Annotated in this window: 107 protein-coding genes and 2 pseudogenes (1 of these 109 only partly in view); 49 read left to right on the top strand and 60 right to left on the bottom strand. The window is 71.9% G+C overall.

Going from position 1 to position 112734, the window contains the following annotated elements:
• Positions 1-307 precede the first annotated feature (307 nt).
• The gene (locus OO68_RS24645; RefSeq protein WP_033311582.1) at positions 308-1201 is read right to left on the bottom strand and encodes an NYN domain-containing protein; all 894 of its coding nucleotides are present in this window, start codon (positions 1199-1201) and stop codon (positions 308-310) included.
• A gap of 227 nt (positions 1202-1428) precedes the next feature.
• Here OO68_RS24645 and OO68_RS46920 point away from each other — a divergent pair, with 227 nt between their 5' ends.
• Positions 1429-1581, top strand: a complete 153-nt coding sequence (locus OO68_RS46920; protein ID WP_097223186.1) for a DUF8834 family protein — start codon at positions 1429-1431, stop codon at positions 1579-1581.
• Positions 1582-1713: 132 nt separating this feature from the next.
• Complete coding sequence (locus OO68_RS24650) at positions 1714-3783, top strand: trypsin-like serine peptidase (protein WP_033311051.1); 2070 nt, start codon at positions 1714-1716, stop codon at positions 3781-3783.
• 9 nt (positions 3784-3792) lie between these two features.
• Here OO68_RS24650 and OO68_RS24655 read toward each other — a convergent pair whose 3' ends face one another.
• The 3 genes from OO68_RS24655 to OO68_RS24665 all read right to left on the bottom strand — a co-directional run bounded on the left by OO68_RS24655 (position 3793) and on the right by OO68_RS24665 (position 6134).
• On the bottom strand, positions 3793-4398 hold the full coding sequence (locus OO68_RS24655; RefSeq protein ID WP_033311053.1) for a MarC family protein: 606 nt from the start codon (positions 4396-4398) through the stop codon (positions 3793-3795).
• A gap of 129 nt (positions 4399-4527) precedes the next feature.
• Positions 4528-5388, bottom strand: coding sequence for a PHP domain-containing protein (locus tag OO68_RS24660; protein ID WP_033311055.1), 861 nt, complete (start codon positions 5386-5388; stop codon positions 4528-4530).
• A 104-nt stretch (positions 5389-5492) separates the two neighbouring features.
• On the bottom strand, positions 5493-6134 hold the full coding sequence (locus OO68_RS24665) for a DUF6758 family protein (protein ID WP_033311058.1): 642 nt from the start codon (positions 6132-6134) through the stop codon (positions 5493-5495).
• A gap of 161 nt (positions 6135-6295) precedes the next feature.
• On the opposite strand from OO68_RS24665, the gene OO68_RS24670 reads away from it, so the two are divergent.
• Positions 6296-7519, top strand: coding sequence for an MFS transporter (locus OO68_RS24670; protein ID WP_033311060.1), 1224 nt, complete (start codon positions 6296-6298; stop codon positions 7517-7519).
• 30 nt (positions 7520-7549) lie between these two features.
• Here the strand turns inward: OO68_RS24670 and OO68_RS24675 are convergent, their stop codons facing one another.
• Entirely contained in the window at positions 7550-8134 is a 585-nt protein-coding gene (locus tag OO68_RS24675) for a suppressor of fused domain protein (protein ID WP_033311061.1), read from the bottom strand.
• A gap of 457 nt (positions 8135-8591) precedes the next feature.
• On the opposite strand from OO68_RS24675, the gene OO68_RS24680 reads away from it, so the two are divergent.
• Positions 8592-9710: a magnesium and cobalt transport protein CorA gene (locus OO68_RS24680; RefSeq protein WP_033311062.1), complete on the top strand. Its 1119-nt coding sequence runs from the start codon at positions 8592-8594 to the stop codon at positions 9708-9710.
• 23 nt (positions 9711-9733) lie between these two features.
• Positions 9734-10246 (top strand): hypothetical protein, encoded by a 513-nt coding sequence (locus OO68_RS24685; protein ID WP_033311063.1) that lies wholly within the window; start codon positions 9734-9736, stop codon positions 10244-10246.
• Between the two features lie 4 nt (positions 10247-10250).
• Here the strand turns inward: OO68_RS24685 and OO68_RS24690 are convergent, their stop codons facing one another.
• A complete protein-coding gene (locus OO68_RS24690; protein ID WP_033311064.1) occupies positions 10251-11006 on the bottom strand; it encodes a hypothetical protein in 756 nt (251 codons plus the stop codon).
• A gap of 225 nt (positions 11007-11231) precedes the next feature.
• Between OO68_RS24690 and OO68_RS24695 the strand changes: the two genes are divergently transcribed.
• The 3 genes from OO68_RS24695 to OO68_RS24705 are packed head-to-tail and all read left to right on the top strand — an operon-like array spanning position 11232 to position 14280.
• Complete coding sequence (locus tag OO68_RS24695) at positions 11232-12515, top strand: magnesium transporter MgtE N-terminal domain-containing protein (protein ID WP_033311065.1); 1284 nt, start codon at positions 11232-11234, stop codon at positions 12513-12515.
• On the top strand, positions 12505-13104 hold the full coding sequence (locus tag OO68_RS24700; protein WP_033311066.1) for a DUF1003 domain-containing protein: 600 nt from the start codon (positions 12505-12507) through the stop codon (positions 13102-13104). The genes OO68_RS24695 and OO68_RS24700 overlap by 11 nt, the downstream gene beginning before the upstream one ends.
• A gap of 42 nt (positions 13105-13146) precedes the next feature.
• A complete protein-coding gene (locus OO68_RS24705; protein ID WP_033311067.1) occupies positions 13147-14280 on the top strand; it encodes an Mrp/NBP35 family ATP-binding protein in 1134 nt (377 codons plus the stop codon).
• A 113-nt stretch (positions 14281-14393) separates the two neighbouring features.
• Here the strand turns inward: OO68_RS24705 and OO68_RS24710 are convergent, their stop codons facing one another.
• The 5 genes from OO68_RS24710 to sigE form a co-directional block, all read right to left on the bottom strand.
• On the bottom strand, positions 14394-15065 hold the full coding sequence (locus OO68_RS24710) for a hypothetical protein (protein WP_033311068.1): 672 nt from the start codon (positions 15063-15065) through the stop codon (positions 14394-14396).
• Positions 15066-15292: 227 nt separating this feature from the next.
• Entirely contained in the window at positions 15293-15742 is a 450-nt protein-coding gene (locus OO68_RS24715; RefSeq protein ID WP_033311069.1) for a sec-independent translocase, read from the bottom strand.
• Positions 15743-15959: 217 nt separating this feature from the next.
• Complete coding sequence (locus OO68_RS24720; RefSeq protein ID WP_033311070.1) at positions 15960-18014, bottom strand: trypsin-like peptidase domain-containing protein; 2055 nt, start codon at positions 18012-18014, stop codon at positions 15960-15962.
• Positions 18015-18145: 131 nt separating this feature from the next.
• Entirely contained in the window at positions 18146-19186 is a 1041-nt protein-coding gene (locus tag OO68_RS24725) for an anti-sigma factor family protein (RefSeq protein ID WP_033311071.1), read from the bottom strand.
• Positions 19183-19884, bottom strand: a complete 702-nt coding sequence (sigE, locus tag OO68_RS24730; RefSeq protein ID WP_033311073.1) for an RNA polymerase sigma factor SigE — start codon at positions 19882-19884, stop codon at positions 19183-19185. Before sigE ends, OO68_RS24725 begins: the two co-directional genes overlap by 4 nt.
• Before the next feature lie 246 nt (positions 19885-20130).
• Between sigE and OO68_RS24735 the strand changes: the two genes are divergently transcribed.
• Complete coding sequence (locus OO68_RS24735; RefSeq protein ID WP_280922532.1) at positions 20131-20829, top strand: O-methyltransferase; 699 nt, start codon at positions 20131-20133, stop codon at positions 20827-20829.
• Positions 20830-20947: 118 nt separating this feature from the next.
• Here OO68_RS24735 and OO68_RS44335 read toward each other — a convergent pair whose 3' ends face one another.
• Together OO68_RS44335 and OO68_RS46330 are read right to left on the bottom strand one after the other, a co-directional pair.
• Entirely contained in the window at positions 20948-21115 is a 168-nt protein-coding gene (locus tag OO68_RS44335; RefSeq protein WP_003966491.1) for a DUF3117 domain-containing protein, read from the bottom strand.
• A 154-nt stretch (positions 21116-21269) separates the two neighbouring features.
• Entirely contained in the window at positions 21270-21434 is a 165-nt protein-coding gene (locus OO68_RS46330; protein WP_157852749.1) for a hypothetical protein, read from the bottom strand.
• A 59-nt stretch (positions 21435-21493) separates the two neighbouring features.
• On the opposite strand from OO68_RS46330, the gene chcB reads away from it, so the two are divergent.
• The gene (gene chcB / locus OO68_RS24740; RefSeq protein WP_450270655.1) at positions 21494-22303 is read left to right on the top strand and encodes a 2-cyclohexenylcarbonyl CoA isomerase; all 810 of its coding nucleotides are present in this window, start codon (positions 21494-21496) and stop codon (positions 22301-22303) included.
• Between the two features lie 17 nt (positions 22304-22320).
• Here chcB and OO68_RS24745 read toward each other — a convergent pair whose 3' ends face one another.
• Positions 22321-22908 carry a DNA-3-methyladenine glycosylase I gene (locus OO68_RS24745; protein ID WP_033311078.1) on the bottom strand — a complete coding sequence of 196 codons (588 nt, stop codon included), beginning with the start codon at positions 22906-22908 and terminating at the stop codon, positions 22321-22323.
• Positions 22905-23294, bottom strand: a complete 390-nt coding sequence (locus OO68_RS24750; protein WP_063739334.1) for a DivIVA domain-containing protein — start codon at positions 23292-23294, stop codon at positions 22905-22907. Before OO68_RS24750 ends, OO68_RS24745 begins: the two co-directional genes overlap by 4 nt.
• 144 nt (positions 23295-23438) lie before the next feature.
• Here OO68_RS24750 and folP point away from each other — a divergent pair, with 144 nt between their 5' ends.
• Positions 23439-24299 (top strand): dihydropteroate synthase, encoded by an 861-nt coding sequence (gene folP / locus OO68_RS24755; RefSeq protein WP_033311082.1) that lies wholly within the window; start codon positions 23439-23441, stop codon positions 24297-24299.
• Between the two features lie 130 nt (positions 24300-24429).
• Here the strand turns inward: folP and OO68_RS24760 are convergent, their stop codons facing one another.
• Positions 24430-25188, bottom strand: coding sequence for an LOG family protein (locus OO68_RS24760; RefSeq protein ID WP_033311084.1), 759 nt, complete (start codon positions 25186-25188; stop codon positions 24430-24432).
• Positions 25189-25307: 119 nt separating this feature from the next.
• Positions 25308-26387 carry a succinyl-diaminopimelate desuccinylase gene (dapE, locus tag OO68_RS24765; protein ID WP_033311086.1) on the bottom strand — a complete coding sequence of 360 codons (1080 nt, stop codon included), beginning with the start codon at positions 26385-26387 and terminating at the stop codon, positions 25308-25310.
• 85 nt (positions 26388-26472) lie between these two features.
• Between dapE and OO68_RS24770 the strand changes: the two genes are divergently transcribed.
• Both OO68_RS24770 and OO68_RS24775 read left to right on the top strand, forming a co-directional pair.
• A complete protein-coding gene (locus OO68_RS24770; RefSeq protein ID WP_439332896.1) occupies positions 26473-27453 on the top strand; it encodes a heavy metal transporter in 981 nt (326 codons plus the stop codon).
• 338 nt (positions 27454-27791) lie between these two features.
• Positions 27792-28238: a hypothetical protein gene (locus OO68_RS24775; RefSeq protein ID WP_033311090.1), complete on the top strand. Its 447-nt coding sequence runs from the start codon at positions 27792-27794 to the stop codon at positions 28236-28238.
• Between the two features lie 73 nt (positions 28239-28311).
• Here the strand turns inward: OO68_RS24775 and OO68_RS24780 are convergent, their stop codons facing one another.
• Both OO68_RS24780 and fdxA read right to left on the bottom strand, forming a co-directional pair.
• A complete protein-coding gene (locus tag OO68_RS24780) occupies positions 28312-29403 on the bottom strand; it encodes a bifunctional succinyldiaminopimelate transaminase/glutamate-prephenate aminotransferase (protein WP_033311092.1) in 1092 nt (363 codons plus the stop codon).
• Between the two features lie 121 nt (positions 29404-29524).
• On the bottom strand, positions 29525-29845 hold the full coding sequence (gene fdxA / locus OO68_RS24785) for a ferredoxin (RefSeq protein WP_003973842.1): 321 nt from the start codon (positions 29843-29845) through the stop codon (positions 29525-29527).
• Between the two features lie 140 nt (positions 29846-29985).
• Between fdxA and OO68_RS24790 the strand changes: the two genes are divergently transcribed.
• Together OO68_RS24790 and OO68_RS24795 are read left to right on the top strand one after the other, a co-directional pair.
• The gene (locus OO68_RS24790; protein WP_033311095.1) at positions 29986-31002 is read left to right on the top strand and encodes a GNAT family N-acetyltransferase; all 1017 of its coding nucleotides are present in this window, start codon (positions 29986-29988) and stop codon (positions 31000-31002) included.
• 30 nt (positions 31003-31032) lie between these two features.
• A complete protein-coding gene (locus tag OO68_RS24795; protein WP_033311097.1) occupies positions 31033-31884 on the top strand; it encodes a transglutaminase family protein in 852 nt (283 codons plus the stop codon).
• Between the two features lie 107 nt (positions 31885-31991).
• Here the strand turns inward: OO68_RS24795 and OO68_RS24800 are convergent, their stop codons facing one another.
• From OO68_RS24800 to OO68_RS24835, 8 genes and pseudogenes are all read right to left on the bottom strand, one after another.
• Entirely contained in the window at positions 31992-32606 is a 615-nt protein-coding gene (locus OO68_RS24800; RefSeq protein ID WP_033311099.1) for a response regulator transcription factor, read from the bottom strand.
• Positions 32603-33769, bottom strand: coding sequence for a sensor histidine kinase (locus tag OO68_RS24805; protein ID WP_033311101.1), 1167 nt, complete (start codon positions 33767-33769; stop codon positions 32603-32605). The genes OO68_RS24800 and OO68_RS24805 overlap by 4 nt, the downstream gene beginning before the upstream one ends.
• Entirely contained in the window at positions 33766-34506 is a 741-nt protein-coding gene (locus OO68_RS24810) for an ABC transporter permease (protein WP_033311103.1), read from the bottom strand. Before OO68_RS24810 ends, OO68_RS24805 begins: the two co-directional genes overlap by 4 nt.
• On the bottom strand, positions 34503-35414 hold the full coding sequence (locus OO68_RS24815) for an ABC transporter ATP-binding protein (RefSeq protein WP_033311105.1): 912 nt from the start codon (positions 35412-35414) through the stop codon (positions 34503-34505). The genes OO68_RS24810 and OO68_RS24815 overlap by 4 nt, the downstream gene beginning before the upstream one ends.
• Before the next feature lie 143 nt (positions 35415-35557).
• Complete coding sequence (locus OO68_RS24820; RefSeq protein ID WP_033311107.1) at positions 35558-38215, bottom strand: hypothetical protein; 2658 nt, start codon at positions 38213-38215, stop codon at positions 35558-35560.
• 155 nt (positions 38216-38370) lie between these two features.
• Entirely contained in the window at positions 38371-38781 is a 411-nt protein-coding gene (locus OO68_RS24825; RefSeq protein ID WP_033311108.1) for a DUF6113 family protein, read from the bottom strand.
• Entirely contained in the window at positions 38778-39638 is an 861-nt protein-coding gene (gene mshB / locus OO68_RS24830; protein ID WP_033311109.1) for an N-acetyl-1-D-myo-inositol-2-amino-2-deoxy-alpha-D-glucopyranoside deacetylase, read from the bottom strand. Before mshB ends, OO68_RS24825 begins: the two co-directional genes overlap by 4 nt.
• A 34-nt stretch (positions 39639-39672) precedes the next feature.
• Positions 39673-39873: pseudogene (locus OO68_RS24835) on the bottom strand (Uma2 family endonuclease); the annotation flags it as partial.
• Positions 39874-40048: 175 nt separating this feature from the next.
• Here OO68_RS24835 and OO68_RS42415 point away from each other — a divergent pair.
• A pseudogene (locus OO68_RS42415) lies at positions 40049-40932 on the top strand (helix-turn-helix domain-containing protein).
• Entirely contained in the window at positions 40929-41138 is a 210-nt protein-coding gene (locus tag OO68_RS24845; RefSeq protein ID WP_033311110.1) for a DUF397 domain-containing protein, read from the top strand. The pseudogene OO68_RS42415 and the gene OO68_RS24845 overlap by 4 nt, the downstream one beginning before the upstream one ends.
• Before the next feature lie 18 nt (positions 41139-41156).
• Here the strand turns inward: OO68_RS24845 and OO68_RS24850 are convergent, their stop codons facing one another.
• Complete coding sequence (locus OO68_RS24850) at positions 41157-41351, bottom strand: hypothetical protein (RefSeq protein ID WP_030842840.1); 195 nt, start codon at positions 41349-41351, stop codon at positions 41157-41159.
• 177 nt (positions 41352-41528) lie between these two features.
• Between OO68_RS24850 and OO68_RS24855 the strand changes: the two genes are divergently transcribed.
• Entirely contained in the window at positions 41529-43655 is a 2127-nt protein-coding gene (locus tag OO68_RS24855; protein WP_033311112.1) for a S9 family peptidase, read from the top strand.
• Between the two features lie 224 nt (positions 43656-43879).
• Here OO68_RS24855 and OO68_RS24860 read toward each other — a convergent pair whose 3' ends face one another.
• From OO68_RS24860 to OO68_RS24895, 8 genes are all read right to left on the bottom strand, one after another.
• A complete protein-coding gene (locus tag OO68_RS24860; RefSeq protein WP_033311113.1) occupies positions 43880-45028 on the bottom strand; it encodes an ABC transporter ATP-binding protein in 1149 nt (382 codons plus the stop codon).
• Positions 45021-46079: an ABC transporter ATP-binding protein gene (locus OO68_RS24865; protein ID WP_033311114.1), complete on the bottom strand. Its 1059-nt coding sequence runs from the start codon at positions 46077-46079 to the stop codon at positions 45021-45023. The genes OO68_RS24860 and OO68_RS24865 overlap by 8 nt, the downstream gene beginning before the upstream one ends.
• Positions 46080-46090: 11 nt before the next feature.
• Positions 46091-47053, bottom strand: a complete 963-nt coding sequence (locus tag OO68_RS24870; RefSeq protein ID WP_033311115.1) for an ABC transporter permease — start codon at positions 47051-47053, stop codon at positions 46091-46093.
• Positions 47046-47975 carry an ABC transporter permease gene (locus OO68_RS24875; RefSeq protein WP_033311117.1) on the bottom strand — a complete coding sequence of 310 codons (930 nt, stop codon included), beginning with the start codon at positions 47973-47975 and terminating at the stop codon, positions 47046-47048. The genes OO68_RS24870 and OO68_RS24875 overlap by 8 nt, the downstream gene beginning before the upstream one ends.
• Before the next feature lie 133 nt (positions 47976-48108).
• A complete protein-coding gene (locus OO68_RS24880; RefSeq protein WP_033311119.1) occupies positions 48109-49722 on the bottom strand; it encodes a peptide ABC transporter substrate-binding protein in 1614 nt (537 codons plus the stop codon).
• A 612-nt stretch (positions 49723-50334) separates the two neighbouring features.
• Complete coding sequence (typA, locus tag OO68_RS24885; RefSeq protein ID WP_033311120.1) at positions 50335-52242, bottom strand: translational GTPase TypA; 1908 nt, start codon at positions 52240-52242, stop codon at positions 50335-50337.
• Between the two features lie 140 nt (positions 52243-52382).
• Positions 52383-52991 carry a hypothetical protein gene (locus OO68_RS24890; protein WP_051814809.1) on the bottom strand — a complete coding sequence of 203 codons (609 nt, stop codon included), beginning with the start codon at positions 52989-52991 and terminating at the stop codon, positions 52383-52385.
• Positions 52992-53113: 122 nt separating this feature from the next.
• The gene (locus OO68_RS24895) at positions 53114-55255 is read right to left on the bottom strand and encodes an ABC transporter family substrate-binding protein (RefSeq protein ID WP_033311121.1); all 2142 of its coding nucleotides are present in this window, start codon (positions 55253-55255) and stop codon (positions 53114-53116) included.
• A 288-nt stretch (positions 55256-55543) separates the two neighbouring features.
• On the opposite strand from OO68_RS24895, the gene OO68_RS24900 reads away from it, so the two are divergent.
• Genes OO68_RS24900 through OO68_RS24915 form a run of 4 tightly spaced genes read left to right on the top strand, consistent with a single transcriptional unit; the run spans position 55544 to position 59484 of the window.
• Entirely contained in the window at positions 55544-55834 is a 291-nt protein-coding gene (locus tag OO68_RS24900) for an Rv0250c family protein (RefSeq protein ID WP_031103292.1), read from the top strand.
• 57 nt (positions 55835-55891) lie between these two features.
• Positions 55892-56728: a succinate dehydrogenase subunit SdhC gene (gene sdhC / locus OO68_RS24905; protein ID WP_033311122.1), complete on the top strand. Its 837-nt coding sequence runs from the start codon at positions 55892-55894 to the stop codon at positions 56726-56728.
• An 18-nt stretch (positions 56729-56746) separates the two neighbouring features.
• Entirely contained in the window at positions 56747-58711 is a 1965-nt protein-coding gene (locus tag OO68_RS24910) for a fumarate reductase/succinate dehydrogenase flavoprotein subunit (RefSeq protein ID WP_033311123.1), read from the top strand.
• Entirely contained in the window at positions 58708-59484 is a 777-nt protein-coding gene (locus OO68_RS24915) for a succinate dehydrogenase/fumarate reductase iron-sulfur subunit (protein ID WP_033311125.1), read from the top strand. The genes OO68_RS24910 and OO68_RS24915 overlap by 4 nt, the downstream gene beginning before the upstream one ends.
• Here the strand turns inward: OO68_RS24915 and OO68_RS24920 are convergent.
• The 8 genes from OO68_RS24920 to OO68_RS47775 form a co-directional block, all read right to left on the bottom strand.
• Entirely contained in the window at positions 59459-60454 is a 996-nt protein-coding gene (locus tag OO68_RS24920; protein WP_033311127.1) for a phosphotransferase, read from the bottom strand. The two genes, OO68_RS24915 and OO68_RS24920, sit on opposite strands and share 26 nt — an antisense overlap.
• Positions 60451-61542 (bottom strand): glycoside hydrolase family 18 protein, encoded by a 1092-nt coding sequence (locus OO68_RS24925; RefSeq protein WP_033311129.1) that lies wholly within the window; start codon positions 61540-61542, stop codon positions 60451-60453. Before OO68_RS24925 ends, OO68_RS24920 begins: the two co-directional genes overlap by 4 nt.
• A 66-nt stretch (positions 61543-61608) precedes the next feature.
• On the bottom strand, positions 61609-64245 hold the full coding sequence (locus OO68_RS24930) for a SpoIIE family protein phosphatase (protein WP_033311131.1): 2637 nt from the start codon (positions 64243-64245) through the stop codon (positions 61609-61611).
• Positions 64246-64497: 252 nt separating this feature from the next.
• The gene (locus OO68_RS24935; RefSeq protein WP_106974408.1) at positions 64498-64941 is read right to left on the bottom strand and encodes an ATP-binding protein; all 444 of its coding nucleotides are present in this window, start codon (positions 64939-64941) and stop codon (positions 64498-64500) included.
• Positions 64942-65065: 124 nt separating this feature from the next.
• A complete protein-coding gene (locus tag OO68_RS24940; RefSeq protein ID WP_051814792.1) occupies positions 65066-65521 on the bottom strand; it encodes a (deoxy)nucleoside triphosphate pyrophosphohydrolase in 456 nt (151 codons plus the stop codon).
• Between the two features lie 61 nt (positions 65522-65582).
• On the bottom strand, positions 65583-65777 hold the full coding sequence (locus OO68_RS24945; RefSeq protein ID WP_033311135.1) for an SPOR domain-containing protein: 195 nt from the start codon (positions 65775-65777) through the stop codon (positions 65583-65585).
• A gap of 341 nt (positions 65778-66118) precedes the next feature.
• Positions 66119-66871, bottom strand: coding sequence for a GntR family transcriptional regulator (locus tag OO68_RS24950; protein ID WP_033311137.1), 753 nt, complete (start codon positions 66869-66871; stop codon positions 66119-66121).
• Positions 66872-66984: 113 nt separating this feature from the next.
• Entirely contained in the window at positions 66985-67296 is a 312-nt protein-coding gene (locus tag OO68_RS47775) for a hypothetical protein (protein ID WP_051814793.1), read from the bottom strand.
• 254 nt (positions 67297-67550) lie between these two features.
• Here OO68_RS47775 and OO68_RS42425 point away from each other — a divergent pair, with 254 nt between their 5' ends.
• Positions 67551-67931, top strand: a complete 381-nt coding sequence (locus OO68_RS42425; RefSeq protein WP_209442616.1) for a hypothetical protein — start codon at positions 67551-67553, stop codon at positions 67929-67931.
• On the opposite strand, the gene OO68_RS24965 is transcribed toward OO68_RS42425, so the two are convergent.
• Both OO68_RS24965 and OO68_RS24970 read right to left on the bottom strand, forming a co-directional pair.
• The gene (locus tag OO68_RS24965; protein WP_051814794.1) at positions 67922-69085 is read right to left on the bottom strand and encodes a sensor histidine kinase; all 1164 of its coding nucleotides are present in this window, start codon (positions 69083-69085) and stop codon (positions 67922-67924) included. The two genes, OO68_RS42425 and OO68_RS24965, sit on opposite strands and share 10 nt — an antisense overlap.
• Entirely contained in the window at positions 69082-69741 is a 660-nt protein-coding gene (locus OO68_RS24970; protein WP_033311143.1) for a response regulator, read from the bottom strand. The genes OO68_RS24965 and OO68_RS24970 overlap by 4 nt, the downstream gene beginning before the upstream one ends.
• A gap of 239 nt (positions 69742-69980) precedes the next feature.
• Here OO68_RS24970 and OO68_RS43180 point away from each other — a divergent pair, with 239 nt between their 5' ends.
• The 3 genes from OO68_RS43180 (at position 69981) to OO68_RS24985 (ending at position 73657) form a co-directional block, all read left to right on the top strand.
• Positions 69981-70937 (top strand): DUF4258 domain-containing protein, encoded by a 957-nt coding sequence (locus tag OO68_RS43180; RefSeq protein ID WP_051814795.1) that lies wholly within the window; start codon positions 69981-69983, stop codon positions 70935-70937.
• A 22-nt stretch (positions 70938-70959) separates the two neighbouring features.
• A complete protein-coding gene (locus tag OO68_RS24980; RefSeq protein WP_033311145.1) occupies positions 70960-71184 on the top strand; it encodes a DUF2283 domain-containing protein in 225 nt (74 codons plus the stop codon).
• 892 nt (positions 71185-72076) lie between these two features.
• Positions 72077-73657 (top strand): S8 family peptidase, encoded by a 1581-nt coding sequence (locus OO68_RS24985; RefSeq protein WP_033311147.1) that lies wholly within the window; start codon positions 72077-72079, stop codon positions 73655-73657.
• Between the two features lie 96 nt (positions 73658-73753).
• Here the strand turns inward: OO68_RS24985 and OO68_RS24990 are convergent, their stop codons facing one another.
• Positions 73754-74263, bottom strand: a complete 510-nt coding sequence (locus OO68_RS24990) for a MarR family winged helix-turn-helix transcriptional regulator (protein ID WP_051814796.1) — start codon at positions 74261-74263, stop codon at positions 73754-73756.
• Between the two features lie 97 nt (positions 74264-74360).
• Here OO68_RS24990 and OO68_RS24995 point away from each other — a divergent pair, with 97 nt between their 5' ends.
• The 7 genes from OO68_RS24995 to OO68_RS25025 all read left to right on the top strand — a co-directional run bounded on the left by OO68_RS24995 (position 74361) and on the right by OO68_RS25025 (position 84308).
• The gene (locus tag OO68_RS24995; RefSeq protein WP_033311589.1) at positions 74361-76472 is read left to right on the top strand and encodes an MMPL family transporter; all 2112 of its coding nucleotides are present in this window, start codon (positions 74361-74363) and stop codon (positions 76470-76472) included.
• A gap of 112 nt (positions 76473-76584) precedes the next feature.
• Complete coding sequence (locus tag OO68_RS25000) at positions 76585-78165, top strand: SDR family oxidoreductase (protein ID WP_033311151.1); 1581 nt, start codon at positions 76585-76587, stop codon at positions 78163-78165.
• 4 nt (positions 78166-78169) lie between these two features.
• Positions 78170-79543: a cryptochrome/photolyase family protein gene (locus tag OO68_RS25005; RefSeq protein WP_033311153.1), complete on the top strand. Its 1374-nt coding sequence runs from the start codon at positions 78170-78172 to the stop codon at positions 79541-79543.
• Positions 79544-79627: 84 nt separating this feature from the next.
• Entirely contained in the window at positions 79628-80770 is a 1143-nt protein-coding gene (locus tag OO68_RS25010; protein WP_033311154.1) for a polyprenyl synthetase family protein, read from the top strand.
• Complete coding sequence (locus tag OO68_RS25015) at positions 80767-82329, top strand: phytoene desaturase (RefSeq protein WP_033311156.1); 1563 nt, start codon at positions 80767-80769, stop codon at positions 82327-82329. Before OO68_RS25010 ends, OO68_RS25015 begins: the two co-directional genes overlap by 4 nt.
• Entirely contained in the window at positions 82316-83299 is a 984-nt protein-coding gene (locus tag OO68_RS25020) for a phytoene/squalene synthase family protein (protein WP_033311157.1), read from the top strand. Before OO68_RS25015 ends, OO68_RS25020 begins: the two co-directional genes overlap by 14 nt.
• A complete protein-coding gene (locus tag OO68_RS25025; protein WP_033311159.1) occupies positions 83292-84308 on the top strand; it encodes a Rieske (2Fe-2S) protein in 1017 nt (338 codons plus the stop codon). Before OO68_RS25020 ends, OO68_RS25025 begins: the two co-directional genes overlap by 8 nt.
• Before the next feature lie 55 nt (positions 84309-84363).
• Here OO68_RS25025 and OO68_RS25030 read toward each other — a convergent pair whose 3' ends face one another.
• The 4 genes from OO68_RS25030 to OO68_RS25045 form a co-directional block, all read right to left on the bottom strand.
• The gene (locus tag OO68_RS25030) at positions 84364-85938 is read right to left on the bottom strand and encodes an FAD-dependent oxidoreductase (RefSeq protein ID WP_033311160.1); all 1575 of its coding nucleotides are present in this window, start codon (positions 85936-85938) and stop codon (positions 84364-84366) included.
• A complete protein-coding gene (locus OO68_RS25035) occupies positions 85935-86651 on the bottom strand; it encodes a class I SAM-dependent methyltransferase (RefSeq protein WP_033311162.1) in 717 nt (238 codons plus the stop codon). The genes OO68_RS25030 and OO68_RS25035 overlap by 4 nt, the downstream gene beginning before the upstream one ends.
• Complete coding sequence (locus OO68_RS25040) at positions 86648-87862, bottom strand: lycopene cyclase family protein (protein WP_033311591.1); 1215 nt, start codon at positions 87860-87862, stop codon at positions 86648-86650. Before OO68_RS25040 ends, OO68_RS25035 begins: the two co-directional genes overlap by 4 nt.
• Positions 87863-87986: 124 nt before the next feature.
• On the bottom strand, positions 87987-89072 hold the full coding sequence (locus tag OO68_RS25045) for a MerR family transcriptional regulator (protein ID WP_033311164.1): 1086 nt from the start codon (positions 89070-89072) through the stop codon (positions 87987-87989).
• A 162-nt stretch (positions 89073-89234) separates the two neighbouring features.
• On the opposite strand from OO68_RS25045, the gene OO68_RS25050 reads away from it, so the two are divergent.
• The 6 genes from OO68_RS25050 (at position 89235) to OO68_RS25075 (ending at position 92375) form a co-directional block, all read left to right on the top strand.
• Positions 89235-89840 carry a sigma-70 family RNA polymerase sigma factor gene (locus OO68_RS25050; RefSeq protein ID WP_033311166.1) on the top strand — a complete coding sequence of 202 codons (606 nt, stop codon included), beginning with the start codon at positions 89235-89237 and terminating at the stop codon, positions 89838-89840.
• A gap of 94 nt (positions 89841-89934) precedes the next feature.
• Entirely contained in the window at positions 89935-90765 is an 831-nt protein-coding gene (locus tag OO68_RS25055) for a DUF4397 domain-containing protein (protein ID WP_033311171.1), read from the top strand.
• 187 nt (positions 90766-90952) lie between these two features.
• Entirely contained in the window at positions 90953-91414 is a 462-nt protein-coding gene (locus OO68_RS44350) for a class F sortase (RefSeq protein ID WP_245237138.1), read from the top strand.
• Entirely contained in the window at positions 91402-91809 is a 408-nt protein-coding gene (locus OO68_RS25065) for a hypothetical protein (protein WP_051814797.1), read from the top strand. Before OO68_RS44350 ends, OO68_RS25065 begins: the two co-directional genes overlap by 13 nt.
• 40 nt (positions 91810-91849) lie before the next feature.
• Positions 91850-92119, top strand: a complete 270-nt coding sequence (locus OO68_RS25070; RefSeq protein WP_033311172.1) for a type II toxin-antitoxin system Phd/YefM family antitoxin — start codon at positions 91850-91852, stop codon at positions 92117-92119.
• A complete protein-coding gene (locus OO68_RS25075; protein ID WP_033311173.1) occupies positions 92112-92375 on the top strand; it encodes a type II toxin-antitoxin system RelE family toxin in 264 nt (87 codons plus the stop codon). Before OO68_RS25070 ends, OO68_RS25075 begins: the two co-directional genes overlap by 8 nt.
• An 84-nt stretch (positions 92376-92459) precedes the next feature.
• Here the strand turns inward: OO68_RS25075 and ychF are convergent, their stop codons facing one another.
• The gene (gene ychF, locus OO68_RS25080) at positions 92460-93548 is read right to left on the bottom strand and encodes a redox-regulated ATPase YchF (RefSeq protein WP_030842729.1); all 1089 of its coding nucleotides are present in this window, start codon (positions 93546-93548) and stop codon (positions 92460-92462) included.
• A 168-nt stretch (positions 93549-93716) separates the two neighbouring features.
• Between ychF and OO68_RS25085 the strand changes: the two genes are divergently transcribed.
• Positions 93717-94328 carry a DUF6542 domain-containing protein gene (locus OO68_RS25085; protein ID WP_033311175.1) on the top strand — a complete coding sequence of 204 codons (612 nt, stop codon included), beginning with the start codon at positions 93717-93719 and terminating at the stop codon, positions 94326-94328.
• 18 nt (positions 94329-94346) lie between these two features.
• Here the strand turns inward: OO68_RS25085 and ppgK are convergent, their stop codons facing one another.
• On the bottom strand, positions 94347-95093 hold the full coding sequence (gene ppgK, locus OO68_RS25090; protein ID WP_033311176.1) for a polyphosphate--glucose phosphotransferase: 747 nt from the start codon (positions 95091-95093) through the stop codon (positions 94347-94349).
• Between the two features lie 69 nt (positions 95094-95162).
• Positions 95163-96188 carry a 4-hydroxy-3-methylbut-2-enyl diphosphate reductase gene (locus tag OO68_RS25095; RefSeq protein ID WP_063739335.1) on the bottom strand — a complete coding sequence of 342 codons (1026 nt, stop codon included), beginning with the start codon at positions 96186-96188 and terminating at the stop codon, positions 95163-95165.
• Positions 96189-96307: 119 nt separating this feature from the next.
• On the opposite strand from OO68_RS25095, the gene xseA reads away from it, so the two are divergent.
• From xseA to OO68_RS25110, 3 genes are all read left to right on the top strand, one after another.
• Positions 96308-97516, top strand: coding sequence for an exodeoxyribonuclease VII large subunit (gene xseA, locus OO68_RS25100; protein ID WP_033311600.1), 1209 nt, complete (start codon positions 96308-96310; stop codon positions 97514-97516).
• Positions 97517-97525: 9 nt separating this feature from the next.
• Positions 97526-97771, top strand: a complete 246-nt coding sequence (locus OO68_RS25105) for an exodeoxyribonuclease VII small subunit (RefSeq protein ID WP_033311177.1) — start codon at positions 97526-97528, stop codon at positions 97769-97771.
• Positions 97772-97892: 121 nt separating this feature from the next.
• Positions 97893-98483 (top strand): malonic semialdehyde reductase, encoded by a 591-nt coding sequence (locus OO68_RS25110; RefSeq protein ID WP_033311178.1) that lies wholly within the window; start codon positions 97893-97895, stop codon positions 98481-98483.
• A 62-nt stretch (positions 98484-98545) separates the two neighbouring features.
• On the opposite strand, the gene OO68_RS25115 is transcribed toward OO68_RS25110, so the two are convergent.
• Entirely contained in the window at positions 98546-99070 is a 525-nt protein-coding gene (locus tag OO68_RS25115) for a DUF4245 domain-containing protein (protein ID WP_033311179.1), read from the bottom strand.
• A 127-nt stretch (positions 99071-99197) separates the two neighbouring features.
• On the opposite strand from OO68_RS25115, the gene glpX reads away from it, so the two are divergent.
• Positions 99198-100232 carry a class II fructose-bisphosphatase gene (glpX, locus tag OO68_RS25120; protein WP_033311180.1) on the top strand — a complete coding sequence of 345 codons (1035 nt, stop codon included), beginning with the start codon at positions 99198-99200 and terminating at the stop codon, positions 100230-100232.
• Between the two features lie 127 nt (positions 100233-100359).
• On the opposite strand, the gene OO68_RS25125 is transcribed toward glpX, so the two are convergent.
• Both OO68_RS25125 and OO68_RS25130 read right to left on the bottom strand, forming a co-directional pair.
• Positions 100360-100737, bottom strand: coding sequence for a WhiB family transcriptional regulator (locus OO68_RS25125; RefSeq protein ID WP_078625439.1), 378 nt, complete (start codon positions 100735-100737; stop codon positions 100360-100362).
• 114 nt (positions 100738-100851) lie between these two features.
• Positions 100852-101556: a DUF1707 SHOCT-like domain-containing protein gene (locus OO68_RS25130; protein ID WP_033311183.1), complete on the bottom strand. Its 705-nt coding sequence runs from the start codon at positions 101554-101556 to the stop codon at positions 100852-100854.
• A 179-nt stretch (positions 101557-101735) separates the two neighbouring features.
• Here OO68_RS25130 and OO68_RS25135 point away from each other — a divergent pair, with 179 nt between their 5' ends.
• The 4 genes from OO68_RS25135 (at position 101736) to OO68_RS25150 (ending at position 108130) form a co-directional block, all read left to right on the top strand.
• On the top strand, positions 101736-103406 hold the full coding sequence (locus tag OO68_RS25135) for a fumarate hydratase (RefSeq protein WP_033311601.1): 1671 nt from the start codon (positions 101736-101738) through the stop codon (positions 103404-103406).
• Between the two features lie 77 nt (positions 103407-103483).
• A complete protein-coding gene (locus OO68_RS25140; protein ID WP_033311184.1) occupies positions 103484-104887 on the top strand; it encodes a class II fumarate hydratase in 1404 nt (467 codons plus the stop codon).
• Positions 104888-104970: 83 nt separating this feature from the next.
• A complete protein-coding gene (gene fomD / locus OO68_RS25145; protein ID WP_078625440.1) occupies positions 104971-105663 on the top strand; it encodes a cytidylyl-2-hydroxypropylphosphonate hydrolase in 693 nt (230 codons plus the stop codon).
• Positions 105664-105985: 322 nt separating this feature from the next.
• Entirely contained in the window at positions 105986-108130 is a 2145-nt protein-coding gene (locus OO68_RS25150; RefSeq protein ID WP_033311186.1) for a SpoIIE family protein phosphatase, read from the top strand.
• An 88-nt stretch (positions 108131-108218) separates the two neighbouring features.
• On the opposite strand, the gene OO68_RS25155 is transcribed toward OO68_RS25150, so the two are convergent.
• From OO68_RS25155 to OO68_RS25165, 3 genes are read right to left on the bottom strand one after another with little or no spacing between them, the layout of a single operon-like run.
• Positions 108219-108962, bottom strand: a complete 744-nt coding sequence (locus tag OO68_RS25155) for a hypothetical protein (RefSeq protein WP_033311187.1) — start codon at positions 108960-108962, stop codon at positions 108219-108221.
• Entirely contained in the window at positions 108959-109438 is a 480-nt protein-coding gene (locus tag OO68_RS25160) for a hypothetical protein (RefSeq protein WP_033311189.1), read from the bottom strand. Before OO68_RS25160 ends, OO68_RS25155 begins: the two co-directional genes overlap by 4 nt.
• Before the next feature lie 12 nt (positions 109439-109450).
• Positions 109451-111673: a glycoside hydrolase domain-containing protein gene (locus OO68_RS25165; RefSeq protein ID WP_033311190.1), complete on the bottom strand. Its 2223-nt coding sequence runs from the start codon at positions 111671-111673 to the stop codon at positions 109451-109453.
• 810 nt (positions 111674-112483) lie between these two features.
• Between OO68_RS25165 and OO68_RS25170 the strand changes: the two genes are divergently transcribed.
• Positions 112484-112734: the beginning of a hypothetical protein gene (locus tag OO68_RS25170; protein WP_033311191.1), read on the top strand. The gene runs 304 nt beyond the window's last position; 251 of the gene's 555 nt are visible here — the first part of the coding sequence; its start codon is at positions 112484-112486; its stop codon lies off the right edge, out of view.

Raw genomic sequence — 112734 nt, forward strand, 5'->3', positions numbered from 1 at the left:
TTCGCAATCCACACCGAACCCAGAGGCCCTCGCCTCGTTCAAGGACCACTCAAGGCGTGTCGCCTGTCACCAACGTCCCGGGACAGCACACCTAGGCCGTGTCCGCAATGTCCCGCCTGCCCCGCGACGCCTGGCACGCTCCCCCAAGCTCTCGGCTTCGCTCGAGCAGGGGGCACCCCCACTCGCCGCACCGGACGAAGCCCCAAGTACATCCAGTACGAGGGACTCCGCCCGGCACGCCGAGAGCACGCACCAGACGCCGCGGAACCCGCCCTCCGGGCGGACGACGGGACTTTGCGGACACGACCTAGTACTGCGTCCGCAGGTGATCCCAGAAACCGTCCCGCAGCGCCCGCCGCAGGTCCGCCTGGCCGCGCAGTGAGTACTGGAGGAGACCCTCCGCCTCCACGAGGAGGTCCTGGTCCACCGAGCCGGGCAGGTACGGGTGGCCGGGCAGCAGCTCGACCAGGGTGTCCCGGCCGCGTGCCGCCAGCCATTTCGCCGCGATCTGCGCGCCGACGAACCGCACGTCCTCGCGGGTGGGCCGGCCGGCGGCCGACTCGTAGGCGGGGGCCGTGCGGCGGGAGACGTACGGCTTGAAGAAGTCGAGGTCGAGGGTGCGCTGGCTGTCGACCTCCCACAGGAGGGGCTCCGCCTGGTTGCGACCCTCCGGGGCCTCGATGCCCCAGAGGTGGACCCGGGCGCCGTACCCCTGGGCCGCCTCCACCGCCGACACCAGGTCCTCGTCGCCGCCGAGCAGGGCCGCGTCGCTGATGGCGCGGTGCCGGGCGAGGGACTCCAGGTCGGAGCGGATGAGCGAATCGACGCCCTTCTGCTGGTTGTTGGCGTTGAGGTTGCCCAGGCGCACCTTGACGTCGGGCAGTTCCGCGATGGTCTGCTGCTCGGCCGTGTGGATGCGGCGGCGGGCGCCGTCGTACCAGTAGACCCGCAGCAGCCGGCTGTCCGCGAAGATCGTGCGGGCCTTGTCGATGAGGGCGTCGATCAGGCCCTCGGCGTCCAGGTCGAAGGCGCGGCGATCCTCCGTGCCGGCGACGAGGCGTCCCGCGGCCGCGTACAGGTACCCGGCATCGACGAAGATCGCGTGGGTCGAGGGCGTCTTCGCCACCTCGGCGAGCATGCGCTGGAGCAGCTCGTTGGTGTGGTCGATGCGGGCGCTGAGGGCCGCGAGGTCGTCGTTCATCACCTCCATTGTCCCGGCGGTCACGCTGCGAACACAACCGGTCCCGGTCGGTCCCGTAACGACACTCTTACGTCTCAGTAATTAGCAGTTCGAAAAATTTCCTTAGCGTAGGGAATGTTTGACACCGGCATCCCTGTTGACCCATACGGAACACCGGCAACGACGCCCGGTGGGCCGCACACCGAGTAGTTCTCCTCAGGAGGATGACCAGACGAAGGGAGAAGCCCTTGCGCTTCGAAATCATGCGACTCGACGACGTCGACGGCACTGCTGTGGACTCGACCGTTGTGGACGCCGCCTCCGTCAACCGCATCGTTCAGCAGGCGGCCGCCATAGGGCAGCGCCTCTGGATCCGCCCGGCCGAGACCACGGCCTCATAACGCGTACAGCTCTCCTGAACTTCGCAGCCCCCGCCCGGCATCGGCCGTGCGGGGGCTCCGCTGTTGCGGACCTCCGTGGCCGGGGGCGTACTGGCTGAGGGGCCCGTACGAACCAGGACAGGACGGTGGAGCATGTCGGTGACGGACCGGCCGTACCAGGAGCTGCACGAGCAGGCCGCCGACGAGGCCGCACGGCGCTACGAGGACTCCGCCGCGGAGCGCGAGCGGGTGGAGGGGCGGCTGGCCGCCGGTGTGCGGTTCCCCGACTCCCCGGACGCCCTCGCCGTCCGCGCCGACCGGATCCTCGACCGGGGCGGTCTGTCGCCCTCGGCGGTGGTGGCGGACATCCACCGCGAGGCCATGGACCTGCCCGACGCCAACGAGCGGATCATCGACCTGTCCAACGAGCTCCAGGCCTGGAGCTTCCTGCCGCGCGGGGTCAGGGCCGGCGCCACGGTCGCCCGGATCACACTGCGCCGCGACGGCCGCGAGCTGCCGCACGGGACCGGCTTCCTGGTCTCGCCGCGGCTGATGATGACCAACCACCACGTGCTGCCCGACGAGAACTTCGCGCGCCGCTGCTTCGCCGAGTTCAACGCCCAGGTCACGGCTGACAACCTGCCCGACACGGTCGTCCGGATGGAGCTCGACCCGGGGACCTTCTTCGCGGCGGACCGGCGGCTCGACTTCGCCCTCGTGGCGGTCGCGCCCACCCCGGACGGCCCGCCTCCGGGCGAGATCTTCGGCTGGAACCGGCTGAGCGTGCAGATCGGCAAGCTGGTGCTCGGCGAGAAGGTCAACATCATCGGCCACCCCTCGGGACGGCTGAAGGAGATCGCGCTGCGCGACAACGCGGTGCTGGTCCGCCTCGACGACTTCGTCCACTACACGACCGACACCGAACCGGGGAACTCCGGCTCCCCCGTCTTCAACGACCAGTGGGAGGTCGTGGCGCTGCACCACAGCGGCGTGCCGAAGAAGGACGACCAGGGCCGCGTCCTGCGCAAGGACGGCCGGCCCTGGCAGCAGGGCGACGGCGACGACGCCATCGACTGGGTCGCCAACGAGGGCGTCCGGATCAGCTCGATCCTCAAGCACCTGGCCGGGCTGGACCTCGACCCGGGGCGGCGTGCCCTGCTGGCCGAGATGGGTCCGGACACCGGGCTGGACCAGGCCATGACCACCGCACCGGCCCTGCCCACACCGACGGCGGCGGTACCGGGCGTCGCGGCCCCGTCGGCCCGGGTGACGGTTTCCCCGGCCGAGAGCGGGACGACCGCACGCAGACCCCAGGTCGGGCTCCGGGCCCGCGCCACCGCCTTCGGCGGCCGTCAGCACCTGGTCTTCCTGCACGGCCGTGACCAGCAGGACAACTTCCCCGACGTCCTCCGCCGCAGCTGGACGGCCGGCCTGAACCACGGCCTCACCCTCGCGTCCCTGCCCACACTCGACCCCGAGGACGTCTGGTTCCCGTTCTACGGCACAAGACTGCACGCCCTGAGCAGCAGGGAGAGCACGGCGGCACCCATCGGCCTCGACCAGCTGAGCGCCGCCGCTGCCGCCGAGGTGTTCGCCGCACAGTCGCCCACCGGCTCCTACGAACAGCTGCTCCACGAGGCGGCCGTCCGGGCCGGCATGCCCCAGAACGGGCCGGCGACCACGGAGGGGTTCGGTTCGGGCCTGGTCGGGGTGCTGCACCGGCCGCTGAGCTGGCTCGCGGCCAAGTCGGACCTGGACGAATGGACCATCGCCACGTTCCTGCGGGACGTCGATCTGTACCTCGGCGACAGCGCCGTGCGGCAGGCGGTGCTGGACAGCGTCATGGAGACGATGCCGAGCAGCGGCGAGCTGGTGCTGGTCACGCACAGTCTGGGCACGGTCGTGGGCATGGACCTTCTGACCCGGCTCCCGGAGAGCCTCGACCCCGTCCTGCTGGTCACCGCGGGCAGTCCGCTCGGGCTGGACGGCGTCAACGAACGGCTCCTCGCGCGAGGCCCGCACCAGCCGCCCCGGGTACGCGACTGGGTGAACGTCTGGTGCCCCACCGACGCGGTGGCCATCGGCTGCCCGCTGGAGGACGAACGGTGGGGGAAGCTCACCCAGCTGGCCGTCTCCAACGGCCGCGACCGCGCACACAAGATGGAGGAGTACCTCGGCCACCCCAAGGCGGCCCAGGAGATCCGGGGCGCCCTCCGGGCCTGACGCGCATCGTCAGCTCCCCTGGATCACCTGCGTGACGCCGTTGATGATCTGCTGCACGGCGATCGCGGAGAGCATCATGCCGGCGAGGCGGGTCACCAGGACCACACCGCCGTCCTTGATGATCCGGATGATCACCAGCGAGTAGCGCATCACCAGCCACAGCACGACATGGATGGCGAGGATCGCCGCCCAGACCGACACCTGGGTGGCGACGCTGTGGGCCTTCTGCACGGCGAGGATGACCGACACGATCGCGCCGGGCCCGGCCAGCAGTGGCATGCCGAGAGGAACGAGGGCGACGTTGACGTCCTTGGTCTGCTTCGGCTCGTCGGTCTTGCCGGTGAGCAGGTCCAGCGCGATCAGCAGGAGCAGCAGCCCGCCCGCGATCATCAGCGCGGGCACGGACACGTGGAGGTAGTTCAGGATCTGGTGCCCGAGAAGTCCGAACACGGTGATCACACCGCCGGCGACACAGACGGCCTGGAAGGCCATCCGCTTCTGCACCTTGCCGGGCCGGCCGGCGGTGAGCGCGAGGAAGATCGGTGTGATCCCCGGGGGATCCATGATGACGAAGAGGGTCAGGAACAGGGAGCCGAAGACGGCGACGTCGAACATGAGTGAGCCTTGCGCAGGGGGCCGCCGCCGCGGGCAGGCGGTGCGCAGGGCGGAACGCCTGGGCGCAGCGGACAGCGCCGGGTGAGAGGAAGAAGGAGAAAGGGAGAGACGGAGCCAGGGGGAGAGACCTCAGACGGCTCCGCCGGCACCCGGCACGGGGAACGCCCCGAAGGCCCGCCGCGTGATCTCCCCGTACACCTCGGGATCCGTCGTGTACTCCCCGAGAACGCAGGTCTTCCGGCTGCCGTGGTAGTCCGACGACCCGGTCACGAGCAGACCGAGCTCCTTGGCCAGCCCCCGCAGCCGCGCACGGGTGTCCGCGTCGTGGTCCATGTGGTCCACCTCGACGCCGTCAAGACCGGCAGCGGCCATCTCGGCGATGGCGGCCTCCGGCACGGTGAGCCCCCGCTTGCTCGCGCCGGGATGCGCGAACACCGCGACCCCGCCCGCGCCCTTGATCAGCCGGATCGCCTCGAAGGGGTCGGTCTCGTGCTTCTCCACGAACACCCGGCCGCCGTCGGCCAGCCAGTCCGGTGTGAAGGCGTCGTTCACGGTCGGCACGACACCGAGCTCGACGAGCGCGCTCGCCACGTGCGGGCGCCCGACGGACCCGTCACCGGCGATCCGCGCCACCTGCTCCCACGTCACGGGGACGCCCAGCTCCTGGAGCTTGGCGATCATGCCCTGGGCGCGCGGCACCCGGTCGTCCCGGACCAGCTCCCGCTCGGCGAGCAGCGCGGGCTCCTCGGCGTCGAAGAGGTAGGCCAGCATGTGCAGGCTGATCCCGTCGATCCGGCAGGAGAGCTCGGCCCCGGTGACCAGCGTGACGCCCTCGGGCAGCGCGGCGATCGCCTCGGCATGCCCGCGGGTGGTGTCGTGATCGGTGAGCGCGACGACGTCCAGCCCGGCGACAGCGGCCTTCCGCACCAGCTCGGCGGGCGAGTCCGTGCCGTCGGAAGCGGTGGAGTGGGTGTGCAGATCGATGCGCACGACACGGACTCCAGACACGGGCGGGACGACGGGACTGCTCAAGGATAACCAGCTTTTCAACGCCCCATGTCACACCCGAATCCGGCAAGCGCCCCCTACACCCCTCAGGGCCCCAGCAAGCGCGGCGACAGGGCGCCGCACGGCACCAGCTCGACCTCGGCTCCGGCATCCCGCAGATCCGTCAGCACCAGTTCGTCGTACATCAGCAGCCCGGACTGCTCCGGCCACACCACCGCCCAGAGCCACATCCCGAGCGCCTCGCCCGCGAAGACCGCCCGGTCGTCCGGCGCCCCGGCCACGTGCCACAGCGGCGTGGGGCGCCCGGCGGCCAGCACCTTCGCCTGGGGCGGCTTCTCGACGTTCATGTGCGGCCCGGGGTCGGGCCCGTCCATGCCGGCGTACCGCGCGCCGAGTCCGACGCCGAGCTCCTCGGCCACCAGGATCAGCTCGCCCATCCCGCCGAGCGGGCCGGGCCCCGTGCAGGCGACGGCGGTCGCGCGGCCGCCCGTGCGGTCGTCCCCCGCGCAGGCCACCCCCGTGAACAGCCACCCCACCGGCAACGGCCACGGCATCCACAGCGGCACCTGGGTGCGGTGCACCACGACGTTGAGGGCGTCGACGCTCGGCGGTATCACGGGCTGCACCGGGTGAACGGTGCCGTGCACATCGCACTGCCACGAGTCGGAGAAGAGGCCGGGAGCCCTGACCCGGCCACCGCACTTCGGGCAACTGGGTTCGCCCCTCATAGGGCCCCACGGTCCTACCCCCGCCCCGCCGCGTCAAGGACGATCACCCATCCGGACGGAACCCTTCCCCGCCCACACTAGATGCATCTTGCATTAATTAGCCTTGCTAACTTAGTATATGTAAATACCAACTATCTGAGTCTCGGGAAAGGGAGCAAGCAATGGACCCCTTCGACGCCGGAGCGGGCGGCCTGTTGAAGCAGCCCAAGTCCGTCTGGGCGACCGCCGGGGCGTCGGTCGTCGCCTTCATGGGCATCGGGCTGGTCGACCCGATCCTGCCGTCCATCGCCCAGGGCCTCGACGCCACGGCGAGCCAGGTCTCTCTGCTCTTCACCTCGTACTTCCTCATCACCGCCGTCGCGATGCTGGTGACCGGTTTCGTCTCCAGCCGGATCGGCGGCCGCAGGACCCTGCTGCTCGGCCTCGCGTTCGTCGTGGTGTTCGCCGGGCTCGCGGGCACCTCCGGATCCGTCGGCGAACTGGTCGGGTTCCGCGCCGGATGGGGTCTCGGCAACGCGCTGTTCGTCTCGACGGCCCTCGCCGTCATCGTCGGCGCGGCGGCCGGCGGCAGCGCCGCGGCGATCCTGCTGTACGAGTCGGCCCTCGGCCTCGGCATGGCCTGCGGCCCGCTGCTGGGAGCCCTGCTCGGCGACGCCAGCTGGCGCTACCCGTTCTTCGGCACGGCGTTCCTGATGGCCGTCGGCTTCCTGTGCATCACGGTGTTCCTGAAGGAGCAGCCGAAGCCGGCCCGCAAGACCTCGCTGCTGGACCCCATCAAGGCCCTCGGTCACGGCGGCCTCGCCTCAGCGGCGGTCTCGGCGTTCTTCTACAACTACACGTTCTTCACCGTGCTGGCCTTCACGCCGTTCGTGCTGAACATGAGCCCGTACCGGTCGGGTGCGGTGTTCTTCGCCTGGGGCGTGCTGCTCGCCGTCTTCTCGGTGATCGTCGCGCCCTTGCTCCAGAAGCGGTTCGGTTCGCTGAAGGTGCTCGGCGGTTCGCTGGTGCTGCTCGCGGCCGACGTGCTGGTGCTCGGCTACGGCTCGCACACGGCCGCCGTCGTCTGCACGATCCTGTCCGGCGCCTTCATCGGCGTGAACAACACCGTCTACACCGAGCTGGCCCTCGGCGTCTCGGACGCGCCCCGGCCGGTGGCGAGCGCGGGCTACAACTTCGTCCGCTGGTTCGCGGCGGCGGCCGCTCCGTTCTTCGCGCCGAAGATCGAGGAGTGGACCGACGTCCACGTCCCGTTCGTGGTGGCGGCGCTCACCGCTGTCGCGGGCGCGGCCGTGGTCGTCGTACGGCGCAAGGCCCTCACAGGCGAGACCGAGGAACCGGAGCCGAAGCACGCGACCGGGGACAGCGTCACCGTGTTCGCCAACTGACGCATCGCAGAACGGCGTTGGTGAGCTTCCTCACTCCAGCGGGACGGACTTCCGGGACGGATCCCGGAGGTCCGTCCCCGAGTTGAGCCACTTCTCCTGGAGCGCCTGCGCGCCGTGCACACGCTTCCAGGCGGCCTCGTTCGGGGTCATCGGCAGCAGCGGCAGGAACCGCACGGGGTCGAGCGGCTCGTCGAGCTCCAGGTCCTCCACGAGACCGCCCGGCTCGGCGACCAGGACCGAGGTGAACGGGGCGCCGGGCCACAGCGGCTCACCGACGTCCAGGGACGCTCCGGGAGCCACGACCAGGCCCTCCACCTGCGGAGACGCGGCGAGCACGGCGAGCGGCCGGAGCACCTTGTCGGTCTCGGCGAGCCCGGCACGGACGGAGAGGACCAGCTCGGCGCGGGGGCCCTTGACCGGGTCGGCGACCACCGCCGTGGGGTCCGTCATGGGGTGCGCGGACATGCCGAGCGAGGCGTAGCGGACGATGCCGGCCTCCTGGAAGCGGAGCACCTCGATGCGGTCCGTGCCCAGGAAGGTGACCGCCGCGCGCGCGTCCGGTTCGCCCAGCGCGCTGCGCAACCGGGCCTCGACCAGAGGAAGAACATCTGCCATGCGGCGAGCATAGAACTCGCCAGTAGCGGGCAAAGCAGCACCTTGACAGTTGTGTCGGCTGCTACTCTTGCCCGGTGGTTCGGGGCAGCACGCAGAAGCGTCGCGATCAAGCCCCGACGCCGAAGGAACTCCCTTACGAGGGACCGGCCGGAGGAGGTGGGGCTGCAATGGATCGAAGTCGACCGTGCAGTAGCACCACGCTCTTCGCGCCACCGATGTAGCTGCTTCTGTCTCCGGCTGCCACCTCTCGCACTCGCTTCACCGCGGAAGAGCGCTTCGTTTCGCTTTGCCTGATCTGCCTCAGTAGCTGAATCAGTGACGAAACCGACCACCGCGACGGTGCGGTGCTCCCCGCTTTGTGGACGTGCCAAACATCAGTAGTCCCTACGTCCCCATTCCGGGTAGTTCCAGCCGTCGTCGGCCGGCGTTTCGCCGCCCGCCCGCGAAGGAGCCCGCCATGTCGATGATCCGCGACCTGCGCGCAGCAGTCGTCCGTCCGTCCCGTGTGTCGCTGCGCAAGGACGGCGGCACGTACGACGCCACCCGCAGCCCCGCGGCCGCCTCGGCCGTCGTCGACTGCGCCGTCTACCGCGACGGCCGCCGCATCGAGACCGAGACCGCCCTGACCCCGCACGAGGCAGTGCGCCTGGTGCGCCGCGACGGGGGTTTCGTGTGGATCGGCCTGCACGAGCCGACGGAGGCCGAATTCTCCGGCATCGCCAGTGAGTTCGGGCTGCACCCGCTCGCCGTGGAGGACGCCGTCCAGGCCCACCAGCGGCCCAAGCTGGAACGCTACGACGACTCCCTCTTCACGGTCTTCAAGACCATCCACTACGTCGAGCACGACCAGCTCGACGCCAACAGCGAGGTCGTCGAGTCCGGCGAGGTCATGTGCTTCACCGGACGGGACTTCTTCATCACCGTCCGGCACGGCGGGCAGGGCTCCCTGCGGGCTCTGCGGCACCGCCTCCAGGACGACCCCGAGCTGCTCGCCAAGGGCCCTTCGGCCGTGCTGCACGCCATCGCCGACCACGTCGTCGACGGGTACATCGCCGTGGCCGACGCGGTGCAGGACGACATCGACGAGGTCGAGACCGAGGTGTTCTCCCCGGGCCGCAAGGGCGCGCCGCGCGGTTCGGACGCCGGCCGGATCTACCAACTCAAGCGCGAGGTGCTGGAGTTCAAGCGGGCCGTGTCGCCGCTGCTGCGGCCGATGCAGCTGCTGAGCGAGCGGCCGATGCGGCTGATCGACCCCGACATCCAGAAGTACTTCCGGGACGTCGCCGACCACCTGGCCCGGGTCCAGGAACAGGTCCTCGGCTTCGACGAGCTGCTCAACTCCATCCTCCAGGCCAACCTCGCGCAGGCGTCCGTCGCCCAGAACGAGGACATGCGGAAGATCACCTCCTGGGCCGCGATCATCGCCGTGCCGACGATGGTGTGCGGGGTGTACGGCATGAACTTCGACCACATGCCGGAGCTGCACTGGCGGTACGGCTACCCGGCGATCATGGGCGTCACGGTGGTCATCTGTCTGGGCATCCACCGCACGCTGAAGCGGAACGGATGGCTGTGAGCAGCCTGGTTAGGCTGGGCCCCATGACAAGCGAGCTGCTCGACCAGGCCCTCGTCGAGGAGGCCACGAAGAAGTCCGGCCTCGTCTGGGTCCAGGGTCCCGACGGCCCGGCGCGTGCGCTGTGGCACGTGTGGCACGAGGGCGCCGCGTGCCTGGTCGGCGACGGGCCCGGCGAGCAGCCGCTGCCCGGGCTGACCGACGGGGCCGAGGCCCGGGTGACGGTCCGCAGCAAGGACAAGGGCGGCCGGCTCGTCACCTGGACGGCGCGGGTCACCCAGCTCGCACCCGGCTCCGAGGCGTGGGACGCGGCGGTCGCCGAGCTGAAGGGCAAACGGCTGAACGCCCCCGACGGCGAGGCCATGCCCGAGCGCTGGGCCCGCGAGTGCCGGGTGCTGCGCCTGGAACCGACCGGGGCGACGGCGCCGCTGCCCGACGGCTCCCTGTCCGAGCCGCCCCTGCCGTCCCCCGCGCTCACCCGCCGGCCCGTCCCGGCGGGCCTGCCCCGCCTGCTGCTGAAGAAGCGCAAACGGACGTGACGTCCTACGAGGACGGCAGCTGCGGACCGTAGTCCACGGTCTCGTTCCGCTCCGGCTTCCTGAGGGAGAAGTCCTCACCCCAGCCGGAGAACGTGAGGGTGCCCGCCCCGCCGGCCCGCTCCAGGCGCAGCGGGTACGGCTTGCCCTCCAGGGACACCTCCAGGGTGCCGCCGGAGCCCTTGTCGCCGGTGACGCGGATGGTGCGGACGCCCGCCTCCTCGTCGTGGCCGTCCGTCGCGAGCGTCCCGTGCAGGGTCAGCAGACCGTCGAGGAGGAGAGCCTTGTCCGTGAAACCGCTGAACTTCTTGTACGAGGGGTCGCCCTGCGGCACCTTCACGAACTTGCCGTCCAGCTTGGAGGCCGCCGCCGCGTCCGCCTTGCCGCTCCCGCCCTGGCCGCTGCCATGAGTCCAGAACTCGGCGTCCGCCTTGACGTAGAGCTGCTCGCCGATGCGCAGCAGCTTGAAGGTCGCGCCCTTGGAGGTGACCGAGCCGTCGCCGCCGTCGTCCTTGAGCCGCATGTCGAGCGCGTACGTCCGTCCGCCGCTGACGACGTTGCCGTGCACCCGGACCGCGCCGGCGGACTCGGCGGCCGACCGGGTCTTGCCCTGGATCTTGGCGGCGGGGAGTCTGCCGACCCCGTTGGTGCCCTCGTTCGGATCCTCCGCGCAGCCGGTGAGCACCGTACCCGTCACGAGCAGGGCGCACGTCGCGCTCGCGAGTGCGGCACGGCGGCCGCGGCTCTGGCGAATCGGAGTCACAGGTGGGGCTGCCTCTCTGACGGGAGACCTGAACGGCGTACCGCAGGGTACCGGGGTCGTGGGGGCGGATCGGAGCCAGTCCGTCCGGACCGCCCGCCGACGCGTCACCGATCGGGACGGGCTAGCCTGAAGCCCACCCGAGCGGGCAATTCGGAAGACACAGGCACAAAGACAGCCACACAGACAGCCATCACGAACCACCCCGCACGAAAAGGAGCCGCGGCCATGGCAGCGGGCGCCCCCCGGATCTTCGTATCGCACCTCCAAGGTGTCGCCGTCTTCGACCCAGCCGGCGACCAGGTGGGACGGGTGCGCGATCTGGTCGTCATGCTGCGGGTGGGGCAGCGGCCCCCGAGGCTGCTCGGCCTCGTCGTCGAACTCGCCACCCGCCGCCGTATCTTCCTGCCGATGACCCGGGTCACCGCCATCCAGTCCGGCCAGATCATCACCACGGGTGTGCTCAACGTCCGGCGATTCGAGCAGCGGCCCACCGAGCGGCTGGTCTTCGGGGAGCTGCTGGACCGGCGCGTGACGCTCACCGAGACCGGTGAGGAGGTCACCGTCCTCGACCTGTCGGTGCATCAGCTGCCGGCCCGCCGGGAGTGGGAGATCGACCGGGTCTTCGTCCGCAAGGGCAGGAAGGGCGGTGCGTTCCGGCGCGCCAAGGGCGAGGCGCTGACCGTCGAATGGACCGCGGTCACCGGGTTCTCCCTGGAGGAGCAGGGACAGGGCGCCGAGAACCTGCTCGCCACGTTCGAGCAGCTGCGCCCGGCCGACCTGGCCAACGTCCTGCACCACCTCTCCCCCAAGCGCCGCGCCGAGGTCGCCGCCGCCCTCGACGACGACCGGCTCGCCGACGTCCTGGAGGAGCTGCCGGAGGACGACCAGATCGAGATCCTCGGCAAGCTGAAGGAGGAGCGCGCCGCCGACGTCCTGGAGGCCATGGACCCGGACGACGCGGCCGACCTGCTGGGCGAGCTGCCGACGGACGAGCAGGAGCGGCTGCTGAGCCTGATGCAGCCCGGCGACGCGGCCGACATGCGGCGCCTGATGTCGTACGAGGACCGCACGGCGGGCGGTCTGATGACCACCGAGCCGATCGTGCTGCGCCCGGACGCCACCGTCGCCGACGCCCTCGCCCGCGTCCGCAACCGCGACCTCTCCCCCGCCCTGGCCGCCCAGATCTACGTCTGCCGGCCCCCGGACGAGACGCCGACCGGCAAGTACCTGGGCACGGTCCACTTCCAGCGCCTGCTGCGCGAACCACCGCCGTCCCTGGTGAGCTCGATCGTGGACACCGACCTCCAGCCGCTCGACCCCGAGGCGGAGCTTCCCGCCATCGCCGGGTTCTTCGCCACGTACGACATGGTCGCGGCGCCCGTGGTCGACGAGGCCGGGTCGCTGCTGGGCGCGGTGACCGTGGACGACGTCCTGGACCACATGCTCCCGGAGGACTGGCGGGAGACGGAGTTCCACCTGGACGAGGAGGTGGCGACCGATGGTTCCTGAGCGCGAGAGCCTGCGCGAGCGCACGCCCGCGGGCGCCACGGCCGCCTCCCGGCCGCGCACCACCCGGCTCGACCAGCCGCTGCCGCGCCGGCGCCGGTTCCTGCCCGAGTACGACCCGGAGGCCTTCGGGCGGCTGTCGGAGCGCATCGCGCGCTTCCTGGGCACCGGGCGGTTCATCGTCTGGATGACGGTCGTCATCATCCTGTGGGTCGTGTGGAACGTCTTCGCGCCGAGCGGCCTGCGCTTCGACGAGTACCCGTTCATCTTCCTGACCCTGATGCTGTCCCTCCAGGCCTCCTACGCCGCCCCGCTGATCCTGCTCGCGCAGAACCGGCAGGACGACCGGGACCGGGTCAACCTGGAGCAGGACCGCAAGCAGAACGAGCGGTCGATCGCCGACACCGAGTACCTGACGCGCGAGATCGCCGCCCTGCGCATCGGCCTGGGCGAGGTCGCCACCCGCGACTGGATCCGCTCGGAGCTGCAGGACATGGTCAAGGAGATGGAGGAACGGCAGAACGGCCACCGTCACGACCCCGTCGTATTCCCGGCGGAACGGTCACGCGGACGTGACGCAGACGACCGCTGAGACGCTTTCCTACGCCCCGGTACGGCGCCGTACCATCGTCCTATGGCTACGGAAGACGCGGTGCGCGAGGCACTGGCGACGGTGAACGACCCCGAGATCCACAAGCCCATCACCGAACTCGGGATGGTCAAGTCGGTGGAGATCGGCGCGGACGGGGCGGTCGCGGTCACCGTGTACCTCACGGTCTCGGGCTGCCCGATGCGGGACACGATCACGCAGCGCGTGACCGACGCGGTCTCCGCGGTCGAGGGCGTCACCCGCGTCGACGTCACGCTCGACGTGATGAGCGACGAACAGCGCAAGGAGCTGGCCAGCGCCCTGCGCGGCGGCCAGACCGAGCGCGAGGTCCCCTTCGCCAAGCCGGGCAGCCTCACCCGCGTCTACGCGGTCGCCTCCGGCAAGGGCGGCGTCGGCAAGTCCTCGGTGACGGTCAACCTGGCCGCGGCGATGGCGGCCGACGGCCTGAAGGTCGGTGTCGTCGACGCCGACATCTACGGCCACTCCGTGCCGCGCATGCTGGGCGCCGACGGCCGCCCCACCCAGGTCGAGAACATGATCATGCCGCCGTCGGCGAACGGCGTGAAGGTCATCTCCATCGGCATGTTCACCCCGGGCAACGCCCCGGTCGTCTGGCGCGGCCCGATGCTCCACCGCGCCCTCCAGCAGTTCCTGGCGGACGTGTACTGGGGCGACCTGGACGTCCTCCTCCTGGACCTCCCGCCCGGCACCGGCGACATCGCGATCTCCGTCGCCCAGCTGGTCCCGAACGCCGAGATCCTGGTCGTGACGACCCCGCAGCAGGCGGCGGCCGAGGTCGCCGAGCGCGCGGGCTCCATCGCCGTGCAGACCCACCAGAAGATCGTCGGCGTGGTCGAGAACATGTCCGGCCTGCCCTGCCCGCACTGCGACGAGATGGTCGACGTCTTCGGCACGGGCGGCGGCCAGACGGTCGCCGACGGCCTGACCCGCACGACCGGCACGAACGTCCCGGTCCTCGGCAGCATCCCCATCGACGTCCGTCTCCGCGAGGGCGGCGACGACGGCAAGCCGGTCGTCCTGTCGGACCCGGACTCCCCGGCGGGCTCGGCCCTCCGGGCGATCGCGGGCAAGCTGGGAGGACGACAGCGGGGCCTGTCGGGCCTGTCGCTCGGCATCACTCCGAGGAACAAGTTCTGAACCGGCTCAGGGGCGCGGGGAACTGCGCGAGCAACCAGACCGCACCCGCAGCCGCCCCTCTCGGCTGAGGCACCACGGCGAAGGGGCGCCGCAACCGACCGGCGCCCCTCACATCACGCGTAAGCGGCGATGTCCTTCACCACGGCGAAGCCGAGCCCGTACGCACTCATGCCCCTGCCGTACGCCCCGACATGCACCCCGGCCGAGGTCGACCCGGCGAGCACCCAGCCGAACTCGGACTCCCGGTAGTGGAACGCCGTCGGCACACCGTCCACGGGAAGCGACAGCGTCGACCAGTCGGACCCGTCCAGGTCGTCGGCCAGCACCCACGCCGTCTCCGTCTGCTGCTCCAGCCAGTCGTCCCGCAGGGCGTGGTCCATCTGTCCGGGCCAGGTGAAGGACAGCAGCCCCACACCGGCGAGCCACGCCGCTGAGGACACCGAGGTGGCCTCCAGCAGCCCCGTTCCGTCCGCCGTGCGCCGTGAGGGGTTGGCCGCCACGGTCACCACCACCGCGAACTTCTCCTTGGCTTCCTGATCGCCACCGGCGACATGCTCGTTGCGCACCGTGGGCTCGTCGCCGTGCCCGATCGACCCGTGCTCCACGACCCCGTCGGCCGTCATACCCACCTGCATCAGCCGGCGCGGTCCCGTGAAGGCCTCGTCGAGGCCGTACCACGGGAAGGGCGCACGCAGGTAGTCGTCGACCGTACGCCGGGCGGAGGGGGCCTGCTGTCCACCCTCCGCGGCCGGCGTCTGCGCGACTGCCCGACTCGTCGTCTCCATGTGCCCGGACGCCTCCTCGCTCTAGTCGGACCGGAACGGCCCGCCCCCCTTCGGGCGTACTCGTCACGGTCCGCACAACAACTCGGCAGCATAGCCACACCGCTGCGAGCAGCAGGGAAACCGCCCGGCGCGTGGGCCGCACGGGCGCCCGGTTCAGGCCGTAGACAGCCCGACCGGAGTATGAAACGCGTCACGCGCCGGGGGGCGTGCGCCCTTGGACCTGGCGCTCAGGTGGCGTCCGCGTCGAAGGGGGGCCGGTCGCCGGGGTCGGACGTCTCCGGCTTCTTCGTCATGTCGATGCGGCCACCGGACGAACCGGCGGCGCCGGCGGACGACGTGGAGGAGGTGTCGGACTCACGGCTGTGGACGGCGTCGGTGACCTCGGCCATCTCCTTCTTCAGGTCGAAGCCGTTGCGGATCTCCTTGAGCCCCAGGTCCTCGTTGTCCAGCTGCTTGCGGATGAACGTCTTGGGGTTGAGGTCCTCGAACTCGAAGTCCTTGAACTCCGGGCCGAGTTCCTCCCGGATGTCGTTCTTGGCGCTCTCCGAGAACTCACGGATCTTCCGGATCGTGCGCGTCACGTCCTGGATGACCTTGGGGAGCTTGTCCGGACCGAAGACGAGCACGGCGAGGACGATGAGCGTCACCAGCTCGAGTGGTCCTATGTCATTGAACACCTGAAGCTCCTAGCGATGTCCTCGGTCCTCGGCCCTCGTGATCGGTGCGGGTCTTGCCGTGGTCCGGGCCGGATCCACGGTACCCGGCGATCCTGTCCGACCGGTACTGTCCCGGGACCTCCGAGTGCGGGAGGTGGGAGCGCTTTCCCGATTGTTTGCCTGGTTGGTCGCCGATGGGGCCTGTTGCGGCGTCTCCGCCGATCCCTGATCTCATGCCTCAGTCACCGGACGATCCGAGGATGAGCGAGACCTTCCGCTCCTTGCCGCCGCGTTCGACGGTCAGCTCCAGGCGGTCGCCGGGGCGGTGTGCCCGGGTCTTGACGATCAGTTCCTCGCCGGAGTGCACGCGCCCGCCGTCGACCTCCGTGATGACGTCACCCGACTTGATCCCGGCCTTGGCGCCCGGGCCGCCCGGGGTGACCGGTGCTCCGCCCTCGCTGCCCTCGGTGGCGACGCGGGCGCCGTCGCCCGTGTAGTCCATGTCGAGGGTGATGCCGATGACCGGGTGGGTCGCCTTCCCGGTGTTGATCAGCTCTTCGGCGACGCGTTTGCCCTGGTTGATGGGTATGGCGAAGCCGAGGCCTATCGAACCGGAACGGCCGCTGTCCTGTGTGGACCCGCTGCCCGCCGAGCGGATGGCCGAGTTGATGCCGATGACCCGGGCCCGGGCGTCGAGCAGGGGGCCGCCGGAGTTGCCCGGGTTGATGGGCGCGTCGGTCTGCAGCGCGTCGACGTACGACACGTCGCTGCCGTCACCCTTCTCGCCGCCGGCCGTGATGGGCCGCTGCTTGGCGCTGATGATGCCGGAGGTGACCGTGCCCGCCAGGTCGAAGGGGGCGCCGATGGCCACGACCGGGTCGCCGACCTGCACGTTGTCCGAGTTGCCGAGGGCCAGCGGGGTGAGCCCGCTGACGCCCTTCACCCTGACGACGGCGAGGTCGTAGCCGCTGTCCCGGCCGACCACCTCGGCCTGGGCGGTCTGCCCGCCGTTGAAGGTCACGGTGATCTCGCCGCTCGATCCGGCGGGCTGCACGACGTGGTTGTTGGTGAGGATGTGCCCACGGGTGTCGAGCACGAAGCCGGTGCCCGTGCCCTGCTCGCCCGCGCCGCTGACGTGCAGCGTGACCACACTGGGCAGGGCCCGCCCGGCGATCCCGGCCACGCTGTCCGCGTCCCGCGCGGCGGCCTCCTTCCCGGCCTGCGGCAGCTCGACGGTCCCGACGCCCCCGTTCCGCTCCAGATACGTCCCTACGACGCCGCCGATGCCCCCGGAAACCAGCGCGAGCAGCACGGCACCGAGGACCAGGGACTTCTTGCCCCGCTTGCGCCGCTGCTCCGTGCTCGGCACGGCGGCGCCGTTCTGCTGGAGAGGGCCGTGTCCCCCGGCACCCGCGGGAGCGGCCCAGGGGTCGTAGCGCTGCCAGGGGCCCGGGGCGGGAGCGGGTGCCGGCGCATCGGCGTGCACCGGCACGGCCGGTACAGGGGCGCCGGGGTGCGGCATCTCGGACGAGGCCGGAGGAGCGGGCATGTGCGCGGCGGGCGCCGGGATGCGGGAGGGCGTCGGCATCTCAGCCGGTGCGTGAGCCGTGGACGCGTGATCGCCGGAAGGCGCCGGCATCTCGGTCGACGCCGGCGCGGGAACGCCGGAGGGCGGGGCAGGCGGGGTGGTGCCGTGCCCGGACGGTGCTGCGAGGGGGCCCGGCGCGGTGGGCTGCTGCCCCGGTGCCGCCACGCCCTGCGCGGGTGTCGCCGCCGGGTGCTGCACGGGCGGCGCGGGCGCCCAGGGGCCGGGTTCGCCGTAGGGCGGGGTGCTGTAGGGGTCGGGGTCGTGCAGCGGCCTGGGAGCGCCCTCGGCCGGTCCGGCGGACGAGACGGACGCGGCGGGGGCTGCGGACGCGGCGGGGACGTCCTGACCGCCCGGCTCCCGGGCAGCGGGGACCGCGACAGTGGCCTGGGCGGCGGCCTCGCCGGGAGCGGCCTCCCCCGCCCCGGGTGCCGCTGCGGCAGGCTTCTCCAAGCCTCCGGCCGGTCCCCCGGACGGAACCGCCTCGGGGCGCCTCAACTCGTAGTCGCCGTCCTCGGCGGGCCGGGCCGCCGGCTGCGCCAGCTCGAAGTCCCCGTCGGTGCCGGCCGGCTCCGCCGCGTCCGTCACCGGCCCGCGCGCGCCCGGATCCTCCGCGACGGCCCCGTCCGTACCCTCCGGCTCTTCCGCAACGTCCTGCGGCCGTGGACGGCTCCACCACTTCGCTTTCGTGGGCTTCCCCTCGTTCATGCTCTCCCCACAGCCGCGGCACGGCTCGTCGCAGTGGCCGCGGTTCGTCGAATCGGCGCCCGGCCACACCTCGGCCGTGGGCGACAACCCCCGGATTCAATCAGGTTCGCGGGCCGGTGCGCAGAGTCCGGTCAGCGAGCCGTGCGTGAGGAGGCGGGGGAAGAGGGGGACGAGGCCGCGTCCGGGAGGGGCTCGGTGAACAGGGGGGCCGTGATCTCGGGGACCGTGGACCACGAGGTCAGGGCGGCCGGCGTGGCCGCTTCGAGCGGACGTATCAGCGGGGACATGACGGCCGCACCGGCCACCACCGGGGCGGTCAGCGCGTGCAGCGCGTGGTGCCGGGCGGCGGACGGAACCCCGGGCAGCAGCGGCGCGGACACCTCGGTCGGGGCGACCGGGCCGTGCCCGAGCATGCTCTGGCCGTGCACCTGCCCGAGCAGCGGCGCCGTGCGGCGGCGCTGGGATTCGGGAGGGGCCGCGGGGCCGGTGCCCTGGGTGCGCATCGGGGTCACGTTGCTTCCCGAGCCCTGGCCGCCACGGGCCTCCGTGTCGGCCGGGGTGACGGTGGAGACGCCGCCCAGCGCGATCGCGGCCAGGGAGACGGCACCGGCGGCGACGAACGCGAACCGCAGCCGCGACGAGGACCGGTCGGTGTCGTGCCGGCCGACGTCGTGGATGCGGAAGCCCTTCCCCGGGGGCAGGCCCCGGGGGTCCGAGGGCAGAGCGCCGCTGTCGGAGGGCAGGCTCGGGCTGCCCGGGGAGGCGGGCAGCCCGGGCAGGTGCGGCCGGGCCGGGGCGTACCCGAAGTCGAACCGCTCGCCGCGCTTCACTCCGAACGCCCCGGACGAGCCGAACCGCCCGGACAGTCCGCCGGGCAGGTCTCCTCCGCCCGGCGGTGTGAGATCACCGTCCGGGCCGCCGCCCGCGGGTAGTCCCTGCAGGCGGGCCAGGAAGCTCTCGGAGGGGGGCGGCGGGGCCGCCTCCGCGAAGACGTTCTTCAGCCGGCGCTGGGCGTCCACCTCCGCCTTGCACTTCGGGCAGGTGGCCACGTGCGCCAGTACGCGCTCACGCGCGTCATGACCGAGCTCTCCGTCCACCAGGGCGGAGAGTCGGTCTCCCAGATGCTGCTCTGCGAGGTGACCCTCGGAAGCTTTCGGCCGAGATCCGCTCACGCGCTCGCGCCCCCTCCTCCCAGGGCGGGAACACGGGGCACGAAGGAGCGGCGCTCGGCACGCGCCTCCGGAGAGCGGTGCGCGAGGGCCTTGCGCAGCTGGGAGCGGCCACGGTGGATCCGCGAGCGGACCGTCCCGAGCTTGACGCCGAGCGTCGCGGCGATCTCCTCGTACGACAGTCCTTCGATGTCGCACAGGACGACCGCGGCGCGGAACTCCGGGGCGAGGGTGTCGAGGGCCTGCTGGACGTCCGCGTCGAAGTGCGCGTCGTTGAAGACCTGCTGCGGTGTGGGCTCCTTGCTGGGCAGCCGCTCGGCCGCGTCCTCGCCGAGCGCGTCGAAACGGATGCGCTGCTTGCGGCGGACCATGTCCAGGAACAGGTTCGTGGTGATGCGGTGCAGCCAGCCCTCGAAGGTGCCCGGCGTGTACGTCGACAGGGAGCGGAAGACGCGGACGAAGACCTCCTGCGTGAGGTCCTCCGCGTCGTGCTGGTTGCCGGTCAGACGGTAGGCGAGCCGGTAGACCCGGCCGCTGTGCGTGCTGACGATCTCCTCCCACGTGGGCGGAGTCCACGCCTGCCCGTCCGCGTCGGTGGTGAAGGTCGCGGTCTGGGCGAAGTCAGCGGCGTGACTGTGGTCAGCAGCGGTGTCGTTCACGGATGTCGGCCTGCCCGCCGATCCGAGGAAGCGCCGGAGCACTCCTCCGCGATCCACAGGCGCAGCCGCACCTCCCCTGTCAGCTCTGGTGGTGTCCAGTGGAGCCCCTACCATAGCCACCTCGCCCGTTAGGACCGGATAAGCGGTTTTACGAGAATTTGATCTGGGCTGATACGCCTCGTACTGCTGCGTCGGCACGTGCACGACGTCCTGCTTCACGTCCTGATCCACCGCCCGCCCCCCGTCCCGGCCCGCGCCACTTGCTCATCCCTTTAAACGACCGGTCCCATCTGCGGGTTCCCGTGCCCAACGGATACAGTCACGCCCAGGCATTCACGGGGACAGGAGAGGGTCATTACCGGCAACCGGCAGACGAGCTGGGCGTTCGCCGACGCCTATGTCGCCGAGGGCGAAGCGCTGCACTGGGCCCGGGACCGGGCCCGTGAGGCAGGGCTGCGCTCGGTGACGCCCGGCACGGGCGCCGCACTGCGGTTGCTGGCCGCGTCCGTCGACGCCAAGGCCGTCGCGGAGATCGGGACCGGCTGCGGCGTCTCCGGGATCCACCTCCTGCACGGTATGCGGCCCGACGGTGTTCTGACGACCGTGGACCCGGAGCCGGAGCACCAGCAGTTCGCCCGCCAGGCCTTCCGCGCCTGCGGCTTCGCCAGCAACCGGGCCCGCTTCATCCCGGGCCGCGCCCTGGACGTGCTGCCCCGCCTCGCGGACGCCGGTTACGACCTGGTCTTCTGCGACGGTGACCGCCTGGAGGTCATGGACTACCTCGCTGAATCGTTGCGTCTGCTGCGCACCGGCGGGCTGGTCGTGTTCGAGGGCGCCTTCGCGAACGGCCGGACGGTGGACTCCGGTCCGCAGCCCACGGAGGTGCTGCGGCTGCGTGAGCTGCTGCGCGCGGTGCGCGAGAGCCAGGAGCTGGTGCCGTCACTGCTGCCGGTGGGCGACGGGCTGCTGTGCGCGGTGAAACGCTGACCGGACGGCACGTTAGCGGAGCCGGAGCCGGGGCAGGCGAGTGTCATCGGTGAGAAAACAGCCGCCCCGGCATCACGGGTGATGCCGGGGCAACTGAAAGGGTATGGTCGCTTGCGCGTCAGCCGACGACCTTCTTGAGGGCGTCGCCCAGCGCGTCGGCCTCGTCCGGGGTCAGCTCGACGACGAGCCGACCGCCGCCTTCGAGCGGAACGCGCATGACGATGCCCCGCCCCTCCTTGGTCACCTCGAGCGGGCCATCACCCGTCCGCGGCTTCATGGCCGCCATGCTCGTTCCCCTTCCTGAAACCCAGCTCATCGTCAAAGCCGACGGCCCCTGAGAAGGGCACACGTGCGGTTCCTTGTGGCAGGACACGCGACACCGGCATCGAACACATTGCTTCCAGGCCATTATCCCGCATCTCAGGACCCGATGACCAACATCAGTAGGCATCGCTTGGGCAACGCACGCGAGCAAAACCACTCAATTCGGCGATGAAACTGCGATACTCCGCCGCCGCACACACATCCGCCGAACCGATCCGGACGAGAATTCTTTGACGCAGGTCACACGTCCGGTCCGGTTCCCCGTCCGCGATCTCCGTCATGCTGTCCTGCAGACCCGGGACGTACCGGCCGGTACGTCCCGATCCGCGACTCGGAGGGGATACGCATGACCGACACCGTGCTCTACGAGGTGAGCGACGGACTCGCGACGATCACGCTGAACCGCCCGGAGGCGATGAACGCGCTGAACGTGGCGGCCAAGGTCGCCCTGCGGGAGGCGGTCGAGTCGGCGGCGGGCGACGGCGCCGTACGGGCGGTGCTGCTGACGGCCGCCGGTGACCGGGCGTTCTGCGTCGGACAGGACCTCAAGGAGCACATCGGGCTGCTGGTCCAGGACCGGGAGACCGGCTCGGGGCAGACCATGAGCACGGTCCGGGAGCACTACAACCCGATCGTGCGGGCGCTGGCCGGGGCGGCCAAGCCGGTCGTCGCCGCGGTGAACGGGGTGGCGGCCGGGGCGGGCTTCGGCTTCGCGCTCGCCGCTGACTACCGGATCGTGGCGGACACGGCGGCGTTCAACACCTCGTTCGCCGGGGTGGCGCTGACCGCCGACTCGGGGATCTCCTGGACGCTGCCGCGGGTGATCGGCCCGGGCCGGGCCGCCGACCTGCTGCTCTTCCCGCGGAGCATCAGCGCGCAGGAGGCGTACGAGCTGGGCATCGCCAACCGGCTGGTGCCGGCCGGTGACCTGCGGGCGGAGGCCGAGAAGGTGGCGCGGGCGCTGGCCGAGGGGCCGACGGTGGCGTACGCGGCGCTCAAGGAATCGGTGGCGTTCGGGCTGACGCACTCCTTGGAGGAGGCCCTGGAGAAGGAGGACGAGCTGCAGACCCGGGCCGGCTCCTCCGAGGACCACGCGATCGCGGTGCAGGCCTTCGTCAACAAGGAGAAGCCGAAGTACCTGGGGCGTTGAAGCTCGTCCCGCGCCCCTTACCCGCCCCTTCGGGCGACGCAGGTCTCCAGGTGATCGTCCACCAGGCCGCACGCCTGCATCAGCGCGTACGCCGTCGTCGGGCCCACGAAGCGCAGGCCCCGCTTCTTCAGGGCCTTGGACAGGGCCGTCGACTCGGGGGTGACGGGCGGGACGTCGGAGAGGGTCCTCGGGGCCGGGCGGCCGGCCGGGTCGGGGGCGTGGGACCAGACCAGCGCGTCCAGTTCGCCCGGGGACCACTCCGTCAGCGCCCGCGCGTTGGCGAGGGTCGCGTCGATCTTGGCGCGGTTGCGGATGATGCCGGCGTCGGCCAGGAGGCGCTCGCGGTCGTCGTCGGTGAAGGCGGCGACCGAGGCGATCTTGAAGTCGGCGAACGCGGCGCGGAAGCCGGGGCGGCGGCGCAGGATCGTGATCCAGGACAGGCCGGACTGGAAGGCCTCCAGGCTGAGGCGCTCGAAGAGCGCGTCGTCGCCGTGGACCGGGCGGCCCCACTCCTCGTCGTGGTACGCCACGTACTCCGGGGCGGACAGGGCCCAGGGGCAGCGCAGCGCGCCGTCCGGGCCGGCCAGGGCGGCGCCGTCGCTCACGGCCGGTCTTCCTTCCCGGGGGCGGGCTTGTCCATGGACACGTGGTTCTCCCCGGAGGCGTGCACCGGTCCGTGGCCGGAGCCGGACCGGGCTCCGGCCAGGGCCGACTCCAGGTCGGCGATGCGGGCGTCGCGCTCGGCGAGCTCGGCGCCGAGGCGGCTGAGGGCGTCGTCCACGTCCGCCATGCGGTAGCCGCGGGCGGCGAGCGGGAAGCGCAGGCCCTCCACGTCCGCGCGGTCGACCGGGCGGTCCGGGGGCAGCGGGTCCCGCAGCCGCTCGGGGGCGGCCTCGGGCAGCGGGCCGTTCTCGCCGCCGCCCACCACGGCCAGCGTCACCGCGGCGACCACGACGGCGAGCGCGACGACCAGGAACAGGAACATAACCATCGCGGGGCCCCCACGGTCGGATGGATCGGACTCTTCGGAAGTCCTCCGAGTCGGATGCTGTCAGGCTCCGATCGTGCCATGAGCGTCCGGCGGTTAGGGTCGCAGGCGGCGGAAGACGGCACGTACCAGGAAAGGTCACAGGGGATGCTCAGGCTGGGCAGGCGGGAATTCGGGACGCACGAGCCGGTGATCATGGCGATCGTGAACCGCACCCCTGACTCCTTCTACGACCGGGGCGCCACCTTCCGCGACGAGCCGGCCCTCGCGCGCGTGGAGCAGGCCGTGGCCGAGGGCGCCGCGATCATCGACATCGGCGGGGTCAAGGCCGGGCCGGGCGAGGAGGTCACGGCCGAGGAGGAGGCCCGCCGGACGGTCGGGTTCGTGGCGGAGGTGCGGCGGCGGTTCCCGGACGTGGTCATCAGCGTGGACACCTGGCGGGCCGAGGTCGGCGAGGCGGTGTGCGAGGCCGGGGCCGATCTGCTGAACGACGCGTGGGGCGGGGTCGATCCGGGGCTGGCGGAGGTGGCCGCGCGGTACCGGGTGGGCCTGGTGTGCACGCACGCGGGCGGGGCGGAGCCGCGGACGCGGCCGCACCGGATCGCGTACGACGATGTCATGGCGGACATCCTGGACGTGACCGTCGGGCTGGCCGAGCGGGCGCTCGCGCTGGGGGTGCCGCGGGAGTCGATCATGATCGACCCGGGGCATGACTTCGGGAAGAACACGCGGCACAGCCTGGAGGCGACGCGGCGGCTGGACGAGATGGTCGCCACGGGGTGGCCGGTGCTGGTGTCGCTGTCCAACAAGGACTTCGTGGGCGAGACGCTGGACCGGCCCGTGAAGGAACGGGTCGTGGGGACGTTGGCGACGACGGCGGTGTCCGCGTGGCTGGGGGCGCAGGTGTACCGGGTGCACGAGGTCGCCGAGACGCGGCAGGTGCTGGAGATGGTCTCGGCGATCGCGGGGCATCGAGGTCCTGCCGTTGCCCGGCGCGGGTTGGCCTGACCGAGGTACCAGGGGGCTCCGCCCCCTGGACCCCCGGACCTATGCCCACCCGCCGCCCGAATCGGTCGGACAAGAAGCCCGGCTCGACCGCCCGAAGCGGTCCGGCAGGAGGCCGGGCTCGAAAAGACCCCTACCTGCCCGCCTCCTTCGACACCAACGCCACCGCCTCGTCCACGTCGTCCGTCACGTGGAACAGCAGCAGGTCCTTCTCCCCCGCCTTGCCCTGGGCGATCACCGTGTCGCGCAGCCAGGTCACCAGGCCGCCCCAGTAGTCGGTGCCGAAGAGGACGATCGGGAACCGGGTGACCTTCTGGGTCTGGACCAGTGTGAGGGCCTCGAAGAGCTCGTCGAGGGTGCCGAGGCCGCCGGGCAGGACCACGAAGCCCTGCGCGTACTTCACGAACATCATCTTGCGCACGAAGAAGTAGCGGAAGTTCAGACCGATGTCGACGTACGGGTTCAGTCCCTGCTCGAACGGCAGCTCGATGCCGAGGCCGACCGAGATGCCCTTCGCCTCCAGGGCGCCCTTGTTGGCCGCCTCCATCGCGCCCGGGCCGCCGCCCGTGATGACGGCGAAGCCCGCGTCCACCAGGCCCCGGCCCAGCCGGACGCCCGCCGCGTACTCGGGTGAGTCCGCCGGGGTCCGGGCCGAGCCGAACACGCTGATCGCGGGCGGGAGTTCGGCGAGCGTGCCGAAGCCCTCGATGAACTCCGACTGGATGCGCAGCACGCGCCAGGGGTCGGTGTGGACCCAGTCGGAGGGGGCCCGCTCGTCCAGCAGCCGCTGGTCGGTCGTGCTGGCCTGCACCTGGTCCCGCCGCTGGAGGACCGGGCCCAGGCGCTTCTCCTCCGGCGGCTGCTTCTTCCCCTCGGGGTTGCCGGTCGCCATGTGCGCTCCCTCCGTCGTGCCTGTCTTTCCACCTCAGCGTAGATCTACGCGGGTTACGAACGAGGGACGTGAGCATGTCCGCGATGAAGCGCCGTAAACACGACGGCGCCCCGGTGGGGTCAGGCGGTCAGCCAGTTCCTCAGGCGCTCCTCGCCCGCGAGGATCTTGGCGATCTCCACCCGCTCGTCCCGCTTGTGCGCCAAGTGGGGATTTCCGGGGCCGTAGTTGACCGCCGGGACGCCGAGCGCCGAGAAGCGGGAGACGTCCGTCCAGCCGTACTTCGGCATCGGGGTGCCGCCGACCGCCTCGATGAAGGCCTTCGCCGCGGGATGGGACAGACCGGGCATCGCCGCGCCGCTGTGGTCGACGACCTCGAACTCCTCGACCCCGCAGTCCGCGAAGACCTCCCGGACGTGGGCGACGGCCTCCTCGGGCGTGCGGTCGGGCGCGTAGCGGAAGTTGACGGTGACGACGCACTCGTCGGGGATGACGTTGCCGGCCACTCCCCCGCCGATGCCGACCGCGTTCAGGCCCTCGCGGTACTCCAGGCCGTCGATGACCGGCCAGCGGGGTTCGTAGGAGGCCAGGCGGGCGAGGATCGGGGCCGCGGCGTGGATGGCGTTGGAGCCCATCCAGCCGCGCGCCGAGTGGGCCCGCTCGCCCGTGGTCTTCAGCAGCACCCGCAGCGTGCCCTGGCAGCCGCCCTCGACCTGGCCGTCCGACGGCTCCAGCAGCACCGCGAAATCGCCCTCCAGCCACTCCGGGTGCGTCTCGGAGACGTGCTTGAGGCCGTTCAGCTCGGCGGCGACCTCCTCGTTGTCGTAGAAAACGAAGGTCAGGTCGCGATTGGGGGCCGGGACCGTGGCCGCGATGCGCAGCTGGACCGCGACGCCCGACTTCATGTCGCAGGTGCCGCAGCCCCACAGGACGCCGTCCTCGTCGAGCCGGGAGGGGACGTTGTCCGCGATAGGGACGGTGTCGATGTGCCCGGCCAGGATCACCCGCTCGGAGCGCCCGAGGTTCGTGCGGGCGACGACGTTGTTGCCGTACCGGTCGACCGTCAGGTGGGGCAGGGCGCGCAGTGCCGTCTCGATCGCGTCGGCGAGGGGCTTCTCGGTGCCGCTCTCGGAACGGAAGTCGACGAGCCGGGCGGTGAGCTCCGCGGCGTCCAGCGTGAGGTCAAGCGAGGTGTCGGCCATGCCGTCGACCCTAACGCGCCAGACACCGGCCTCACTGTCCACACCCGGCACATGCCACTCCGTACTCTCCAGTACCTTGTACCGCGTGCCAGAGCAGTCCTCTCCCAAGCGCCGTGGCCGCCTCTTCCGATGCGGAGCCGCCTTCATGGCCCTGCTCGCGGTCGCCGGGTACCTCGTCGTGCAGTACGTCACCGGGGGCTCGGGCGGACCGGGCTGCAAGGTCGTCTCCGGCAAGGGCGACGGGGCGTCGTACGAGTTCACGCCCGAGCAGGGGGTGAACGCCGCCACCATCACCGCCGTGGGGACCGCGCGCGGTCTGCCCGAGCGGGCCGTGACCATCGCGCTCGCGACCGCGCTGCAAGAGTCGGCCCTGCGTAACATCAAGTACGGCGACCGGGACTCCCTCGGCCTGTTCCAGCAGCGGCCCTCGCAGGGCTGGGGCACGCCGAAGGAGATCATGGACCCGGCGTACTCGGCCGGTGAGTTCTACGACCACCTGGTCAAGGTGCCCGGCTACACCCGGCTGCCGCTCACCGTCGCCGCGCAGCGCGTGCAGCGCAGCGGTTTCCCGCAGGCCTACGCCAAGCACGAGCCGGACGCCGCGCTGCTCGCCGCGGCCCTCACCGGGCAGTCCGCGGCCACACTGACCTGCGAGGGCCGCCCGGCCGCCACCCGGGCCTCGGGCCCCGACGGGGTGCGTGCCGCGCTCGTGCGGGACTTCGGACGGGACGTGCTGGAACCGGCCGGTGCCGCGGTGGGCGGCTCCCCGGCGGCCACGCGGACGCCGTCCCCGAGCGCGCCGGACGGCTCCGGCGGACGCACCGTCACGCTCCCGGTGAGCGCCGACACGCCCTCCGCCGGCGGGCGGAGCATGGACCAGCGCGGCTGGCAGCTGGCGCACTGGGCCGTGGCCAACGCCTCCGGGCTGCACATCGCGCGCGTCACCTACGCGGGGCGGGAGTGGGTCGCCGGAAACACCGTGGGCGCATGGCGCAGCGCCGCGGAGAAGGGCACCGCGGGCGCCGAACGCGACGCGGACGCTGTCCGTATTGTCACGATGCGCTAGATCGCGCAAGGGTACGGGAACTCACCCTTCGGGTGAGCCGTGCGGCTTGGTTCCGACGGTGTGCGCAGGTTTTCGTGTCCTCACCCGGACGCCCCGAAAACCCTTGGGCACCCAGGGCTGTATGGATTCGGCGGGCTCTCGGGCGGCGACCTTTTTCGTCCGCTGCTCGCAGCCGCCCAGGCGACGCATTGCCAACTCTTTACGTTGCGGCGCCGCAACTTTCGGGGGTTTCAAGCGGTAGTCACTGCGTCCGAGCCGGGGCGATCACAGCCAGTCGATCAACTCCCGGTGCCGTTCGGACGCTTTACGAACCTGTTCTCTCCCGTCGAAGGAGCACCATGTCCCTCCCCCTGACCCGCCGGATCGCCCGTGCCGCGCTGATCGTCGCTGCGGGAGCGGCTGCCGGGGTCGGTGCGGCCGGCTCCGCCAGTGCAGCCCCCGAGCTGCCTGCCAACCCGAACCTCGGCGGGCTGACCGCCGTGGACGGTGCGAACGTCGGCAGGACCGTCGACAGCGCGGCGACGGACGCCACCAAGACCGCGGGTGACACCGGCAGCAAGACCGTCAAGAAGGCGGTGCCGGCCGCGGGCAAGCTCGGCGGCAAGACGGTCAAGAAGGCCACGCCCGTCGCCCAGAAGGTGGCCGGTGAGGCGGCGGGCTCCGCCGGGCAGCTCGTCGGCGAGGCCGCTGGTTCGGCCAAGGGCGGTCTGCCGACGGACTCCGTGGCGAAGGGTGGCGTTCCGTCCACCGGCAACCTGGCGCCGAAGGGCCTGCCGATCGGCTGACGCCGAGGGCGACGGCGAAGGGGTCCAGGGAGCTTCCCTGGACCCCTTTGGTACGCGCTCACCGCGGCGGCGGTCACAGACGCCGTACCGCCGCGGCCACCCTCTCGTCCGTCGCCGTCAGCGCCACGCGGACGAACTCCGCGCCCGCCGGGCCGTAGAAGTCGCCCGGTGCGACGAGGATGCCGCGTTTCGCGAGGTGGTCGACCGTGTCCCAGCAGGATTCGCCCCGGGTGGCCCACAGGTAGAGGCTGGCCTCGCTGTGCTCGATGCGGAAGCCGTGGGTGACCAGGGCCTCGCGCAGCAGCTCGCGACGGGACGCGTAGCGCTCGCGCTGGACGCGGACGTGCTCGTCGTCGCCGAGGGCCGCGATCACCGCCGCCTGCGTCGGAGCCGACGTCATCATGCCGCCGTGCTTGCGGATCTCCAGGAGCGGACCGAGGACCGCCGGGTCACCGGCCAGGAAGGCCGCGCGGTAGCCGGCGAGGTTCGAGCGCTTGGAGAGGGAGTGGACGGAGACGATGCCGTCGTACGAGCCGCCGTTGACGTCCGGGTGCAGCACCGAGACCGGGTCGGCCTCCCAGCCCAGCTCCAGGTAGCACTCGTCGGAGACGAGCAGGATGCCGTGCGAGCGGGCCCAGGCGACGATCCGGGTCAGCTCCTCCTTGGACAGGACCTTGCCCGTGGGGTTCGACGGGGAGTTCAGCCAGAGCAGCTTCAGGCCCTCGGGGTCCAGCTCCGTGGGGTCGTCGTAGGCCTCGTACTCCGCGCGCGCCAGCCGGGCGCCGACCTCGTACGTCGGGTAGGCCAGGCGCGGGTAGGCCACCCGGTCGCCGGGGCCGAGGCCCAGCTGGGTGGGGAGCCAGGCGACGAGTTCCTTGGAGCCGACGATCGGCAGCACGTGGCGGTGGGTGACCTGCCGGGCGCCGAGACGGCGCTCGACCCAGCCGGTGATCGCGTCGCGCAGCTCGGGCGTGCCCCACACGGTCGGATAGCCCGGCGAGTCGGCCGCGGCCACCAGCGCTTTCTGGATCAGCTCGGGTACCGGGTCGACCGGGGTGCCGACGGACAGGTCGACGATGCCGTCCGGATGGGCGGCGGCCGTGGCCTTGTACGGGGTCAGCTTGTCCCAGGGGAAGGTGGGGAGGCGGTCGGAGACTGCGGACACGGGTTCTGGCTCACTTTCTCGTACGTACGAGCCGGTTACGGCAAACGCCTCGGCCCCGTACGGCGATCAGCGGGGTGATCGGGCCGTACGGGACCGAGGCGGCACGGAGTGCGGGCCGCTCTTACTGGTTCTGCGGCGGCAGCGCGGCGACGAAGGGGTGGTCGCGCTCGATCAGCCCCAGCTTGCTGGCTCCGCCGGGCGAACCGAGCTCGTCGAAGAACTCGACGTTCGCCTTGTAGTAGTCCTTCCACTCCTCGGGAGTGTCGTCCTCGTAGAAGATCGCCTCGACCGGGCAGACCGGCTCACAGGCACCACAGTCGACGCATTCGTCCGGGTGGATGTACAAGGACCGCTGGCCCTCGTAGATGCAGTCGACCGGGCACTCCTCGATGCACGCCTTGTCCTTGACGTCGACACAAGGCTGCGCGATGACGTAGGTCACGCTGTCGTTCCTCCTCGATAGGGCGCTGGCGGGCCTCCTCAGGCTCCGCCGCCTGGCGCGCGGGAGCGCGGCGTCGTCGATGCCCGCCCCTAGTATCTCCGTTCCTGGGCATGATCCGAACAGGAGGGGTGAACTGACCTGTGGAAATCTCTGCCGCCGGGCGCCTTGAGGTCCGCATCACCGCTGCTGACGTGGGCAAACGGGTCTCCGTCCGGAGCTTGATCGAACATGGCGCCCCGGGTGAGAAGTTCACCGATACGGTCGGTGTTCTCACATCATGGGACAACGGTGTGCTGCTGATCACACGCAAGAGCGGTGAGAGCGTCCGCATCGCGGAATCCGCGCTGGTCGCGGGCAAGGCCGTGCCCGCCGCACCGGCGCGTCGCCGCGGTCCGGCCGCCTCCTACGAGGAGCTGGCCCGGGTCGCCGCGCGGGCCTGGCGGCCCGTGGAGAGCGAGCGGCTCGGCGCGTGGGAGCTGCGGGCCGCGTCCGGGTTCACCCGGCGGGCCAACTCGGTGCTGCCGCTGGGCGCGCCGGACCTGCCCCTGGACGAGGCCCTGGACGCCGTGCGGCGCTGGTACGGCGAGCGCGGGCTGCCCGCCTACGTCCAGACCGCGACCGGCGCCGAGGGCACGCAGGAGCTGCTCTGCGCGGAGCTGGAGCGGCGGGGCTGGGTGCGGGAGGTGACCGCCGAGCTGTGGACCGGGCCGCTGGCGCCGATCGCCGACCGGGGTGACCCGGCGGGAGTCGCGCTGTCCCGCGAGGCCGGTGAGGGGTGGCTGGCCCGGTACCAGCGCAAGGGCGTGAGCGAGGTGGCGCTGCGGGTGCTCTCGGGCGGGCCGTCGGTGTGGTTCGCGACCGTCCCGGGGGCGGTTGAGGGGGCGCCTCCGGCCGCCATCGGGCGGTGTGTCGTCGACGGGCGGTGGGCCGGGTTCGCCGCCGTCGAGGTCGATCCGGCGCTGCGACGGCAGGGGCTCGGTACGGCCGTGATGGCCGCGCTGGCCCGGCAGGCGCTCGACGAGGGTGCCTCGGCCGCATGGCTCCAGGTCGAGGCCGACAACGCGGGAGCGCGGGCGCTGTACGCCGGGATGGGCTTCGCCCCGCACCACGCCTACCACCACTACCGGGCGCCGGACGCCCACGGCACCGGCCGGTAACCGATCGTCGTGAGAGGGCACGAGCCAGATATGCGTCCCCCGTACCCCCCGTCCCCCGAACGGTCCGCCGAGCTGCGGCGGCGGTTCGCCGAAGAGGCCCGGTCCGAGCGGCCCGATCTGTCGACGCTGTGCCTGCTGGTGGGCGCGGAGGCGGACGGGGAGCTGGACGAGGCGGGCCTGGACGCCGCGCAGGTGGAACTGGACCGGCTGGCCGGGCTGCTGCCGTTCCGGCCCGGGGGTCCGCGGGCGTGGGCGGTGGCCCTGCGCGAGCTGCTCGGTGAGCGGATGGGGTTCCACGGCACGCCGGGCGACTACCAGCGGCTGGAGTCCTCACTGCTGCACGAGGTGCTGGTGCGGCGCAGGGGGCTGCCGATCCTGCTGTCCGTGGTGTGGATGGAGGTGGCCCGGCGGGCCGGGGCGCCGGTGTACGGGGTGGCCCTGCCGGGGCATTTCGTGGTCGGGTTCGGGCCGGACGAGGGGCAGGTGCTGGCGGATCCGTTCGACGGCGGGCGGGTGCTGTCGGGAGCGGACGCCGAGTTGCTGGTGGTCGGGGCCACGGGGACGGGGGTCGATCCGTCGATGCTGCGGCCGGCGGATCCGCTGGATGTGGTGCTGCGGATCCTGAACAACGTGCGGGCGTGGGCCGCGGCCCGGCCCGAGCGGTCGGACGTGGCGTTGTGGGCGGTGGAGTTGTCGTTGCTGCTGCCGTCGCATCCGGCGCGGTTGCGGTACGAGCGGGCGCAGTTGCTCGTGCAGCGGGGGGAGTTCGTGGCGGGGGCCGTGGAGTTGGAGGCCTATGCGGAGGTCGTCTCGGCGGTGGACGAGGGGGCCGCGGAGCGGGTGCGGGGGGAGGCCTTGGCGGCCAGGGCGATGTTGAACTGACCTCTCGCCGTAGGGCTGCGCGTGGTGTGCGTGTGCGGGCTGGTCGTGGTTGATCGCGCTCACGCGGCGGAGCCGCATATCGACACAGCCCCGCGCCCCTGAGAGCTCTACAACCAGCCCTTTTCACGTGCTGCGCGGATCGCCTCCGCGCGGTTTCTCACCGCCAGCTTCTGGATGGCCGTGCTGAGGTAGTTGCGGACCGTGCCCTGGGAGAGGTGCAGGGATGCTGCCAGTTCGGCGTTGGTGGAGCCGTCGGCGGCGGCCCGGAGGACCTCGCGCTCCCGGTCCGTCAGCGGGTTGGCGCCGTCCGCGAGGGCCGCTGCCGCCAGGGTGGGGTCGATGACGCGTTCGCCGGTGAGGACCCTGCGGATCGCCTCGGCGAGCTGGGCGGCGGGGGCGTCCTTGACCAGGAAGGCGTCGGCGCCGGACTCCATGGCGCTGCGCAGGTAGCCGGGCCGGCCGAAGGTGGTGAGGATGACCAGCTTCACGGCGGGGAGTTCGGCGTGCAGCCGGGCCGCGGCCTCGATCCCCGTCAGGCCGGGCATCTCGATGTCCAGGAGGGCCACGTCCACCGCGTGTTCGCGGGCCGCTCGCAGGACCTCGTCGCCGCGGGCCACCTGGGCGACGACCTCGATGTCCTCCTCCAGGCCGAGCAGGGCGGCCAGGGCCTCGCGGACCATCGACTGGTCCTCGGCGAGCAGGACCTTGATCGTGCGGCTCATGCCGGGGATCCTACGTCCGCCGTTCCGGCCGTCGGCACCCGGGCGACCAGGCGGAAGCCGTGCTTGAGCGGGCCGGCCTCCAGGGTGCCGCCGGCCTTGGTGAGGCGTTCGATGAGGCCCGCGAGGCCGTTTCCGTGGCCGGTGCCCGGGCCGCCCGAGCCGTTGTCCTCGACGGTGAGTTCCAGTACCGGGCCGTCGAGGGTCTGGCGGTGCAGCAGCCCGACCGTGCAGCGGCGGGCACCGCTGTGGCGTACGACGTTGGTGACCGCCTCGCGCAGCGCCCAGGCGAGGGCGGACTCGCTCTCCTCCGGCACGCCGGCGAGGGCGGGCTCGGCGGGCAGCTCGGCGATGACGCCGGCCGCGGTCAGGGCGGCCCGGGCACCGGCGAGTTCGGCGTTCAGGCGGGGGCGGCGGTAGCCGGTGACGGCCTCGCGTACGTCGACGAGGGCCTGGCGGCTGACCTGCTCGATGTCGGCGACCTGCTGGGCCGCCTGGTCGGGCCGGCCGGGCAGCATTCGCCCGGCCAGCTCGCTCTTGAGGGTGATCAGGGACAGGGAGTGGCCGAGCAGGTCGTGCAGGTCCCGGGCCAGGCGCAGGCGCTCCTCGTTGGCGGCGAGCTGCGCGACGGTGGCGCGGGCCTCGCGCAGTGCGATGGTGGTCCGCACGAGTTCGCGTACGCCGGTCATCGCGAAGCCGCCGAGCAGGGCCGGGATGAGGAGGCCGGCCAGGTAGGCCATCCCGTCGTGCGTCGCGAGCGCCACGGCGGTCAGCAGCGCGCACGCGGCCGGGATCGTCCAGCGGGCCATGCGCAGGGGCAGGGCCGCCCCGGAGGCGATGGAGACGTACACGAACAGCACCAGCCACTCGCGGCCCAGGGTCAGGGCGAGGAGCGTGGACTGGGCCGCGAGGACGCCGAGCGAGCCGAGCACCAGGGTGTTGCGCTCACCCCGGCCGGTGCGGAAGACCAGCAGCATGTACCAGGTGACGAACGCGGCCAGGCCGGTCCAGCCGAGGATCGTCACGCCCGTGCTGTGGCCGCCGTGCAGCAGGTCGGTGACGGGTGCGCTCAGGTAGACCAGCCAGATGCCGGTCCACAGCGACTTCACCGCCCGCTGCCGGCGGTTCACCGGGCGCTGCCCCATGCCGAATCCGACGCCGCTCACGCCTTCAGGGTGTCCTTCCGGTACAGCCAGGCCGCGCCGCCCGCGAACAGGACGAACGACACCACGAGGACGGCGAGGTCCTGGACGTGCGGGGCGCGGCTCTGCTCGATGGCCCGCCCGAGGGCAGCGTACGCGTGCGTGGGCAGCCACTTCGCGATGTCCTGGAGCCAGCCGGGGAAGCTCGTCGTGGGCATCCACAGGCCGCCCAGCATGGACAGGCCGAAGTAGGTGATCATCGTGATCGGGCGGACCGCGTCCCCACTGGCCAGGTAGCCGATGGCGACGCCGAGCGCCGCGAAGACGAAACTGCCGGCCCAGATCGCGCCGGTGAGGGCGAGCCACTGCCAGGCATCCAGACGTACGTCCTTCACGGCCGCGGCGACGGCGAAGACGATGACGATGGACGGCAGGCTGACGACGGCGGCGCTCGCGGTCTTGGCGAGGACGTAGCCGCGGCCCGGCAGCGTGGTGAGGCGCAGCTGGCGCACCCAGCCGCCCTCGCGTTCCTTGGCGATGCGCTCGCTGTTGCCCATGAGGACGGCCGTGAGGGCGCCGAAGGACGCCATGGAGACCATCATGTAGGTCGGGACGGTCAGGCCGGTGCCGGGGACCTTCGTGCCGCTGTCGGCGTTGCCCGCGATGAGCAGGAACAGCACCGACGGGTAGATCACGGAGAAGAAGAGGAACTTGCGGTTGCGCAGGGCCCGGGTGAGTTCGAGTCTGATCAGCGTGTTCACCGGGACTTCGCCTCCTCGGCGCTGGTGATGGCGACGAAGGCCTGCTCCAGGCCGAGCCCGGCGACTTCGAGGTTGCGGGGGTAGACGCCGAGGCCGTACAGGGCGTGGACGGTCGCGTCGGCGTCGGAGGACTGGATGCGCACGGTCCGGCCGGAGATGTCGATGCCGGTCAGGAACGGCAGGGCGCGCAGGGCGGGTTCGTCGATGGCGTCCGCGATGTCGAAGGAGACCCGGCGGGCGCCCGCCTTGGCCTTGATCTCGGCGGCCGTGCCGTCGGCGAGGAGCCTGCCGCGGTGCAGCACGAGGACCCGGTCGGCGACGGCGTCGGCCTCTTCGAGGTAGTGGGTGGCGAAGAGCACGGTCCGGCCCTGGCCGGCCTGTTCGCGCATGGTGGCCCAGAAGGCCTGGCGGGTGGTGACGTCCATGCCGGTGGTGGGCTCGTCCAGCACGATGAGGTCGCTGTCGCCTGCGGTGGCGAGGGCGAAGCGGACACGCTGGGCTTGGCCGCCGGAGAGCTTGTCGACCTTGCGGTCGGCGATCTGCGCGACGCCCGCGCGCACCAGGACCTCGGAAGGGCGGTACGGCTTCGGGTGCAGGTCGCAGGCGAGCCGCACCAGTTCGGCGACCGTGACCTCGTCCATGAGGCCGCCGCTCTGCAGCATGGCGCCCACGCGCCCGGCGACGATGGCGTCCCGGGGGCTGGTGCCGAAGAGCCGGACCGTGCCGCTGTCGGGCCGCTTGAGGCCGAGCAGCAGATCGAGGGTGGTGGACTTGCCGGCACCGTTGGGACCGAGCAGCGCCACGGTCTCCCCCGGGCGCAGCGCGAGCGTCAGCCCGTCCACGGCCCGGACGGTGCCGTACGCCTTGCTCACCTGGTCGAACGCGACCACCGAAGCTGTCGTTGTCATACGGACATCGTGGCTTCGGGGGTGCCGGCGGGGGCAGTGCCGGGTGTCCGGAGTGCCGCATGACAGGTGTCATGCCGATGGAGTGACTGCGAGAGCCCCCGCCCTCATCGGGCGGGGGCTCTCGTACGGCGGGTGGCCGCAGGTCAGTTCGGCTTGGTGTCGATGACTCCGACGCGCTCCGCGGGCGTCTTGCCGCGCAGGGCGTCGCGCAGCGCGGCGACGACGTCCTGCGGGGTGACGTCCCGCTTGCCGCTCGCGCCGTCGATCTGCACGCCCTCGAAGGTGGTGCCGTACGCCTCCTGGAGGGCCTTGAGGTTGTACGTGTCCACCAGTTTGCCGTCGACGGCCTTGAAGCTCAGGATCTTCGGCAGCGAGACCTTACCGAAGTCGATGCTGTGCGCCGCGTCGGTGCGGATGGTGACGAGGTCGGACATCGCGGGCTGCGCGAAGTCCTTGAGCACCCGGTCGACCTCGGCGTTCGAGACGGTCGGCTGCCGGGTGGTGGTCGGGAGGTTCACCGTGCCGGGCCTGCCGGTCTCCACCTGGGTGCGGTACGCCTCCTCCACCACCGTCGTCGACTTGGCGAGGTCGATGCCCTTGCCCACCTTGCCGTACACAGGGACGGCCTTGCCGCCCTTGAACTCGATCGTGCCGTCGGTCGACGCGCCGGAGCCGCCCGCCGCCTCCTCCAGGGAGGCGTGCAGCTTCTCCTCGTCGACGGGCATGACCGGCGTGACGGCACGGTGGTTGCCGAAGAGCGAGGCGATCACGGAGACCGGGTTGTAGTCGCTCTTGGCCGCCGCGTCGGCCGTGGCGTCCATGTCGAACTGCAGGCCCGCGTTGTCCGGGTCGAGGGCGACGGTCTTGCCGCCCACCGACAGCTTCAGCTCCTTGCCGACGCGATCGTCGAAGGCCTCGTCGAGCTTCTTGACCGCGCCGTCGCGGGTGGTGCCGCCGATGTCGACGCCGAGCACGGTGGTGCCCTTGGGCACGTCGGTGCGGTTCATCAGCAAACCGGCGCCGTAGACGCCACCGGCGGCCACGACCAGGCCGACCGCGAGCAGCACGAGCTTGCTGCGGCCCTTCCTCTTCGGCGCCGTGGAGGAGCTCGCCGGGGGCGGGGAGACCGGCTCGGGCAGCTTCGGGGCCGTGTGGGGCGCCGGGCCGTCACCGGGCGCGCCCGGGCCGAACGGCGAGGCCGCGCCGGACGGCACGACGGGGATGCCGCTGGTGACCGTGTGCCCGGAGACGTTGTCGTGCCGGGGGCCGTAGCCCGGGCCGTCCGGGGGTTCGGGGGCCGGCTTCTGCGGGGTGAGGATGGCGGTGTCGTCGCTCAGGCCACCGCCGGGGCCACCGCCGGGGCCTGCGGCGCCGGGAGCGGGGGTGCCGCCCTGGGTGCCAGGGGCGCCGGGGACGCCCGGGCCGCCGGGACCGCCGCCTATGGCTCCGGGCCCGGCGGGTGCGCCGGGGCCTCCCGGCCGGCCGGGGTTGTCGAAGGCCTCGGGAGCGCCGGGACGACCCGGGTCGCCGTAGCCGCCGGGACCGCCGGAGGTGCCGGGTCCGCCGGAGCGGCCAGGGTCACCGAAGCCGCCAGGGGCGCCGGGTCCGCCAGGGGTACCGGGGGTGCCGGCGCGACCGGGGTCGTTGAAGCCGCCGGGGCCGCCAGGGGCGCCGGAGCGGCCGGGGTCGTTGAAGGCCTCGGGGGCGCCGGGCCTGCCCGGGGCGCCGTAACCGCCGGGGCCGCCGCCCGGGGTGCCGGGGCCACCAGGACCGCCCGGGGCGCCAGGGCCGCCGGGTGCGTTGAAGGCGCCCGGGCCTGTCTGGCCACCGGGTCCACCCGGCTCGTTGCCGAAGCCGCCGGGGCCGCCCTGGGCGCCGGGTGCGTCGAAGCCGGCCGGGGGCACCATCGGGCCGTCGCCGGTGACCGGTCCGCCGGTCGGGCCGGCCGGGCCCTGCGCACCGGGCGCGCCCGTCTCGCCGAAGCCGTTCGCAGCGCTCGGGCCGCCGGTCCGGCCGTCGTAGCCGCCCTGTCCGTTCTCGGCGAAGTACGGCAGGTCGTCGCGGCGCGGTTCGCCGCCGCCCGGGGCGGGACGCGAGCCGTTGCCCAGCGGGCCCGCCGCCAGGGCCTCGGTCACGTCGAAGGAGCCGGTGCCGCCGCCGTGCCCGGGCGCGACGGGGCCGCCGGTCGCGCCGCCCGGGAGCCCGGCACCGTTCGTGCCGCCGGACCGGGAGCCGCCCGGCGCGCCCATGGAGCCGACCACGCCTCCGGGCCGCCCGGCACCCGGCCGGGCCCCGCCGGTGGCACCGGAACTCGGCGTCCCTGCAGCGGGACCGCCCGCCGCCGGACCCGAACCGCCCGGCAGCCCGGCCCCGTTGGTGGAGCCGCCGCCCGGACCGCCCTTGCCCCCGCCGGACTTGCGTGGCGCGAACCAGTCGCTGGCCGGCTTGTCCTCGCCCTGCTGTGCCGGATCGGCGGGAGCCTCGACCGTGCCCGCGGACGGGGCGGCGCCCGGCGCCGTCGGCTCGTCGGCGCGCGTGTCGGTGTCGGCCTGGCCCTCCGCCTCCGCGACGGGCTTGCGCACCACCACGGGCGGAATCGGCCGCGACCCGGGGATGTTGATCCGGATCCGGGTCGTCAGCGTGGTCTCGGTCTTGCGTTCCTCCGGCCGCGTGGCGGAACGGCCCGCGTCCGCACCGGCGTCGGAGACCGTCGGGGTCCCGTACGGCGGCGTACCCGACGGGTAGGCGGCTCCGCCGCGCCCGTTGGGCCCGGAGGACGGAGTGTCAGTTTCACGACTCAAGGCAGGTTCTCCCGGTTGGCTCCGCCGCCCGACACGACCTCACGCGGGCAGCTCGGCGGCGCGCACCACCATACTGGCCACTTCTCGCCCGTATCCCCTGACCGCCTTGGAAACCCACACCGGACCCCCACGGCCACGTCTGGCGAAGTGGTACGTCACTTGGCAAGTCGGACGGGATCGCCGTCCGGTTGCCGCCCGGGGGAGAGGGTGGCGCAGATCACAGCTACGGCGATGCCCCCGAGCAGGTAGAGATAGGAGCCGCTCCCCGCGGCGAAGAGGAAGTCGCCCTCGGTGCGGCTGGCGGTGAGCAGGACGACGGCGAGCATCCAGCCCGCGGCGACCGCGACGCCCCCGGCCCGGCCTCGCAGAACGCGAGTGGCGCCCAGGACGGCTCCGGCCTCAGCGGCCAGGGCGAGCAGCAGCCCGCCCGGGAACCAGCCGGGCTGTACCAGCGCCCCGGCCACGCCGACCACGGCGCCGAGCACGAAGAACCCGAGGCAGGCGGCGGCGCGTCCGGCGGTGGGCGGCCGCATCGGCTGGGCCAGCATCGGCGTACGGTCGCTCATGACGCCTCCTCCAGACCGGCGAACAGGTCCGTCTCGCGCTGGCCGGGGCCCCGCTCGCCTCGCACCAGCTCGTAGTACTCGGTCGTGAGGATGGGCTGGGCGAGTTCGTTGGAGAGCACGAAGTACGGCCCGGCCACGGTGATCTGGGTGGCGTGGGCACGCATCGCGGCGGCCTTGGCCCCGGCGTGGGCGGTGCCGTCGATCTCGGTGGTGATCCGCTCCTCGGGCACGACACCCGGGACGTCGTCGACCTCGGCCGCCTTGGTGAAGGGAGTGCCGGGCAGGTCCTTGCGGAGCTGCGCGAAGGACTCCTCCACAACGGGCCGGGGGACCCGGTTCCAGTAGACCTTGGGGATGGGCACACCGGCTTCGGCGGACAGTTCCACGGCGCGCATCGCGACGCGGTGGGCCTGGATGTGGTCGGGGTGGCCGTAGCCGCCGTTGTCGTCGTAGGTCACCAGGACCTGGGGGCGTACCTCGCGGATCACCTCGACGAGGTGCGCGGCGGCCTCGTCGACGTCGGCCTGCCAGAAGCAGGCGGGGTCGTCGTTGTCGGGCAGGCCCATCATCCCGGAGTCGCTGTAGCGCCCGGCGCCGCCGAGCAGGCGGACGTCGTGGACGCCGAGCCCGGCCATGGCGGCGGCGAGCTCACTGCGGCGGTGCTGCCCCAGGGCGGCGCCCGTCAGGTGCGCGAGCTCGGGCGGGATGACCTCGCCGCGTTCACCGAGGGTGCACGTGACCAGGGTGACGTGGGCACCCTCGGCCGCGTACCGGGCCATGGTCGCGCCGTTGTTGATCGACTCGTCGTCCGGGTGCGCGTGCACCAGCAGCAGACGCCGGGAGGGCAGTTCCGTCATGGGGTCAGCCTACGAGGCGCGGGGCCCCTCCCCGTCACCCCTCGTCGCCGAGCCCGTCGTCGTCCCGGTAGCGGGGCAGACCGCTCGTGGGGATGGTCCATTCTCCGATGGTGACGTCCTCGCCGTGGACGAAGTCCTTGCGCACCGCGTAGCGGGGACCGTCGGGGGTGGCGTGGATCTCGGCGAAGACGGCACCGCTGCCGGTACGGGGGTCGAAGATCCCGTAGGTCGGGAGCCGAGCAGCGCGCCGACGCCACCGGAGCGCGAGGACGCGGGTTCCGGTGCCGTACAGCCCGGTTCGGCCCGGGACGGTCTTGTGCGGGAACCGCCCCTCGGCGACACCGACCGGACCTACCGCGGAGAGTGATCGCGCGACTGCACAGAGCGAACGGTATGACGGAGGGGCACGCATGTCGGTGGACGGCGAGGCGGTGCGGGTCGGGAGCGACACGGAGCGGACGGACGAGCCGGGCTGGGAGGTGGACCCAGACGACGACTGGGCCCTGGCCGTGGTGGCCACGGTGGGGCGGCAGTTGAGGCTCCGCCGGGAGGCGGCGGGGATGCGGGCGGGCGAGTTCGCCGTGACGGTCGGCTACGGCAAGGACCATCCGCAAGATCGAGGGCGGCAAACGGATCCCCCGGCCCGAGTATCTGGACATGGCGGACGAGGTGCTGGGCGCCGGGGGGGCTCATCGCGGCGATGAAGGAGGACGTGAAGAGGGTCCGGTATCCCAAGAAGGTGCGGGATCTGGCGCAGATGGAGGCTCGGGCGGTCGAGCTCCAGCTCTACGATCCGCTGCACATTCACGGCCTGTTGCCGACTCCGGAGTGCGCCCGCGCCCTCCTGTCGATGCGGCGCCCCGCCTACTCCATGGAGGAAGTGGAGCGGTTCGTCGCAGCACGGGTTGCGCGCAAGGAGATCTTCGAGCGGGACCCTGCACCCGATCTCAGCTTCGTCCTGGAGGAGTGGACACTTCGGCGACCGCTGGGTGGCAGGACGACTCTGCGCAGGCAACTCGAACACCTGTTTGAGGCAGGGCAGTTGCGGAACGTCGAGCTTCAGGTGATGCCGACGGAACGCGAGGAGCGTGCCGGAGTGGACGGCAGTATCGAGGTGCTGAAGCTCGAGGACGGTTCAGCGATCGGACGTTCACCGGCAGTGGCCAACGGCCGCCCGGATTCCGACCTGCGGCAACTCCGTATCCTGGAACTCCGGTATGGCATCATCCGGGCCCAGGCGCTCACACCACGTGAGTCAGCCGCCTTCATCGAGAAGCTGCTGGGGGAGACATGACCCGCAAGACATTGCCGGGGGACGACTCCGGCCTGGCGTGGTTCAAGAGCAGCTACAGCAGTGGCAGTGAGGGCGATTCCTGCGTCGAGGTCGCCGAAGAACCCGGCACCGTCCACGTCCGTGACTCGAAGAACGCCGAGGGTCCGCGACTGGCCTTCGCTCCCGCCGCGTGGGCCGACGTCGTCCCCTACGCGGTCAGGGACTGACACGGGAGCGCACGGCGCTCAGAACTTGATACTGCCGATCATCCCCGCGATGTTCGTCGTCAGCTCGTTGATCGTCGGAGCGACGGTCGAGGAGGCGAGGTAGAAGCCGAGCAGCATGCAGACGATCGCATGCCCCGCCTTCAGACCCGACTTCTTGATCAACAAGAAGACGATGATCGCCAGCAGCACCACCGCCGAAATCGAGAGTGCCACGGCGGTTCACCTCCAAAGATCCACGAGGGCGCGGGGGGTCGGACTATGGGGGCATCAAATCAGTACAGCAGCCAGCAGGTTCATACCCACTATGCGACATTGATCATAACTATCCGGCTGCGCGCATCGATCGGCGCACGGCCGCACAAGGGGGCGCATGGCCAATATGGTCAGGGCATGACGACCGAGCCTCACTCCTTCCCCCGACGGCACGCCCGTACCCAGCGCTTCACGCTCGGCGCGCCGCGTTCGTTCACCGTGGCGCCCGACGGTTCGCGTGTCGTGTTCCTGCGCTCCGGTTCCGGCACGGACCGGGCGAATTCCCTCTGGGTCCTCGACGTGGAGGACGGCGGGGAGCGCGTGGCCGCCGACCCCCGCGCCCTGCTGGGCGGTGCCTCGGAGAACCTTTCGCCCGAGGAACGGGCCCGGCGCGAGCGCAGCCGCGAGGGCGGGGCCGGCATCGTCGGGTACGCCACCGACTCGGCCGTCGAACTGGCCTCTTTCGCCTTGTCAGGGCGGCTTTTCGCGGCCGAGCTGCGGGCCGGGACGGCACGTGAGCTGCCCGCCCCGGGGCCCGTGATCGACCCGCGTCCGTCGCCCGACGGGCGGCATGTCGCCTATGTCGCGCGGGGTGCCCTGCGGGTGGTGGGCGCCGAGGGGGAGGGCGACCGGGCGCTCGCCGAGCCGGAGTCGGAGAACGTCTCGTACGGGCTGGCCGAGTTCATCGCGGCCGAGGAGATGGGGCGTTCGCGGGGCTTCTGGTGGGCTCCGGAGTCGGACCGGCTGCTGATGGCGCGGGTGGACGACACGCCGGTGGGGCGGTGGTGGATCGCCGACCCGGCGCATCCGGAGCGGGAGCCGCAGCGGGTGCCGTACCCGGCTGCGGGCACCGGCAACGCGGAGGTGCGGCTGTTCGTGGTCGGCCTGGACGGGCTGCGCACGGAGGTCGCCTGGGACCGGGCGCGCTTTCCGTACCTGGCACATGTCCACTGGTCAGCGGCGGGGGCGCCGCTGCTGCTCGTACAGGCGCGCGACCAGCGCAGTCAGCTGATCCTGGCGGTGGACCCGGATTCCGGCGCGACGCGGATGGTGCACGCCGACGAAGATCGAACATGGCTTGATCTTTTCCCAGGAGTGCCCTGCTGGAGCCCGTCCGGGCAGCTGGTGCGGATCGCCGACGAGGGCGGTGCGCGGGTCCTGGCGGTCGGGGACCGGCCGCTCACCGGCGCGCAGTTGCACGTCCGGGCCGTGCTGGACGTCTCCGAGCACGACGTGCTCGTGTCGGCGTCGGCGGGTGCGGAGGCCGCCGGTGCGGCGGAGACGGGCCAGGTGCACGTGTACCGGGTGAACGAGCTGGGCGTGGAGCGGGTGTCGCAGGAGCCGGGCGTGCACGCGGCGGTGCGGGCCGGGGAGGTGACGGTCCTGGTGTCGGCGACGCTGAACCGGCCAGGTTCGCGCGCGCAGGTCCTGCGCGACGGAAAACCGACTAGGACTATCCCCTCGTACGCCGAAGATCCCGGTATGTCCCCCCGCGTGACGCTCACCGAGGGGGGCGCACGCCGCGTCCCGTGCGCCGTGCTTATGCCTCGGGACTACGACGGTGACACCCCCCTGCCGGTGCTCATGGACCCGTACGGAGGGCCGCACGGTCAGCGGGTGGTCGCCTCCCACAACGCCCACCTCACATCACAGTGGTTCGCGGACCAGGGCTTCGCGGTCGTGGTCGCGGACGGCCGCGGCACCCCGGGCCGCTCCCCCGCCTGGGAGAAGGCGGTCCACCACGACTTCACGCTGTCGCTGGACGACCAGGTGGACGCCCTGGAGGACCTCGCGAAGCGCCACCCCCTGGACCTGTCCCGTGTGGCGATCCGGGGCTGGTCCTACGGCGGCTGGCTGGCGGGCCTGGCGGTGCTGCGCCGCCCGGACGTCTTCCACGCGGGCATCGCGGGCGCGCCGGTGACGGACTGGGCCCTGTACGACACCCACTACACGGAGCGCTACCTGGGCACGCCGGCGGAACACCCGGAGTCCTACGCCAAGAGCTCCCTGGTGACCGCCGAGGGGCTGTCCTCCCCCGCCGAGCCGCACCGCCCCCTGATGATCGTGCACGGCCTCGCCGACGACAACGTGGTGGTCGCCCACGCCCTGCGCCTGTCCTCGGCCCTGCTGGCCGCCGGCCGCCCCCACGAGGTGCTGCCGCTGTCCGGCGTCACCCACATCACCCCCCAGGAACAGGTCGCCGAGAACCTGCTCCTCCTCCAGGTCGACTTCCTGAAGCGCTCCCTGGGCATCACGACGCCCTGAACACGGCGACGGGCCGGGGCGCCTCACAGCGCCCCGGCCCGCCTACGGCACCCGCACGGCCGTACGCTGACCAGCCTGACGTGTCCGTATATCGGAACCGGGTCGGCGAAGTTGCCTGCGTGTTAACGCAGTTGGGGCCGAGCGGGCCCGACCGCCGCCTTCCTGACCGCAAACGCCGGTTCCCGGCACCCCCTGGAGGGTGCCGGGAACCGGGGAGCAGTCGGTCAGGCCGCGTGGACCACGTCCTTCTCCTCCGCAAAGTGGCAGGCCGACTCGTGGGCCGCCGGGGTGTCCTCGCCCTTGAAGCGCTCGGGGACCGCCAGGAGCGGGACCTCCTGAGCGCACTTGTCCTCGGCCTTCCAGCAGCGGGTGCGGAAGCGGCAGCCCGACGGCGGGTTGGCCGGGGACGGGACGTCGCCGGTGAGGATGATCCGCTCGCGGCCCTCGCGGGACTCCGGGTCGGGGACCGGGACGGCCGACAGCAGCGCCTGGGTGTAGGGGTGCGTCGGGTGGTCGTAGATCTCGGTGTCCGTGCCGATCTCGGCCATCTTGCCGAGGTACATCACACCGACCCGGTCCGAGATGTGCCGGACGATCGACAGGTCGTGGGCGATGAACACGTAGGACAGGTTGAACTCGTCCTGCAGCCGTTCCATCAGGTTGATGACCTGTGCCTGGACGGAGACGTCCAGGGCCGACACCGGCTCGTCGCAGATGATGATCTCGGGGTTCAGGGCCAGGCCGCGGGCGATGCCGATGCGCTGGCGCTGACCGCCGGAGAACTGGTGCGGATAGCGGTTGATGTACTCCGGGTTGAGGCCGACGACGTCCAGGAGTTCCTGCACCTTGCGGCGCCGGTCCCCCTTCGGGGCCACCTCGGGGTGGATGTCGAACGGCTCCCCGATGATGTCGCCCACCGTCATACGGGGGTTGAGCGAGGTGTAGGGGTCCTGGAACACCATCTGGATGTTCCGGCGGACGGCCTTCAGCGCACGCCCCGACAGCTTGGTGACGTCCTGGCCCTTGTAGAAGATCTCGCCGGCGGTCGCCTTCTCCAGCATCATCAGCAGCTTGGCGACCGTGGACTTGCCACAGCCGGACTCGCCCACGATGCCGAGCGTCTCGCCCTGGAAGAGGTCGAAGGAGATGCCGTCGACCGCCTTGACCGCCCCGACCTGCTTCTTGAACAGGATGCCCTGGGTGAGCGGGAAGTGCTTGACCAGGTTGCGCACCTGGAGGATCGGCTCACCGCGCTCCACCGGCGCGTCGAGCGCGGCCACCGCCGCCTCCTCGGTCGCTGCGTCGACCGTCTCGACCTCGGTGACGTTGGGGGTGGCGTCCATGGACTCGTCCTTCTTGCCCAGCTCAGCCATGGATCGTCTCCTTCCAGAAGTGGCACGCGCTGCCGCGGCCGGTCAGCTCGCCGCCGTCCCGCTCGGTGACGGGGTGCAGCGGCGGGATGTCCGTGCGGCAGATGTCCTGCGCCTGCGGGCACCGCGGGTTGAAGGCGCAGCCGGACGGGATACGCGTCAGGTTGGGCGGCAGCCCCTTGATCGCGTACAGCTCCTGGCCCTTCTGGTCCAGGCGCGGGATCGAGTCCAGCAGACCCTTGGTGTACGGGTGCGCGGGGCGCTTGTACAGCTCGTGCACCGGGGCGCGCTCGACGATGCGCCCCGCGTACATCACGGCGATCTTGTCCGCGACGTCGGCGACCACGCCGAGGTCGTGGGTGATCAGGATGAGCCCCATGTTGTACTCGCGCTGCAACTCCGCGAGCAGGTCCATGACCTGGGCCTGGACGGTCACGTCGAGAGCCGTGGTGGGCTCGTCGGCGATGATCAGGTCCGGCTCCAGGGCGAGCGCCATCGCGATCATGATGCGCTGGCGCATACCGCCCGAGAACTGGTGCGGGTAGTCGTTCACCCGGGCCGCGGCGGCCGGGATCTTCACCCGGTCCATCAGCTCGATCGCCTTGGCCTTGGCGTCCTTCTTGGACATGCCCTGATGGACGCGGAACATCTCGCTGAGCTGGTAGCCCACGGAGAGGACCGGGTTCAGCGAGGACAGCGCGTCCTGGAAGATCATCGCGATCTTGCTGCCGCGGATCCTCCGGCGCTCCTCGGCGGACATCTTCAGCATGTCCTGGCCGCGGAAGAGGATCTCCCCCTTGGGGATACGGCCGGGCGGCATGTCGAGGATGCCCATGATCGCCTGAGCGGTCACGGACTTGCCGGAGCCGGACTCGCCGAGCACGGCGAGCGTCTCACCGGCGGCGACGGAGTAGTTGACGCCGTTGACGGCCTTGGCCACCCCGTCGCGGGTGTGGAACTCCACGTGCAGGTCGCGGACTTCGAGCAGGGGGCGGCCGGTGTCCCCGGAACCGTCCGGAGCGGGGCTCTCGGCCGTTTCGTCGATGATGGTCACGTACGCCTCCCTCAGCGCAGCTTGGGGTCGAGGGCGTTGCGTACCGCATCGCCGAACATCAGGAACGAGAGCACCGTGATCGAGACCATCACCGACGGGATGATCAGGGTGTGCGGGGCGATACGGAGCTGCTCACGTCCTCGTGCCACGTCGCCGCCCCAGGACACGGCCGAGTCACCGAGACCCACGCCCAGGAAGGACAGGGTGGCCTCGGCCGCGATGTAGCCGCCGAGCGCGATGGTCGCCACGACGATGATGGGCGCGAGCGCGTTGGGCAGGATGTGCCGGAGCAGGATCCGGCTCGTCGACGCGCCGAGCGCCTTCGCGGCCACCACGTAGTCCGACTGTTTGATGGTGATCACGGCACCGCGTGCGACTCGGGCGATCTGGGTCCAGCCGAGGAAGGCGAGGGCCATGATGACGACCAGGACGGTGCGGTCGTCGAAGGAGTTGAGCACCACCAGGGCGCCGAGCAGGAACGGGATGCCGAGGAAGACGTCCGTCATCCGCGAGAGCAGGGTGTCGGTCCAGCCGCCGAAGTAGCCGGCGATCATGCCGATGAGCGTGCCGATGACGGTGACGGCGACGGTGACGCCCACACCGACGCTGATCGAGGCGCGGGCGCCGTAGACGATACGGGCGTAGATGGAACGCCCCTGGACGTCGTAGCCGAACCAGTCGGCGGCGAAGACGTGGCCCCAGTTCGGCTTGCCCAGGTAGTGCTTGGCCAGGTCGGCGTCGCGCGGGGAGGCGCTGGTGAACAGCCCCGGCCAGAGCGCCATCACCAGCAGGAACACGATCAGCAAGCCCGAGACCAGGAACAGCGGGTTGCGCCGCAGGTCGTGCCAGGCGTCGGACCACAGGCTGCGGGCCTTCTCGGGAGCGGGGCCAGCGTCGGTCACGACGACGGCCGCGGTGCTCACGGTGTCGCCGGGAAGGGCTTCGACCTTCTTTTCGACGGTCTTGTCAGGCATACCGGATCCTCGGGTCCAGGACCGCGTAGAGCAGGTCGACGATCAGGCTGGTGGCGAGGTAGATGAGCACCAGCAGCGAGGCGATGCCCACGACCGTGGCGCCCTCCCGCCGGGTGAGCGCCTCGTAGACCTCGAAGCCGACACCCCGCACGTTGAAGATGCCCTCGGTCACGATGGCTCCGGTCATCAGGCTGCCGATCTCGATGCCGAGGAAGGTGACCACGGGGATCAGCGAGTTGCGCATCAGGTGGACACCGATGACACGCCGGCGCGGCAGCCCCTTGGCCACGGCGGTGCGGATGTAGTCCGCACGCAGGTTCTCCGCGATCGAGGTGCGGGTCAACCGGGCGACGTAGGCGAGGGAGAGCGACGCCAGCACCATGGCGGGGAGCGCGAGCTGGCCGAAGTCCGTCGTGTCGGTCACGGTGGGCGTGGTGACCTGCCACTTGAAGGCGAACAGGTACTGCATCAGGAAGCCCAGCACGAAGGACGGCATCGAGACCAGGACCAGCGTCAGCGTCAGCAGTCCGCGGTCCCTGAGCGTGTCGGGGCGCAGGCCGGCGACGACACCGAGGCCGATGCCCACGAGCGTGACGAAGGTGAAGGCGAAGAGTGTCAGCCGGAGAGTCACCGGGAACGCGCCGGCGATGATGTCCGCGATGGGCTGCTTGCTGGCGACCTGGGTACCGAAGTCGCCCTGGGCCAGCCCGACCATGTAGTTCACGTACTGCTGAAGGAGCGGCTGATCAAGGCCGAGGTCCTTCTTGATGCTGGCGACCACCGTCGGGTCGTACGCCTGATCCCCCATCATCGCCCGGACGGGATCGCCGGGCAGGGCGTACATCATGCAAAAGATGATCAAGGTTGACCCGATGAACACCGGGATCATCTGGAGCAGTCGCCGTGCGACATAGCGCCCCATAGGTGCCTCCGTGAGGGGTTAACGCAGGTGCGGGGGCCGCCTCCTGGTGAGGAGACGACCCCCATGCACCTCCCACCGCCACCTGGGCGGCGGCGGGTTTACGGCCGAGGGGGAAGAGGTCCGAGAGGCCCTCTTACTTGGTGGTGACGGCCCACACTTCGAGGTCACCGTGGAAGTCGACGTTGACGTTGTCGACGTTCTTACCGTGGCCGCCGTTGATGCGGTAGTACCAGAGCGGGATGGCCGGCATGTGCTCGACCAGCTTCTTCTCGACCTCCTGGAAGGCCTTCACCGACTCCTCGAGCGAGTTGGCGCTGTCCGCCTTGTTCATCAGACCGTCGATCTCCTTGTTGGAGAAGCGGCCGTTGTTGGCCTCGGCGGTGGTGTGGTACAGCTCCTTCATGAAGTTGGCGTTGACCGGGTAGTCGGCGACCCAGCCACCGCGGTACATGCCCTTCACCTGGTCGTTGTCACGGGCCTCGAGGTCCGTGGCGAAGTCCGGCTTGGGGTCGCCGGAGCACTCGACGCCGGTGGCCTTGCGGATGGACTCGCAGACCGCGGTCACCCACTCCTTGTGTCCACCGTCGGCGTTGTACTGGATGGTGAACTTGTTGCCCGGGACGCCGCCGCCCTCCTGGACGAGCTTCTTGGCCTTCGCCGGGTTGTACGTGAACACGTCGGTGTCCAGGTTCTGGTTGCCCTTGACACCGGGCGGCGTGAAGCCCTTGGCCGGCGTACGGGTGTTGTTCAGAACCGTCTTGGTGATCGTGTCACGGTCGATCGCCATCGACAGACCCTGCAGGACCTTCGGGTCGATGTCCTTGAAGGTCTTGGAGTAGAACGCCGGGGTCAGCGTCTGGATCGCCGCGTACGGCTGCTCGATGGCGCCTTCGCCCAGGTCCTGCTTGTACTTCGGCAGGTCCGTCGGGCCGACCTGGCGGATCATGTCCAGGTTGCCGGAGACGACGTCCTTGTAGGCGGCTTCGACCGTCGTGTAGTTCTTGAACTGGACGCCCTTGTTCTTCGCCTTGTTCGGGCCCTGGTACTCGTCCCAGGCCTTGACCTGGATGAGCTTCTTGTGGTCCCACTTCTCGAACGTGTAGGGACCGTTGCCGACCGGCTTCTGGCCGAAGGCCTTCGGGTCGTCGTAGAAGACCTTGGGCAGCGGGGCCCACGTGGTGTAGCCCAGCTTGTAGTTGAAGTACGGCATCTTGTACTTCAGCTCGATGGTGAAGGTGTGGTCGTCCACGGCCTTCAGACCGGACATGGTCTTGGCCTTCGGGTCACCCTTCTCCGGGTGGACATCGTCGTAGCCCTTGATGTCCTGGAACCAGAACGAGTTCTGCTGGTTGTTCTTGATGTTGGCGTACCAGTTCCAAGCGTCGATGTACGACTTGGAGGTGACTTCTTCGCCGTTGTGGAACTTCCAGCCCTTCTTGAGCTTGACCGTCCACGTCTTGGAGTCATCGGTGGTGACCGACTCCGCGTTCGTGTAGACGACGTTGCCCTTGGCGTCGAAGTCCAGCAGCTGGGTGAAGAGGGCCTGGATCACGTACGAGCCGTTGGACTCGTTGGTGTCAGCCGGGATCAGGGGCTTCTGGGGCTCGCCGACGTCGATCGAGACGTAGCCGGCAGGTCCGGAACCCTTGCTCTTACCCTCACCATCACCGTTGCCGCCGCAGGCGGTGGCGGCCAGGGCGACGACTATCGCCCCCGCGACCCACTTGGCGCTCTTGGCACCGCGCATGGGTTCCTCCTAAAGAAGTCATTGGTTCACCGCGAAGGGAGCACACGACACATCACGGCCCCCGCCCGTCGCCGGTGCCGGAATTCGTCGAGTGCCCCCGCGCTCGTGAGTCGCGCCGCTGCCGGCTACTGACCCGTACATCCGAGCTCTACGCGCCTAACTATCTGCCAAACGCCAGGGCCGAACCACACCCACGAGGTCTCGGTTCGATCACAGCTCGCGTATACATCTTCCAAAATCCGGACAAAGGGTTTGGTGAGAGATCCCTGCGAAACGGACTTGTTACACATCTATCGGTAAAGACTGTCCGCATTCCGGACGCGAGAGTGAGAAAAACCGCTTGCGACGTACCGTGGGTCCCGTGCAGGGTTCCACCGGAGTCTGTCGCGCGCTCAAAGGGCTGGTGCGGCAAGGCCGTTGTGCGTTCCCCGGAGCCGGGGAGGCAGGGCACTTCCGCAGCAGGGTAGTGGGAGAAGACCGCCCCTGACGGCCCCCACCGGCAAGTCGAGGGTTTTCCCTACCCCTTGCCCGTGCGTTACCTCCCCTTCAGACAACGGCACCGGGCACCCCGCTCATGCGGAGTGCCCGGTGCCGTCGTACTTGCGGCAGGCGTCAGCCGTGCTTGGCGCGGCTCGCGGCGCGGGCGCGCTCGCGGGCGTCCAGGTTCACCTTGCGGATGCGCACGGCCTCCGGGGTGACCTCGACGCATTCGTCGTCCCGGCAGAACTCCAGGGACTGCTCCAGCGACAGCTTGCGGGGCGGGACGATCGACTCGGTCACATCGGCCGTGGAGGACCGCATGTTCGTGAGCTTCTTCTCCTTGGTGATGTTGACGTCCATGTCGTCGGCGCGGGAGTTCTCGCCGACGATCATGCCCTCGTACACCTCGGTGCCCGGCTCGACGAACAGTACGCCGCGCTCCTGGAGGTTGGTCATCGCGAACGCGGTGACGGCACCGGCGCGGTCGGCGACCAGGGAGCCGTTGTTACGGGTCTGGAGCGTGCCGAACCAGGGCTCGAAGCCCTCGTGGATCGAGTGGCCGATGCCCGTGCCGCGAGTCTGGGTCAGGAACTCGGTGCGGAAGCCGATGAGGCCGCGCGAGGGCACGACGAACTCCATGCGGACCCAGCCGGAGCCGTGGTTGGACATGTTGTCCATACGGCCCTTGCGGACGCCCATGAGCTGCGTGACGGCGCCCATGTGCTCCTCGGGCACGTCGATCGTCATGCGCTCGACGGGCTCGTACGTCTTGCCGTCGACCTCCTTGGTGACGACCTGCGGCTTGCCGATGGTCAGCTCGAAGCCTTCCCGGCGCATCGTCTCGACCAGGATGGCCAGCGCCAGCTCACCGCGGCCCTGCACCTCCCAGGCGTCCGGCCGCTCGGTGTCCAGCACGCGGAGGCTGACGTTACCGATCAGCTCGCGGTCGAGGCGGTCCTTGACCTGGCGGGCGGTGACCTTGCGGTCCTTGACGGCCGCCTTGTTGTCGGCGCCCTTGCCGGTGGCGCCGCGGCCGACCAGCGGGGAGGTGTTGGTGCCGATGACCATGGAGATCGCGGGCTCGTCGACCGTGATCAGCGGCAGCGCGACCGGGTTCTCCGGGTCGGCCAGGGTTTCGCCGATCATGATGTCCGGGATACCGGCGACCGCGCAGATGTCACCGGGGCCGGCCATCTCGGCCGGCTTGCGGGTGAGCGCCTCGGTCATCATCAGCTCGGAGATGCGGACGCTGCTGACGGACCCGTCGCGCTTCATCCACGCGACCGTCTGGCCCTTGCGCAGCTCGCCCTGCTCGACGCGGAGCAGCGCGATACGGCCGAGGAAGTTGTCGGCGTCCAGGTTGGTGACGTGGGCCTGGAGCGGGGCGGCCTCGTCGTAGGTGGGGGCCGGGATGTGCTCCAGGATCGTGGAGAAGAACGGCTCCAGGCTGGTGGAGTCGGCCGGGACCGTGCCGTTGTCCGGCTTGGTCAGCGAGGCGATGCCGTCGCGGCCGCAGGCGTAGACGATCGGGAACTCGATCTGCTCCTCGTCGGCGTCCAGGTCGAGGAAGAGGTCGTACGTCTCGTTGACGACCTCGTCGATCCGGGCGTCGGGGCGGTCCGTCTTGTTGATGCACAGGATGACGGGCAGCCGGGCCTGGAGGGCCTTGCGCAGCACGAAGCGGGTCTGCGGGAGCGGACCCTCGGAGGCGTCCACGAGCAGGACGACACCGTCGACCATCGACAGACCGCGCTCGACCTCGCCGCCGAAGTCGGCGTGACCGGGGGTGTCGATGATGTTGATGGTGATGACGTCCCCCCCGTCCTTCGGGTGGTACTTCACCGCCGTGTTCTTGGCCAGGATCGTGATGCCCTTCTCACGCTCCAGGTCGTTCGAGTCCATCATGCGGTCGTCGACCGAGTCGAGCTGGTGCGCGGCGAAGGCGCCGGCCTGCTTCAGCATGCCGTCGACGATGGTGGTCTTGCCGTGGTCGACGTGGGCGACGATGGCGACGTTGCGGATGTCGTGGCGCGTGGCCATAAAAGGCGTACTCCCGGAGTAGTGAATGCCCTGCGCGTACGTCAGTGGTGCGCGGGCCCTGCCGGGCTCAACATGCCACGGCCTCACCCCATGGTACGGGGCTGCGGCCGCAGGGGTTAGCCGGGATACGTCGGTGCAGGTCAGGCGCCCTTCGCGGCCTCGGAACCGGCCGGACAGGTCCGCTGGGCGGCGAGGCGGCCGGCGGTTTCGTCGAACGGCTCGGAACAGGGCAGGAAGCCGCTGCCGGTGCCCTCCCACGTCCGCACCCGCCCCTTGACGGGCTCGCCGTTCCCGCAGGTGTACGTGAAGTCGGCCTCGACCAGCCTGACGTAGCCCCAGGCGTAGTACGCGCCCTTCAGGTCGCCGGTTGCCGCCTCGAAGTAGTGGTCCTCCTCCGGGACCACCTTCTCGGACGGACCGGCGAGCGGTTCCTCGACCTTCAGGTGCCTGCCCAGGGCCTTGATCACGCCGGCCGCGCCGACGCCCTCGGGCGTACCGGTCACCGAGGGCCGGTACACCGTGTCGCCGACGGGCTTGAGGCGGGAGGTGTAGCTGCTGGTCTTCTTCTTGAGCCTGATCGGGTCGGCCAGCGCCGTCAGCTCCTGTGTCCGCCGCACGCCGGACCAGGCGTAGGTGCCGTCCGTACAGGCCTCGGCCTTGCCGTCGCCGCCCGCGTCCCCCGTGCAGCCCGTCAGCCCCGTCACCAGTACCCCGATGACCAGTCCGGCCCCGCAGGCCCACCTCACCATGCCGCGCATCCGCCGGCCCCCGTCCCCCGTGTACGGACGCCCGGCGCCCGCACCATGATCACTGCTGATCTCATGGTCCGGACACCGGGCGGGGACGGCAAGGCGTTTGAGGGTTCCCAGAGCTACCGGGCGGACGAGCCCTTCGCCGACGGGCCGGAGGCCGGCTTCGCGCCCTTCTTCAGGAAGCCCATGTCCTCGTAGAACGGTGTGCCGAAGCCGAAGGCGCCGGCGTTGACGAGGTTCTTGCGGGCCGCGAGGAGCTGGGGGCGCTGGAAGAGGGGGATCGAGCCGGCCGCCGCCCAGATCCGGGAGTCGGCCTTGCGGATCAGGGAGCGGGACTCGCCCTCGTCGAGGGTGGCCACGGCCTCGTCGAAGAGCTGGTCGACCTGGTCGGTGCCGACGCGCGTGTAGTTCTGCTCGACGTTCAGCGAGCCGTCGGCGGCCGGGACGGGCTTGGCGAAGACGGGGCGGGCGTCGGTGGCCGGGTACGCCGTGGCGGGCCAGGAGTACAGGGCGAGGTCGTACTGGCCGGAGGCGATGTGGTCCTTGAAGTAGGACTCGTCGGAGACCTTGGAGATCTCCGTGCCGATGCCGACGCGCTCCAGCATGCGGGAGATGCGGTCCGCGACGGTGCGCAGCGTCTGGGAGCCGGGCCCGGAGGGGAGCACGAAGCGGAGGGTGAGCGCCTTGCCGTTCTTGGCGAGCCGGGCGGCCTCCTGGTTCGCCGGGGCGGCCGTGCCCCGGGGGGCGTACGCGCCGGGGGCACCGCCCTGGTGCTGCTGGTACTGCTTGCCGTCCCGGGCCAGGTGACCGGCCGGGTCCGGCCCGTGCTGGGCCTTGTCGTCCTCGCCGCTGTCGTCGGCCTCCTCGCCCTCGGGGCCGGCCGCCTTCTCCTTCTTCTGCTCCTCGACCGGGCCGCCGCGCACCCACCCGGCGTCCGCGAGCAGCGCCTGGGCCTCCTTGGTGTCCTGGCCGCCGAGGGCGCCGCTGTTGTCGGCGTAGTGGGCCTGTCCGGACAGGGCGAGGTGGCTGCCGACCGGGACGGCGGGCAGGCCGAGGGGCTTGAGGACGGCCTGGGCGAGTTCCTTGCGGTCCAGGGCGCGGGCGACGGCCCTGCGGACCCGTTCGTCGGTGAGCGGGCCCTCGGCGCCGTTCAGGGCGAGCTGGGTGTAGGCGGGCTCCAGGGACTTGCGGACCTCGAAGCCGCTGAGGGCCCGCTGCTGCCGGGCGTACTTGACGGCCGCCCGGCGCAGCTTCTTGCGGGCGACGGTCTCCTCGTCGGCGGCGTCCTCGTCGGAGCCGTTGGCGACGGCCCAGGAGCGCAGGGACTCCGCGGCGGACCGGTCGGCGCCCGGGCCCATCAGCGGGCTGCCGGAACTGTGGGGGCGCGCGGCGAGGGTGATGCGGCGGGCCGCGGCGGGGTCGATCTCGGCCAGGTCGAGGGTGCCGGCGGCCAGCTCGGAAGCCCGCTTGTCGCGCGGGACGGTGCGCAGCACGATCTCGGACAGCTTCGTCGGCTCGCCCCACCAGCGCGGGTTGCGGGCCAGCGTGATCTTCTCGTCCTTCGCGTCGACCTTCTTCACCGTGAAGGGGCCGGCGGTGACCTTGAGCTTTTTGCGGGCCCCGTCGTTGAAGGAGTCCGGGGTCCCCATGACGTCCTTCGGGTACAGCGGCGAGAACAGCGAGCGCCAGTCGGCGTAGGGGCGGCTGAAGGTGACCCGCACCTCCAGGGCGCTGTCGCCGCGCTCGATCTTCTGGATGCGGTCGTAGCCCGCGTTGCGGGCGGTCCAGTAGGCGGTGTCCTTGCCGGACAGGGCGCGCCACTGGGCGGCGAAGTCGGCGGCGCCGATCTCGCGGCCGTCGCTCCAGACGGCCTGCTGGTTGAGCTTGTACAGGACGACCTGCTTGGGCTCGGTCTCGACGACCTCGGCGGACTCCAGGTAGTCGGGGTTGCGCTCCGGGCGCCCGGAGGCGTCCATGCGGAACATCGACGGCAGGACGGCCTGGGCGACGCGGGTGGTGGTGGCGTCGGCGTCCGACTGGAAGGTGTTCAGCGTGTCGGGCACGGAGTCGACGGCCCAGCGCAGGGTGCCGCCGTCGGCGATCCGGTCGCGCGGGGCGGGCTGGATGTCCTGCCCGGCCAGCGGCTTGCCGGACGGGTCCTCGGAGCCGCATCCGGCGAGCGCGGGCACCGCGAGCACTCCTGCCGTGAGGAAGGCGACCGAACGCGTGACCGCGCGCGAGCCGACGCCGTGCTGGGACATCTGTGCTACCTCCGGGAAGCCGCGGGCGTTATGATCACTTTTGGCGGTATTTGGCTTTCATCTGATGTATGCGGCCACTGAAGAGGAAAGGGTTCGGCAACACAGGGCGACACGGCGGTCACCGGCGGGATGTCACCCGTGCGGCGCAACGCACCGCACAGTGCACCCACGCGCCTCGGCCAATCGATGCACATCCCTTCACAGCACAAGGTGTGACGCGCAACACTCGCAGGCGCATGAACGTTGCCGCCTTGGGCCGCGAAGGACCCGTGGAAGTGAGGGCAAGTCATGTCCGTTCACGACGAACTGACGTCAGTCCAGCGCAGTCTCGACGAAGTGTTCCGTTCGCTGGGACGCCTGGAGAAGCAGCTCGGCACCGGCGGCCTGGAGATGCGCCGCGTCCGTGCCGACGCCAACCACCTGCGCGAGAGCGTCGCCCTGCTGCGCGACGCCGCCGCGTCACCGGCCGCACCGAAACGCCCCGAGCTGGTCACCATCTCCGACACGCCGTACGACTCCGCCCTGTGGAGCGACTCGGACGACGAGGGGCTCGGCGCCCGGGACCGGCGCGCTCCCTGACCCGGGGAGGAGTCGAGCCCGACCGGCACCTCCCCCGAACCCGACCGGAGTCGTCACGTGGCCACTGGTACGGAATCCCCTGCCACCGAACCCAGACCTGAGAGCGGCGGTGTCCGGGGCGGGACACGCGCCGCGATCGCCGCCCCGCATCTGCGGACCGACCGCTGGTGGCTGGCGCCGGCCGGCACCGCGGCCGGTCTGCTCGCGTTCATCGTGTACTCGACCTGGCGGGCCTTCGCGAACGCCGACTACTACGCGGCGCCGTACGTCTCGCCCTTCTACTCCCCGTGCCTGGCGGAGAACTGCGAGCCGATGAAGGCCGGCCCGAACTGGGAGATCTTCGGCAGCTGGTGGGGCATCTCGCCCGCGATCATCATCCTGATCTTCCCGCTCGGCTTCCGCCTGACCTGCTACTACTACCGCAAGGCGTACTACCGCGGCTTCTGGGCGTCCCCGCCGGCCTGCGCGGTGGCCGAGCCGCACAAGAAGTACAGCGGTGAGACCCGTTTCCCGCTGGTCCTGCAGAACATCCACCGGTACTTCTTCTACGCCGCGCTCCTCGTGGCCGGGATCCTCACGTACGACACGGTGCTCACCTTCCGCGACGAGAACTACGCCTGGGGCCACATGGGTCTCGGCACCCTCGTGTTCCTGGTCAACATCGTGCTGATCTGGGCGTACACGATCTCCTGCCACTCCTGCCGGCACATCGTCGGCGGCAAGCTCAAGCACTTCTCCCGGCATCCCGTGCGCTACCGGATGTGGCAGTGGGCGGGGAAGCTCAACGCCCGGCACATGCAGCTCGCCTGGGCGTCGCTGGTGAGCGTGGCGCTCGCCGACTTCTACGTCTACCTGGTCGCGTCGGGTGCCTTCGACGATCCGCGCTTCTTCTAGAGGGATGGGGCCTTATCGATGTCCGTGGTCGACCGGCAGGAGTGGGACGTCGTCGTGGTGGGCGCGGGCGGCGCGGGCCTGCGCGCCGCCATCGAGGCCCGTGAGCGGGGCGCCCGTACGGCCGTGATCTGCAAGTCGCTGTTCGGCAAGGCGCACACGGTGATGGCCGAGGGCGGCATCGCGGCGGCGATGGCCAACGCCAACGAGAACGACTCCTGGCAGGTGCACTTCCGCGACACCATGCGCGGCGGCAAGTTCCTCAACCAGTGGCGGATGGCCGAGCTGCACGCCCAGGAGGCGCCGCAGCGGGTGTGGGAGCTGGAGACCTGGGGGGCGCTGTTCGACCGCACCAAGGACGGCCGGATCTCCCAGCGCAACTTCGGCGGCCATGAGTACCCGCGGCTCGCGCACGTCGGCGACCGCACGGGCCTGGAGCTGATCCGCACCCTCCAGCAGAAGATCGTCTCCCTGCAGCAGGAGGACTTCCGTGAGACCGGCGACTACGAGTCCCGGCTGAAGATCTTCCAGGAGTGCACGGTCACCCGCGTGCTGAAGACTGTGTCCGACAGCGGCTCCGCCGCGGGCGGGAGGGTCTCCGGGGTCTTCGCCTACGAGCGCGAGTCGGGCCGCTTCTTCGTGCTGGAGGCGCCGGCCGTGGTGATCGCCACCGGCGGCATCGGCAAGTCCTTCAAGGTCACGTCGAACTCGTGGGAGTACACCGGCGACGGCCACGCGCTGGCCCTCCTCGCCGGCGCTCCCCTGCTGAACATGGAGTTCGTGCAGTTCCATCCGACCGGCATGGTCTGGCCGCCCTCGGTGAAGGGCATCCTCGTCACCGAGTCGGTCCGCGGCGACGGCGGTGTTCTGCGCAACTCCGACGGCAAGCGGTTCATGTTCGACTACATCCCCGACGTCTTCAAGGAGAAGTACGCCGAGACGGAGGAGGAGGGCGACCGCTGGTACGACGACCCGGACCACAACCGGCGCCCGCCCGAGCTGCTCCCCCGTGACGAGGTCGCGCGGGCGATCAACGCCGAGGTGAAGGAGGGGCGCGGCTCGCCGCACGGGGGCGTGTTCCTCGACGTGTCGACGCGGATGCCCGCCGAGGTCATCAAGCGCCGACTGCCGTCGATGTACCACCAGTTCAAGGAGCTGGCGGACGTCGACATCACCGCGGAGGCGATGGAGGTCGGGCCCACCTGCCACTACGTGATGGGCGGGGTCGCGGTCGAGTCCGACACGGCCGCGGCGCGCGGGGTGCCCGGTCTCTACGCGGCCGGTGAGGTGGCCGGCGGCATGCACGGCTCCAACCGGCTCGGCGGCAACTCTCTGTCCGACCTGCTGGTGTTCGGCCGCCGGGCCGGCTGGCACGCGGCCGAGTACGCGGCGGGGGCGGCCGGGGCGCGGCCCGTGGTGGACGACGTCCAGATCGACGCGGCCGCCGCCGAGGCCCTGCGGCCCTTCTCGGCCGAGGCGGAGATCGAGGAGCCGAAAGGCGGCCCGCCGGAGAACCCGTACACCCTGCACCAGGAACTCCAGCAGACGATGAACGACCTGGTCGGGATCATCCGCCGGGAGGCGGAGATGGAGCAGGCCCTGGAGAAGCTGGCCGAGCTGCGGGTGCGGGCGCGCCGGGCCGGGGTCGAGGGGCACCGGCAGTTCAACCCGGGCTGGCACCTCGCCCTGGACCTCAGGAACATGCTGCTGGTCAGCGAGTGCGTGGCGCGGGCCGCGCTGGAGCGCACCGAGTCGCGCGGCGGTCACACGCGCGAGGACCATCCGGGGATGGACCGCACGTGGCGACGGATCAACCTGCTGTGCGCGCTCACCGACCCGACGGGCGGCCTGGCGGCGACGGACCCGGTCCGCGGTCAGATCGCCCTCACCCGTGAGACCACCGAACCCGTCCGTGCCGACCTGCTCGCCCTGTTCGACAAGGAGGAGCTGGTCAAGTACCTCGCCGAAGAGGAGCTCTACGAATGAGCGGCTATACGGCCCACTTCAAGGTGTGGCGCGGGGACGTGAGCGGCGGCGGCCTGGAGGACTTCGAGGTCGAGGTCAACGAGGGCGAGGTGGTGCTCGACATCATCCACCGCCTCCAGGCCACCCAGACGCCCGACCTCGCCGTGCGCTGGAACTGCAAGGCGGGCAAGTGCGGTTCGTGCTCGGCGGAGATCAACGGCCGGCCGCGGCTGATGTGCATGACGCGCATGTCGGTGTTCGACCGGGAGGAGACCATCACGGTGACGCCGCTGCGGGCGTTCCCGGTCGTCCGTGACCTGGTCACCGACGTCGGCTTCAACTACACCAAGGCCAGGGAGGTCCCGGCCTTCGTGCCGCCGGCCGGTGTCGCTCCGGGCGAGTACCGGATGATGCAGGAGGACGTGGACCGCTCGCAGGAGTTCCGCAAGTGCATCGAGTGTTTCCTGTGCCAGGACACCTGCCATGTGGTCCGCGACCACGAGGAGAACAAGCAGGCGTTCGCCGGGCCCCGGTTCCTGATGCGGGTGGCGGAGCTGGACATGCACCCGCTGGACGCGGCGGCGGAAACCGGCCTGGACCGCAAGACCACCGCCCAGGACGAGCACGGCCTCGGCTACTGCAACATCACCAAGTGCTGCACCGAGGTCTGTCCCGAGGGCATCAAGATCACGGACAACGCGCTGATCCCGCTGAAGGAACGGGCGGCGGACCGCAAGTACGACCCGCTGGTGTGGCTGGGCTCGAAGATCAGGAGGCGCTCTTCAGCAGGCTGAGCGCCTGGTGGAGGTTGTGTTCCGCGATCTCCCGCATCCGGCCCGGGTGCGGGAAGTCGCCCTCGATGAGGGTCAGCGGACCCGAGACCAGGCCGAGGTGCATCGCCAGCCGGTACAGGCGCAGGCGCGCCTCGTCCAGGCCCGGGGCGCGCAGGGCGTCGTAGTGGGGGCCGAAGCGGAGCCGCAGGAAGACGTGCTCGTGCTCCACGTCGAAGTACATCAGGCCTTCGATGTCGATGAGCGCGGGCTGGCCGCCGGGCGTGAGCAGGACGTGGTCCGCCCCTAGTTCGCCGTGGACGAGGGTGTGGCGGTCGCGGGGCCGGACCTCGGCGGCCAGGGCGTGGATCTCCTTCTCCAGCTCGCGGCGCGCGGCGGCCGCGCGGGGGTCGCGTGCGGCGGCTTCGGCCACGGAGCGCAGGGCCCCTTCGGTGATGCGCTGCTCGCAGGAAACGCCGTACGAGGAACCGCCGTCGTCCACGACGGCGACCTTCCCGAAGCGGGGACCGGTGTGGCTGTGCAGGGTGGCGAGCAGCTCGGCCGTCCGCTCCAGGGCCTGCGGAGCCGCGGCGGGGTCGCGGGCCAGGGCGTCCTCCAGGCTGCCGCCGGCCAGGTCCTCGACGACGGCCGCGTCCGCGGGCAGGTGCGTGCGCGTGGAGTCGGCGAACCGGAGGCAGGGCGTGCGGACGCCGGCTGCTGCCAGGCGGTCGTGGGCCGCCGTGAACAGGCCGAGGCCCGTGCCGTGGGAGAAGACGTCCCGGGGGTCGGGGTCCGGCAGGTCCCAGTAGTCCTCGTCGCCGGACCAGACGTAGGCGACGGCGGTGGAGTCGTCGTCGAGGACCAGCCGGTAGACGCCCTTCCTGGTGCCGCCGCGCAGGCGTTCCACGCCGGTGAGGGTGCGGCCCGGGCCGAGGGCGGCGCGGGCCAGGGGCGCCAGGTCGGTGGTGGTGAGGGGGCGTCGGGTCCGGGTCACCCGACCCAGTCTTCCTTGTAGGCACGCCAGTCGGCCTCGGTGGCGGCGAAGTCGATGTACAGCGCGACGCCGAAGCGGGCCCGGTCCGCGTCCGTACGGGACAGGCCGAGGCGGACGCCCCGGACCGCTGCGGGCACGGTCTCGGCGTGGCCCCAGTGGGTGAAGTTGCTCTCGTAGTAGAAGGGCAGGCCCATCAGCAGGTCGGTGGAGGGCGGGGTGACCTCCAGGGCGAGGGAGGTCTGCTGGGCGACAAAGCCGCCGTAGGTGCCCTCCAGGGGCTGGGCGGTGTCGTACGACATCAGGGCGATCTGGTCGACGCGGCGGGCGACCTGGCCGAAGAACTTCTGCGACCACCACTTGGGGTGCTCGGTGAAGAGGCCGAACACGGTGTGCAGGGCCGGGAGCGGGTCGATCTGGTGGGCGGCGACGGAGAGCTGGGCGTCCCGGGAGCGGGTCTCGCGGCGCAGGGAGTCGAGCAGGGTGAGGAAGTCGCGGTCGCCGGACGGCATGGGTTCCAGGTCGAGGTGGATGCCCTCGTAGCCGGTGTCCAGGACCTGGCGGGCGGAGCGGACGACGGCCGCGCGGGTGTCCGCGTCGTTCAGGAGCATGCCCTCGCTGTCCTCGGAGGCGAGGACGTCGCCGAGGAAGGCCTGGACGCGGACGCCGGGCAGCTTCTCGTGCACGGCGTCGATGAACCAGCGGGCCCTCGGATAGACCGACTTGGGGAGGGTGCCGTCGTGCTCCAGGGGGCCCGAGTGGACGTACAGGTCCCGGATGCCGGTGTCCTTCAGTCGCCGGGCCAGGGCGGTGACGTCGGCGTCCTTCTTGCGGCCGTCGACCCAGGCGTGGCCGAGCCAGAGGGCATCGCGGTCGCGGGTGCGGGTGCCGTCGGCCGGGTCGCCCGTGTAGTTGATGCGGAGGGCTGTCAGAACGGCCAGCAGCGGGACCAGCAGGACCAGGGCCACGGCGAGCGCCGTGCGTCTGATCCAGCGTCGGCGCCGCTTGCCTTCTCCCTTGGGTGCGGGAGCGTCCTGCGCGGCGTCTTCGGCGGCCGCCTCGGCCGGGGTGGTGCCTTCCGTGCGGTCCATGCCGTCTCCCAGGTGGTGCGGATGGTGTTGCCGGGGATGACGATCAGCACGGACCTTCGGTTGCCGTCAGAACAGGCTCAGCAGCGCCTCCGCCGGATCCGTCAGGCTCGTGTCACCTCCGGGCAGGGGCAGTTCGAACCACACCGTCTTGCCCCTCGGCGTGCGGCGGGAGCCCCAAGCGGCGCTCAGGAGGCCGACCAGCTGGAGGCCGCGGCCGCCCTCGTCGGTGTCGCGGGCGCGGCGCCGGCGGGGCTGGACCAGGCCGGAATCCCATACCTCGCAGACGAGCGTGCGGTCGAGCAGGAGACGCAGGCGGATCTCGCCCTCGCCGTAGCGCAGGGCGTTGGTGACCAGTTCGCTGACCAGCAGTTCCGTGGTGTCGACCAGGGGTTCCATGTCCCAGGCGAGCAGCTGGGCGCGGGCGTACTCGCGGGCCCGGCCCACGCTGCGCGGCTCGCGCGGCAGGGTCCAGTCGCCGACGGAATCCGTGGGCAGTCCCTGTACACGTGCCATCAGCAGCGCGATGTCGTCCTCGCCGTGGTGGGTGTCGAGGGTGTTGAGGACGTGGTCGCAGACGTCCTCCAGCGGCTGTGTCGGGTCGGAGAGGGCGCTGACGAAGGCCTGGAGCCCTTCGTCCAGGGGGTGGTCGCGGCTTTCGACCAGTCCATCCGTGTAGAGCGCGAGCAGGGCGCCTTCGGGCAGTTCGACCTCGACCTCCTCGAAGGGCTCGCCGCCGACGCCGAGCGGCATGCCCGGCGGCACGTCCAGCATCAGCGCCGCCTCGCCCGGCTCGACCAGCACGGGCGGCAGATGGCCCGCGTTGGCGAACGTGCAGCGCCGGGTGACGGAGTCGTAGACGGCGTAGACGCAGGTGGCGAGGTACACCTCCGAAAGGTCCGCCTCGCGGGGGCGGCGGGCCGCGCGGGTCGCCTGCTGTACCCCGCCGGGGGCGCCGAGGCCGCGGGCGATCTCGTCCAACTGGGAGAGCACCTCGGCCGGTTCCAGGTCGAGCTGGGCCAGGGTGCGGACCGCCGTGCGGAGTTCGCCCATGGCGACGGCGGCACGCAGGCCGCGGCCCATGACGTCGCCGACGACCAGCGCGGTGCGGTGCCCGGGCAGTTCGATGACGTCGAACCAGTCGCCGCCGACCTCGCTGGGCCGGCCGGTGTTGACGTTGCCGGGGAGATAGCGGCAGGCGATGTCGAGGCCGGAGGCCTCCGGGTCGCCGGGCGGGAGCAGGGACCGTTGCAGTATCAACGCGCGTTCGTGCTCGCGGCGGTAGAGGCGGGCGTTGTCGATGCAGACCGCAGCCCGCGCGGCCAGTTCCACGGCGAGGTCGCGGTCCCGGTCGCCGAACGGCTCGCTGCCCTTCGTCCGGGCGAACTGCACCAGTCCGACGACGGTGTCGTGGGCGACCATCGGCACGGCGAGCGTGGACTGCACGAGCCCGCCGTCCTCGCCCGGGACGGTCTGCGGGCGGGCCGTGCGCAGGGCGTCCGCACAGGGCGAGTTGAACGGGTAGTGGTGCACGGCGCCCACCGCGACGGGCACGCCGGTGCCGGCGAAGGGCGCGTCGGAGACGGCGCTGGCGAAGGCGACCCGGCGCAGTTCGGCGCTGCCGTCGGCGAGCCCGGGCGGGGTCTCGTCGCCCGCCAGCAGGCCCTGGTAGAGGTCGACCGTGGCCAGGTCGCAGAACCCGGGGACGACGACGTCGAGGAGCTGGCGGGCCGTCGTCTCCAGGTCGAGGGAGTTGCCGATGCGGGCCCCCGCCTCGTTCAGCAGGGCGAGGTTGCGCCGTGCGGCGGCGGCCTCGCGGGCGGCGGCGCGGCGGGCGGTGATGTCGATGCCGAGCCAGGCGATCCCGATGGGGCGGCCCGAACCGCTGTGCACGCGGTAGAGGTTGACGGACCAGTGGCGGCGCTCGTCGGAGCCCGGCACGAAGCCCGTGACGTGCATGTCGGTGATGGAGCTGCCGGTCTCCAGCACCCGCCGCAGCGTGGCGGCGACCCGGTCGGCCTCGCCGCGCTGGAGGTAGTCGTGGACGCCCTTGCCGCGGTGGTCGTCGGGCGCGCCGCCGAAGATGGAGGCGAACCGCTGGTTGACCCGGCGGACCCGAAGGTCGGGGTCGATCAGCAGGAAGCCGAACGGGGATTGACTGAAAATGGCCTGCGAGGCGGCGAGGTCGGTCTCGATGCTGCGCAGCGTGCGCACGTCCACGACGATGCAGACGGCGGCCTTGTCGCCCTCCTCGGTGCGCGTCGGCATGACGTACACCTCGGCGAGCCCCTCGTGGCCGCACTCCCCCTCGACGCCCCGCGGCATCCGGAAGGGCACCACGCCGGTCCACTCGCGGCCGTCGAGGATCTCGGCCATCTTGCGCATGCCGCGCTCGCGGTGGCGCGGATCGATGAACGCCTCGATGGGATCCATGCCGACGGCGCGGTCGGCGGGGATGCCGAAGAGGTGCTCGGCACGCAGGCTCCACTGCTCGACCAGCCCGTCGGGCCCGATGGAGAAGGACGCGACCTTGATGTAGTCGTAGATGGATCCCGGGGGACTGCTCTGCCACATGGCGTCCCCCTGCGGGACCCCGTCGGCCGCGAGCGCACCTCCCACCGCGGAGGCCAGGCCGTCGACAGCCCTCGCCCTCGCGCCCTCCGACGGGTCCTCGGACTCCGTGGACTTCGCTGGTATCTCGCTCACGCGAACCGTCCCCTCCAGCTCACCGCGTCCGGCACCGGTCACCGGGGGCGGCTGCCCGCAGTATCCAGCACTACGGTGCCGCACAACACGGTGTTCACGATCACAGCACGGTCCCGATGGTTTTCGGTCCGGACCGTGACAACACTTCCAGTCTTCTAACCAGGGGACACGTCGTCGAATCCCGTCCGCCGGCAACCGCCACTGGCCTGAACCATTCGCTCTACAGCGGTAGGACGCACGTACACCGGATTTTCACTCCGGCACCGCGAGTTCGAACCACACCGTCTTGCCCGAGACACCGGGTCTGGTGCCCCACCGGCGGGAGGAGGAGGCCACGAGGTGCAGTCCGCGGCCGCTCTCGTCGTCGAGCCGGGCGGCCCGTTCGCGGGGCGGGTCCGGCAGCGGGTCGGAGACCTCGACCAGGAGGACGGCGCCCAGGCCGGAGGGCCGGACCAGGCGGACCCCGATGGGTCCCGTGGCGTGCCGCAGGGCGTTGGTGACCAACTCGCTGACCAGGAGTGCCGCGAGGTCCGCGAGGTTGTCCAGGCCCCAGTCGCGGAGCCGGCCGCGCACGGCCTGGCGGGCGGTGCGCACGGCGCCCGGTTCGGCGGGGAAAGCCCACTCGGCGCAGTCACCTTCGGTGTCGATCACGCCGATCACTTCCCAGGCAGGAGCCCCGCCCATGTCCGAATTCATGGGGTTAATGGGCACATACCCGATATCCGGGGCGGAGTACCGCGCGGGGCGGCTCACAGTGGCACGAAAGGCATAGGGGGCGCTCCCCTGACCATGCGATCGGGCCGCACGCCCCCGGCCGGCTTCACGCGCCGGCCTCTTCCGCCACGTCCGGGCCGGGACCGCGCGGGACGAGACCCTCGACGGCTCCCAGGTGGGCGAGCGCCTGCCGTACGGCCGGGACGTCCTGGTCGAGCCAGGGCACGTCCCAGATCTCGCCGGGGCCGAGCCAGCGCAGTTCGTCGTGGTCCTGCAAAGGCTCGGGGGGCGCGGAGCCGGGTCGCAGCCGGGCGGTCCACACGTGCAGGACGTAGGGCTCCCTGAGGGGCCACTCCCCCGGGACGCGGCCGTCCACCTCGGCGTCGACGCCGAGTTCCTCGCGCAGCTCCCGTGCGAGCGCCGCGTCGGCCGTCTCCCCGGGCTCGACCTTGCCGCCGGGCAGCTCCCAGCGCCCGGCCAGCTCGGCGGGCGCGCTGCGCCGGGCGGCCAGCAGCCGCCCGTCCTCGACCAGCGCGGCCCCTACGACGATCCGCTCACTCATGCGGGGAGCCTACGGGAGCCTCACCGGCCACCGGGGGCCTCCCCCGGGTGCTCCCGCGGGGTCAGTCGTGCGCCACGGCCGGCCCGTTCTGGCCGAGACGCTCGACCCAGTAGAGCTGCTTGTGGCCGCGTCCGTCGAGGCTGTCCGCGATCTTCTGGGCCTCGGCCCGGGTCGCGTACCGGCCCACTCGGTAGCGGTTGCCGTTGTCGTCCTCTCGTATCACGAGCCAGGGAAGAGTGACCGTGCTGTCGTTCATCGCGCCCCTCCACTTCCCACCCGCGGCCTGTGCCGTACCCCACCCGCTAAGGAAACCGCAATGCGCATATGCCCGACCCTACGCCTTACCTTCACGGAGCGAATACGGCTTTTCACAAAGAGGTACGCAACCAGCCAGAACCCAGGGGGCGCACGGCGACGAACGCGCCGTGCGCGTACCTCGGCGCAACCAGCCGGAGGCATACCGCATACAGGCCCGTCGACCTGCGCGCATGACGAAAGCCCCCGGGACCTGCGCCACCCCGCCCCGCGACGGTCCGCACGGCGACGGTGTGAGCGGGGCGCGCGAGGAGCGCACCGCGGGGCGGATGTGAGCGCCGGCTACTTGACCGGAAGGTGGTAGGCGACCCGGTACCGGTCGGCCGGGATGACCACGTCGGCCGTCTCGACCGGGCGGCCGGAGGCGTAGAACGTGCGCTGGACGACCAGGACCACATGCCCCGGGACGCCGCCCAGGACGAGCAGTTCCTCGGCGAGGCCGGGCCGGGCGCCGACCTCCTCCGTGACGTTGTCCACGATCACGTCGATGGCGCGCATGCGCTCGACGACGCCCATGCCGCCGACCGGCCCCTCCTCCGGCAGCATCACGGGTGTCCGGCCCGTCACGGCGAGGGGCTCCCAGGACGTGGAGAGCATCATCGCCTCGCCGCCCTCGCGGTAGAGGTACCGCGTGCACATGACCCGCTCAGCCGGCTCGATACCCAGCCGCTCGGCGACCGCGACACTCGCCTCGGACTGCTCGCTGCTGGACTCCCAGGTGCCGCGGCCCTCGCCGTCGGCCTGCTCCTGGCGGAACGGGGTGGCCCCGCCCGTCGGGCGGTAGCCGGAGCGGGAGATGCGCCGGGGCACGGGCCGCTCGCGCACATACGTCCCCGAGCCGGAGCGGCCCTCGACCAGGCCTTCCGCCATGAGCACCTTGCGGGCCTCCAGCGCGACGGTGTCCGAGACCCCGTACTCCTGGCGGATTCTGGCCTGGGAGGGCAGGCGGGTGTGCGGTGGCAGCTGACCGTCGACGATCTTCTGGCGGAGATCACCCGCGACGCGCAGGTACGCCGGCTGCTCACCGAATGTCACTGGCCGCTCCCATCAGGTTGTACAGACAGCAACAGCGTGGCAACCGTAGGTTCCGTGGTGCAAGCAAAGGCCAGAGAATCACTCGATGTGATGACATCGTGGCCCTGAGGGCTTTACGCAGGCGGTTTCTCCCCGCTATGGCCGCCGTCACACCTCCGCTTCGGAGTCCCGGCTCTCGTCCTCCCCGGGGACCGGCGGGGTCGTCGCCAGTCCGAGGCCTTGCGCGCCGTGACGGTCGCCCGGCCGTCCACGAAGCCGTACGCCTTGTCGTAGTGCGTGTAGTACGTGTCGGCGTCACCGGCGGTGCTCGCCTTGCGCCACTCCTCCCGGGCGTCCTCCAGGTCCTCGACCAGACCGGCGACGGGCCTGCGGGCACCGGCCGGCCAGGCGTGCCCGCGCAGGGCCTCGATCTGCTCGCCGAGCACGTCGTGGACCCGGCCGGCCCAGGCCCGGTGGGCGGTGAGGTCGTCGTCGGGGATGTTCTCCGGCTCCTCGTAGAGCGCCGCGTCGAGGGCGTTGGCCGTCGACAGGAAGACGACCTGGTCGGTGTCGAGCGTGGTGGGATCGCCGCGCAGGGAGCCGGTGGAGCCGGCTGCCGGAGGGTGCGGCCGGCCCGGGGCTGAACGTCTTCAAGCGGCGCACCCACACGCCCGAACCGCCGTCGCTGTCGCTGTTCACCGTGGAGTTCACCCTGCGGGCCGAGCACGACCTGCTGTCCTCGCGCGACCTCTTCGGTCTGACGGCGGCCGCCCGTAAGACCCCGGGCGCCGCGCCCTTTCCCGGCATCAGCCGCACGCCACTCGTCCTGGACCGCGCGCGGCAGACCATGACGGCCACGTTCGGCGCCGAGGGTTTCAGGGCGGCGGCGGTGACGACGCTGGCGCTGATCTACCAGGGCCGGTCGCCGGAAGAGCCGCCGTACGAGACGACCCGGGTGATGGCCTGTTTCGACCGTCCCTTCGGGTTCCTGACGGTCCACCGGGAGAGCGGGCTGGCCCTCGCGGCCGGGTGGGTCGACGATCCCACGCCGCTTGCGGAGGACGAAGCCCCTCAGGACTGACGCGGGCCCGTCCACGCCACCGGGAAGACCGCCCTCACCGTGAAGCCGCCGTCGGGCGCGGGGCCCGCGTGGAAGTCGCCGCCCAGCAGCTGGGCCCGTTCGCGCAGGCCCACCAGGCCGTGGCCGCCGCCGGGGAGGGCCGGGCGGGCGGGGAGGCGGCAAGGGGCGGCGTTGTGCACCTCGACGTGCAGGCCGGCCGCGCAGCGCACCCGTACCCGCGCCCGCGCGCCGGGGGCGTGCTTGCGGATGTTGGTCAGCGCCTCCTGCACCGTGCGGTAGGCGGCGCGCTCGACCGGCTCGGGCAGCGGGACCGGAGGGATCGACACGTCGAGGTCCACCGTGAGGCCGCTGTCGCGGACCAGGTCCGTGAGGCCGGCCAGTCCGGCCCCCGGTGCGCCCTGCGCGCCGGGGACTCCCGCCGTGCGCAACACCCCCACGAGGTGGCGCAGTTCGGTGAGGGCCTGGGCCGACAGTTCGTGGATCGTGCGGGCCGTCGTCCGCACGTCCGTGTCCCCGGGGCGGCCCACCTGCAGCGCACCGGCCTGGAGGCTGATCAGGCTCACCTTGTGCGCGACGACGTCGTGCATCTCCCGGGCCAGCCGGTTGCGTTCGGTGGCCAGCACCCGTTCGGTCAGGACCTGGTTCTCCCAGGCCCGCCGCTCCGTCGCCGCCCGCAGGCGCTCCTGCCGCGACCGGACGGACCGGCCGAGGACGACGACGCCCGCCGCCACCCCGCAGCAGTCCAGGGCCAGCAGCGCGGTCTCCCGGTCGAGGGCGAGGGAGGAGATGCCGGCCGCCGGGTGGGGCAGGAACCATGCCACCGCGACCGCCGCCGCGCCCGCCACACCGACGAGGGCGTGCCCGCGCCGGACGGCGACGCAGTAGAGCGCGATCAGCGGGGCGAAGGCGATGTGTCCGAGGTACAGCCCGGGCAGGCCGGCGAGCACGGCCGCCTCCGGGGCCCGGTGCCGCAGCAGCAGCGCACCGGCGGCGACCAGCGCCAGCCATGTCCCGTGCCCCGAGGTGAGTCCGTTGACCACCAGTCCGTCGACCAGGGCGACCAGCACAGGAAGCGCCCCGGAGGCGATCCGCCGTGCGGCGCCGGGGGCACGGGGCCCGCCGTCCCCTTCCCCGGCCGATCGCACCCCGCTCATCGCCGCCCCGGCCCCGTGTCGACCAGGTTCGCCCGGTCCGCGACCACCGCCGCCTGCACCCGGTTGAGTCCGCCCAGCTTCGCAAGTACGGCGCTCACATAGTCCTTGACCGTGCCGTGCGCCAGGTGCAGCCGGCCCGCGATGGCCCGGTTGCTGAGCCCGGCTCCCACCAGGGCGAGTACCTGCCGCTCCCGGTCGGTAAGGGCCCGCACCCGCCGTACGGCGTCCTCGTCACGGCCGGAGAGCAGGTAGCCGTCGATCACCTGTCCCACCGCCTCGGGGGCCAGCACCCGGCGTCCGGCGGCCAGGGCCCGTACGGCGTCGATCAGTTGCTCCGGCGCGGTGTTCTTCATCAGGAACCCGGCCGCTCCCAGGCGCAGCACCTCGTCCACGTGGTCACGGGCGTCGAAGGTGGTCAGCATGGCCACCGCAGGGGGTCGCGGGAGGGCGGTGACCTGCCGCAGCACGGCCGGCCCGTCCACGACCGGCATCCGGATGTCGAGCAGCAGGACGTCCACCCGCCCGTCCCGCACGGCCTCCACCGCGCCCACGCCGGCGCAGTCGGCGACGACGGTGATGTCCTGCGCCGAACCGAGGATCACGCGCAGTCCGGTGCGTACCAATGGCTCGTCGTCCACCACAGCGACTCGTATCACTTCCGCCCCCCGCCCAGCGCGATCACCGTTCGATACGACGTCCCTCCCCCTCGCGGCGTTGCACCGGCGCCGTGTGCCACCTGCCACACGGGGGCCCGGACCCCGCCGGTCGGCGGGGTCGGTTCCCGCCCTCGGACGGATGCCGCCGGCCGGTGCCGCGCTGCCACGATCCGTCAGGACGCCGATCACCACCGGCCCGTCGAACGGGCCGTCAGCACAACACGAGCACGAGGACGCACATGCACCACACCCAGGACCGCTCCGCCCGACGCCGACGCACCCACGCCCGCATCCTGGTGGCGTGCTGCACCGCCGGAGCGGTGCTGCTGACCGCCGCGGGCGCGCACGCCGGGACCGGCGACGCCGGCTCCCGCGCGTCCCTGGCCGTCCAGGCGGCCGAGACGGTCGAGCGCGTCACCGGAACGTCCGACCTCGTCCCCGGCACGCCCGTCGCCGGCGGAGCCACCCGCGCCGAGGTCGGCGACGAGACGTCCGCCGCCCGCGTCACCGCGCCGGCCACCGCCGACGGTGCCGTGGAGTTCGCCTACGGCTCCGACGTGCTGCGCCTGACCCTGCCGGGGAGCGCCGACGCGCAGGCAACGACCAGCGCCAACGGCACCGTTGTCTACCCGGGCGCGGGCGAGGACGTCGACCTGGCCGTGCAGCCCAACCGGGACGGGGTGCGTGCCCTGATCACGCTCAAGGAGGCGGACGCCCCGACCGAGTTCCGCTTCCCGCTCGGCCTGCCGGCGGACGCGGCCACCGAGACCCTTGAGGACGGTTCCGTCCTGGTCACCCGTGGTGAGGAGTACCTCGGCACGTTCGACGCGCCCTGGGCGAAGGACGCGCGCGGCGAGGCCGTGCCCACCGAGTACCGCGTCGAGGGCGGCGCCCTGGTGCAGACCGTGCGGCCGGGGCCGGGCACGGCCTTCCCGGTGGTGGCGGACCCGGCGTGGTTCATCCCGCTCGCGATCGTCGCCGGGCGGCTGCTGCTCTCCCAGGGCGTCAAGAGCATCTCCAAGCATGCGGCCCAGCGCATGGCGCAGCGCGGCATCAGCCAGGAGATGGTCGCGCGTACGGTGAAGACCGGCAAGAAGACCAAGGGCAAGTCGCCGGGCACGTGGAAGTACACCACCGGCAAGATCTGGGTCGTGATCAACAAAGCCGGCAACGTCGTGTCCGTCGGCCGCAACTGAGCCCGTTCCCGAGAGGCGAAGCATGCATATCGAGTACGACCGCGAGAACGACACCGCGTATGTCTCTCTCGTCGCGCACATCGCGGACGGCGCCGCCGTCCGGCAGATCCCCGTCGAGGGGGTCGGGGCGGACGCCGAGGTGTTCCTCGACGTGGACGCCTCGGGGCGGCTGATCGGCATCGAGGTGATCGGTGCGGGTGGGGCTCTGCCGGTGGAGGTACTGGAGCAGTCCTCCTCCACGGGCTGAGGCGCGGGACGCCGGGCCGGATCCCGACCTGGCCCGCCGGCGGGGGCCGGCTGCTCCGGTGGACCGTTGAGGCGCGGCGCAACGCCCGCACCGTCACGATCCGGCCAGCCGGGCGCGGAGCAGGCGGGCCCAGCGCACGCTCCGTCGCCGACGGGCCACCGGGCCGGGTTGCCACCGGCGGCGGGCATGCGAGGCAGGGGCGCTCCGCCCCTGCCGTCCGGCAGAGGTGGTGGCTCCCGCCGAGCAGAGGGCACACCGCCTGCTCCGGCCGGCCCGAGTTGCCACCGGCGGTGCTCGCATGGAGCACAGGGGGCCTCCGCTCGTGCGGTCCGGCGGTCGGCTGGCTGGCTGGCTGGCTGGCTGGCTGGCTGGCTGGCTGGCCGGCTGGCCGGCCGGCTGCACGAGCGAAGCAGGCGGCGCAGCGCCCTCCGTTCCGTCAGACCGGCCGGCCCAAGATGCCACCGACCGCTCGCCCCCGGCGCAGCGGCTGCGCCTGCGCCGTCCGGTAGACCCTCGGAGCAGAGTGGCGTAGCGCCCGCTCCGTCACCGTCAGGCCGAATGATCCGAATTCCCACCGCCGCCGCTCACTGCAAGACCGGCCCTCTCCCCTGCAGCGCAGGGGGCACGGCCCCCGCTCCGGCCCCTGGGTGACGGCCCCGGCCTCCCGCCTCCCGCCTCCCGCGGAGCGTCTTCCAGGCTGACGGGGTGTCACAAAGGGGCCCTCGGCCCGTGCAGGGCCCTTGTGCAATTCCTGTGGAGGCCTCAATCTTTCGCTGACGCACAGGAGTAGCCGCTGGCTTGACATGGTCATGACCCACTGGCCTCATCGGCGGCGACCGACGGGCGTGCACCACACCCCACAGCGCACCACCGATTGAGGAGGACCCCTCAGATGGCAGTGATGCGTACTCCCCACAGATCCTCCCGGCGAAGACTGGCCGCACTCGGCGCGACGGCCACCGCGGCGCTCGTCGCGAGCCTCGTCTCCGCCCTGCCCGCCGGCGCCGCCCCGGCCGCCGCCGAAGGGCGCATCCAGTACGAGGGCGCCGCGAACGCCGTCGCCGGCAGCTACGTCGTCACCCTGAAGTCGGAGAAGGCGGCCTCCGCCGAAGGCCGCGCGCTCGCCCGCAAGTACGGCGCCGACATCGAGCGGACGTACACCAAGGCCCTGAACGGCTACGAGGTCGAGGCCTCCGAGTCCGAGGCGAAACGTCTCGCCGCCGACCCGGCCGTCGCCTCCGTCGTGCAGAACCGGACGTTCTCCATCACCGGGACACAGCCCAGCCCGCCGTCCTGGGGCCTGGACCGCATCGACCAGAAGAGCCTGCCGCTGAACAGCTCGTACACCTACCCGGACTCCGCCGGCGAGGGCGTCACCGCGTACGTCATCGACACCGGCGTCCGCATCACCCACGGCGACTTCGGCGGCCGCGCCTCCTACGGCTACGACGCCGTCGACAACGACAACACCGCCCAGGACGGCCACGGCCACGGCACGCACGTCGCCGGCACGGTCGCCGGAAGCGCTTACGGCGTCGCCAAGAAGGCCAAGGTCGTCGGCGTCCGGGTGCTGAACAACTCCGGCCAGGGCACCACCGCCCAGGTCGTCGCCGGCATCGACTGGGTCGCCCGGAACGCGGTCAAGCCCGCCGTCGCCAACATGTCCCTCGGCGGTCCCGGCGACACGGCCATCGACACGGCCGTCCGCAACGCCATCACCTCCGGCGTCACCTTCGTGGTCGCGGCCGGCAACGAGTCCACCAACGCCTCCACCCGGTCCCCCGCACGGGTCACCGAGGCCGTCACGGTCGGGGCCACGACGTCGAGCGACGCCAAGGCGAGCTACTCCAACTACGGCACCGTCCTGGACCTGTTCGCGCCCGGCTCGTCCATCACCTCGGCCTGGAGCACGAGCGACTCGGCGACCAACACCATCTCCGGCACGTCGATGGCGAGCCCGCACGTCGCCGGCGCCGCCGCCCTGCACCTGGCCGCCAACCCCACGGCCACGCCCGCACAGGTCTCCGCCGCGCTGACGTCCGCCGCCACCACCGGCGTCGTCACCAGCCCCGGCACCGGTTCACCCAACCGGCTCCTGTACGTCGGCGGCGGTACGACCACCCCGCCCGGCCCGCGCTTCGAGAACACCGCCGACCAGGCCATCGCCGACAACGCCACGGCCGAGTCCCCGGTGACGGTCTCCGGCGTCTCCGGCAACGCCCCCTCGGCCCTGGCCGTCGAGGTGCACATCGTCCACACCTACATCGGTGACCTCCAGGTCCAGCTGATCGCCCCCGACGGTACGGCGTACACGCTGAAGGCGTACGGCACCGGCGGCAGTGCGGACAACATCGACACCACGTACACCGTGAACGCCTCCTCGGAGGCCGCGAACGGCACGTGGAAGCTGCGCGTGAGCGACAACGCCCGCTACGACACCGGGCGGATCGACGCCTGGGCGCTCCAGTTCTGACCACAGTGACCTCAGGACCTGAGTGACCTCAGCGACCTGAGCGCAGGGGCCGGGCTCGTGACGAGTCCGGCCCCCATCCGCGTACGCGGCGAAACCTCAGTCCGGGTCCCGGCGCAGCAGGGCCAGTTCCGCGTTCATCTCGGCGAGGAACCGGACGACCACCTCCAGCTCCTCGGGGCTGAAACGGCCCCGGGCCGCGTCGGTGCTCCGCGCCAGGGGGCGGAAGTAGTCCCGGGCCAGACCCCGGGCCGCGTCGGCGTAGTGCAGGTGCACCACCCGGCGGTCGCCGGCGTCCCGGACGCGGCGGATGTGCCCGGCCCGCTCCAGCCGGTCGAGGCACGCGGTCACCGCGCCGGACGTGAGATTGAGCTGCCCCCGCAGACGGCCGGGCGTCATGGGCTCGCCCCCGGCCTCCGGGTCGGAGTCGGCGTCGAGGATCGCGATCAGGGCCTGCATGTCGGTGAGGTGCAGCCCCTGCGCCTGGGCGAACTCCTGGGCGATGCGGTTGAACTCGCTGTTCATCCGGCGCAACAGAACGGCGAAGGACTGCAACCCCGTGGGGTCGTCCGCCGGAAGAGATGCCGTGGGTGCACCGGAGCCGCTCATCCCCCCAGCCTAGTATCTCTCAATAATTGAGATACTTTATGAGTGAGTTACTTCCCGAAGTGGCTCACCGACTCACTTCCTACGGCTTGGGATGCGCATGAGTACCGCACCGCGTTGGGCCCGGCGGCTCGTACCGCTCGTTCTGCTGCTCGTCTGGCTGGGGGTGGGCGGAACGCTCGGTCCCTACGCGGGCAAGCTCGGCGAGGTGGCCACCAACGACCAGGCCGCCTTCCTGCCACGGAGCGCCGAGTCCACCCGGGTGCTCGAAGCCCGCGCGGCCTTCGACCGGTCCGAGACCGTCCCTGCCGTCGTGGTCTGGACGGCGGACGGGGAGCGGTTCACGCAGGAACGGCGGGCCGAGGCCGGCCGCGCCGTCGCCGCACTCGCCGGGAAACCCGGCGTCGTGGGCCGCCCCTCGCCCGCCCTGCTCTCCGACGACCGCGAGGCGATACAGGCCGTCGTCCAGCTGAAGCCCGACCTGGGCGACGAACTGCCCACCGTGCTCGACGCGGTGCGCGAAGCGGCCCGGACCGTGCCGGACACCACGGCGCAGATCGCCGGGCCCGCGGCCAGCCAGGCCGATCTGTCGGACGCGTTCGCCGGCATCGACGGACTGCTGCTGGGCGTGGCCCTCGGCGCCGTGCTGCTGATCCTGCTGCTGGTCTACCGGAGCGTCCTGCTGCCGTTCCTGATCATCCTGGGGTCCGTCTTCGCGCTCGGCCTGGCCTGCGCGGTGGTCTACGCGCTGGCCGAGCGGGACGTGGTCCGGGTCGACGGGCAGGTGCAGGGCATCCTGTCGATCCTGGTGATCGGCGCCGCCACCGACTACGCCCTGCTGCTGGCCGCGCGTTTCCGCGAGGAACTCGCCGTGCGCGGGGACCGCTTCGGGGCCGCGGTGGCCGCCGTACGCCGTTCGTTCGGGGCGATCACCGCCAGCGCCGCCACCGTGGCACTCGGGCTGCTGGCCCTGCTCGCCAGCGACCTCACCAACAACCGCGCCCTCGGGCCGGTCGGCGCCATCGGCATCGGCTGCGCCCTGCTGGTCACGCTCACCTTCCTGCCGGCCGCGCTGGCCCTGCTGGGACGCGCCGCCTACTGGCCGTCCCGGCCGAAGCCGCCGGAGGAGTCCGGGGAGGGCACCGGCGTGTGGCGCCGGGTCGCGAGGACGGTGAACGGCCGGCCGCGGCGGACCTGGGCGGTGACGGCGCTCGTGCTGGCCGTCTTCGCGGCCTTCTCGCCGTCCCTGTCCTCCAAAGGCGTGCCGCTCGACGAGATCTTCGTGAACGACGCGCCCTCGGTGGCCGCGCAGGCGACGCTCGGCGAGCACTTCCCCGGCGGGTCCGGCAACCCGGCCGTCATCATCGCCGACGCCGGCCGGGCCGCCGAGGTGAAGGCCGCCGCACGCAGCACCGAGGGCGTGGCCGCCGCCGGCGCCGTCTCCGCCTCCGGACGGCCCGGGGCGGGCGAGCCGCTCGCCGTCGACGGGCGGGTGCGCATCGACGCCACCCTGGAGGCCGCCGCGGACAGCGACGTGGCCAAGGAGACCGTCGAGCGGCTGCGCACGCGGGTGCACGCGGTGCCCGGGGCGGACGCCCTGGTCGGCGGGTACACGGCGCAGCAGTACGACACCCAGCAGACCGCCGCCCGGGACCGGACGGTCATCGTGCCGATCGTGCTCGCCGTCATCCTGTTGATCCTGATGCTGCTGCTGCGTTCGCTCCTCGTGCCGGTGCTGCTGGTCGCGACCGTGGGGCTCAACTTCCTGGCGACGCTGGGCGTGTCGGCGCTGGTCTTCCAGCACCTCCTCGGGTTCAGCGGGACGGACGCCTCGGTGCCGCTGTACGGCTTCGTGTTCCTGGTGGCGCTCGGCGTCGACTACAACATCTTCCTGATGTCCCGGGTCCGGGAGGAGGCGCTCGCGCACGGCAACCGGCAGGGGGTGCTGCGCGGGCTGACCACCACCGGCGGGGTGATCACCTCGGCGGGCGTGGTGCTCGCCGCCACGTTCGCGGCGCTGATGGTGATCCCCCTGGCGTTCCTGGTGCAGATCGCCTTCATCGTCGCCTTCGGGGTGCTGCTCGACACGCTCGTGGTGCGCTCGCTGCTGGTGCCGGCGCTGACGATCGACATCGGGCCCCGGGCCTGGTGGCCGAGCGCGCCGTCCCGCCGTACCGCTGAACGGGGCGCAGACGCTGCTCCCTCCGGCTGAACCGCCGGCGGCGCCCGTGTCGTGCATCCGCCCGGGGCCCCGAGCGGGAAGTGTTCGCGTCGGGGCCCTGCCGTGACCCGGCAGCACGGTGTCGGAGGACGGAGGCACGACCATGGCGACGGACCGGCGGCGGCTGCACTGCCTGGTCACCGGGGCGTCCGGATACATCGGCGGGCGCCTGGTGCCGGAACTGCTCCAGGAGGGCCACAGCGTCCGGTGCCTGGCCCGCTCCCCCGGCAAACTCCGCGACCACCCCTGGGCGTCTCACGCCGAGACGGTCCGGGGGGACGTCACCGACCCGGAGTCGCTCGCCTCGGCGATGCGCGGGGTCGACGTCGCCTACTACCTGGTGCACGCCCTCGGCTCCGGCTCCCGGTTCGAGGACACCGACCGTGCCGCCGCCCGGACCTTCGCCGAGCAGGCCCGGGCCGCCGGCGTACGGCGGATCGTCTACCTCGGCGGGCTCACGCCCCGCGACGTCCCCGAGGAGTCGCTCTCCCCGCACCTGCGGTCCCGGGCCGAGGTGGGGAAGATCTTCCTCGACTCGCCCGTGCCCGCGACGGTGCTGCGGGCCGCCGTCGTCATCGGCTCGGGCTCGGCGTCGTTCGAGATGCTGCGCTACCTCACCGAGCGGCTGCCCGTCATGGTCACTCCCAGCTGGGTGCACACCCGCACCCAGCCCATCGGGGTGCGGGACGTGCTGCGCTACCTCGTCGGGTCGGCCACCATGCCGGACGACGTCGACCGGGCCTTCGACATCGGCGGGCCGGACGTCCTCACCTACCGGGACATGATGCTGCGCTACGCCGCCGTCGCCGGACTGCCGCGGCGGTTCATCGTGCCGGTGCCGGTCCTCACCCCGCGGCTGTCCAGCCACTGGGTGGGACTCGTCACCCCCGTGCCCGCCTCCCTCGCCCGGCCGCTGACCGAGTCGCTGCGGCACGAGGTCGTCTGCGGCGAGCACGACATCACCCGGTACGTGCCGGACACCCCGGGCCGGCCGCTGCCGTTCGACGAGGCGCTGGCCCTGGCGCTGCGCAGGGTGCGCGAGGCGCAGGTCTCCACGCGCTGGTCGTCCGCGTCGGTGCCCGGGGCGCCCAGCGACCCGCTGCCCACCGACCCGGACTGGGCGGGCGGCAGCCTCTACCAGGACGAACGGCAGCGGCCGGTCGAGGCGTCCCGGGCGGCGCTGTGGCGGGTCGTCGAGGGAATCGGCGGCGACAACGGCTGGTACTCCTCCCCGCTGGCCTGGGCGGTCCGCGGCTGGCTGGACCGGTTCGCGGGCGGGGTCGGGCTGCGCCGCGGACGGCGGGACACCGAGCGGCTCAGGGTCGGCGACTCGCTGGACTTCTGGCGGGTCGAGGAGATCGAACCCGGTCATCTGCTGCGGCTGCGGGCCGAGATGCGGCTGCCCGGCCTCGCCTGGCTGGAGATGTACGCCGAGACCGACGAGCAGGGCCGCACCCGCTACCGGCAGCGGGCCCTGTTCCATCCGCGGGGCCTGCTCGGCCACGCCTACTGGTGGAGCGTCGCCCCGTTCCACTCCGTCGTGTTCGGCGGCATGGCGCGCAACATCGCGCGGGCCGCGTCCGAGGGCACCGGCGGACGCCGCGCCTCGCGCATCCGGCGGGCCCGCAAGCGGCGAAGTGTCCGGGAGCTACGCACGGAACCCGCACCACCGCACCAGGAGTGACACCATGACCGTCGCGGTCGTCCTGTTCACCTCGGACCTGCGCCTGCACGACCATCCGCCCCTGCGCGCCGCGCTGAACGCGGCGGACGAGGTCGTGCCCCTGTTCGTCCGCGACCCCGCCGTCCACGCCGCCGGGTTCGACGTGCCCAACCGCGTCGCCTTCCTCGCCGACTGCCTGGCCGACCTCGACTCCTCGCTGCGCCGGCGCGGCGGACGGCTGGTCGTGCGCACCGGGCCGGTCGCCCGGGAGGTCCGGGCGGTCGCCGCCGAGTGCGGCGCCACGGAGGTGCACATGGCCGCGGGGGTCACCGGCTACGCCCACCGCCGGGAGGAGCGGCTGCGCGCGGAACTGAGCGCCGGCGGGGTCGCGCTGCGGGTGCACGACAGCGTGGTCACCGCCGTGGCACCGGGGAAGGTGACACCGGTCGGCTCGGACCACTTCGCCGTGTTCACCCCGTACATGCGCCGCTGGTCCAAGGAGCCGCTGCGCGACCTCCTGCCGGCGCCGCGTGCGGTGCGGGTCCCCGACGCGGTGCGCGGCGAGGAGCCGCCCTCCCGCGCGGGGGTGGCGGACGTGTCGCCGGATCTGCCGGCCGGCGGGGAGAGCGCGGGGCGCGACCGGTTCGCCCGGTGGGCGGACACCGGCCTGCCCCGGTACGAGGAACGGCACGACGACCTGGCCGGTGACGCGACCTCACGCCTGTCGCCGTACCTCCACTTCGGGGCGCTCTCGCCGGTGGACGTCGTCCGGCGCGCCCGGGAGAAGGGCGGTCCCGGGGCGGAGGCGTTCGTCCGTCAGCTGTGCTGGCGCGACTTCCACCACCAGGTCCTCGCGGCCCGGCCCGATGCGTCCGTCCGGGACTACCGCACCCGGGGCGACCGGTGGCGCGGCGAGGAGGAGGCCGCCGAGGACATCGCCGCGTGGCGTGAGGGCCGCACCGGCTACCCGGTGGTCGACGCGGGCATGCGCCAGCTGCGCCACGAGGGCTGGATGCACAACCGGGCCCGGCTGCTGGTGGCGAGCTTCCTGACCAAGACGCTGTACGTGGACTGGCGGATCGGCGCCAGGCACTTCCTGCGGTACCTGGTGGACGGCGACCTCGTCAACAACCAGCTGAACTGGCAGTGGGTCGCCGGCACCGGCACCGACACCCGCCCCCACCGGGTCCTCAACCCCGTCCTCCAGGGCAAGCGCCACGACCCGGACGGCACGTACGTACGCCGTTGGGTGCCCGAACTGGCGGAGGTCGGCGGAGCCGCGGTGCACGAGCCCTGGCGGCTGCCGGCGGACGAGCGGGCCGGGCTCCGCTATCCGGCACCGCTCCTCGATCTCGGCGAGGGCCTGGCCCGCTTCCGGCAGGCCCGTGGCCGCGACTGAGAATCGGGCACCCGACGCATCCGGAACACCACTTCCGGCGGAAGCACAGAGGTGCGAATGACCGGAACGGAGAAGGGGTTGGGCATGCTTGGACCGCGGCCGACGGTGGCCGGCGGGGTGGACACGAACCACGCCCCGCTCACCGCTTCCGGGGCCACGCGCGCCATGGAGGCGGTTCTCGGACGGGTGCTGGAGGACCGGCTGCGGAACTCCCGCGACACCGACGGGGTATTCGCCCGCGAGATGGCCGAGCGCGTCGCCGCGTTCGTCCGGCGGGGCGGGAAGCGGCTGCGGACGGCGTTCGTGTGGTGCGGCTGGCGGGCCGCGGGCGGCTCGGGCGACGCGGGAGCGGTCCTGCGCACGGGCGCGGCCCTCGAACTGCTCCAGGCCTGCGCCCTCATCCACGACGACGTGATGGACGGGTCACCGCTGCGCCGGGGTGCCACCGCGATGCACGTGGACTTCGCCAGGGACCACCCGGCCGGCCCGGCCGGCGGGTCCACCGAGTCGTTCGGGACGTCGGCCGCCGTGCTCGCGGGCGACCTGGCGCTGGCGTGGGCGGACGACCTGCTGACGGAGACGGCGCTCGCCTCGCCGCACGGCCCGCGGCTGCACGAGGAGTGGCGGGCCATGCGCACCGAGATGGTCGCCGGCCAGTACCGCGACCTGCGCGCGCAGGCGAGCGGCTCGTCCGGCGCCGAGGAGGCGCTGACCATCGCCGTCCTGAAGAGCGCCCGGTACACGGTCGCGCGGCCCCTGGCGCTGGGCGCGGCCCTGGCCGGCGCGGACGCCCGCACCGTGGGCGCGCTGCGGGCCGCCGGCCGGTGCGCGGGGCTGGCCTTCCAGCTGCGCGACGACCTCCTCGGGGCCTTCGGCGACCCGGCGCTGACCGGCAAACCGGCCGACGAGGATCTGCGTTCCCGCAAGCTCACCCCGCTCCTCGCCGCCGCCGTCCGGCTCGCGGAGGCCACCGGTGACCGGGACGCCGCCGCCGTGCTCGCGCCGGACGCCGAGGCCCGGCCGGGGCCCACCGTCGACCGGATGCGGGCGGCGCTGGAGCGGACGGGCGCCCGGGCCGAGGTGGAGGCCAGGATTGCGGATCTGGCGGCCACCGGGCTGCGGCATTTCGGGGCGACCGGCGCCGCCCCGGGTGTGCGGCGGGAGTTCGCCGCCCTGGTCGAGCGGGCCTCGGGGCTCGCCCCGCACCACGCGGAGGAGCTCGTATGAGGACGGTGACGGGACCGACGGACCATGTCGTCGTGGTGGGCGCCGGCCTGTCCGGGCTGGCGTGCGCCCTGCATCTGCTGGGCGCCGGCCGCCGGGTGACGCTCGTCGAACGGGACGCCGGCCCGGGCGGAAGGGCCGGGCGGGCACGGCTCGGCGGCTATCTGGTGGACACGGGGCCGACCGTGCTGACGATGCCGCACCTGGCCGACGAGGCGTTCGCGGCGGTCGGCGAGAGCCTCGGGCGGCACGTCGAGCTGATGCCCCTGCACCCGGCCTACCGGGCCGGTTTCGCGGACGGGACCTCGCTCGACGTGCACACCGACGGCGACGCCATGGAGGCGGAGGTGCGGCGCTTCGCCGGACCGGCGGAGGCGGCGGGCTACCGCATGCTGCGGGAGTGGCTGGAGCGGCTGTACCGGGCGCAGATGCGCCGTTTCATCGACACGAACTTCGACTCGCCGTTCCAGCTGGCGCACCCGGACCTGGCTCGGCTGGCGGCGCTCGGCGGCTTCGGGCGTCTCGACGGCAGGATCGGCCGCTTCCTGTCCGACGCCCGTCTGCGCCGGGTCTTCTCCTTCCAGGCCCTGTACGCCGGGGTGGCCCCGGCCCGGGCGCTCGCGGCCTACGCGGTGATCGCCTACATGGACACGGTGGCCGGTGTCTGGTTCCCCAAGGGCGGCATGCACGCGCTGCCCCGGGCGATGGCGGACGTGGCGGCCGGTGCCGGTGCCGAGCTGCGGTGGTCGGCCGAGGTGAGCGCGCTGGAGCGCTCGGCGGGCCGGGTGCGGGCGGTCCGGCTCGCCTCGGGTGAGCGCATCCCGTGCGACGCGGTGGTGCTGAGCTGCGAACTGCCCGCCGCGCACCGGCTGCTGGGCCGGGCACCCCGGCGTCCGGTACGGCTGCGGCACTCGCCGTCCGCGGTGGTCCTGCACGCGGGGACCGACCGCACCTGGCCCCACCTCGCCCACCACACGCTGTCCTTCGGCGCGGCGTGGGAGCGCACCTTCGACGAACTGACCCGGACGGGGACGCTGATGAGCGACCCGTCGCTGCTGATCACCCGTCCGACCACGCACGATGCCTCCCTGGCGCCACCGGGCCGGCACCTCCACTACGTCCTGGCGCCCTGCCCCAACACGGCCGTCGGCCCCTCCGCCGCCGCCTGGCGGGACCTGGGCCCGCGCTACCGCGACAGCCTGGTCGCCGAGCTGGAACGCCGCGGCCTGGACGGGTTCGCGGACAGCGTCGAGGAGGAACTGCTGGTGACCCCGCTCGACTGGACGGCCCAGGGCCACGCGGCCGGCAGTCCCTTCTCCGTGTCCCACACCTTCGCCCAGACCGGGCCGTTCCGGCCGCGCAACCTCGTGCGCGGGCTGGACAACGTGGTGCTCGCGGGCTGCGGGACCACGCCCGGGGTCGGCGTACCGACCGTGCTCATCAGCGGGAAACTCGCCGCCGCCCGCGTCACCGGGGGCCGCACCCGGGTGACCCGGGCGGGCCGGTCCCCCGACCACCGCCCGTCCGCCCCGACCGGAGCAGGTGCCCATGACCCGTCGTGAACTGGACGCCGCCGGGATCACCGACCCTGGTCTGCGCAGCGCCTACGGCCGGTGCCGGCAGCTCAACGCCCGGCACGGCCGGACCTACTTCCTGGCCACACGGCTGCTGCCGCTGGAACGCCGTTCCGCGGTGCACGCGCTGTACGGCTTCGCCCGCTGGGCCGACGACATCGTCGACGACCTGGACCGGCGGCTGGCGCCCGACGAGCGGGACCTGCTGCTGAAGCGGCTGGAGGGCGATCTCGCGCACGGGCTGCGGGGCCGCGGCGGGACCGAGCCGGTGGTGCGGGCCGTGGCCGACACCGCCGGCCGCTACGGCATCGAGGTGGACCTGTTCGCCGATTTCCTCGCGTCGATGCGCGCCGACCTGACCGTCACGGACTACCCGACCTATGCCGATCTGCGGGCCTACATGCACGGCTCGGCCGCGGTGATCGGCCTTCAGATGCTGCCCGTGCTCGGCACGGTCGTCCCGCGCGAGGAGGCGGCGCCGCACGCGGCGGCCCTCGGGGTGGCGTTCCAGCTGACCAACTTCCTGCGGGACGTGGGTGAGGACCTGGACCGCGGTCGGGTCTACCTGCCGGCCGACCTGCTCGCCGCCCACGGCGTGGACCGGCCGCTGCTGGAGTGGAGCAGGAGCAGCGGCCGCAGCGATCCGCGCATCCGGGCGGCGCTCGTCGCGGCCGAGGCCCTGACCAGGGACGTGTACCGGGATGCGGAACCGGGCATCGCGATGCTCGACCCGCGGGTACGCCCGTGCATCCGCACCGCGTTCACGCTGTACGGCGGCATCCTCGACGCTATCGCGCGGCACGACTACACCGTGCTGCACCGCCGGGCGGTGGTGTCCCGCCGCCGACGGGCGGCCACCGCCGCGGCCGGTGTCCTGAAGGTGGCCGGCGCGCGGTGGCGCGCGGCGCCCGCGGCGCGGCCCGCCGCGCTGGAACGGAAAGGACCGGCTCGTGACTGACCGAGCGGACAAGGCGCGCTGGACCTCACCGCTGCGGCGGCGCCGCGGCCCCGGCTGGGCGGAGCAGACGCCGACCTGGCGCGCGGCCCGCCCGGCGCTGATCGCCGACACGCTCAAGCGGGCGTCCGCCCGGCCCTCGGGCAACTGGTTCGTCGTCGGCGCCTCGCGGGCCGTGCGCCCCGGCCGCCCCTGCGGCAGGACCGTCGGCGGCGTCGAGGTGGTGCTGTGGCGCTCGGAGTCGGGCGATCTGCGGGCCGGCCCCGGTGCCTGCCCGCACCTGGGTGCTCCGCTGCGGGACAGCCGGGTGGTGTGCGGCACGCTGGTCTGCCACTGGCACGGACTGGCCCTGGACGGTGCCGCGTTCGCCGGCTGGCAGCCGTACCCCGTGCACGACGACGGGGTGCTGGTGTGGGTGCGGCTGGACGCCGTCGGGGGTGAGGAGCCCTCGGAGCGGCCCGTGGTTCCGGCCCGTCCGGCACCGGGCAGCGGGGTGGACGCGGTGTTCACGGCGGTCGGGCGGTGCGAGCCGCAGGACGTGGTGGCCAACCGGCTCGACCCGTGGCACGGATCGTGGTTCCACCCGTACTCCTTCGTCGACCTGACGGTCGTGAGGGAGCCGCAGGGCGACGAGGGGGGTGACGAGGACGACGCCTTCGTCGTCGACGTGTCCTTCCGGGTGGCGGGCCGTCTGGTGGTGCCCGTACGGGCCGAGTTCACCGCGCCGGAGCCGCGCACCGTCCTCATGCGCATCACCGAGGGCGAGGGCGCCACGTCCGTGGTGGAGACCCATGCCACGCCGCTGACCGCCGCGGACGCGGACCGGCCGCGGACGGCCGTGACCGAGGCGGTCGTCGCCGCTTCGGACCGGCGCGGCTTCGCCCTGGCCCGGGCCGCCGCCCCCGTGCTGCGCCCCCTGATGCGGGGTACGGCCGGGCGCCTGTGGCGCGACGACCTGGCCTACGCCGAGAGGCGCTGGGAGTTGCGCAGCACCGGGCGGTTCCCCGGCTGACACGACCCCGCCGGACGGGCCTGCGCTGAGCGGCCCGGGCCCGTCCGGCGGCCCTTCACCGGCGCACAGGACGCTCCGCGAGCGCCCCGAGTGCCCGCAGCACCCGGGAGCGGCCCGCCCGTGGCACGGTCCACAGCACCTGGCCGCGGACGCCCCACCGGGCGAGCAGGGCGTTGGAGGCCAGGAAACCGGTGGTGGCGGCGCGTTCCATCAGGGCCACGGGCAGGTCGCAGCGCAGTCCGTCGCCGGCCAGCGTCAGCCACGGGTGCGGGGTCCGTACGGTGGGACGCCGGTGGTGGGTGCCGACCGGGAAGAGCGGGCAGTCCGAGCGCCACTCGTGCCGGGCGTCGACGAGGCGCGCCCGACGGGTCTCCGGGTACACGCGCCGCAGCTGCCCGAGCAGTTCGTCCTGCACGGTCTGCCGGTCCGCGCCGGGGTCGACGGCGTAGGCGTGCAGTTCGACGACGGAACCCCCGTGGTGCGCGGCCCAGCGGGCGGCCTCGCCCTCGTAGCGTTCCAGAACGCTGATGTTGTCGAGGCCGTCGTAGCCGCTGGTGCCGAGGAAGCCGGGGCGGTCGGCGCGGACCGGCCGGTCGAGCCAGAGCCGGGAGACGAGGAACGGCGGGGCGGTGCGCAGGGCGGCGATGTCCTCGCGCCAGGGGGCGGTGCCGAGGCGGGGCGAGTCGGCGACGACCCGGCGCAGTCCCGCGGTGTCGAGGGCGAGCACCACCGCGTCGTGCTGCCCGGTGCCGGTGCCGGTGCGCACCTCGGCTCCCCCGGCGGCATCGGGCTCCACGCCGTGGACGGGGGTGCCGGTGCGGACGGTCACGCCGAGGCGCCGGAGGTAGTCGGCGAGCGGCTCCCACAGGGCCTGCGGGAAGGGCTCGTCGGGCACGTCGAAGAGCAGCCCCTCCGAGGAGCCGAGGAAGTAGATGTGGAACATCAGCAGCAGCTCGGCGGCGGAGAGTTCGCGCGGGTCGGCGAAGAAGCTGCGGGAGAACACCTCGAACGCCAGGTGGTGAGCGGCCTCCGGGAAGCGGACGCGCTCCAGGAAGTCGGTCGCGCCGACCCGGTCGAAGCGCGCGTACACGTCGGGCACGCGCACGTCCATCAGCGGCAGCGCCGCCCGGGCGTCCAGGGCGGCGAGGTCGCGCAGGCCGAAGGTGGGGCTGAGGGCGACGAAGCCGAGGGCGCTGAGGGGCGGGGTGCGCGGGACTCGGGCGAAACTGTCGGTCAGGCCGCCGCTGTGCCGCAGGGGGTAGTCGGGCAGCGGGGTGAGGCGGGCCAGGGAGGGGTCGGTGCGCCGCAGCAGGCCGCGCAGGTTGTAGTACTGGCGGAAGAAGGCGTGGAAGCCGCGGCTCATGGTCACCTCGGAGCCGTCGGCCAGCCGGGTGCGCCGGCCGGCGAGGCGGCCGCCCAGGGACTCCTCGCGTTCGTAGAGGGTCACCCGGGCGCCGCGCTCGGCCAGTCCGGTGGCGGCGGCGAGACCGGCGATGCCGCCGCCCACCACGGCGACGGACGGTGCGTCCTCGCGCGTGAACCGGTCCCGGCCGGGCACGGGCATGAGGACCTCGGCCTTGCGGTCCCGGCCGCGGCGGGCGGCCTGACGGGTGCTCGCCGGGCGGCTCATCGGTCGGCCTTTCCCGCCGCGGCGACGAACGTGTGCGTGATGCCGGTCTGCCATCCGGCGAGGGGCAGGGCCCGCGCGCCCGTGAATCCGGCGCGCGTCAGCCGCCCGGCGAAGGCGGCAGCGGTGTCGAAGTCGAGGACGCTGTGCCACAGGTGCCGGTACAGGGCCCGGTCTCCGGTGAGCGTGCCCGCCGGGATGATCACCCCCTGGCACACGGCCGTCCACAGCGCCCGGTGCGCGGGCGAGCCGGTGAGGCTGTACTCGTGGACGGCGAGCCTCCCGCCCGGCCGCAGCAGTCCGCGCACCGTGCCGAGCACGCCGTCCGGGTCGGAGACGTTGCGGAACAGGTAGGCGGCGAAGACCGCGTCGAAGGGCCCTTCGCCGGCCGCGTGGAGTTCCTCCGCGCTCAGGTGCAGGAACCGCACACCGTCGGGCCACGGTTTGGCCAGCGCCCGGCGCAGCATGCCCGCGGAGGCGTCCACGGCGGTGATCCTCGCCCGGGGCGCGGCCCGCAGCAGGGCCCGGGTGGAGGCGCCGGTGCCGCAGCCGAGATCGAGCAGGTGCAGACCGGCCCCGTCCCCGGGGAGCTTCAGCCGGCGGGCCGAGCGCAGCAGGTCGGCGCGGTATCCGGGGTTGAGGCCGGTGAGGCGGTCGTAGGTGCGGGACGCGTGGTCGAAGGCGCGTGCCAGGTCGTGGTCGCGCAGCAGGGTCATCGGTGGCTCTCTCCGGTTCCTGGGGCGGGGTGGGTGCGGCGGGGGAGGAAGGGCACTTCGAGCGCGGTGCGGAGCATCGGGCCCACCGGGGTGCGCAGTCCGATGCCCCACTCCTCCCGGAACGAGGTGGCCCCGTCGAGGAAGCGCAGCAGGCGCGGCGCGGGCGTCCCGCGGAACAGGCCGGTGAAGAACGCGGGGCCGTCGATCCGCCCGGTGTCCAGGGCCCGCAGCAGCACCGCGTCCATGGCGAGCGCCCGCCTCCCGTGCGGTGCGGGCACGGTGGCGCGGCCGTCGTGCAGGGCGGCTGCGATGGCCCGGCTGTGCCGCTGGACCGCGGCGAAGGTGTAGCCGGTGGCGGGGCGGGTAGCGCCGCCCGCCGTGCCGATGCGGAAGACGGCCGACCCGGCCCGCCGGGGGAAGCGGGCGTCGGTCATGGGGATGACTCCCTGTTCGGCGCTCTCCACGCCGAACTCGTCCAGGCGCAGCACCTCGCGGGCGTAGTGCCCGAGCGCCGCCTCATAGGCCCCGGTGGTCAGCGGGGTGCGGGAGAACTCGGTGTACTCGACGAGCGCCCGGTCCGGGGCCAGCGGCAGGACGTAGCCGAACGCGAGCCCGTGCCGCGGCTGGGGCACCCGGAAGTCCATGAGGTCGGCGACCGCCGGGTCGAAGCGGTCGCCGCGGGTGCGCACGAACCAGCCGCGGAAGTGCTGGAGCAGCTGCGTCCGGGCGGGTGGCAGGGCGCGCAGGGGCCGCGAGTCGAACACGTAGCGCGAGCGCAGGGTCAGGGTCCGGCCGTCCTGTGCCGTGCAGCGGACCTCCGCGCCTCCGGGGACGTCGCGCACCGTGTGGGCCGTCGCGCGCAGCAGCCGCCCGCCGGGCGCGCGCGCCAGCCGGGCGTGCACGAGTCGTTCGAAGGCCGCGGAGCGCACCATGCGGTAGCGCGCGGGGGCCGGATCGACGGTGAGCGGGTCGCCGTCCGGGCCGTGCACCCGCAGCAGGGGCCAGGTGGCGGTGACCGCCTCCTCGAAGTCGCCGTCGCCCTGGTCCCAGTAGCACCAGGTGCGCTCCGCGGGACGCGCGGGACCGTCCGGCGGTTCGACCACGGTCACGGTCGCGGCGCCGGTCTCGACCAGCCGGTACGCGAGGCTGAGGCCGGCGGCACCGCCCCCGACGACCACCACGTCCGACGTGCCGAGAGGTTCCCGGCTCACCGGGCCCACCACGCGCCGCTCATCTCCGCACTCCGCTCCCGGCCACCGGTCGGCTGTTCCCCGTCCGTCGTGTGCTGTCCGTTCACCGCTTCCGGCGGGTGCCCTGGTTCGGATGCAGCACCCCCTATGGAGATACGGCCCCCTGGCGCGAGACGACCGTCTCCAGGACCGCGACGGCCTCGGCCAGCCCCGTGGGGCGCGGCAGGCCGGGAACGGTCCGGCCGCTCCAGCCGGGCCCGATCGTCAGGACGACCGGCTTGCGGCGGGCGCCCCGCACGCCCCACTCCATCGCGGCCACGTGCTGGGCCAGCGGGCGGCTCGCGGTCGTCCGGGACTGCGCCCACAGCGCCACCGCGGCCGGCCCGGTTCTGCGGACGGCCGTGACGAGGGACTCCACGGGCAGGGCGCCGCCGAACATGCGCACCGGCAGGCCGCGTTCGGCGAGCGCGGCGGCCAGCACCTCCAGGGGCAGCGTGTGGTTCTCCCCCGGCACGCAGGCGAGCACGACGGTGGCGCCCGGGCGGTCGGCGGCCGTGGGCGGGGCGGCGCGCCGCAGCGCGCCGGAGACGTGCCAGGACAGGAAGTGCTCGACCTCGACGTACTTCTCGCCGGAGCTCTCCCACTTGCGGCCGACCGCCTGGAGGGTCGGCATGATCACCTCGGTCCAGGCGGCGACCAGGCCGTGCTCGGCGATCGCGGTCTCCAGCAGCTCGTCGAGCGCGGAGGCGTCGAGGCGCAGCGCGGCACGGGCGATGCCCTTGCACTCCTGACGCACGTCCCCGAGGCGCAGTCCGCTGCCCGCCCGGCTGCGGGCGCGGACGGACGGTCGCGGTGCCACACCCGCGTCCCTCCGGGCCGGGGCCTCCTCTCCCGCCGCCACCGGGAGAGTCGGGGTTGCCGAGGCGGCCCGAGCGGGCGGGGCCTGCTGCTGCGTCGCTTCGTCGAGCACCGTGCGCGCCGCCTCGGCGGGCGGTATCCCGGTGGCCGTCAGGGCGCACATCCGCTCCAGCCGGGCCACGTCCACGGGGGTCCACCGCCGGTGCCGGCCGCCCGTGTGCGCGTCGGGTCCGAGGCCGTAGCGCCGGTCCCAGGTGCGGACCGTGGTGGGGGCGACCCCCAGGCGCCTGGCCACCTCCCCGGTGGTCAGTCCCGTGCCGGCCGGCGCGCTCCCGGGTCCGCGGCCCCGGCTGTCCCGTTCGTGTACACCCATACCCCCGACTGTACGACGCACAAACGACGCACGTTGAGATGCGTCGTTTGTGCGCCGAACACTGGCTTCGAGCGCATGGTCGCGGCTCGGCACAGCGCGACCGGTGCGGTTCGGCAGACGGCCTTCCGTCCCCGCACGACGCACTGCAGGAGGAACCAGGCCATGATCACCAACACGCGCATCACCGCCCCCGCCGCACCCGCGGAGGAAACGCGGTACGAGGAGGAACTGGCCCGTGGCCTCGTCGCCGCCGACGAGGAGGCGTTCGCCGCGATCTACCGGCGATGGGGCTCGCTCGTCCACACCATGGCCACCCGACTGCTCGGCGACACCTACGAGGCGGAGGACGTGACCCAGCAGGTCTTCCTCGGCGCCTGGCACGGCCGGGCCGGATTCCGTCCCGAGCGGGGTCCGCTCGGCGCCTGGCTGGTCGGCATCACCCGCCGCAAGATCGTCGACGCGCTGGCGGCCCGGACGAGGCGCCTGACGCTCATCGACTCGGCCGGCCGCGACGCGGACACCACCGGGCCCGACGAGGCGGCACCGGACCGCGTCCTGGACCGGGTGCTGCTCATCGACGCCCTGGCGCAACTGCCGTGCCGGCAGCGGGAGGTGCTGTGCATGGCCTTCTACGAGGACCTGACCCAGCCGCAGATCGCGGAGCGGACCGGCATGCCCCTGGGGACCGTCAAGAGCCACGCCCGACGCGGCCTGCACCGGCTCCGCCAGGCGATAGAGCAGCCCCCGGTCCATGAAACGGACCTCTAGGGCCGGCCGTCGGCGCATCCGAGGCGGCTCCCACACCTGAAACAGGACCGAGACTCCGCACCGTACGGAGACTCCGTTCGAAGGGATGATTCCCATGATTTCACGCACCCGCATCGCCATCGCCGCCTCGACCGGTGCCTGCGCCCTGGCCCTCGGCGTCTCCGCGCCGGCCCTGGCCGCCCAGCAGCAGGACAAGGCCATGGTGTCCGTCTTCCACGGCATCCCCGGTATGACCGTGGACGTGTACGCCAACGGCGATGAACTGATCGGCGACTTCAAGCCCGGCACCGTGACGGACCCGCTGTCCCTCGACGCCGGGAGCTACGACATCCAGATCTTCGAAGCGGGCCAGGGACCCGGCGGTACTCCGGCCCTGGAGAAGAAGATCGAGGTGCCTCAGGGCGCGAACGCCACGGTCGCCGCCCACCTCACCGCCGGCGGCGATCCCGAGCTGACGGCCTTCACCAACGACGTCTCCCAGGTCGAGGCCGGCAAGTCCCGCCTGACGGTCCGCCATGTCGCGGCCGCGCCGGCCGTCGACGTCCGGGCCGGCGGACAGCCGGTGTTCAGCAACCTGACCAACCCGAAGGAGGACACCGCCGAGGTCGACGCGGGCACGATCAACGCGGATGTGGTGCTCGCCGGCACGGACACCGTGGCCATAGGCCCGGCCGACCTGAAGCTCGGCGAAGGCACCAGCAACGTCGTCTACGCCTGGGGCAGCGCCGAGGACAAGAACCTGGCCCTGGCGACCCAGACGTTCAGCGGCATGGAGTCCTCACCCAAGGGCGTCCCCGCGGGCGGCAGCGGTGCCGCCGTCGCGCCGAACTCCTCCGACCTGGGGCCGGCCTGGGCCGTCGGGGCCGGAGCGGTCGCGGTGGCGGGCCTGCTGGTGACCCGCCGGGTCGCCCGCCGGCGTGGCTGACGGCAGGCGACGGCTGACGGGACCGATGGTGGCGGCTGCCGCTCTGGCAGCCGTCCTCGGTTTTCCGGCCACGCCGTCGCAGCCGGCCGCGCCCCCGCCCGCGGCGGCGCCGCCGGAACGCCGGAGCGCGACCGCCCCGGCGGCGGCGCCCGGCACAGCGCAGGATCCACCGCCCAGGCGCGTGCTCGTGCCCCGCGCCGGCCTCGACGCCGAGGTCGGTCCGGTGGGCGTGACGGACCGGGGAGACATGGCCGTCCCCGGGGACCCGTCCCGGGCCGGCTGGTACCGCTACGGCCCCGCGCCGGGCAGTACCCGGGGTTCGGCCGTGCTCGTCGGGCACGTCGACTCCGAGTCCGGTGACCTCGGTGAGTTCCTGGCGCTGTACGACGTGCGGCGCGGAGACCGCGTCGAGGTGCGCCGGGCGGGGGGCGGGCCGGTGCACTACCGGGTCGTCTCGCGGGTCACCGTGCCCAAGGACGGCCTGCCGCCCTCGGTGTTCCGCCGGAGCGGCGCCCCCGTCCTCACCCTCATCACCTGTGCGCCTCCGTACGACCCCGGGCGAGGCGGCTACGTGTCCAACCTCGTCGTCACGGCGGAGCCCGTCGAGTCCCGCCCAGCGGGGAACGGGAGGGCGAAGTGGCCCACGTAGAGTCCGCGCACCTGGTGGAACTGGCGCTGCGCAACGCCGCCCCGACCGACGCCGACGCCGAGGCCCTGCGGCACGTCGAGCAGTGCGACCGCTGCCGCGACGAGCTCCGCATGCTGACCCGCGTTGTCGCGGCGGCCCGCACCGCGCAGCTCGTGGACCTGCCGACGGCACCCCCGGACCGCGTCTGGCAGCGGATCAGCCGGGACGTCTCCGGCACCCCGGCCGCCCCCCGGCCATCCGCACCCGCCGCGCCCCCCGGAAGGCGACTACTCCTCGCCCTACTGACTCTCGCCGCCGCCGCGGGCATCGCGGTCGCCCACCGGTACCTGCACGAGCGCGCGAAGCCGGTGCAGCGCGGGGTTGTCCGCCAGGGCCGGCGCCCGGAGCACCCATGAGCCGTAGTGTACACATGGGACACTCGGTACCCTTGGGCGCATGACGCAGCCACTGCCCATAGAGTCCATTCGCGAGGTCCGGGCACACCTCGCCGAGGTCGTGGAGCGAGCCGACCGGGACGATGTACCCACTGTGATCACCCGACGCGGCAAGCAGGTCGCCGCCGTCGTCTCCATCGAGGTGCTGCGCAAGTACCAGGAATGGGAAGAGCGCGAGATCAACCGGATCATCGACGAGCGCATGGCCCATCCGGCACCCGGCATCCCGATCGAGGACGTCATGAGGGAGACGCTGGCGCGCAGTGAGTGAGTACCGCACGGTCTTCCGCCCCGAGGCCCAGGCGGAGCTGCGCAAGATCCCGCGCGACATGGCGCTTCGCATCCTGGCCAAACTGACCGAGCTGGAGAGCGACCCCTTCGGCTTCAACACCACCGCACTCGTATCGCAGCCCGAGCGCCGCCGCCTGCGGGTCGGCGACTACCGGGTCGTCTACACGATCGACAACGGGGAGCTGGTGGTGTGGGTCGTACACGTCGGACACCGTTCCACGGTCTACGACACGTAGCCGCTTCAGGTTCCGCGCGTTGCCGCGGACAACACAACGGCCTGACCTGCTTTCTCGCAGGTCAGGCCGTTTGTCCACGTCCCATCAGACGTTGAACCGGAACTCCACCACATCCCCGTCCTGCATGACGTACTCCTTGCCCTCCATCCGCGCCTTCCCCTTCGCACGGGCCTCCGCAACCGAGCCCGTCTCCACCAGGTCGTCGAAGGAGATGACCTCCGCCTTGATGAAGCCCTTCTGGAAGTCGGTGTGGATGACGCCGGCCGCCTCGGGGGCCGTCGCGCCCTTCTTGATGGTCCAGGCGCGGGATTCCTTGGGGCCGGCGGTCAGGTAGGTCTGGAGGCCCAGTGTGCGGAAGCCGACGTGGGCCAGGGTCGCCAGGCCCGGCTCCTCCTGGCCGACGGACTGGAGGAGTTCCAGCGCCTCGTCCTCGTCGAGCTCGGCGAGGTCCGCCTCCAGCTTGGCGTTGAGGAAGATCGCCTCGGCGGGGGCGACCAGCGCGCGCTGCTCGTTCTTGAAGTCCTCGTCGGTCAGCTCGTCCTCGTCGACGTTGAAGACATAGAGGAACGGCTTGGTGGTGAGCAGGTGCAGGTCGTGCAGGAGCTCCTCGTTGCCGGAGCCCTGGACGATGCCCGCGGAGAACAGTGTGTCGCCCTTCTCCAGGATCTCCTTGGCCTCCTCGACGGCCTTGACCTTCGGCGCGATGTCCTTCTTGATGCGCGACTCCTTCTGGAGGCGCGGCAGGACCTTCTCGATGGTCTGCAGGTCCGCGAGGATCAGCTCGGTGTTGATCGTCTCGATGTCGTCCTTCGGCGAGACCTTGCCGTCCACATGCACGACGTTCTCGTCCTTGAAGGCGCGGATGACCTGGCAGATCGCGTCCGACTCGCGGATGTTCGCGAGGAACTTGTTGCCCAGGCCCTCGCCCTCCGAAGCGCCGCGGACGATGCCGGCGATGTCGACGAAGTCGACGGTGGCCGGAAGGACCCGCTGCGAGGAGAAGATCTCCGCCAGTTTCGTCAGCCGGGGGTCGGGCACGCCGACGACGCCGACGTTGGGCTCGATCGTGGCGAACGGGTAGTTGGCCGCCAGCACGTCGTTCTTGGTCAGGGCGTTGAACAGGGTCGACTTGCCGACATTCGGCAGACCGACGATTCCGATCGTGAGCGACACGTTGCGACTTCCCGTGAGTGGAGGGCCAGGAGGCCAGGGGACCGGCCGATCCACCAGTCTACGGCGTGTCCGGAACCGCCCGGGCGGACTGTCGAACGCTTGGCCAAGCCACGGCCGACGGCGTGTCTGGGGGGCCATTCGGCATATTGAACGACCTAAGTTGGTGCGGTGGAGCAACACAGGACGCGATCTCCCCAGTACGGAACGCGACAGTACGGACCGCGACGGGACCGGCCCGGGCCTCCCGGGCCGCCCCGGCAACCCGTGCCGTCCCAGGCGGGGCGGGGAGCGGGGGGCGAGCCCGTGCGCACGGCCCGGCCGCCCGGGCCGCAGCGCCGCCCGGCACCGGTACGACGGCCCGCGCCCGCACCGGCACTCACCGCCGGCCGGCTGCCGAACCCCCGGCTGACCGGCCTGGGCAGCGGGCTGTTCTGCGCGGTGGTGATGTTCCTGCTGGGCGCGCTCTGCTCGGCGCTGTTCGGGGCGTCCCTGACGGCGTACGGCGTGCTGTTCCTGCCGGTGTGCGTGCTGACCGCCCTGTGGGTGCGCCGGGGGGACCTGATGACCGCGCCGGTCGTGGTGCCGATCGCGTTCGCCGTGGGGCTGCTGCCGCTGGCCGAGGGAGGGACCGGCAGCAGGCTGATGGGCCTGCTTACGGCGCTCGCCACACAGGCCGGCTGGCTGTACGGAGGGACGCTGATCGCCGGGCTGATCGTGATCGTCCGGCGGATCAGGCTGGTGCACCGGCGGCGGACGGCGGGGGCCCGGCCGCCGGTGTGACACCCGGCAGACCAGGCCTCAGCGCCCGGCCGCCCGCATCGCCGCGCCCACGATCCCCGCGTTGTTCTGGAGCTGCGCCGGGACGATCTCGGCCTTGATGCCCTCGATGTGGGGCAGGAACTTGTGGGCCTTGCGGCTGACGCCGCCGCCGATGATGAACAGCTCCGGCGAGAACAGCATCTCGACGTGGGCGAGGTACTTGCTCACGCGGTGCGCCGCCCAGTGCTCCCACGTCATGTCGTGGTCCTCGCGGGCCTTGCTGGAGGCGCGCTTCTCCGCGTCGTGCCCGTCGAGCTCCAGGTGGCCCAGCTCGGTGTTGGGGACGAGGACGCCGTCGACGAAGACCGCGCTGCCGATGCCGGTGCCGAGGGTCAGCAGGATCACCGTGCCCCGGCGGTCGCGGCCGGCGCCGAAGTGCATCTCGGCGACTCCCGCGGCGTCCGCGTCGTTGACCACCGTCACCGGCAGTCCGCCCAGCCGCTCGCCGAGCAGCGCGCGGGCGTCGGTGTCGATCCAGCTGTCGTCGACGTTCGCCGCCGTACGGATCGTGGCTCCGTCGGTGACGACGCCGGGGAAGGTGACCCCGACCGGTCCCGTCCAGCCGAAGTGGTCGACGACCTGCTTGACGCCGTCGGCCACCGCGTCGGGCGTGGCCGGGTGGGGGGTGAGGACCTTGTGGCGCTCCTGCGCCAGGTCGCCCTTGTCCAGGTCCACCGGCGCACCCTTGATCCCGGATCCGCCGATGTCCACTCCGAAGATCTGCATGGCCCTACGTTACGACGAACGACTGACGGTCACAGGCCGGACGGCGGTCGCCGCCCGGCCCGTACCCGGTCACTTCGCGGAATCTTCACCGGTCCCGGCGCCACCGCGCTCGGCGACCAGCGACGCCGCCTCCTCGCGCAGGTCGCGGCGCAGCTCCTTGGGCAGGGAGAACGTGATGGACTCCTCGGCCGCCTTGACGATCTCGACGTCCTCGAAGCCGCGCTGCGACAGCCACTCCAGGACCTGCTCGACCAGGACCTCCGGGACGGAGGCGCCCGAGGTGACGCCGACCGTGGTCACGCCCTCCAGCCAGGCCTCGTCGATCTCGTCGGCGAAGTCCACGAGGTACGCCGCACGCGCGCCCGCGATCTTGGCGACCTCGACGAGCCGCTTGGAGTTGGAGGAGTTGCGCGAGCCGACCACGATGACCAGCTCCGACTCGGCGCCCATCTGCTTCACGGCCAGCTGGCGGTTCTGCGTGGCGTAGCAGATGTCGTCGCTGGGCGGGGAGATGAGCTGCGGGAACTTGTCCTTCAGGGCGTCGACGGTCTCCATGGTCTCGTCGACGGACAGCGTGGTCTGGGAGAGCCAGACGACCTTGGAGGGGTCGCGGACCTCGACCTTCGCCACGTCGCCGGGCCCGTCGACCAGCTGGATGTGGTCGGGGGCCTCGCCGGAGGTGCCGATGACCTCCTCGTGACCCTCGTGGCCGATCAGGAGGATGTCGTAGTCCTCGTTCGCGAAGCGGACGGCTTCCTTGTGGACCTTGGTGACCAGGGGGCAGGTGGCGTCGATGGTGGCGAGCTTGCCGCGCTCGGCCTCCTCGTGGACGACGGGGGCCACGCCGTGCGCGGAGAACATGACGATGTTCCCCGGGGGCACTTCCTCCGTCTGCTCGACGAAGATCGCGCCCTTCTTCTCCAGGGTCTGCACGACGTACTTGTTGTGGACGATCTCGTGCCGGACGTACACCGGAGCGCCGTACTGCTCCAGGGCTTTCTCGACGGCGATCACGGCGCGGTCCACACCCGCGCAGTAGCCACGGGGGGCGGCGAGCAGGACACGGCGGCCAGGCGAAGCAGACATGCGTCCCATCGTAAGGCCGCGTCCGGCGGCTCGAAGATCCCGTCCGTGTGACGCTCCGGCGAAGACCGGCACGGCCCCGCGCGGGGAGGAGGGCGGTGTTGTCGGTGGTGCCCACTACGCTCGCGGACATGGCTGTGAACACGACTCCGGAAGCCCCGCTGCCCGTCGGCGAGGTGTCGCGGCTGATCGGGGGCTGGATCGACCGGCTCGGGGCGGTGTGGGTCGAGGGGCAGATCACACAGTTGTCGCGGCGGCCGGGCGCGGGGGTGGTGTTCCTGACGCTGCGGGACCCGTCGTACGACATCTCGGTGAGCGTCACCTGCTACCGGCAGGTGTTCGACGCCGTCGCGGACGTGGTGAGCGAGGGCGCCCGGGTCGTCGTCCTCGCCAAGCCCGAGTGGTACGCCCCGCGCGGGCAGCTGTCGCTGCGGGCCGCCGAGATACGGCCCGTCGGGGTCGGTGAGCTGCTCGCGCGCCTGGAGCAGCTGAAGAAGGCCCTTGCCCGGGAGGGGCTGTTCGCGCCGGAGCGCAAGAAGCCGTTGCCGTTCCTGCCGCAGCTCATCGGGCTGGTCTGCGGCCGGGCCTCGGCCGCCGAGCGGGACGTCCTGGAGAACGCGCGGCACCGCTGGCCCGCCGTCCGCTTCGAGGTGCGCAACGTCGCCGTGCAGGGCGTGCACGCCGTGCCGCAGGTCGTGCAGGCCGTGAAGGAGCTCGACGCGCTCGACGACGTGGACGTGATCATCGTCGCCCGGGGCGGCGGCAGCGTGGAGGACCTGCTGCCGTTCTCCGACGAGCAGCTGATCCGCACGGTCGGGCAGTGCCGTACGCCCGTGGTGTCCGCCATCGGGCACGAACCGGACAACCCGCTGCTGGACCACGTCGCCGACCTGCGCGCCTCCACTCCGACCGACGCCGCCAAGAAGGTGGTGCCGGACGTCGGCGAGGAGTACGAGCGGGTACGGCTGCTGCGCGACCGGGCGCGGCGGTGCGTGGCGGCACTGGTGGACCGGGAGGAGCGGGGGCTGGCGCACGCGCTGGCGCGGCCGTCGATACAGGACCCGCACCGGATGATCGACGCGCGCGCCGACCAGGTGGCGGATCTGCTCGACCGGGCCCGGCGCTGTCTGCGGCACCAGCTCGACCGCGCCGACTCGGAGCTGTCGCACACGCACGCGCGTGTGGTGGCCCTCTCCCCCGCCGCGACCCTGAAGCGCGGGTACGCCGTGCTGCAGAGGGCGGACGGGCACGCGGTCCGCGACCCCGGCGAGGTGACGAGCGGGGAGGCCCTGCGCGCGCGGGTCTCCGAGGGTGAGTTCTCCGTACGAGTGGACACATAGGGTGGGTGGATGACCAGCGAGGTTGACGAGACACCGGGCACCAGCGAGGCGCTCGGGTACGAGCAGGCGCGGGACGAGCTGATCGAGGTCGTCCGGCGCCTGGAGGCGGGCGGTACGACGCTGGAGGAGTCCCTCGCGCTCTGGGAGCGGGGCGAGGAGCTGGCCAAGGTGTGCCGGCGGTGGCTGGAGGGGGCGCGGGCGCGGCTGGACGCGGCGCTGGCGGAGGAGGCCGCGGAGGACGAGGACGCGGAGTGACCAGGGCGTTCGGTTCGTGATCCATGACACCCCCACATTGGTTGAACGTTGAACTTTATTCGCGTACGGTCGAAGACGTCAGCCGGTCTTCCCGGATCGACCGTCGCGAGAAAGTGCCTTCATGTCCCTCGTTCTTGACCCCGCAGCCCAGGACCTTCTGTTCCGTGAGGCCCGCAGCGCCAACACCTTCACCGACGAGCCGGTGACCGATGAGCAGGTGCAGGCGATCTACGACCTGGTCAAGTACGGTCCGACCGCCTTCAACCAGACCCCGTTGCGCATCACCCTGGTCCGCTCGCCCGAGGCCCGCGAGCGCCTGGTGGCGCACATGGCCGAGGGCAACCGGCCCAAGACCGCGAGCGCACCGCTGGTGGCGATCCTCTCCGCGGACAACGAGTTCCACGAGGAGCTCCCGCACCTGTTCCCGGCCGCGCCGCAGATCAAGGACGTCTTCTTCACCGAGCGCCCGGTCCGCGAGAACGCCGCCGCGCTGAACGCCGCCCTCCAGGCCGCGTACTTCATCGTCGGCGTCCGCGCCGCCGGCCTCGCCGCCGGACCGATGACGGGCTTCGACTTCGAGGGTGTGCGCAAGGAGTTCCTGGACGACGACCACACCCCGCTGATGGTCGTCAACATCGGCCGCCCGGGCCCGGACGCCTGGCACCCGCGCTCCCCGCGCCTGGGCTTCGACCAGGTCGTCACGACCGTCTGAGCGACGGACACGAGACACGAGGAAGGCCCCCGGCATCCGCCGGGGGCCTTCCTCGTGCGCGTTCACTTCGTCCGCAGCGCCTCGGCCATCTTCGTCAGCTGCGCGAACGAGGCGGTGCCCGTCACGACCGTCGTCGAGCCCTTGGTGCCCTCCAGGACCAGCGCGTCGTACCGGCCGCCCTCGTAACGGGTCCACGTCTCGCCGGCGATCTTCTCGGTCTTCCCGGTCTCCCGCGCACCCTGGGTCGCCTCGTCGAGGAAGACGGGGCGCCGCTGAGTGGACTGCTCGACCGCGACGTACTCCCCCTCGGGATCGTGGAAGCCGAGGTGCCAGGCGTCGAACTCGTCGCCCCGGAAGCGGACGGAGGTGGCCTTCCATGTGCCGGGCAGCCCCTCGGGCGCGGCCACCGGGTAGGAGGCGGCGCGGCGTGCCGTGAGCAGCTCGACCCGGTAGTCGACGGCCTTGACGTCGGGCGCGCTGTCGTCGTGCGGGATGAAGAGGTACACGAAGCCCGCCACCAGGACGATGACTCCCATGGAGAGGATCATGTCCCGCGCCGTCTTCTGCTTGCCGTTCTTGCCTGCCACGCCCCCTATCGTCGCAGGTCCCTGCCGCGCTCATCCGTGGGGGCCCCTGCTCATTTTGCGGCCTCGGCGATAGAGTCGAGCGACAAAGCCCTCATCCGGCCGTCGTCGTACAGAAAGGTGCGCTCCGATGACCGAGCATCATCATTTGCCGTCCGAACTCGATGTGCCCTCCGAGGCCCCCGACCGCAACCTCGCCCTGGAACTGGTCCGGGTCACCGAGGCGGCGGCGATGGCCGCGGGCCGCTGGGTCGGGCGAGGTGACAAGAACGGCGCCGACGGTGCCGCGGTACGCGCCATGCGCACCCTCGTCTCCACCGTCTCGATGAACGGCGTCGTCGTCATCGGCGAGGGCGAGAAGGACGAAGCCCCCATGCTGTTCAACGGGGAGCGCGTGGGCGACGGGACCGGGCCCGAGTGCGACATCGCCGTCGATCCGATCGACGGCACGACGCTGACCGCGAAGGGCATGACGAACGCGATCGCGGTGCTGGCCGCCGCCGAGCGCGGGTCCATGTTCGACCCGTCCGCCGTCTTCTACATGGACAAGCTCGTCACCGGTCCGGAGGCGGCCGACTTCGTCGACATCAACGCCCCGGTGTCGGTGAACATCCGGCGGGTCGCCAAGGCGAAGCGGTCCGCGCCGGAGGACGTGACGGTGGTGATCCTGGACCGCCCGCGGCACGAGGGCATCATCAAGGAGATCCGGGAGACCGGGGCCCGCATCAAGCTGATCTCCGACGGCGACGTGGCCGGCTCGATCCTGGCGCTGCGCGAGGGCACGGGCGTCGATCTGCTGCTCGGCATCGGCGGTACGCCCGAGGGCATCATCTCGGCCTGCGCGGTGAAGTGCCTCGGCGGCACGATCCAGGGCAAGCTGTGGCCCAAGGACGACGAGGAGCGGCAGCGGGCGATCGACGCGGGGCACGACCTCGACCGGGTGCTGACGACCGAGGACCTCGTCACCGGCGAGAACGTCTTCTTCGTGGCCACCGGCATCACCGACGGCGAGCTGCTGCGGGGGGTTCGCTACCGGGCGGAGAACGCCACGACCGACTCGATCGTGATGCGGTCGCGGTCGGGCACGGTCCGCCGGATCTCCTCCGAGCACCGGCTGAGCAAGCTGCGGGCCTACAGCGCGATCGACTTCGACAAGGGGAAGTAGCCCCGAGGAGCGGACGAACGGCGCAGCGAAAGGGCGTCCCCGGTGCGGTGGGGACGCCCCTTTCGTACGCCGTTCTTGTACGCACTGCCGGGACGCCCTCGCCGGACGCCCTGTTCTTGCTCGGCCGTCAGCCTGCCGCCGCTATCTGGTTCGCCGGGCGGGCCGCCTTCTTCAGCTCCATCTCGCGGCGGCGGCGCCGGGCCAGGACCACGCGGCGCTCCGCGGCGGTGAGGCCGCCCCAGACGCCGTAGGGCTCGGGCTGGAGCAGGGCGTGCTCGCGGCACTCGACCATCACCGGACACCGGGCACAGACCCGTTTCGCCGCCTCCTCCCGGGACAGTCTCGCGGCGGTCGGCTCCTTGGAGGGGGCGAAGAAGAGGCCGGCCTCGTCACGACGGCACACCGCCTCGGTGTGCCACGGGGCGTCCTGGTCCCTGTCTCGCGCTGGCACCCGCGGGGCCGGAACGGCAGCTACCTGCACGGACGAATGCGGCGGTTGCAGCACGGTCTACTCCTGACGACGGCTTCGCGAGCGAGAGACGATGCAGCAAGGCCTACCCGCTGTACGCGCGCCTATGCACTGAGTTCCGAACCGCCGGATTCGGGGGATTCGCGCCTGTCAATGCCCCAGGTGTTTGCGCAAACTCCTGTCGACCTTGCGCTGCACTCGGTCCAGGATGTCCGCGACGACCTTGCCGCGCCTGGGCCGCGCCTCGACGCTTCCCAGGACGGCCCAGCCGTCGACGTAGACGACGGGGGCCTGCGGGTCGCCCGAGTCGAGGGTGTCCACCTCGAAGCTGCCGAGGACGCCGCTCCCCGTGCCGCGCAGCGACACGTTCTCCGGGACGCGGATCTCGACGCTGCCGAAGATCGCGAACGACTTGACGACGACCTGCTGGTGGTCGAAGAAGGCCTCGCTGAGGTCTATCTCGACACTGCCGAAGACCGCGTACGCGTGGATACGGCGGCCCGCCCGCCAGCGGCCCTTGCGGACGGCACCGCTGAAGACCGCGACCACGTTGTCGTCCGGGTCGATCGGGAGGGCGCCGGCGGTGGGGCGGTGCGGGGCGGGAGCCGGGGAGGAGGCGGGGCCCTGGCGGTGGGCCGCGGGCAGGTCCCGTATGAAGACCTCCAGCTCGCCGACCGTCTTGGCGCGCAGCACCCCCTCGACGCGCTCGGCGTGCTCGTCGGCGGTGAGGCGGCCTTCGGCCAGGGCGTCGTGCAGGATGTCGGCGATGCGGTCGCGCTCGGCGTCGGAGGCGCGGAGATCGGAGACGGCGGGCGGCGCGCTCTGCTGCTGAAGGTCCGGCTTCTGAAGGTCCACGACAGCAGCGTACCGAAACACGATAGATCGCGACACCCCCCGATGGCGCCCCCTGCGGCACGGCCGGATGTGACGAACTGAGCCTTACCTCACAAGCTCGCCGTCAGCGGCAGGTTCTACGCTGGTTGGCGCTCGCCAATGGAGGCGGGCCGCCGTCTGTCGAGTGAGGAATGGGCGAGATGCCTGAGTTCGCGTACACCGATCTGCTCCCCCAGGGAGAGGACACCACCCCGTACCGGCTGGTGACCTCCGAGGGTGTCTCCACCGTCGAGGGGCCGGACGGGCGGACCTTCCTCCAGGTGGAGCCGGAGGCGCTGCGCAAGCTCGCCGAGGAGGCCATCCACGACATCCAGCACTACCTGCGCCCGGCCCACCTCGCCCAGCTGCGCCGGATCATCGACGACCCCGAGGCGTCGGGCAACGACAAGTTCGTGGCGCTGGACCTGCTGAAGAACGCGAACATCGCGGCGGCGGGCGTGCTGCCGATGTGCCAGGACACGGGCACGGCGATCGTGATGGGCAAGCGCGGGCAGAACGTGCTGACGGCCGGCCGCGACGAGGAGGCCCTCAGCCGCGGCATCTACGACGCGTACAAGAACCTCAACCTGCGCTACTCGCAGATGGCTCCGCTCACCATGTGGGAGGAGAAGAACACCGGCTCCAACCTCCCCGCGCAGATCGAGCTGTACGCGGCGGACGGCGGCGCCTACAAGTTCCTCTTCATGGCGAAGGGCGGCGGCTCGGCGAACAAGTCGTTCCTGTACCAGGAGACGAAGGCCGTCCTGAACGAGTCCTCCATGATGAAGTTCCTGGAGGAGAAGATCCGTTCGCTGGGCACGGCGGCCTGCCCGCCCTACCACCTGGCGATCGTGGTCGGCGGTACGTCCGCCGAGTACGCGCTGAAGACCGCCAAGTACGCCTCCGCGCACTACCTCGACGAGATCCCGGCCGAGGGCTCCGAGCTCGGGCACGGCTTCCGGGACAAGGAGCTGGAGCAGAAGGTCTTCGAGCTGACGCAGAAGATCGGCATCGGCGCGCAGTTCGGCGGCAAGTACTTCTGCCACGACGTGCGCGTGGTGCGCCTTCCGCGGCACGGCGCGTCCTGCCCGGTCGCCATCGCCGTGTCCTGCTCCGCCGACCGCCAGGCCGTCGCGAAGATCACGGCCGAGGGCGTCTTCCTGGAGCAGCTGGAGACGGACCCGGCGCGGTTCCTGCCGGAGACGACGGACGAGCACCTCGACGAGTCCTCGGACGTCGTGAAGATCGACCTCAACCAGCCGATGGAGCAGATCCTCGCCGAGCTCACCAAGCACCCGGTGAAGACCCGCCTGTCCCTGACCGGCCCGCTGGTCGTGGCCCGCGACATCGCGCACGCCAAGATCAAGGAGCGGCTGGACGCGGGCGAGGAGATGCCGCAGTACCTGAAGGACCACCCGGTCTACTACGCCGGTCCGGCCAAGACGCCCGAGGGCTACGCGTCCGGCTCCTTCGGTCCGACCACGGCCGGCCGGATGGACTCCTACGTGGAGCAGTTCCAGGCGGCGGGCGGCTCCAAGGTGATGCTGGCCAAGGGCAACCGCAGCAAGCAGGTCACCGACGCGTGCGACGCCCACGGCGGCTTCTACCTGGGCTCCATCGGCGGCCCGGCCGCGCGCCTCGCCCAGGACTGCATCAAGAAGGTCGAGGTCGTCGAGTACGAGGAGCTCGGGATGGAGGCCGTCTGGAAGATCGAGGTCGAGGACTTCCCGGCGTTCATCGTCGTCGACGACAAGGGCAACGACTTCTTCCAGGACCCCGCGCCCGCGCCCACGTTCACCTCCATTCCGGTACGCGGGCCCGGACTCGCCTGACGACGGCGGTGATGATTCGCCTCCGCGGGGAACAGTGGTCGCGGCGCTGACGCTGTGACACGTGGAGGTGATCGTCGATGACCGACGAGCAGGACAGGACCGAGTACCGCACCGAGCACGACTCCATGGGCGAGGTGCGGGTGCCCGCGCACGCGAAGTGGCGTGCCCAGACCCAGCGGGCCGTGGAGAACTTCCCCGTCTCCGGGCAGCGCATCGAACGCGCGCACATCGAGGCGCTGGCCCGGATCAAGGGGGCCGCGGCCAAGGTCAACGCCGAGCTGGGGGTCCTGGACAAGGACATCGCCGGGGCCATCCAGGAGGCGGCCGGGGAGGTCGCCGAAGGGAAGTGGGACGAGCACTTCCCGGTCGACGTGTTCCAGACCGGGTCCGGGACCTCGTCGAACATGAACACCAACGAGGTCATCGCCACCCTCGCGAGCGAGCGGCTGGGCAGCGCCGTGCATCCGAACGACCACGTCAACGCCTCCCAGTCGTCCAACGACGTCTTCCCCTCCTCGATCCACATCGCCGCCACCGCCGCCGTGACGCGCGACCTGGTCCCCGCCCTGGAGCACCTCGCCGCCTCCCTGGAGCGCAAGGCGGAGGAGTTCGCCGACGTCGTGAAGTCGGGGCGTACGCACCTGATGGACGCCACGCCCGTGACGCTGGGCCAGGAGTTCGGCGGGTACGCGGCCCAGGTGCGGTACGGCGTCGAGCGGCTTCAGGCCTCCCTGCCCCGGCTCGCCGAACTGCCCCTCGGCGGCACGGCCGTCGGCACCGGCATCAACACCCCGCCCGGCTTCTCCGCCGCCGTCATCGAGGAGGTCGCCCGCACCACCGGGCTGCCCCTCACCGAGGCCCGGAACCACTTCGAGGCGCAGGGCGCCCGGGACGGCATCGTCGAGACCAGCGGGCAGCTGCGGACCATCGCGGTCGGACTGACGAAGATCGCCAACGACCTGCGCTGGATGTCCTCCGGGCCGCGCACCGGCCTCGCCGAGATCGCCCTGCCCGACCTCCAGCCCGGGTCCTCGATCATGCCGGGCAAGGTGAATCCGGTCATTCCCGAGGCCGTGCTGATGGTCGCCGCGCAGGTCGTCGGCAACGACGCCACCGTCGCGACCGCCGGCGCCGCCGGGAACTTCGAGCTGAACGTGATGCTGCCGGTCATCGGCAAGAACGTGCTGGAGTCGGTCCGGCTGCTCGCCAACGTCACGCGGCTGCTGGCCGACCGCACCGTGGACGGCATCACGGCGAACCGCGAGCGGGTGCGGGAGTACGCCGAGTCCTCCCCCTCCGTCGTCACGCCGCTCAACAAGTACATCGGCTACGAGGAGGCCGCCAAGGTCGCCAAGAAGGCCCTGGCCGAACGGAAGACGATCCGGCAGGTCGTGCTGGACGGCGGCTACGTGGAGCGCGGGGACCTGACCGCGGAGCAGCTCGACGAGGCACTCGATGTCCTGCGGATGACACACCCGTGACGGGGGGACGCGTTCGTGTGCCCGGCGCGTGAACCGTGACACGCGCCGCAGCGTCGTATGCCTACGGCACCTAATATCTGTTCATGGCAGACGGTGGAGCGATGAGACGCGTGGAAACGGGTGGTGCGGCAGGCTTCTGGGCGCCCGGGAGCCGGATCCTGTGGCGGTACCGGGAGAACGGCGGCACGCAGGTGCACATCGCGCGTCCCGTCACCGTCGTCCGGGACGACGCCGACCTGCTCGCCGTGTGGCTGGCGCCCGGCACCGAGTGTGTGAAGCCCGTGCTCGCAGACGGCACTCCCGTGCACCTGGAACCGCTGGAGTCGCGCTACACCAAGCCGCGGACCGTGCAGCGCGACCGGTGGTTCGGCACGGGTGTGCTGAAGCTCGCCCGGCCCGGCGAACCCTGGTCGGTGTGGCTGTTCTGGGAACCGGGCTGGCAGTTCAAGAACTGGTACGTGAACCTGGAGGAGCCGCTCATCCGTTGGGCGGGCGGCGTCGACTCCGTCGACCATTTCCTGGACATCTCCGTCCATCCCGACCGGAGTTGGCACTGGCGGGACGAGGACGAGTTCGCCCAGGCCCGGCGGGACGGGCTGATGGACGACCAACAGGCGGAAAAGGTACAGGCGGCGGGAGAGAGGGCGGTGGAGGTGATCCGCGCCTGGGGCCCGCCGTTCTCGGAAGGCTGGCAGCAATGGCGCCCGGATGCCTCCTGGGCTGTACCGTCACTGCCGGAGGACTGGGATCGTACGCCCGCGCATGTGTCCTCATGAGACCCTTGATGCGCCCCCGGGCAAGAAACGTAGGATCGTCCTCCGCAAGGGCGCGCGGCGGCAACTACCGGAGCACGCGCTGGGCTTGACCGATCGTCACCGAGGGGCGGCAGGACGTGAGCGAGGGGTACGAGGGCAACACCGGAAGGGCCTGCGCCACGGGCCCCAGGGGCCGTCAGACGGCCTCTGCGGGCCGCAGACGGTCCGCCGGTGGCACAGGAACAACCTCTGACCACGCGGGAATTCCGTTCCTGGGGCACGTATTCCGGGTATCGGAGTTTCGGCGGGACCAACTGCGCGCGCGGCGCGCAGCCCCGGACGGATGGATTCGACACGCGTGACGGAGCAGCCGACCTCGTTCGAACGCCCCCAGACGGGCGTCGACCCCGCGGATCCCCGCGGGGCGTTCGTGCATACCCCGACACCGGCGCGTGCGCCCGGTGCGGGCACCTTACCGGTACAGGGCCGCCCCGGCGGTGACGTCAGCGTTCCGGTCACGACGGCACACAGCACGCCGGGCACGTCGGAGCCGGGCACCTCCACGCCGTTCGGCAAGGGCAAGGACACTGTGAGCGACCCCGCCTCCGAGCACTCCCAGCCGGGTGCCGAGCAGACCGCCGAGCGCGAGACGCCTCGGCCGCGCCCCGCCCCCGAGGGCATCCCGGTCCAGCCGGCCGACGAACAGGACCGGCCGGCGGTGAACACCGACGGGCAGGAGCGGCGCAGCGGCCAGAGCCTGCCCCCGGGCCGGCCCACGCCTATGCGGCGGGACGGCGACCGGCTCAGGTTCGTGGGGGCCGCCACCCGGCGGATCGCCCGTGGCATCGACCTGGACGAGATCGTGATGGGGCTGTGCCGGGCGACCGTGCCCACCTTCTCCGACGCGATCCTGGTCTACCTGCGCGACCCGCTGCCCGTCGGCGACGAGCGGCCCACCGGCCCGCTGGTGCTGCGGCTGCGCCGCACCGACCGGATACCGGCGGAGCGCGACACGGAGAACGGCTTCCTGCCGGCCGCGCAGCCCGAGCCGAACGAGCTGGACACGGTCGGTGCCGAGCTGTGCGAGGTGCGGCCCGGCAGCGCGCTCGCCGAGGTCCTGCGGGGCGTGCGCCCGGTGTTCACGGACGCTCCGGCGGCCCGGGCCGCCCTGCCGGAACTGCTCGGTGAGGGCGGCGAGTTCGCCGTGCCGGACGGGCAGCGGGCGATCCTCGCCCCGCTGCGCGGCCGGCGCCGGGTCATCGGTGCGGCGCTGTTCCTGCGCCGGCCCGAGCGCATGGCGTTCGAGCCGGACGACCTGCTGGTGGCCGCCCAGCTCGCCACGCACAGCGCGCTCGGCATCGACAAGGCGGTGCTGTACGGCCGCGAGGCCTACATCGCGGACGAGTTGCAGCGCACCATGCTGCCCGAGACGCTGCCCCGCCCGACGGGCGTGCGGCTGGCCTCCCGCTACCTGCCGGCCGCGGAGACGGCCCGGGTCGGCGGCGACTGGTACGACGCGATCCCGCTGCCCGGCAGCCGGGTCGCCCTGGTCGTCGGCGACGTCATGGGCCACTCCATGACCTCGGCCGCCATCATGGGGCAGCTGCGCACCACGGCCCAGACCCTCGCCGGCCTGGACCTGCCGCCGCAGGAGGTCCTGCACCACCTCGACGAACAGGCCCAGCGCCTCGGCGTGGACCGCATGGCGACCTGCCTCTACGCCGTGTACGACCCGGTATCGCACCGCATCACCATCGCCAACGCCGGTCACCCGCCGCCCGTCCTGCTCCACCTGGGCGGCCGTGCCGAGGTGCTGCGCGTGCCGGCCGGTGCCCCGATCGGCGTCGGCGGCGTGGACTTCGAGGCGGTGGAGCTGGACGCGCCCGCCGGGGCGACCCTGCTGCTCTACACCGACGGCCTGGTCGAGTCGCGCCTGCGCGACGTGTGGACGGGCATCGAGCAGCTGCGGGAGAAACTCGCCGCGGTCGCGCAGCTCACCGGTCCTGACCACCCGCCGCCCCTGGAAGCGCTGTGCGACGAGGTGCTCGACATGCTCGGCCCGGGCGACCGGGACGACGACATCGCGCTGCTCGCCGCCCGTTTCGACGGGATCGCGCCCAGCGATGTGGCGTACTGGTTCCTGGAGCCGGAGGACGCCGCCCCGGGCCGGGCCCGCCGGCTGGCCCGGCGCGCGTTGCAGCGCTGGGGCCTGGAGGAGCTCAGCGACTCCGTGGAGCTGCTGGTGAGCGAGGTCGTCACCAACGCGGTGCGGTACGCCTCGCGGCCGGTGACGCTGCGGCTGCTGCGCACGGACGTGCTGCGCTGCGAGGTCGGCGACGACGTGCCCCAACTGCCGCGGCTGCGCCAGGCCCGGGCCACCGACGAGGGCGGCCGGGGGCTGTACCTGGTGAACCGGATGGCCCGGCGCTGGGGCGCGACCCGGCTCAGCACGGGCAAGGTGGTCTGGTTCGAGCTGAACCGGGGCTGAGCGCGCATACGGCAAAGGGCCGGTCCCCGCACCGCGGGGACCGGCCCGTCGTCGAAAGCCCGTCACTTCCCGCGGGCTGCCGTCCGGTTCAGGACTGCTGTCGGGCGAGGCGTTCGGCGGACCGCTTCCGCAACGGCTGGAGCGGGTCGGCGCCCGATCCGGCCCCCTTGCCGGGAACCCACTCCCAGCCCTGGATCTTCGCCGCGGTCGCCGCCAGCCTGCCGTCATCGGGCTGGACGTCGAGGTAGAACAGCGCCTCGTCCGGGTGCTTGTCGTCCCCGCCCCACCGGACCACGCCGTCGCACTCGGCGAGGATGTCCCGGATCACCACCGTCTGCTGCGGGAAGAGACCGCCCTGCACACCGGAGGGGTAGTGACCCGGCCGGATCTGGACCGCCGTGCCGGAGGCCTGGTTCGACTCGGCCAGACCCTTGCGGACGGTCGATGGGTGACGCCAGCCGGTGACGTCGCCCCGGCGCAGTCCGTCGACCTCGTAGTGGAAGCGGCGGATCACATGGACGAGGACGGTCTCGACGTCGCCCATGCGGATCTGGACGCCGTCGACGGGAGTGCCGGGGACGGGTCTGGTGTAGACGTGCCCGTGGTCGTCCGCGACTTTCTCCATCTCCCACCCGTTCGTCGACGGGGTGCCGCTGAGGACTCGCTTGTTGCGTTCCCGCGCCTTCCGTATCGCTTCCCGGATCTTGTCCGGTTCGGGTTGCGTCGTTGCCGCGTGGACGGGAGACGTCAGCGTCCCCGCGGCGACGGCAGTGCCGGCGGCCAGGAAGACGGCACGGCGCAGGGCCGTACGACGCGAGATGTTCACAGTCACGCAGTTCTCTCCTTGTGGTGGGTGCGGGAACGCGCAGCGCATGCGGTGAGAGCGACAGCGCCCACTGCCGACACCCCCGCCACGGGGTTCAGGTAGCCCGGAATGGCGGCTTCGTAGGTCTTCCCGCCCTTGACGTGGCACCCGAAGCGCAGGGGGACGAACGAGGTCTCATAGCGGTCGACGACGACCTCGGACCTTTTGCCAGGGCCTCCCAGCACCTTCGTGCAGGCCGCGGCCTGTGCGTGTTCGTCCAGCAACAGCAGGTGCAGAACACCCCAGGTGTACATGCCGACCGTCGCCACCCAGGCGAGGATCGCCGCTCCCTTGAGCAGCTTTGCCCGGGTCCGTCTCCGGCCGGCCCGGATCAGCGTCACGACCGCGTAGATCGCGAGCCCCGGGGTGGCGATCAGTCCGGCCAGTGCCAGCAGGAGCACGACGACGGGGTTGTGTCCTGCGTATGGTTCGTCTCCCGACATGCGCGCAGCCTGTCACGGGTTACGGGCGATGGCGTTGTACTTCTCCATGACCTGATACAGCGCCAGACGCTTCTTCGCGTGTGCCTTCGCCTCGTCGTTCGTGCCCTGGTACCGCCGCAGGACCTCGTAGACCTCGTTCTCCGTGTAGTCCAGGCGCATGGGGCGCAGCGTGGTCTCGTCGTTCCCGCTGCCCGGTGCCCCGTCGGCGTTCCAGAGGTGGATCAGCGGCACGATCGACAGGGCGAACTGGTCGTCGTCCCGGCACTTGCGCCACATGCTGTAGAGGGCGTCGTCGTTGGTGTCCTTGACGCTGCCGGTGACGTAGCCCTTGCTGACGGCGTGGTTCCATGCCCGTGTCGCCGTGATGCCGAAGATCTGGCAGATGCCGGTGGAGGTGTCCTTGAAGTTTCCGGTGGTCTCATAGGCCGTGATGACGGCCAGGTCCGCGCTCTCGTCGACCGCGTCGACGTGTCGCATCTCCCAGTAGGCGGAGGTCTGGATGAGGGCCTTTCGCATCTTGTAGCGGTAGGCGTACAAGGTGATGTCGGAGTCGTAGTCGACCACGGTCGTCGTGAAGCACTTCCAGTGCTGCCACTTGCGCACGCCGCCGTCGTTGGGGAAGCCGATCGACTCCATGTACTTGCCGACGTCCGTCATCATGGCCTGCACGAGACCGGAGTCCAGGCTGGTGTCGGCGAGGACGCCCCTGGGCTTGTTGAAGGATCCCTGACCGGTGTCACGGCCGGACGCGATGTTCACGTCGATGTTGATCGATCCGCTGCCGGAGCCGACGGTCTTGGTGACGATCTGGTCGTAGGCCCAGTTCTCGGGGAGCGGGTAGCCGAAGTTCCCCGAGAATCCGGAGGACATGTCGGAGACGAACGAGGCCGAGGCGTGGCCCGCGTCCGACACGCGCGTGCACACGTTGCGGGGACCGTAGACGCCGACGCCGTAGCGGTTGCCGTCGTCGCGCATGGCGTCCTGGATGCCCTTGAAGTGGGGCAGGACGTTGTCGGTGACCTCGTAGTCGTAGGCGTCGAAGTCGACGGCGAAGAAGATCCTCGTGCCCGCCTTGAAGCCGTGGTCGAGTGCCGCGTTGATCGCGGCCTGGCCCGCGGCGCGGCCCAGGGGGTAGCTGAAGTCGTCCGCGCCTCGCCCGAAGGTCTGGTAGATCGGGAAACAGCGCAGTCCCTGCTCGGCGATCGTCTGGAGCTCGCCGGGCTGGATCTCCTTCTCGGGGACCTTTCCGCCGCCGGGGATCGGGTTGGTCAGATAGCGCCCGACGTAGGTGATGCCTTCGGCTTTGAGGGCCTTGGCGCGATCCGGCGTGATCTTGGTGACGCCGTCGCAGGCCGCGCCCTTGCGGTTCTGGTCACCGTAGGAGACGAGGAGGGAGGCCCAGGTGGAGAAGTCGCCCTTCCCCGTCACCGGCAGCTTGACGAACGACTGGAAGGAGCGGACCGCTTCGGCATGGGCGGCGGTGAAGGTGCCGCCGAAGGAGACGGAGCGCTGGTTGAGCAGCATGCCGGCGGTGAACAACTGCACCCAGGTACCGGAGGATCCGACCGACAGGGTGTGTTCCTTCAGACCCGCCTGGGTGCCCGGGCCGAACACCCCGTTGGCGACGCCGTCGGCCATGCCGATGGTGTACTGGACCGCGTAGAGCATCGCCTGGGCGACGGTACGGGAGTGATGGCCGTCGCAGGAGATGATGTAGAAGTCCCGGCGGTGGACGAATTCGCCGTTCATCCACTGCTGCACGGCGCGGATCTGGGCGGAGCCGTTGTTGACGGTGGTGTACGGGTCCATGTTCAAAAGGCCCTTGAACACCTTCGGGACCACATCACCGCCGGGGTAGGCGAAGTCGACGCCCATGTCCTTCTTGAGCTTGATCACCGCGTCGCGGACACGGTCGTTGTACTTGCCGTCGATCTCGCCGCCGCCGTCGTACCCCTTGCAGTACAGGCCGGCCTGGACGATCCGGACGATGTTCGCCGGGACACCCGACGCACCGATGCGCGGGTACTTCGACTGGAGCGTGGAGAGCGTGCCGGGGCCGAAATTGTCCGACAGGCCGGTGATGCCCAGCTCGTACTGGAGCGCCCGGGTGAGGGCGAACATGACGGTCCATCCGGTCTCGCCGTCCTCGACGAGCCGCGATATGCCCAGCTTCGCACCCTTGTCATAGGTGCTGTTGATGAACTGCTGGGCTTTGAGCACCATCGCATCGGCCATGGGCGTGGCTCTCCTTCACAAAGGTCGTGTCCGCGGACCGGGCGTGACGGCACCCCCATCCGGCACGGGGCCGGGAGGGGCTGACGAGGGGCGGCCTCACCGGGAGGCGAGACAGCTCAGAGGCGTGGCATGGCGGCACGACTGCAAAGAAGATGTGCGCATGACAGACGGCACGGCGACATCAGGAACCTCCCCCGTTCCGGCGGCATGGTCAGTGCGCCGGATTCAGTGATCACCATAGGCACAGCGTGAGCCGGAGGAGCAAGGGCTTAACTCCTGAGGCAGTCGGTGCCGTGGCGTGATTCCGACCCACCCCGCACACGGTTCCGGAACGGTCGTTGCGCCGCCTCGCCCACCCCGCACCAGCGAAGAGGCTGTGAAGCGGAATGGCAGGGGGGAGGGACATTCCAGGCCGGAAAAGGCGTCCAAAACTGGACGCCCGGACAGCTCGGCCGGTGCTTTTGAGCCAGCTGTTCTCCTGCCCGGCCGAACCCTCCCTGCGACGTTCACGACGCATACGCAGATCATCCCCGCCGTGGACACACAGGCAGCCCTGCCGACGGACGATCTCGGGGGGTCACCTTTCAGCCAGATCGCACATCCCCGCTGTCACGCCCCGCCGTTCCGTGCCTATGGTGATCGCCGCGCTCGACAGGTATGGGCCGGTTTGTGCGCCGGCCGTCTTTTCACAGCAGCGCGTTACCGCTCTCCGCGGCTCGCTCGCGCGGATGCCGCGCGACCCGCCACCCGCACCATCCGTAGGACCTGACGCTCGACGCCGACCACCTTTTCCGAAAGGAAGCGCTAACCATGCGTAACCTCATGCGCACCCTGGCCCTCGGCACCACGCTCGTCGCCTCCGCGTTGGTCGCCCCGCAGGCAATCGCCCAGGACGCTGCCGTCACGGGGCAGGAAGTCGCCGGCACCGGCGTCCAGCTCTCGGCCGCCGGCGCCCAGGACGCGCAGACGCGCGCCATCGCCGCGGCGGCCCCCGCCGCCGTCAGCGCGTCGGCGACCCTCTGCGGCAGCGGCTACGAGCTGGAGTTCGCGGAGCGGCTTCC

The organism is Streptomyces iakyrus (genome assembly GCF_000717055.1).
GTDB lineage: Bacteria > Actinomycetota > Actinomycetes > Streptomycetales > Streptomycetaceae > Streptomyces > Streptomyces iakyrus.

What these genes read in the sequence shown, in the direction of transcription:
- OO68_RS24800 (WP_033311099.1), bottom strand. Translation starts at nt 32,606, where the DNA reads ATGAGCCGCACGATCAAGGTCCTGCTCGCCGAGGACCAGTCGATGGTC.
- OO68_RS24925 (WP_033311129.1), bottom strand. Translation starts at nt 61,542, where the DNA reads ATGGACCGCACGGAAGGCACCACCCCGGCCGAGGCGGCCGCCGAAGAC.
- OO68_RS24910 (WP_033311123.1), top strand. Translation starts at nt 56,747, where the DNA reads ATGTCCGTGGTCGACCGGCAGGAGTGGGACGTCGTCGTGGTGGGCGCG.
- OO68_RS24845 (WP_033311110.1), top strand. Translation starts at nt 40,929, where the DNA reads ATGACCCGCAAGACATTGCCGGGGGACGACTCCGGCCTGGCGTGGTTC.
- OO68_RS24935 (WP_106974408.1), bottom strand. Translation starts at nt 64,941, where the DNA reads ATGAATTCGGACATGGGCGGGGCTCCTGCCTGGGAAGTGATCGGCGTG.
- OO68_RS24855 (WP_033311112.1), top strand. Translation starts at nt 41,529, where the DNA reads ATGACGACCGAGCCTCACTCCTTCCCCCGACGGCACGCCCGTACCCAG.
- OO68_RS24655 (WP_033311053.1), bottom strand. Translation starts at nt 4,398, where the DNA reads ATGTTCGACGTCGCCGTCTTCGGCTCCCTGTTCCTGACCCTCTTCGTC.
- OO68_RS25010 (WP_033311154.1), top strand. Translation starts at nt 79,628, where the DNA reads ATGCTTGGACCGCGGCCGACGGTGGCCGGCGGGGTGGACACGAACCAC.
- OO68_RS25150 (WP_033311186.1), top strand. Translation starts at nt 105,986, where the DNA reads ATGGATTCGACACGCGTGACGGAGCAGCCGACCTCGTTCGAACGCCCC.
- OO68_RS25020 (WP_033311157.1), top strand. Translation starts at nt 82,316, where the DNA reads ATGACCCGTCGTGAACTGGACGCCGCCGGGATCACCGACCCTGGTCTG.
- OO68_RS24995 (WP_033311589.1), top strand. Translation starts at nt 74,361, where the DNA reads ATGAGTACCGCACCGCGTTGGGCCCGGCGGCTCGTACCGCTCGTTCTG.
- OO68_RS25140 (WP_033311184.1), top strand. Translation starts at nt 103,484, where the DNA reads ATGACCGACGAGCAGGACAGGACCGAGTACCGCACCGAGCACGACTCC.
- OO68_RS24720 (WP_033311070.1), bottom strand. Translation starts at nt 18,014, where the DNA reads ATGAACGAGGGGAAGCCCACGAAAGCGAAGTGGTGGAGCCGTCCACGG.
- OO68_RS24775 (WP_033311090.1), top strand. Translation starts at nt 27,792, where the DNA reads ATGTCCCTCCCCCTGACCCGCCGGATCGCCCGTGCCGCGCTGATCGTC.
- OO68_RS24825 (WP_033311108.1), bottom strand. Translation starts at nt 38,781, where the DNA reads ATGAGCGACCGTACGCCGATGCTGGCCCAGCCGATGCGGCCGCCCACC.
- OO68_RS25035 (WP_033311162.1), bottom strand. Translation starts at nt 86,651, where the DNA reads ATGACCCTGCTGCGCGACCACGACCTGGCACGCGCCTTCGACCACGCG.
- OO68_RS24695 (WP_033311065.1), top strand. Translation starts at nt 11,232, where the DNA reads ATGGCAGCGGGCGCCCCCCGGATCTTCGTATCGCACCTCCAAGGTGTC.
- OO68_RS24795 (WP_033311097.1), top strand. Translation starts at nt 31,033, where the DNA reads ATGCGTCCCCCGTACCCCCCGTCCCCCGAACGGTCCGCCGAGCTGCGG.
- OO68_RS43180 (WP_051814795.1), top strand. Translation starts at nt 69,981, where the DNA reads ATGCACCACACCCAGGACCGCTCCGCCCGACGCCGACGCACCCACGCC.
- OO68_RS25050 (WP_033311166.1), top strand. Translation starts at nt 89,235, where the DNA reads ATGATCACCAACACGCGCATCACCGCCCCCGCCGCACCCGCGGAGGAA.
- OO68_RS24665 (WP_033311058.1), bottom strand. Translation starts at nt 6,134, where the DNA reads ATGAGGGGCGAACCCAGTTGCCCGAAGTGCGGTGGCCGGGTCAGGGCT.
- fomD (WP_078625440.1), top strand. Translation starts at nt 104,971, where the DNA reads ATGGCAGACGGTGGAGCGATGAGACGCGTGGAAACGGGTGGTGCGGCA.
- OO68_RS24815 (WP_033311105.1), bottom strand. Translation starts at nt 35,414, where the DNA reads ATGACAACGACAGCTTCGGTGGTCGCGTTCGACCAGGTGAGCAAGGCG.
- ppgK (WP_033311176.1), bottom strand. Translation starts at nt 95,093, where the DNA reads ATGCAGATCTTCGGAGTGGACATCGGCGGATCCGGGATCAAGGGTGCG.
- OO68_RS24965 (WP_051814794.1), bottom strand. Translation starts at nt 69,085, where the DNA reads ATGAGCGGGGTGCGATCGGCCGGGGAAGGGGACGGCGGGCCCCGTGCC.
- OO68_RS24870 (WP_033311115.1), bottom strand. Translation starts at nt 47,053, where the DNA reads ATGCCTGACAAGACCGTCGAAAAGAAGGTCGAAGCCCTTCCCGGCGAC.
- OO68_RS24710 (WP_033311068.1), bottom strand. Translation starts at nt 15,065, where the DNA reads ATGGAGACGACGAGTCGGGCAGTCGCGCAGACGCCGGCCGCGGAGGGT.
- OO68_RS25135 (WP_033311601.1), top strand. Translation starts at nt 101,736, where the DNA reads ATGCCTGAGTTCGCGTACACCGATCTGCTCCCCCAGGGAGAGGACACC.
- dapE (WP_033311086.1), bottom strand. Translation starts at nt 26,387, where the DNA reads ATGGCCGACACCTCGCTTGACCTCACGCTGGACGCCGCGGAGCTCACC.
- OO68_RS24860 (WP_033311113.1), bottom strand. Translation starts at nt 45,028, where the DNA reads ATGGCTGAGCTGGGCAAGAAGGACGAGTCCATGGACGCCACCCCCAAC.
- OO68_RS25095 (WP_063739335.1), bottom strand. Translation starts at nt 96,188, where the DNA reads ATGGGACGCATGTCTGCTTCGCCTGGCCGCCGTGTCCTGCTCGCCGCC.
- OO68_RS44335 (WP_003966491.1), bottom strand. Translation starts at nt 21,115, where the DNA reads ATGGCGGCCATGAAGCCGCGGACGGGTGATGGCCCGCTCGAGGTGACC.
- OO68_RS24990 (WP_051814796.1), bottom strand. Translation starts at nt 74,263, where the DNA reads ATGAGCGGCTCCGGTGCACCCACGGCATCTCTTCCGGCGGACGACCCC.
- OO68_RS24675 (WP_033311061.1), bottom strand. Translation starts at nt 8,134, where the DNA reads ATGGCAGATGTTCTTCCTCTGGTCGAGGCCCGGTTGCGCAGCGCGCTG.
- OO68_RS25165 (WP_033311190.1), bottom strand. Translation starts at nt 111,673, where the DNA reads ATGGCCGATGCGATGGTGCTCAAAGCCCAGCAGTTCATCAACAGCACC.
- OO68_RS24945 (WP_033311135.1), bottom strand. Translation starts at nt 65,777, where the DNA reads ATGAACGACAGCACGGTCACTCTTCCCTGGCTCGTGATACGAGAGGAC.
- OO68_RS24895 (WP_033311121.1), bottom strand. Translation starts at nt 55,255, where the DNA reads ATGTCCCAGCACGGCGTCGGCTCGCGCGCGGTCACGCGTTCGGTCGCC.
- OO68_RS24685 (WP_033311063.1), top strand. Translation starts at nt 9,734, where the DNA reads ATGACAAGCGAGCTGCTCGACCAGGCCCTCGTCGAGGAGGCCACGAAG.
- mshB (WP_033311109.1), bottom strand. Translation starts at nt 39,638, where the DNA reads ATGACGGAACTGCCCTCCCGGCGTCTGCTGCTGGTGCACGCGCACCCG.
- OO68_RS24985 (WP_033311147.1), top strand. Translation starts at nt 72,077, where the DNA reads ATGGCAGTGATGCGTACTCCCCACAGATCCTCCCGGCGAAGACTGGCC.
- OO68_RS25070 (WP_033311172.1), top strand. Translation starts at nt 91,850, where the DNA reads ATGACGCAGCCACTGCCCATAGAGTCCATTCGCGAGGTCCGGGCACAC.
- OO68_RS25110 (WP_033311178.1), top strand. Translation starts at nt 97,893, where the DNA reads ATGTCCCTCGTTCTTGACCCCGCAGCCCAGGACCTTCTGTTCCGTGAG.
- folP (WP_033311082.1), top strand. Translation starts at nt 23,439, where the DNA reads ATGCTCAGGCTGGGCAGGCGGGAATTCGGGACGCACGAGCCGGTGATC.
- OO68_RS24670 (WP_033311060.1), top strand. Translation starts at nt 6,296, where the DNA reads ATGGACCCCTTCGACGCCGGAGCGGGCGGCCTGTTGAAGCAGCCCAAG.
- OO68_RS24980 (WP_033311145.1), top strand. Translation starts at nt 70,960, where the DNA reads ATGCATATCGAGTACGACCGCGAGAACGACACCGCGTATGTCTCTCTC.
- glpX (WP_033311180.1), top strand. Translation starts at nt 99,198, where the DNA reads ATGACCGAGCATCATCATTTGCCGTCCGAACTCGATGTGCCCTCCGAG.
- OO68_RS25055 (WP_033311171.1), top strand. Translation starts at nt 89,935, where the DNA reads ATGATTTCACGCACCCGCATCGCCATCGCCGCCTCGACCGGTGCCTGC.
- OO68_RS25030 (WP_033311160.1), bottom strand. Translation starts at nt 85,938, where the DNA reads ATGAGCCGCCCGGCGAGCACCCGTCAGGCCGCCCGCCGCGGCCGGGAC.
- OO68_RS25015 (WP_033311156.1), top strand. Translation starts at nt 80,767, where the DNA reads ATGAGGACGGTGACGGGACCGACGGACCATGTCGTCGTGGTGGGCGCC.
- OO68_RS24760 (WP_033311084.1), bottom strand. Translation starts at nt 25,188, where the DNA reads ATGGCGACCGGCAACCCCGAGGGGAAGAAGCAGCCGCCGGAGGAGAAG.
- OO68_RS25000 (WP_033311151.1), top strand. Translation starts at nt 76,585, where the DNA reads ATGGCGACGGACCGGCGGCGGCTGCACTGCCTGGTCACCGGGGCGTCC.
- OO68_RS24645 (WP_033311582.1), bottom strand. Translation starts at nt 1,201, where the DNA reads ATGAACGACGACCTCGCGGCCCTCAGCGCCCGCATCGACCACACCAAC.
- OO68_RS24915 (WP_033311125.1), top strand. Translation starts at nt 58,708, where the DNA reads ATGAGCGGCTATACGGCCCACTTCAAGGTGTGGCGCGGGGACGTGAGC.
- OO68_RS25160 (WP_033311189.1), bottom strand. Translation starts at nt 109,438, where the DNA reads ATGTCGGGAGACGAACCATACGCAGGACACAACCCCGTCGTCGTGCTC.
- OO68_RS24880 (WP_033311119.1), bottom strand. Translation starts at nt 49,722, where the DNA reads ATGCGCGGTGCCAAGAGCGCCAAGTGGGTCGCGGGGGCGATAGTCGTC.
- xseA (WP_033311600.1), top strand. Translation starts at nt 96,308, where the DNA reads ATGGCTGTGAACACGACTCCGGAAGCCCCGCTGCCCGTCGGCGAGGTG.
- OO68_RS24875 (WP_033311117.1), bottom strand. Translation starts at nt 47,975, where the DNA reads ATGGGGCGCTATGTCGCACGGCGACTGCTCCAGATGATCCCGGTGTTC.
- OO68_RS24680 (WP_033311062.1), top strand. Translation starts at nt 8,592, where the DNA reads ATGTCGATGATCCGCGACCTGCGCGCAGCAGTCGTCCGTCCGTCCCGT.
- OO68_RS24750 (WP_063739334.1), bottom strand. Translation starts at nt 23,294, where the DNA reads ATGGTTATGTTCCTGTTCCTGGTCGTCGCGCTCGCCGTCGTGGTCGCC.
- OO68_RS46330 (WP_157852749.1), bottom strand. Translation starts at nt 21,434, where the DNA reads ATGACGGAGATCGCGGACGGGGAACCGGACCGGACGTGTGACCTGCGT.
- OO68_RS25105 (WP_033311177.1), top strand. Translation starts at nt 97,526, where the DNA reads ATGACCAGCGAGGTTGACGAGACACCGGGCACCAGCGAGGCGCTCGGG.
- typA (WP_033311120.1), bottom strand. Translation starts at nt 52,242, where the DNA reads ATGGCCACGCGCCACGACATCCGCAACGTCGCCATCGTCGCCCACGTC.
- OO68_RS24700 (WP_033311066.1), top strand. Translation starts at nt 12,505, where the DNA reads ATGGTTCCTGAGCGCGAGAGCCTGCGCGAGCGCACGCCCGCGGGCGCC.
- OO68_RS24900 (WP_031103292.1), top strand. Translation starts at nt 55,544, where the DNA reads ATGTCCGTTCACGACGAACTGACGTCAGTCCAGCGCAGTCTCGACGAA.
- OO68_RS25045 (WP_033311164.1), bottom strand. Translation starts at nt 89,072, where the DNA reads ATGGGTGTACACGAACGGGACAGCCGGGGCCGCGGACCCGGGAGCGCG.
- OO68_RS24650 (WP_033311051.1), top strand. Translation starts at nt 1,714, where the DNA reads ATGTCGGTGACGGACCGGCCGTACCAGGAGCTGCACGAGCAGGCCGCC.
- OO68_RS24705 (WP_033311067.1), top strand. Translation starts at nt 13,147, where the DNA reads ATGGCTACGGAAGACGCGGTGCGCGAGGCACTGGCGACGGTGAACGAC.
- OO68_RS24940 (WP_051814792.1), bottom strand. Translation starts at nt 65,521, where the DNA reads ATGAGTGAGCGGATCGTCGTAGGGGCCGCGCTGGTCGAGGACGGGCGG.
- OO68_RS24890 (WP_051814809.1), bottom strand. Translation starts at nt 52,991, where the DNA reads ATGGTGAGGTGGGCCTGCGGGGCCGGACTGGTCATCGGGGTACTGGTG.
- OO68_RS25005 (WP_033311153.1), top strand. Translation starts at nt 78,170, where the DNA reads ATGACCGTCGCGGTCGTCCTGTTCACCTCGGACCTGCGCCTGCACGAC.